The organism is Plesiocystis pacifica SIR-1 (assembly GCF_000170895.1).
Taxonomy (GTDB): Bacteria; Myxococcota_A; Polyangia; order Nannocystales; family Nannocystaceae; genus Plesiocystis; species Plesiocystis pacifica.
Map to the genome: position 1 here is coordinate 57,672 of NZ_ABCS01000015.1, position 89,889 is coordinate 147,560.

Genomic DNA, 89,889 nt, shown 5'->3' on the forward strand with positions numbered 1-89,889 from the left:
CGAGCTCGAAGCGCGCGTCGCCGAGGCGGACCGTGCCGGTGGCGAGGGCTCGCGGGGCGATCAGCCAGCTGAGCCGACGGCGGTCGCCGATGGGCTGGTTGGGCGCGACGAGGGCCATGGCCTCGGGGACCACGCGCAGCTCGAGCTCGACCCCGCGCCGCGGCTGGTGGACCGCGACGCGGTAGTGGCCGTCGACGAGCTCGAGGGTTCCGCCGGCCGCCCGAAAGCGCTTGCCGTCCCTCGAGACCCCGGTGACGCCCGGGTCCGCGCCGTCGACGAGGCCGAACCAGCGCCCCTCGCAGCGCGCCATGACGATGACCCGGGCTCGGTCGCTGGCCTCGGGCGCCCGCGACAGGCTGAAGTTGACCAGCAGCTCGAGGCCCGGGGCGAACACGATGAAGTGCTGCCACTCGCGCACGGGGGCGCGGCGCGGGCGAGGGCATCGCCAGCCGTCCTCTCCGAGCACCGCGCGGGCCAGGCTCATCGCAGGCTCAGCTCCTCGAGCGCCTCGTCCTCGCTCGCCTCGGGCTCGGCCGCGTCGACCCGCGAGCGCTCGATCTGCGCGGCGACGGTGCGCGACAGGCTGACCAGGCCCAAGAGCGCCTCGGCCACGCGGCGCTGGTCTGCGGACGGCGGGCGAGGATCCTCGGACTCGACGGCCCCCTCGCGCGCCAGGGCCTCGACGAGCTCGCGGTGACGGGTCAGCCGTCGGTGCAGCCCCAGCCACAGCGCCGCCCAGCCGTCGAGGTCGGCCTGCGCCCGGCCGCCCGCGTCGGCGTGGCCCCGCCCGCGCTCCATGACGCTCACCCCTCGTCCCCCTGCTTGGGCCCCCACAGGCCCGCGAACAGCTCGGCCCCCGCGGCCTCGACCTGGCCGGCGTCGACGATGCGCATCAAGTTGTCGACGTAGCTCGAGGGCAGCTCCCCCGGGGCCTCGTCGTCGAGCATGCCCTGGGCGAGCGCCCGGAGCAGGCGGCTCGCGTCGGCGACCCTCGGCGCGCGCAGGAGCTCGGCGTGCAGCTGCGCGCCCTCCTCCGAGCGCTCGGCGTAGTCGCGGCCCTCGGCGACGAGCGAGGCGAACAGGCCCCGAGCGGCGCGCGGGTGGGCCAAGAGCGCGCGGTGGAGCTCGAGCACGAGGGCGGTGAGCGGCTCGCTCGGGTCCGGGCGCTGCTCGGCGACGTCGGGGCTCGCCTGGGCCCGGGTGTCCGCGGCCGAGCGCGCCGCGTCGATCGCCGGCGCCATGGCGTTGACCCGCTCGCGGACTCGCTCGAGCTCGCTGCGGTGAATCGGCGGGCGGTCCCGCTTCGGAGTCGGCCTGCCCGGACTCGAGCGCCCGCCCAGGAGCTGCTCGGCGATCGCCCGCGCCTTCGCGTCGCGCTCGTCCCGGGTCACCGGGCCCTCTCGATCACGTAGCGCGGCAGCGCAGCCAGCAGGTCCCGGCCCTCGCCGGCCTCGAGCCAGGGCTCGAGCGCCCCGAGCAGCGCGAGGGCCTGCTCGCCGTGAGCCCGCGCCACCTCGGCCGCGAACTCGAGGCCCCCGCGGGCCTCGATGACGGCCATGAGCGCCGCGACCTCGGCCTCGGTCTTGAAGCGGGTGTCTCCGCCCTCGCCCAGCAAGCGCGCCCGCGCGACCGCGTCGAGGTGCCCCGCCGCGTGCAGCTCGGCGATGAGCTCGGCCCGCGCCAACGCAGCAGGATCGGGGCGCGGACGGGCGAGGATGGCCAGCGCCTCGTCTCGCTCGGCCGCTCCGGCCGCGTGCAGCGCATGAAGCAAGATCAAGGTCCGCTTGCCCTCCCACAGGTCGCCGGCGCTCTCCTTGCCGTAGGCCCCCGGCTCCCCCGCCGCGCGGAGGTTGAGCAGGTCGTCGGTGATCTGAAAGGCCACGCCGACGTGGCGCGCGTAGGCGGCCAGCTGCGCCCGCGCGTCCCCCCGCACCTCGGCGATGGTCGCCCCCACGACCACCGGCGTGATGAAGCTGTAGTGCGCCGTCTTGGCGACCACGAGCGCCTCGTAGGCCGCGGCGTAGTCCGAGCCAAAGTCCCAGCGACCCTGGCGGATCCACTCGAGCTCCCGGGCCTGCCCCGCCGCCGTCACGACCACGGTCTCGCGGACCAGATCCAGGACCTCGAGGGCCGGGCCCAGGCCGATGACCCCGGTGTTGTCGAGGAGCGGGCCCAGGGCCAAGGCCAGCATCGCGTCGCCCATGTTCATGGCCGTGGCCTGGCCGTAGCGCCGCTGGAGGGTCGGCTCCCCGCGCCGCGCGAGGGACTCGTCCTCGACGTCGTCGTGGATCAAAAAGGCGTTGTGCAGCAGCTCGAGGGCCGCGGCCGAGGGCAGCGCGGCGCTGCGCGAGGCGCCCAGGGCCCTCGCCGCGGCCACGCACAGCGCCGGGCGCAGCCCCTTGGCCGCCCGCAGCGGATAGTCCAGCAAGGGCGCGCGCAGGTCCTCGAGGGCCGGCTGGGCGCCGATCGCCGCCTCGATGTGCTCGAGCACTTCGTCCCGCACCCCGGCGCAGTAGCGGACCACCGCCGCCATCTCCCCGCCCCTCTCGTTCACCCGAGCCCCCATCGATCGCCCTCAGAGCGTGATCGAGTCAAAGCGCGGCATCAGCCGGTAGCCCACGTTCTGGCGCGACTCGATGATGCCCTCGACGCCGTGCTTGCGGAACTTGTCGCGGATCCGCTTGATGGCCCCGCGCAGGTTGTTGGACGTGGGGCTCTTCGAGCCAAAGGGCAGGCGCTCGCGGAGCAGCTCGGCCGAGGACACCCAGCCCCGGGCCTCGTCCTCGAAGTTGTCCATCTCGACGTAGCGGCTGGCGAGGACGTGGAGCAGGCAAAAGTCGAGGGCGCTCAGGGAGATCGGCGTGCGCTGGCGGCCCGAGGGGGTCTGGCGCTCGATGGTCACGAAGCCGCCGGACTCGTCCGTGGGCGCGAAGGCGATGGACCGGGCCTGGAACTGCGACACGGTGCTGAGCTGGGCCGAGCGGCAGGCCCGGAGCAGGGCCGCGAACTGCTCGGCGCGCAGGTCGGTGGTCGGCAAGAAGCGAAACCCAAAGTTGGCCACGGCCACGCGCGCGCCGTGGCGGATGCGCTGGGGCGCCGAGCCCAGGGCGACGCCGTCGACGGAGGTCCCGTTGCGGCTGCCCCGATCTTGGAGGTACCAGCCGCCGTCCTCGCGCCGATAGATGATCGCGGCGTGGGCCCGGGACACGCTGCGGTCGACGATCGCCAGGTCGCAGCGAGCCTCCCGCCCGATGATCGCCGGGGTCTCGCCGTCGGGGTCGAGCACGAAGTGGTGGGTCTGGCCGAAGGCGTCGAACAAGATCGCGTGCTTGCGGCCCTCGCCCACGCTCGGCGCGACCGAGCGCACCTGCGCGGCGAAGGCCCCGGCGACCGGGCGCGGCACGCAGTCGCGGCACAGCAGGCCGCCGGCGCGGGGCGCCGTACACAGCAAGCACTGCCCGCCCGCCGCCCGCTCGAGCACGTCGCCCAGGCCCAAGTCCACGCCCATGGGCTCGACGATATCGCGTTTCCGCGCCTGGGGCATCGATCACCTAACGCCACGCAAACGCGGGCCCGAAACCCGGAAAAACGCGTCGATTCCACGGCAGGACACACCTGCGCCCCCGAGCAGCTCAACCCGAGGCGGGCTCGGGGACCAGGGCTCGGGCCAGCCGCTCGTCCATGCTGGGGACCCGTTCACCCCGCCACCACCGCGCCGCGTCGGCGTGCTTGCCCATGCGAAGAGCCCCGAAGCCCTCGACCGCGTCAGCCAACGAGACACTCCGGCGCGCGGCCTTGGTTCCCGGCAGGGCTGCCTCGACGCTCCGGGCGAAGGGCAGCGCGCAGGGCTCCCGGCTCCGCGCCAGCTTGCGCAGGTCGGCCCGAGCGGCCCGCTCGAGGGCGCGCGCTTCGAGCCCCTTCGGCCAATCTGGGATCCCCGTCGGCGGCCCCTCCCGGCGCAGCTCCGCCGCCGCGGCCAGCTTGACCCGGGCCGCGAGGTAGCGCAGCTCGAGGCCGAGAAAGCGCATGGACAGGAGCATCGCCCGGCCGACGTGGGGCCAGGCCTCGTGGAGCTTCACGTAGGCCTCGCGGGCGCGCCCGCCCTCGTAGAGGGCGAGCTGGGACTGAGCCAGGAGGTTGTGCAGGTCGGGGGTGCTGAACACCCCCTCGGGCCAGGGCTGACCGAGGGCCTCGGCGGAGCACCACCGCTGAGGCTCGAGGGCCAGCGCGAGCTCCCGCCGAGCCTGCTCGGGCTGGCCGCGGTACAGCCACAGCAGCGAGGGGTGCCCGCTGCGGCAGTTGTGCATGGCCAGGGCGTCGCCGCGCTCCCGGGCCTCGGCGTAGGCCTGCTCGTGGCGCTCGCCCAGGGCCTCGACCTCGCCCATCAGCGCGAGGGCCGAGAGCCAGTAGAGGTCGTTGACCGAGCGCTCCCAGCTGACCCCCGAGCCGCGCAGGACCCGGTGGCGCTCGAAGTGCGCGTCGGCCCGCTCGGCGTGCTCGACCAGGCGCGGCCAGTCGCAGCGAAAGTACTCCCGGGTGGCCTTCGAGACCGCGTACCAGCCGCGCTCGTAGTCCGAGGCCTGGGCGCGCTCGAGCCAGTCGCCCGCGGCCGCGAGCAGGCGGTCGGCCCGGGGACCAAACAGCGGCCCGCCGATCGTCGCCTCGGCCGTGGCCTCGACGCACAGGCCCCGGAAAGCGTCGTGGCTCGCCCCGCAAGCCAGCGCCGCGTCGACGTGGCGGACCAGCAAGAAGTCGGCGAGGGCGAAGTTGAGGTGGGCCAGGCCCGTGCTCCCGGCCCACAGGATGTCGAGGCGCGCCCGGGCGCGGGGGCTCAGCTGCGCCGACTCCGTGGCCAGGGGCGCGCCGCGCAGCATCAGCCGGGTGCGCGTCCACAAGGTCCGCGCCATCGCCCGGGACAGCGCCGTGGGCAGGCCCAGGCCGTGGTCCGAGAGCAGCTCGTCGAGGAGGCGGTGGCCGTCGCGGACGCGCCCGCAGTGCAGGTACTCGCGGGTCGCCTGGCTGCGCAGGCGGGCGAGGGCCTGGGCCGCCTCGCTGTCCTCGGCCGGAGCCTCGCCCAGCCCCTCGAGGATCAGCGCCGCCGCCCGCTCGTAGGCCTGCGCCGCCGCCTCGCTGCGCCCCTCGTTGACCCGCGCGTCGCCGAGCTTCTCGGCCCAGCCCGCGCGCTCGTCGTGCGCCGCCGCGTCGCCGAGCTCGAGGGCCTGCGCCCAGTAGTCGCCCGCGGTCGCAAAGGCCAGCGCCCCCTCGGCCCGCTCGGCCGCGGCCAGGGTGTAGCCCAGGGCCGCCTCGCGGCGACCGGCGTGGCGACTGTGGTGGGCGAGGAGCTCGACGGCGTGGGGCGAGGCGTCGGCGTAGCTGTCGGCCAGGCGCCCGTGCAGCTCGCGGCGCGCGTCGACCCCGAGCTGCTCGAGGCGCGCCGCTCGGATGCGATCGTGGAACACCGCCAGGCGCTCGCTCGCGTCGGCCTGGGCGTAGCGGATCAGGCCCAGGTCCTCGAGGGCGCGCAGAGCCACCCCCGCCGAGGGGGTCTGGGCCGCGCCCGTGGCGACGCGCCGCGCCATGGGCCCGGTGCCGATCACCAGCACGTCGAGGAGGCGCTGGCTGGGCCCGTCGAGCTCGGCGATGGACCGCCGGATCAACGCCGAGAGCGGATCGGCCTGGGCCGCTGGCACCCCGAGCTCTCCGGCCACCTCGCCGCCCCGCGCGAGCATGCGGACGAACACCGGCAGGCCGCCGGTGAGGCGATGGACCTCGTCCAGCTCGACGCCGTGGCGCGCGGCCAAGGCCGCGGTCTCGCGTTCGCTGAAGGGGCCGAGCTCGATGACCCGGCGCGGGGCCGCGCTCGCGCGCCAGGCCGGCTCCGCTTCGCCGGAGGCCTCCCCGCGCGAGGTCAGCACGAACAGCGCCCCCGGGACCACCCCCGGGCCCAGGAGCTGCTCGAGCAAGCTGTCGCTGTCGCCGTCGAGCCACTGCACGTCGTCGATCCACACGATCAACCGACGCTGGGCCGCGACCTCGGCCAGCACCGCCCCGAGGGCCGTGAACGCGGCGATGCGCCGGGCCTTGTCGTCCAGCGGGGCCTCGCCGCCCTCTTCGAGTTCGTCCGCCCAGCCCAGCGCGCGCAGCTGCACGAACAGCTCGCCCACGCTGGCCAGCCCGCCCTCGTGGCGCAGGCGCAGCTCGTCCTCGTCGACCAGGTGATCGCGCAGGTCCGAGATGGCGTTGTCGAAGCCGCCGAAGGCCATGCGCTCGTGGAGGTGGCAGTCCCCGCGCAGCACCAACAAGCGCCGCCCGTCTCGATCCGCCAGGCCTTCGAGCCAGGCGTTGACCAGGGCCGTCTTGCCGATGCCCGAGGGGCCCCGGACCTCGACCACCGCCGCCCCGCTGCCCGCCGCCGCGTCCCGGGCCGCCCCGTCGAGGACCCCGAGCTCGTCCGCCCGGCCCACGAAGGGCTCCTCCATGGAGGCCCCGCGCCCGTGGCTGAACTGCCCGGACGCCCGGCGAAAGCGTCGATGCGGATCGCCAGCGATGGCCGCGAGCCGGGCGAAGCTCGCCTCGGCGTCGGGCCGCCCCGCCGGGTTGGGGTCGAGGAGCTCGACGATCAGCTCGACGAGCGCCGCGACGGGGCAGCGCGGCGCCAGCCAGGCCTGCAGGTCCACGTCCGTCGGCGGCGGCGCCCCGGTCATCGCGTGGACCAGGGTCGCCCCGAGGGCGTAGAAGTCACCGGGCGGCCCGAGCACCCCAGCGAACAGCTCCGGCGCGATGTAGCCCGGCGTGCCCGCGACGTTGGCCATGGGCGCCGGCTGCCCCGGCAGGCGCCGGTAGCTCGCCGCCAGGCCAAAGTCCGCGAGCACCGGGCGGCCCTGCGCCGTGACCAGGATGTTCGAGGGCTTGACGTCGCGGTGGACCAGCCCCGCTTGGTGGAGGGCGTCGAGGGCCGAGACCAGGTCGCAGCAGATGTCCGCGAGGCCGCGGATGCGCTCGGAGGACAGCGCCGTCCCCCGCCACTGCCCCGCCGCCGCCTGGCTCGCTCCGGCGCCGGCCTTGGCCTGGCGCGGATCGGGGATGGTCTCGCCCATGCCGAGGGTGCTGAGCACGTCCACCGGGTCCCCCGACCAGGTCCACCGCGCCAGGTCGGCGGCCTCGAGCAGCTCCATGGTGAAGAACATCTGATCGCCCTCGATGAACAGGTCGAGGGGGCGGATCAGGTTGGGGTGGGTGACCCGGCGGGCCCGGAACTCGCGGGCGAGCAGCTCCGCCGAGGCCGAGCTGTGGGCGAGCACGGTCTTGAGCGCGACGTGGTGGCCGTACTCGCGGTCGAGGACCTCGAACACCATGCCCATGCCGCCCTGCCCGAGGGTGCGGACGTACTCGTAGCGCTCGGTCGCGGGGAAGGTGTGGGGAGGGGAGCCCACGGGGGATGCTTGCACACTCTGCGGACGGCTTGTGGCCGGGGATCCCGTTCGCCACCAGGGGTCCGCTCACTGGCGGTTGACCGGAGCATCGAGGGAGCGAGTGACGACGTCCCCAGCGAGCTGGGCCCGCGCGAGCGCTCGAGCCCAGGCGCGCTAAGCTTCCGCGATGCTCCGACCGCGCGCGCTGTCCTCGGCCTTCGTCCTCGCGGCGCTCGCCTGCACGGGGTGCGGCGAGCGGGACAGCCCCGCCCCCGCGACGCCCGACACCGCGACCCCGAGCACGATCGCAGAGCCCGACGCCCCCGCCCCTGCGCTCCAGTGGCGCGGCCCCAACCGCTACGACCTGCGCCTCGGCGAGCTCACCGTCGGCGCAGGCCTGAAGGTCCCGGGCGCCCCGTGGACCGAGCGCTACGCGGGCGCCCGCGCCCAGCTCGAGAGCCCTGCCGGCAGCGCCCTCACGCTCACCCTCGAGCCCGGAGCGGTCCGCGAGCCCGCGCGCTCTGGCCACCACGAGCACGCCGTCGGCGCGGCCGCCCCCCACCGAGTCGTCTGCGCCTTCAGCCTGGCCCCGGAGGAAGCCGGGCTGCTCGACGCCTTGACCCGCGAGTGCGCCGAGCTGAGCATCGAGTTCGAGCCCGACCCGCGCGTCAGCTGGGCCATCGAGCTCGAGCCGGCGGTCGTGTCGATGGCCCAGCGCGACGAGCTGAGCATCCGCTACCGGGTGACCAACGACGGGGACGCGACCCTCGACGCCAGCGCCTACGGGCTCCAGTGGAAGCTCGACGGCGAGGACTCCATGGTCCTGGGCATGGCCTTCGGCAACGGGCTCCGCGACGGACGCTGGGCAGCGCTCCCGCCGGGCGCCTCCGTCGACGACCGTCGCGTCGGCCTCGAGCTCGCCGACGCTCCGGGGGAGTACACGATCACCCTGCACCACCTCGACCACGAGGTGGCGCGCGCGACTTTGAAGGTCACGCCCTGAGCGCTGCGGGGCTCAGGGCCCCGGCGCCGCTGCGTCGTCCACGAACTCGTTGGTCACCAGGGGACTGTCGTCGAGCTCCGGCGCGTCCGGGTACGCCCTCGGGCACCCCGCCACGCCGCCGTGGTGCGAACAACAACCGCGCTGATCGTAGCCGCACGTGCAGCTCGGAGAGCGCGTCCCGTCCGCGCACTGCAAGCGGGTGTTCTCCCAGCTTCGCACCCGGCTCTCGTAGCGAGCCTCGGCCTTTGCCTGGGCCTCGTCCCGCTTTCGCCGCGCCCGCGCGATCGTTTTCTGGGCCGCCGCGGCGAGCTGCGCGGCCGAAGCCAACGCCGCTTCGTTCGCCTCGGCCTTGTCCGGCGGCGGCTGCAGCTGAACCGCCAGCACCGCCCGCTCGTCCACCGTCGCCGCGCTCACGCACGCGCTGAGCGAGCACAGCTGGGGCGCCGCGCGGATGTCGTCCCGAGCCTCGAACACGTGCTCGAGGACGTGCTGGGCCAGCGCCGGTGCGTCGGCTTCGCTCGCCCCGAGCTCGACGAGCACGGCCTGCGTCGACCCCCGCGCGGCGGCGCCGTCCGGGTGCGCGAAGGCTCGCTCGAGCCCCCAAAACCACCAATAGCCAACGCGGGCCCCCTCGGCGAAGGATCCCCGCGCGAGCAGCTCGCCCGCGTCGTCCCACTCCGAGCAGCGACCATCCAACACGTCGCGTCGATACTCGCAGGCTCGCCGCCGGGCTCCGTTGGGCCAGTAGTCGACGCTCCAGCCGTGGCGCAGCCGCTGGCCGCCCTCGCCGGTGAGAACACACGCCCAGCCCTTCCCGTCTGGGGGAGCGTGGCCCAGCGCCGCGGCCTCGGGTGGGCAGGGGCCTGAAGCGGGAGCGGGGGGCGGGACGAACAGCGCCGCGACGACAGAGACGATCAGGCGGAGCACGCTCAAAACCTCCCCTCGAGCGCCAGACCGATCTCACCGGGTCCCGGCGCGAGCCAGGTGGTCACCGGCGTCGCCGCCCGTTGCTTGGCCACGGTCCCCGAGATCAACGAGATCCCGCCGAGCAGCAGCGAGGACCCTCCCGCCGTGGCGGCGATGATCGTCGCCCGCCGCTGGCCCGCGCTCTGACGCTCGAGCTCAGCCAGCCGCGCCGGATCGCCGACGCCCGCGTCCACGAAGGACGCCTCGGCGGCGAGCGAGGTCTGGGTCCGCGAGTAGTCCTGGTAGAGGTACGCCGCGACCGCGAGGCCGACGATCCCCGCCCCGCCGAACACGCTGCCCGCGACTCGCAGCCCGTGCCCGGCCCCTCGACCGCCCGGCGACGTCGGATCACCGAGAGGTGGGCTGGGCGTGGGCGCTGGCCTCGACGCCGGCCTCGACTCCGGCGCGCTCGTTCGCGCGACGGGGGCCGGCGCTGGCGGCTTGGGCCCGGGCGGAGGGTCCCAGCTCTCGGCGTGGGGATCCGGCATGTCCGCGACGAAGGCCGAGGCGCCGTCTGAGGTCTGCTCTCTACCGTCCCCGGCCGGCGGCGCCGGTGGGGGCTCGAGGGAGAGCGTGCAGGCGAAGGTGAGCGCGCAGGTCAGCATGAGTTCGGGGCTCGCATGGTGGGGGCCAACACCTCTACCGTGACAGCCCACGGCGTTTGGTTCGCCGCAGCCCCGAAAAGATTGCGACGCGCCTCACTCGGCCCAGGACAGCGCCGGGTAGTCCGTGTAGCCCTTCGCGTCCCCGCCGAAGAAGGTCTCCCGCTGCGGCGCGTTCAAGGCCGCTCCCCGGCGAAAGCGCTCGGGCAGGTCCGGGTTGGCGAGGAAGGTCGAGCCGAACAGCACCCCGTCCGCGCGACCCGAGTCGATCGCCCTCCGGGCCGAGTCCGCGAGGAAGCCCCCGTTGGCCAGGTAGGCCCCGTCGAAGCGCTCGCGGATCAGCCTGTGCACCTCGCCCGGCTCCGCCGGCCGCTCCGCCGGCGCGCCGAAGTACTCGACGATGTCGAGGTAGGCCAGGCCGACTCGGGACAGCTCGGTCACCAGCGCGCCGTAGGTGGGCAGCAGCTCCGACTCGCTCACCCCGCCGATGGACCCCAGCCCCGGCGACAGGCGCATGCCCACGCGCTCGGGGCCCCACACCGCCGCGACGGCCTCGGCGACCTCGACGGCGAAGCGGATCCGCTTGGTCACGCTGCCGCCGTAGTCGTCGTCGCGGTGGTTGCTCCCGTCGGCGAGGAACTGGTGGATGAGGTAGGCGTTGGCCCCGTGGATCTCCACGCCGTCGAAGCCGGCTTGCTTGGCGAGCTCGGCCCCGCGCGCGTACTGGTCGACCACGCCGGGGATCTCCTCGCGGCTCAGGGCTCGGGGCGTCGAGGTCGGCGCGAAGCCGGTCTCGCCGCCCAGGAAGATGTGCGCGCCCGCGTCGATGGCCGAGGGCGCGACCGGGGCCTCGCCGCCGTGGAAGTCGACGTGGGACATGCGGCCCACGTGCCACAGCTGCAGCGCGATGCGCCCGCCGTTGGCGTGCACCGCCTCGGTGACCTCGCGCCAGCCCGCGACCTGCTCGGCGCTGTGGATGCCGGGCGTGTAGGCGTAGCCCTTGCCCTGGGGGCTGACCTGCGTCGCCTCCGTGAAGATCAGCCCCGCGCTGGCCCGTTGCGCGTAGTAGCGGGCGTTGAGCTCCGTCGGCACGTCGCCCGGCTGGGCAGCCCGCGAGCGCGTCAGCGGAGCCATCAGCACGCGGTTGGGCAGCTGCAGGGCTCCGAGGTCGAGGGCACGAAAGAGGGGGTCCGTCTCGGTCGGCGAAGTGTCGCGCATGGCGACCTCCCGGTACGGACCCCTCGGAAAGACCGTTACCCCCGGCCCTCCCCGATCTGCCTGGATGAAAGTCAGCCCTCGCGCGCGACGGCGTAGGACTTCGAGAGCTCCGGATCGCGGGCGATCTCGTAGAGCAACGCCTCGAACTTCTCGCGGTCGAGACCGGCGCCCGCGAGGATCTCGTCGGACGCGTCGGGGCGCCGTCACAGGCGGCGAGGGAGACGGCAACGCTCAGGCAGACGATGGTGATGAATTGCTTGGTCATGACAGCGGGCTCCTCTACCTGGGTCCGTCACCCTTGGATCCGTTCCCTTTCAGGGTTTTTCCTTGGCCCCAGGCCCGGCTCGCCCTTGCCCCCAGGGCGGCCCCTCTCGACAAACATTGCGGACATCACGCCGATCCGCTATCGAGGTGGCATGAACCAGTGGGACGACGTGCAGCTCCAGGAGATGCGGGAAGAGGAACAGCGGCTGAACGCGGCCCGCAAGCGCAAGCAGGTGATCGGGCTCGTGATCGGGGGCGTGCTCGCGGTCGCGCTGGTGGTGCTCACGATCATGGGCAGAATCGCCGCCGCCAACGCGGGACACGAGCTGCACTTCTTCGGGCAGCACGACACCGACGTGCGGGTCGAGATCGAGGGCGAGGAGAACTTCGTGATCCCCACCAACGGCTACCACCGCATCCGGCCCTCGCGGCCCGGCACCCACCACCTGACGATCACCGCGCTCGAGTCGAACACCACCCACGAGCTGGAGCTCGAGGTGCCCGGCCCCGACCCGGAGGGCGAGGCGGTCCTGGCCGTGCCCACCAAAGAGGGCGAGTGCTTCGTCGCCTTCGACGTCTCGACCTGGTACAGCGGCAGCGCGACGCTGTTGGAGATCGCCGCTGACCGTGCCGACGGCGTCGCCCCGAAGGGCTCGGGCCAGTCCCTCCCGCGCCCCATCGTGGTCTCGCGCATGAACACCCTCGATCCCCTGCCCTCGCGCTTCATCCACCGCTACTGGGCCCTGCCCTCGCTCGCCGACCCCGGGGAGACCGTCCTCGTCGTGCTCGAGACCGAGTGCGCCGCGCTGGCCAACTCCGACGGCGAGCACATCGCTCGTCTGCTCGAGGCGCTGACCCCCTAGCAGTCGCCCACCCCGGCCGCGCCGGGACCCATGATCCACGAAAGCGTCGTCCACGGGTGGCGGAGGCCAGGCTCCGCTGCGGATGAGTCAATCTGACACGGCTCGCCCTGACCAGCGCGCGCTGTGCCGATTCGACACGCCGCGGACTCGCAGCCCTCGCGCTAGCGGTGCGCTGGAGCTTGGAACGCTTCGTGCACTAAAGCCTGGGCGTGACTACCACCGAACAACCAGACCAGTCTTCCTTTTGGTCTTTCGAATACCTCGACACCCCGCGCTTTCGTCTTCAGCAGATCGACCTCGCGCCCGGCGTCGAGTCGCTCCGATTGATCACCCACGGGCGCAAGCTCGACACGCCCGGCCTTCGACAAAAGCTCGATCGCCTGTACCGGGACCGCTTCTCCACGGCCAACGACGTCGAGGTCGATCTCGACGCGCGGGTCACCGAGGCGCCGCACCAGGCCTGGAGCCTCGCCGCCGAGGCGGCGGAGCGGGGCGTCGACCGCATCATCGCCCTGGGCGGAGACGGCCTCGTGAACGAGGTCGTCAACGGCATCCTCGAAGGGGCGCCGTCCCGCGAACAGCGGCCGGAGCTCGCGATCGTGCCGATCGGGACCGCCAACGACTTCGCCTACGCGGCCGACCTTCCTCCCGAGCTCGGGGCCGCCCTGTCCCTCGCCCTCGCGGGCCCCGCTCGCTCCGTCGACCTGGGGCGCGTGAACGAGCGCTGCTTCCTGAACGTCGCCAGCGGCGGCCCGCTGAGCGACGCCGCCGCGCGCATGCAGCCCAACCTCAAGGGGCTCCTCGGCGAGGTCTCCTACATCGTCGCGGCCTTGCTCGAGCTGCCCCGCGCCGAGCCCATGGCCCTGCGCGTGCGCAGCGGAGACTGGAGCTGGGAGGGGAACGCCCACGCGATGATCGTCGGCAACGGCATCCGCGGAGGCGGCGGCTTCGAGCTGTGCCCGAGCGCGCTCGTCAACGACGGCCGCCTCAACCTGTCGATCGTCCCCGCTGAGCTCGACTTCTCCGCGATGGTCCCGCTGGTGACCGACCGCAGCCTCGAGCAGGTCGAGGGCGTCATCTACCGCCCCTTCACCGAGCTCGAGCTCGAGTCCGACACCGACATCACCGTCAACCTCGACGGCGAGCCGACCGTGCTCAGCCGCGCCCACGTCGAGGTCCTCCCCCGCGCCCTCGACCTGTGCCTGCCCCGCGGCAGCTCCGTGCTCCAGGGCCCCCGGCTGGTCGCCTGACCCGGCGATCGCCCCTCCAACCCCACCTGTCACTACCCACGAAAGGAACCCCATGAAACTCTCCGCCATCATCACCGCCGCCGAACTCGACCAGCTCGCCAACTCGCTGTTTCCCCTGCGAATCGACCTGTCCGAGCCGGGCGAGACCGACCGCTTCCTCGAGCTCGACACCTGCGTCGACTCGCAGCTCGAGGCCGAGCAAGGCTCATGCTCGCCGCCCGCGGGAGCCGCACTGGCCCGACCGCTCCCTCGTCGAGCGCGTCCACATCGAGCGCGTCGACGTGCTGCTCGTGCCCCAGCTCGTGCCCTCGAGCAGCGGCCTCGCGCTGCGCCTGGGCCTGCGCTGCCAGGGCCTCGACCTGCGCTGGATCCCCGACCTCATCGATCGCGCCCTGGTCGAGACGATCAACGTCCGCATCGCCAAGTCGGCGCTGAGCTTCCGGTGGGACTTCTCGGACACCCTGAGCTTCTCCATCGAGAGCGAGGGCCCGCGCACGAACATCCGCTCCGTCGACTTCGAGCTCGACACCGCCACCTTGCAAGTCAGCGACCGCAGCGTCCGCCTCGCCGGGCCCATGTCCTTGAACATCAACCGCGAGACCGCCCTGGCGACCAGCGCCGAGGCCAACTGAGCCCGGCGAGAAAGCGACCACTCACCCCATGCCCCGACCCCAACGCCCCTTCCATGCCTCCTTGCTCCCCCTCACCTCGCTCGCCCTCGGGCTCTTCAGCGCCCAGGGCTGCACCATCGGACCGGCGCCGAGCGCCGAGCTGTTCACCGTCGAAGACGCCTACGCCCAGATGGAGTCTGACGCCAAGGCGCGGCCCCAGACGGCCGCGCTGAGCGAGCTCGACGGCCTCCCCTGCACCCTCGAGGCCCGGCCCGCCGTCGTGGTCAACGTCTTTCGATCGCTCAGCGGAGAGCTGGGCTCGGCCGGCGAGCCAGACGTCGTGCTCTACCGCGTGTGGCTCCCCCTCGAGGGCTGGAGCGAGGTCCGCTCGGCCGAGTGCGCCGACGACGACTGCTCCGCGGCGCCCCTCGGCTACGGCGAGCCCGGGCTCTACGAGTCCGGCGCCTACGCCTGCAGCGACTCCGTGATCGCGCGCGCGCAGATCGGCGACGCGGCCAGCTCCGGCCCCAGCGCCCGGGCGGCGAGCTGAGGTGGGCGCCATGAACCAGCGCACGCCCTCCCCCGCCATCCTCGCCATGCCCATGCCCGGTGACCTGGTGCTGGGCGGCTTTCGAATCATCGAGGTGATCGGGGCGGGGTCTTACGCCGTGGCCTACCGCGCCCAACAGCTGGGCACCGACCGCGACGCGGTCATCAAGGTCCCCCACGCGCACTTGCTAGCGAGCCCGCAGGGGCCCGAGCTGCGCCGCCGCTTCGCCGCAGAGGCCCGCGCCGCGACGCGCCTCGAGCACCCGCACATCGTCACCGTCTACCTCGTCGGCGAGACCCCGCGAGGGCTGCCCGCCATCGCCATGGAGTACGTGCCGGGCCAGACCCTCGGCTCGCGGCTCGCGCGGGGCGAGGTCCTCACCATGGGCGACGCGCTCCAGCTCGGACACCAGCTCAGCGACGCCCTCGCTGAGCTGCACGCCGCGGGCATCGTCCACCGCGACCTCTCCCCCGGCAACGTCATCCTCGAGGACACGTCGAGCGCGGGCCCGCTCGAGGCCAAGCTCCTCGACTTCGGGGTCGCCAGGCTCCTCGACGGCCCGCAGCGCAGCTCCGGCCCCGTCGGAACCCCGGGCTACATGGCGCCGGAGCAGTACCGCGGCGAGGCGGGGCCCAAGGTCGACGTCTACAGCCTCGGCGCGCTGCTGTGGTGGTGCTTCACCGGCCGCGAGCTCGAGCGGAGCGCCCCCCTGGGCCCCCGCCCCCGCATCGATCCCCGCGCCCACAACCCAGCCATCTCTCCCCCGCTCGCCGTGCTCATCGGCCAGGCCCTGGCCGCGCAGCCCTTCCGACGCCCCGCGATGGCCGAGTTCCACCGCCGCTGGGCCGGGACGATGAAGACCGCGGGCGCCCTCGACGAGCCCCTGCCGCGCCCGCCGTCGAGCCTCACGACCTCCAGCACCCTCGACGACCACGCGAACACAGACTCCGCCGAGCACGGGCGCTCGGCCAGCGCGACGTCCAGGACCCGCTCGAGCCAGCGCCCTCGCCGAGCGCCGCGCTGGAACCCCCCCAGCCGCGTCCTCAGGGAGCCCTCGAGCAGCCCGAACCCCTCGAGCCCCGAACCCCACCTGCGCGCGCCCCTCATCGAGCGGCTGCGGCGGCGCGACCCCGAGCTCCTCGCCAGGCGCCTGCGCTCGTTCATCGGGGGCGTCCCCGAGCACCTCGCGCAGATCGAAGTCGATCTGCGCCGAGCTGAGCTCGCGACGCTCCGAGAGCCCTGCGAGCGCCTGCGAAGCAGCGCCCGCTCGGTCGGCGCAGACGGCTTGGCCGTCCGCGCCCAGGCCATCGCCCGCGCGGCGAAGCGCGGGGCCCTCGACCGCGCGCGGGTGGAGCTCGCGGCCGCCGAGGCCGAGTTCCGCGCTCTTTTCCCGCGTGCCTTCGCGCTGATGCAGCAGCCCGCGCGCCCCACCTCACCCCCACTCACCCAGGAGAGCCATGACCCAGATCCCCAACTTGCAAATTACTGAACTCGACTGCCGCGGCCAGCAATGCCCTGCCCCCATCCTGGCGGTCGCCCGCCGGGCGATCAGCCTCGAAGACGGTAACTTCTTGCTCGTCCACGCCGACGACCCGGCCTTCCCCGCGGACCTGCGCGCGTGGGCAGACAGCGCCAGCGCCAAGCTGGTCCGCTTTCGAGAGCGCGACGGCCAGTTCGAGGCGCTGCTGCGCGTGGGCGAACTCGTCCACGACGCCGAACACGAGCTCGAGACCGCCGACGAACCCGCCTTGGCCTGGGGCCGCCCGCCGACTCCGGGCCGCCCACCGAGCCCGACGCCCCCCAGCCCCGCCGCGCACCTCCCCCGCCGCCCAGACACCGACGCTCCGCGGCGCCCCCGGGCCAACGGGCTCGAGAGAACGGCCCCCCATGAGGCCCCCGCCCCGACCTGGCACCAGACCCTCGACGTCCGCGGCCTGCAGCCCCCCGAGTCGATCGCCAACCTGACCACCGCCCACGACCGCGCCCTCCAAAACGCGGTCATCCGCGTGCTCGCAGACGACCCCGACTTCCCGCGGTCCCTGTACCGGTGGGTCGAGGACTCCGGCGCGTCCGTCATCCACATCGAGCACCGCGGCTTGGAGATCACCGCCCTCGTTCGCGTCAACCGCCCGACCCGCGCCGTGGCTCGACAGACCGACGCCGAGCCCCCCGCCGCCCCCAGCCGGGCGCGGTGCACCTTGCTCGTGCTCCACAACGACCACGAGGCCCTGCTCGCGGCCTTGCTCGTCGCCAACGGAGCCGCGGCGCAGGGGATGGAGACGAAGGTCTTCTTCACCTTCTGGGGCCTGAACTTGCTCCGCGGCGACCGGCCGAACCTCGCCGAGGCCCGCGAACGGGTCGGGCCGCTCCAGCGCCTGATGAAGTGGATGATGCCTCGAGGCCCCCGCCGCCAGCCCCTCGGCAAGCTGCACTTTGGCGGCCTCGGCAAGAACCTGCTGCGTCGCATCATGCGCGACCAGGATCTCATGCTCTTGCCCGACCTGATGCGCTCGGCCCAGGAGCTGGGCGTCCAGTTCACGGCCTGCACCATGAGTATGTCCGTCATGGGGATCACGCGCCGTGACCTCCACCCCCACCCCAACTTGAGCTACGGCGGCGTGTCGAGCTTCGTCGGCGACGCGCGAGGGGCTGAGCTCAGCTTGGTGTTCTGAGCCTCTCACCCCCGACCGACCCTCGAAGCGCCCGGGCCCCCGCGAGACAGCGGGGCCCGGGCGCTTTCGCGTCGAAGCTCCGCTGCCTCGCGGGGCCCGACGCCGAAGATCGAAGCGCCCGGGCTCCGCTGTCTCGCGGGGCCCGGGCGCTTCGGCGTGGCAGGGGACCGCGGCCTCGAGCCGCGGACGAGCTCAGCTCGCCAGCTTGATCTCGACCTTGCGATCATCGGACCAATCCTCGGGGTCATCACTCGCGCGGCGCTCACCGAGGCTGCGCGTCTCGATGCGACCGCCCTCGACGCCTTCGTCGACGAGGTAGTCCTTGACGGCGACGGAGCGCTGCAGGCCGAGGTCGAGGTTGTACTCGTTGCTGCCGCGGGGGTCCGTGTGCCCGACGACGACGAGGCCCTGGTAGCGCATCGGACCGGTGTCGAAGCACTGCGCCAGGAGCGTCAGCGTGCGCTCCGCCTTGTCGCTCACCTCCGCGCTGTCGTAGGCGAAGTAGGCCTCGTCCCTGGGCAGGAGGCACGCGTCCACGATGTTGTCGGCGATCCGGAGCTTGCCCATCATCGGGTTCTCGGGATCATCGGCGCCGGGCTCGACCGGCCGCGTCGCCGCGAGCTCGCCGGGCTCGAGCTTGCCGTCGATCGGCGCGGAGGGCTGATGCACCCGGGCGTGGCTCTCGGGGACCTCGGTGTCGAGGTGAACGCCTTGCTCCGGCGAGCACCCCAGGGAGACACAAATCGTGGTGGCAAAGAGTGGGTAGATTGAGCGTCGATATCGTTGACAGTTCATGTCTGGGAATGGGTGCAGAGTCTGTGCCAAGCTCGGTCGGGAGGCTCGAACAGCGCCTGCGGCTCTTTTGAAGCATCGCGGGCACAGCCTCGTGTCGAGTTGACACGGGGCGTGTCAGATCGAGCCATGGAGGAGCCCGAGGCCCGCACGCTCGGGGCTGACAGCCCGCCTCCGGCCCTCACAGCAGCGCTCTCGGGTTGGCACGGCAACTGCACTCTCTACTCCCCATGGACCAATTCGTATTTTCCAAGACCAACCTCGACCCGGAGGACGACCTCCATGAGAGCGACGACGCGAGCGCATCGAGTGAGCCGCTCAGCGCACCGCCTTACGAGCACGTGAACGCGACGCGCACCGACACCACCACCGACACACCGGATGAGCCCTCCGAGCACGAACCCGACCTGCGCGCACGACTCGAGAACATGAGCGAGCGCGCACGCGCGATGATCCGCAAGCACCCGCTGCGCGCCGTCGGTGGAGCCTTCACCGTCGGCGTCGCCGTCGGGAGCCTCACCCCCGGCTTCCTGGCCCGCCGAGTCATCGGCGCCAGCATCTGCATCCTCACCGACATCGCCGTCGACAAGCTCATCCCCCGCCTCCACTAGTCCCCCCGCAGCAAACGATGACGATCAATTCCATCCCCGACGCCCTCACTTCACCTCTCGACAGACTCTCGACCAAGCTCATCGGCTGGGGACAGACGGCCATCGAGATGCTCCCCAACTTCATCCTGGCCGTCCTCGTGGTCATCGGCTTTGGCCTCGTCGCCCGCCACGCCGGGCGCGCCCTGGCCCGGGCCCTCGACCGGCTGATGAACAACGAGGCGCTCTCGTCCTTGCTGTCCAACGTCGTCAAGGTCGCCTTCGTCATCGCCGGCCTGTCCATCGCGCTGAGCCTCCTGCACCTCGACAAGGCCGTGACCTCGCTCCTCGCCGGCGTCGGCGTCGTCGGCCTCGCGCTCGGCTTCGCCTTCCAAGACATCGCGGCGAACTTCATCTCCGGCGCGCTGCTGGCCTTTCGAGGCCCCTTTGACGCCGGCGACATCATCGAGGTCGAGGGCCGCACCGGCACCGTCGAGGAGATCCACCTGCGCCGCACGGTGCTCCGGACCTTCGACGGGTTGAACGTCATCGTCCCCAACAAGGACGTGTTCCAGAGCGTCCTGGTCAACTACTCCCGGACGGAGGAGCGCCGCGTGGATCTCGACCTCGGGGTCGCCTACTCCGACGACCTCGAGCGCGCCAAGGAGACCGCGCGCGAGGCCCTCGAGGACCTCTCCCTCCGCGACCTCGATCGACCCATCGAGGTCTTGTTCACGGGCTTTGGCGACAGCGCGATCAACCTCCAAGTCCGCGTGTGGCTCGCCGAGCCCACCCAATTCAGCTACCTCGAGGCCCGCTCGGACATGGTCATCGCCATCAAGTCGGCCTTTGACGCCGCAGGCCTCACGATCCCCTTCCCCATTCGAACCCTCGACTTTGGCGCGATGGAGGTCGGCGGCGCCTCGCTCGCGGAGGTCATCGAGATCCCGAGCTCGCAAGCTCAGGGACTGTGAACTTTTCACAGTCCCTGTCGACTTTTGCCCATCGCGGACGACGCCACGCCCTCCCTGCCCCACGTCCACGACTCATCAGATCAGCCATCACCGAAGTCGAGGCTTCGGCCTACGTCACCAAATCCACGCCCCCGCTTGCGGGGGCGACCACATGCCCTCTCAACGGCACGAACTCCATTGCCCACCAAGCCAAAGCGGAGGAGCGGAGCGACGAAGCGCCCCCGGTCCCAGACGCTCGTGGGGGCAAAACAGCACTCAGATCAGCCGTCACCGAAGTCGAGGCTTCGGCCTACCAAGGATGCTGTCACCGAATCCACGCCCCCGCTTGCGGGGGCGACCACATGCCCTCTCAACGGCACGAACTCCATTGCCCACCAAGCCAAAGCGGAGGAGCGGAGCGACGAAGCGCCCCCGGTCCCAGACGCTCGTGGGGGCAAAGCAGAAACTCAGAACTGAACGCCGAGGGTCAGGCGGGCGTTGATCGGCGGGCCCGCGGTCGTGTGCAGCACGGGGATCTCCCTGGCCGGCTCGCCGGGGCGCCAGTGGCTGGCGTAGTGGTACTCGCCCTCGCGCAGCGCCTGGTTGATGAGGTTCTCGACCTCGAGGTCGACCCGGAGCCAGCGCCAGCGGTAGCCGAGGGTCGCGTCGGTCCGCACCATCGTCGCCCCCCGCGCCCCGTGGGGCAGCGTGCGCGGGGCGACGGTCAAGGCCCGGAGCCCCGCCCGGAAGCCGCTGTCGTGGGTGACCACCGCGCGCGCCCCCGCGGTCAGCCAGGGGGCGAAGGGCACCCGCGCCCCCGAGCCGACGAAGCGCGCGTCGACCATCGTCAGGTCGGCGCTGAGGCTGAGCCAGGGCAGCGGGCTCGACGAGAGCACCAGCTCCCCGCCGAGGCGGCGCGTGCCGTTGAGGTCGAGGTTCACGCCCGAGACGTGGTCGAACACGGACTCGCGCTCGATGAAGGTGGCGAAGCCCGCGAGGCTGAAGCCGAGCCAGGCCGCCGGGGACCAGCGCGTCCCGAGCTCGACGCCGTCGGACACCGTCGCAACCGGAGCGCCGCCGGTGAACACCTCGTCGCCGAGGCCGACGCGGTTCGGATCGAAGCTCGAGAAGGCCCGGGCCTCCGGCGGCCGAAAGCCGCGACCGTAGGCCAGGAACAGCCCCCAGCGATCGCGCGGGCTCCACTCGGCGGTCAGCCGCGGCGAGACCACGGCGAGGGTGTCCCCGCCCCGCGCGTCGTCTTCGAGGCCGTCGCGCACGCCCACGTGGATCATGTCCACGCGCGCGCCAGCGTCGATCCGCACCCGCTCCCCCGGGGTCCAGCGCAGGCCCGCGAGCGCGTGGGCGATGAGCTGCACCCCGTCGAGCTCGCGGCGCTCGGCCAGCAGCTCGAGGCCCTGGCCCACGCTGCGCTCGCGCTGGCTGAACACGTCGCCGCGCAGCCCGAGCCCGGTCCGCAGCGCCAGAGACTCGAGCAGCCGCGACTCGTGGGTGGCGATGAGCCCAAAGGAGCCGGTCTCCTGGACCTGGTCCCGGCGATCGCCGTGTTCCGGGTTGATCAAGAACCCGGTGAAGTTCTCCAGCAGCTCGAGGCGGCGGTAGCCCCCGTAGCCGGTCAGCGCGAACTCGTGGTCGTCGCGCTCCCAGGCGTAGCGCAGCGAGGCGAGGCCCCGCGCGCTGGTCCCTCTGGCCAGGGGATCGTAGGCCCCGCGAAAGTCGACCAGCCCCGCCTCGACGTCGTCGTTGCGCAGCGTCCCCGGGAGCTCAAAGGCGGAGTAGCTGCCCAGGCCCGTCAGGTACGCGGCCCCGCCCGCGCCGAGGTCGAACAGGCGCACGCGGCCGTTGAAGGTCCCCCGGTCGATGCGCCGCCGGTCGCCGAAGCCGTCGTCGTGGGTCGCCTCGATGCCCACGAACTGCTGGCCGTCGCCCTCGGCCGGCGAGTAGCTCGTGAACACCCGGTGGCGGTTGGTCGTGCCCGCGGTGTAGGCCGCCCGCCAGCCGCGCTCGTCCAGGGGCGTCCCGAGCTGAAAGTCTGCGGAGCCGGCCATCGCAAAGGCGCCCTGCTCGAGGGTGAAGGGGCCCTTGGTGACCACGACGCCCTGGATCAGCTCCGGGATGATCAGCGCCAGGTCGAGGTAGCCCTGGGCGTGGATGTTGGACCACTCGTTGAGCGGCAGGCCGTCGAGGGTCAGCTCGAGGTCGGCGCCGTGGATGGCGTCGAAGCCCCGCATGAAAAATTGGTGGCCCTTGCCCTCGCTGCCGTGCTGCACGAGGGTCAAACCGGGGACCTGGCGCAGCACCTCCTCGGCGTTGCGGCGGGGCGCGGAGTCGATGTCCCGGGGCGTGAGCTGGGTGGTCGAGGCCGTCTCCGGCTGGGCGCGCGCGGGCACGGTCAGCTCGGTGACCTCTCCGCCCTCCCAGGTCAGCGCGACCGCGACCGGGCGCGCGCGGGCCTCGGGCGAGAGCTGCACCCGCGCGGCCGCGTAGTCGGGCGCGTCCAGGAGCAGGACCACCGGGCCGTCCGCGACCCCCTCGAGGGTGAAGCGGCCGTCCGCATTGGTGACGGCCGAGCGCTCCGAGCCCTCGACCTGGACGGTCACGCCCGGCACGCCGTAGTCGTCGAACTCTGCCTCCGTGACGCGCCCGGACACGGTCTCCGCGGACTCCGGCACCCTCGCCTGGGCGAGCGGCGCGGCGACCCACGCCGAGCCGAGTGTGAGCGCGAGGCTCAGGGGGAGTGCGCGTGAGAGTCGCAGTGTCCCTCTCCGTCGACGTGGCCGAGGGTCCCGCCCTGCGCGACGAGCCAGGCCCACAGATCCTCGACCTCGCCGGCGCTCCCGGGGTCGTAGCCGCCGATGTCCGCGGCCTCGAGCTCTGCGCGGGTGATCGCGCCGTCGTCGTCGGCGTCCGCGTCCGCGAGGGCCTGGAAGACCACCTGGGGCTCCTCCGCGACCAGGCTGTCGTAGAAGAAGTGGTCGGCGTGGACCGTGACCTGGAAGGTCGCCGCGCCGCCGTCGCTGACCGCCGTGGTGGTCTCGCAGGCGCTGTAGTGGGTCTCGCCCTCGAACACCCAGTCGAAGGTCTTGGTCACGCCCTCCTTGGTCGCCGAGCCCTGCATCGCGACGCGGGTGATCGCGTAGCTCGAGTCCGAGTGGTCGCCCGCCGGGACCCTCGCGCTGCCCACGGGGTGGCCCGCGCCCTCGGTGCCCACGGACAGATCGATGGACTCGGCCTCGACGATCTCGACGCCGCCGACGGTGACCTCCGCGACGCTGACGTCGAAGCGGTCGAAGCTCACCGACCAGCCGTCGGCCATCGCCTCGGCCGGGATGCCCAGCTCGATGAAGTCCTCGCCGTAGACGGTGACCTCGACCTCGCCCTCGCCCTCCTCGCCCGCGCAGGCGGGGAGCAGCGCGGCGCAGCAGGCCAGCGAGAGGAAGACACGCGCGGTGTTAGTTTTGAAGTGCGACTGCATAGTGATCGTGGGTTTGGAGCGTGCGTCGAAAGAGGTCGTAGGCGGCCGCGAGCTCGGCCTCGGCCGCGTCGGGCTGGATGACGAGCTCGCCGTCGCCGTCCGCGTCGAGGGCCGCGAAGTCGAGGCCGTCGAACAGGGTGTCGCCCTCGAGCGCGTCCGCCGTGTTGAAGCGCAGGGCCAGGGTGCCGGCGGCGTCCTCGTCGAGGCTGGCGTCGAAGGGGGCGCCGACCAGCTCGCGGTCCTCCGGGGAGTCCACGACGATGGTGAAGGCCGTGGTCACGCCGTCCTTGGTGGCGGAGCCAGAGACGATCGCGGTGTGCCCGACGAGGGGGTCTTCGGCGTCGAGGTCCTCGGCCGAGCCGCGCCCGAAGCCGAAGTTCGCCGCGCTGTAGGTCGTGGCGATCAAGGTGGCCACGCCCAGCTCTCGCCCCTCGTCCGCCGGCCAGTCGACCACGAAGGCGCCGAGCAGCTCCCCGGTCACCTCGCCGCCCTGGTAGTGCCCGGGGTGGGCGTGGGCCATGGGGATGAGCAACCCGTGGACCAGCCCGCCCGGCGAGGACACGGGCGCGGACTCGGCGTGCACCTCGCCCGCGACCGTGAACACGAGGTCCTCGATGGCGATCCGCGCCGAGCTCAGCTCGACCGCGTAGCCCAGGTCCGTGGTGACCGGGACGGCCCCCGAGGCGTCGACCACCACGGGCAAGTCGACGCGCGGGGCCTCGCTGGGCGCGGCGCAGGCCACCGCGCCCGTGAGCACCAGCGAAGCCACGACGCAGGCCGAGCCCCGGGTCACGTCAGCGCCCCCGGCAAGTCGGCGCGGCTGTAGACCGCCCGGCCGTGCAGCACCCCGGGCAGGCCGATGAGGTGGTTGGCGACGTGCTTGATCTCGTCGGGGTGCCCGCGGAGCACGACGACCTCGAGGCAGGCGTGCTCGGACACGTGGATGTGCATCGACGAGAGCACCACGTCGTGGTGCTCGTGGCCGTGCTCCTCGATCTGCCGGGACAGGCGGCGCTTGGCGTGGTCGTAGATCAAGGTCACCGAGGCGACCGCCTCCTCGGCGCCCTCGCCCCACTCCTCCTCGACGAGGCGCGCCCGGATCAGGTCGCGCACCGCCTCGGATCGGTTGCCGTGGCCGCTGTTTTCGACGAAGCGATCGAAGCGGTCCATGAGCTCTTGTTCAATCGATAAACTGGCGCGGACGAGGTCAGACATCGTTTTGAGACCGGTGTTACGAGTCTCAAACCATGTAACACCGTCTCTGCGCGCGGTCAATTGCGCGCGTCGTTTCGCTTGGATGTCGCGCCCCCTACGGCGTCAGCACGGCGTCGGCGCGGCGACGCGTTTTTTGGCGCAGCGTCGCAAAGCGCTGCGCCGCCTCGTCGCCCAGCTGCCCCCCGCGCAAGGCTTCGAACAGCGGACAATTGTCCAACCATAGCGCGTCGGTGAGCAGCAGCTCCGCGGCGACCTCGAGGTAGTGCAGGGCACGCTCGAGGTCCCCGTGGTAGGCGCACTGCTCCGCGATGATCTGCGTGAAGTAGGTCTGCGCCCGGGTGTTGCTCGACTGCCCCATGGCGACATTGTAGAAGCCCTCGATCGCCGCGATGTCGTAGTCGGCGAGCAAGGTCTGGGCGAGGGTGTGGGCGACCCGCTCGGCGTTGTCCCAGCTCGTCGGATCGCTCTGGTCTCGGGCCCACTCGATGCGCGAGCGGTCCCCGGTCCACGCCCCGACCCGCAGCTGCATGAGCGCCGTCGGCATGCGGTAGCGATCCGAGGACGCGCTCAGCTCGTCGACGAGGCGCTGGTAGCCGTCGAGATCGCCGCGCAGGGCCTTGTAGCGGGCCAGGTCGCCCTTGCACCACTCGAGCTCCGGATCGAGCTGCAGGGCCTGCTCGAGGTGGGCGACGCCGCGGGCGGGCTTGGGCCCCTCGATGAGCAGGCGGCCGAGGTACTCGTGGGCCAGAGCACAGGTCGGGGCGATGCGCAGAGCCTCGCGCAGGTGCAGGGCGCCGCCGCGCAGGTCCGCGTTTTGGATCGCCAGGGCCGCGGCGGCCACCCGAGTCTCGGCGTGGTCCGGCGCCCACTCCATGGCCATGGCGACCGCCTCGGCGCACTCCCGCGGCCAGTCGTAGTCCGCGTCGACGTCCCCCTCGGGCAAGAACCACCCGCGCATGCTCGCAAAGGCCAGGCCGGCCAGCGCCGCCTTGAAGCGCGGCGCCCGGGCCAGGGTCTGCTTGTAGAGCGCGATGGCCCCGTCGGGCCCGCGCAGGCGCCACAGCAGCTTGGCCGAGCGCGCGCGCATGTAGCTCTCGATCGCCTCGAGGTCGTCGGGCACGTCGTCGCCGATGATCTCCAGCTCCACGCGCAGGGCCTCGGCGATGCGCTTGCACAGCTTGTCCTGGATCTCGAACACGTCGGCGAACTCGCCGTCGAAGCGGTCGGACCACAGCTGGAAGCCGCCCTCGACGTCGAGCACCCGGGCCGAGACCCGCAGCCGAGGCCCGCGGTCCCCCGGACCTTGGGAGCGCTGGGCGTCCAGGGAGCCCACCAGCTGCACGGTCCCGTCGACGATCAGCGCGACCCCGAGCTCGCGGCCCAGGGTCCGAGGGTCGCGCTCGTCGAGCTCGCCAAAGCGCCGCGTGGCCCCGGCGCTCGACACCTCGAGGCCGCGGGTCTGCGAGAGCAGGTCGGTGAGCTCCTCGAGCATGGCGTCGACGAGGTAGGCCGAGTCCGCGGGCCCGCGGTAGCGAAAGGGCAGCACGGCCAGGGGCTTGCCCCGCCGACCCAGGCCCAGGCTGCTCGAGGTCCCGAACATGCGCCGCGAGGTGGTGGTGGGTGCCCCGGCGCGGGAGCGCAGCTCGACCGAGCCCGTCCCTGAGCCTGTATCGGAGCCAGTCCCCGAATCCGCCCCGATCCCGGTCCGCGACTCGGGGCCCGAGCGGGGCTCTTCGCCAGGCCCCACCGTCCCCAATGGCGCGCCCGTGGCCATCTCCGTCGCGAGCCCGGTGTCCGCCTCGATGTCGACGCGCCGCTCGGACTCGGTCAAGGTCCGCGCACCGGGAGCCCCGAGCTCCCCCCGCAGCCCGTCGAGCTCGGCCAGGAAGGCCAGGGCGTCGACGTAGCGCTGGCCCGGATCGCGGGCCAGGGTGCGCGCGAGCAGAGGCCGCATGGCCCCGGGGATGGCCTCCTCGTCGAGGGCCACGGGCTCCTCGCGCAGCCGCGCCAGCGCCAGCGCCACGGCGTTGTCGCCCGAGAAGGGCAGCCGCCCCGCGAGCATCTCGAAGATCATCAGGCCGAGGGCGTAGAGGTCCGTGGCCGGGGTCGTCTCCTCGCCCGCGACCTGCTCCGGCGCCATGTAGGCCGGCGTGCCCAGCATGCCCCGGCCGCCCCCGCCGACGGTCTGCTCAGCGCTCATGCGCGCGACCCCAAAGTCCGTCAGCGCCACCCGCATCGCGCTCGCGCCCCGGGTCTGCGGGCCGCCGGACAGGTCGAGCAGGACGTTGCTGGGCTTGAGGTCGCGGTGGATGATGCCCGCGGCGTGGGCCGAACCCAGGCCCGCGGCGATCTGCCCGGCGAGCTCGACGACCCGGGCGGGGTTGGGCCGAAACTTGCGCAGCCAGTCGCGCAGGTTCGAGCCCTCGACGAGCTCCATGGTCAAAAAGTGCAGGCCGCCGTGCTCGCCCAGGTCGTAGGTGCGGGCGACGTTGTGGTGGGTGACGCGACGGGCCAGTCGGACCTCCCGGCGAAAGCGCTCGACCGAGGACCCGCTCGTCGACGCGGCGTCCAGCAGCTTGAGGGCGATGCGCTCGTCGAGCTCCCGGTCGTGGACCCGGTACACCGAGCCCATCCCGCCCCGGCCCAGCAGCGCCTCGACGCGGTAGCGCCCCGCGAACAGCTCGCCGACCACGGGCAGCGGTGCGTCGGGACCCGGGCGCATGGACGCAGGTTAGCAAGAAGCGGCGAAGGTCAAAGCCGCCGGCGCGGGCAGACCCGAGCGCGGACCAGATCGCGGCCCTCGGCGCCCCCGCGCCGGCTATGCTCGCGCCATGCGTGCCCGCCTCGAGCTCCTCGCCCCGTGCACCCTGCTCGCCCTCGCCCTGGCCGCCCTCGCGCCCCAGCCCGGCGTGGGGGCCCGCGCGAGCACCAGCGCCCCCGCGCCCGCGAGCTCCCATGCCGACGCGAGCCCGAGCGCAGCGCGGACCCCCCTGGACTACCGGGTGTCCATGGCACAGCCGCAGCGCCACGAGTTCACGCTGAGTTTGCGCTTTGCCGATCTACCAGGCCCGAGCGCGACTGTGGAGCTACCCAAGTGGAACCCCGGCGCCTACCACCTCACCAACGCCCACCGCAACGTGCGCGGCGTGGTCGCCCGCCCGCTCGAGTCCGGCGATGACGCGACCTTCCCGGTGCGCAAGCTCGACGAGAACACCTGGCTGGTCGAGCACGGCGGCGCGCCCTTCCAGCTCGACTACCGGGTCTACTGCGGGAGCTACCGGGGCATCGACGAGTGCTTCCTCGACGACTCGATGGGCTTTTTCAACGCGGCCTACCTGTTCATGTACGCCGTCGGCCACAAGCACCGGCCGATCACCCTGACCGTCGACGACCTCCCCGGGGGCGAGGACGCGGCCGTGGCCACGGGCCTGCCCGACGCGCCCAAGCTGCCCCGCAAGCTGCGCGGGCGAAAGTTCTGGGCCGAGCACTACGACGCGCTGGTCGACAGCCCGGTCCACGCCGGCGCCTTCGAGACCCTCGAGTTCGAGCTCCACGGTCGACCCGTCGCCATGGTCATGGCCGGGGCCATGGCCGACGAGGGGGTCTACGAGGCCGCCGCCATCCGCGGCGAGGTCCAGCGGATCACCGAGACCTCCGCGGCCATCTTTGGCCCCCCCGAGACCGCCCTGCCCTTCGCCGACTACACCTTCATCTACCACCTGCGCCCGGACACCGGCGGCGGCCTCGAGCACCGCAACTCCACGGTCATCGGCGTCGACCCCTGGGACTTCGCCGACGCCCGCGGGCGCCAGCGCTTTTGGTCCGTGACCGCCCACGAGTTCTTCCACCTGTGGAACGTCAAGCGCATCCGCCCCGCCGTGCTCGGGCCCTTCGACTACGATCGGGAGGTCCACACGACCATGCTGTGGTTCTCCGAGGGCTTCACCAGCTACTACGCCGCGCTGATCCTCGCCCGCGCCGGCCTCGTCGACGAGCGCGGCACCCTGGCCTCCCTCGCCCGGCGGATCCGCGCCGTCGAGCTGCGCCCCGGCAACGCGCTGATCAGCGTCGAGCAGGCCTCGTGGGAGACCTGGGCCAAGCCCGACGACTACGACAAGGCCCACTACTCCTACTACGACAAGGGCGCGGCCCTGGGGCTGATCCTCGACCTGCAGCTGCGCGCCTCGAGCCGCGGCCAGCGGAGCACGGACACGGTGTTCCAGGAGCTGTGGCGGCGCTGGCTCGACACCGGCCTGGGCCTGACGCCCGCCGAGCTCGAGCAGGTCTTCGTCGACCAGGCCGGCCCCGACCCCGCGGGCGAAGAGGCCGTGCGCGCCATCTTCCGCGACCACGTCCGCGGCACCGCGCCCATCGACTACGACCGCTACCTCGGCCTGGCCGGCTACCGCCTCGAGCGGGTCGTCGATGACCCCGGGCCGTGGATCGACGCCGCCGCGATCTGGGACGGCGAGCAGCTCGTGCTCCGCAGCGTCAAGCACGGCGGCCCGGCCGACGCCGCGGGCCTTGGAGACGGCGACGCGCTCGTGGCCATCGACGGCCACGGCGTGTCCGACGACAGCTACCCGCGGCAGCTGAAGTCCCTGACCATCGGCGAGCCGCACAGCTTCACCGTGCTCCGCGGCGGGCGGACCGTCGAGGCCGAGGTCGTGCCCGTCGAGGGCGGCAAGCAGCGCTTCACCATCGTCGAGGTCGACGAGCCCACGGCCGCCCAGACCCTGCTGCGGCGGCAGTGGCTCGGGCTGCCCGAGGGCGCCCCGACCCGCTGAGCGAGACTCTGCTCGCCTTGCCCCGGTCCACGCGAGCTGCGACCCGGAGGAGGCCCAGCCCTCGCCGCTGCTGCGCGAGCTCGTCGACAGCTTTGGCGAGGCGGGGCTCGACTGCAACGCCTGCGAGCACGTCGGCATCGCCGCGCTCTGACTCGAAGATTCACTCCGGCTCCAGCGGCAGGAGCTGACCGCGGATGTCCCCGTAGTAGAGCATCGACCTGCGCCTCGGCTCGCACTTCGCCCTCTACCGCCAGCCCCTCGTCCCCTTCCTCGACGCCCGCGACGCGGCCAGCATCGAGCAGCACGTCGAGCACATCGAGATCCCCGAGCGGGAGGGCTTCGTGCTGCAACCTGGGCCTTCGCCCTCGGCACGACCCTCGAGCGCGTGCGCGTGCCGGCCGATCTGGTCGCCCGCGTCGAGGGCCGCAGCAGCATCGGCCGCCTCGCCGTGGTCGTCCACGCCACCGCCGGCTTCATCGACCCGGGCTTCGAAGGCCAGATCACCCTCGAGCTGTCCAACCTGGGCCGCTGCGCGGTCAAGCTCTACCCCGGCATGCGGATCAGCCAGATCGTGTTCCACGAGATGAAGAGCCCCGCCGAGCGCCCCTACGGAGCGGCGCGCGGCAGCAAGTACCAGGGCCAGGAGGGGCCGGTGGCCTCCCGCATCGGCAAGGATCGCTGAGCCCAACGCTCAGCCCCGGGCGATAGACTGGCGCAGGGCCTCGCGCATGCTCGCGACGATCGTCGCCCCGCCCAGGTCCAGGCCCTCGTGGACCAGCTCGAGGGCGATCGCCGGCCGAATGCCCGCGACGAGGGTGTTCACGCCGACCAGGCCCGTGGCCGCGATCAGCCGGCCCAACCAGCTGACGACCCGCATCGAGGCCCGCGCCAGCCCGGTCAGGTCGAGGATCAGCGACTTCGTCCCCGCCCGCGCGACCGCGTCGAGGATGGTCGCGCTGAGCTCCTCGAGGGCGTCCTCGGGCAGGTTGCCGAGCACCGGGACCATCACCACGCCGTCGCCCACGGGGATCACCGGCATGGCCAGGCGCTGGATCTCCGCCTGCTGGACCCCGATCATCTCGAGCTGCGCTGCGAGCCTGCGCTCGCGGGCCTTGAACGCGGACAGCTCGTGCCAGACCACGAGCATCGCCGGGCCGCGGGCGAGCTCCACGGGCGTCAGGCTGACCTGCACGGGGAAGTGCTCGCCGTCGAGGCGCCGGTGCATCCACTCGAAGGAGTGGTAGCCCCGCGCGCGGGCCGTACCGTCCATCTCGCGGCTCTTCTCCATGGACTCGCGCCCGTCCGGCTGGCGCTCGGGGGAGAACTCCGCGGGGTGGCGCTTCAGGAAGTCCTGCTTGTCCGCGGCCCGCATCATCGTCAGGGCCTGAGAGTTGCAATCGATGATGCCGCTGTCGTCGAACAAGAACAGCGCGTCCGAGGCGTGCTCGAACATCACCCGAAAGATCTCGCTCGCGTCCTCGGTCTGGACCCGCAGCGCCCGCTCGCGCGCGAGCTCGACGCGCAGGCTCTCGACCTCGCGCTCGAGCGCACGCAGCCGGTCATCCGAGTCCACCACGGCCCCAGTACATCGAGCCACTCAGGCCCTTGTCAACCTCTCGCCCATCCGCGGGTCTGGCCGAGGGCCTCGGGCTAATCCCCAGCCCGATGCAGCGAGCCGACTCGCCCCCCGGGCATGCCGCTCTTGGGCCGTACCCGCCGCGGATCCGCGGCGATCACCTCGACCCGCTCGGCGTCGGCCCGGCACCACGAGCTGGGGTGCTCCTCGAACTCGCGCAGGAGCTCGGGGCGGGCCTCGAGCAAGGCCCAGGCCGTGGGCTGATCCACGGCGTAGCGCAGGGCGGTGCGCTGACGCTCGATCCGCTCGCGCCACTGGGCCTGGCTCAGCTTGGTTTTGGGCGCCGCACCGACCGGGCTCTCGACGCGCTGGCCGAGCAGCATGGTCATCAGCCCGCTGTAGCCGAAGGCTGGATCGCCCACGGCGAAGGCCTGGCCGCCCTCGGCCAGCCACGGCCCCTGGCTCTGAAAGCGCGCGATCGCCTGCTCGAGGCCCGAGACGTCGACCTCGGCCCGGGCGGCCCGCCAAAAGGCGCTGTCCCGGCGCTGGTTGAACTTGTAGTGCACCGCCAGAAACCAGCGCAGGTAGTCCCAGTGCGCGCCCAGGGACTCGTTGGCGAACTCGAGGTAGGTCCGCGCCTCGCCCTCGCCCTCGCCCTCGCGACGCAGGGCCTCGATCCCCCCGAGCACGTAGGCGAGCTCGACGATGACCATGTGCAGGGCCGTGGACTCGAGGGGGCTCGACGAAGCCGTAGGCGTTGCCGACCGCGGCCACGTTGCCGACCCAGGCCCGCTCGCGGCGGCCCGAGCGAAAGCGGATGAGCTTGGCCTCGCCCATGCTCGGGTTCGCGGCGCGCATGTGCGCGACAGCCTCGTCGTCGCTCTGGAAGGCCGAGCTGTACACGTAGCCGCGGTGGCAGGCCCGGCGCACGGGGATCCGCCAGCACCACCCCGCGTCCATGGTCTCGGCGGTGGTGTAGGGCTCGACGCCGGCCCCCTCGGCCACGTCGGCGACCACCGCCCGATCGCAAAACAGGCTGCTCGCGTAGCTTTGAAAGCGCTCCTCGAGGGCGCCGCCGAGGAGCACGGAGCGAAACCCGCTGGCGTCGATGTAGAGGTCGTAGGCCAGCTCCCGGCCGTCCTCCGTGCGCAAGCTGGCGATCTCCGGCTCCCCCGAGGCGCCCGCCCGCGTGCTCGCGTCGCAGATCGTCGCGTCGATGTGGCCGATGCCCGCGGCCCGGGCGGCCTCGGCCAGGAAGGCGACGAAGGGCGCGTTGTCGAGGTGGTAGGCGAACTTGACCTGCCGCAAGAGCGAGACCACCTCGCCCTCGGGCCCGCGCAGCACCGGCGCCAGGCCCTGATCCATGGCCATGGACATCAGCGACTGGTGGCGCAGGTCGCCGTCGAAGTGGTGGGCGAGCAGCGGGTCCGCGTCCCCGAAGGGAAAGTTGAAGTGGTAGGCCCCCGGGCGGCCCCACTCGAAGCGGATCCCGAGCTTGAAGGTCGGCTCGACCGCCCGGCACATCGCCTCCATCGACAGGCCCAGCTGCGCGTGCAGGAAGGGCGGCATCAGGGTCGTGGTCGCCTCGCCCACGCCGATGATCGGGACCTTGCTCGAGGCGATCACGGTGACCTCGAGCTCGGGGAAGCGTCGCTGGATCGCGAGCGCCGCGAAGTAGCCCGAGCTGCCCCCGCCGAGCACCGCGACCGTCCGAGGGCCAGGTCTGCGCTCGCTCGAGCTCTTGGAGGTGCTCACGCGCAGAGCATAGCCCCCAACGCGGGGAGCCTTGGCCCCCCGCCCTCCGGCCGGCTAGAGTGCCCCCGTCATGACCGCGCGCACTCCCTCGACCTCCCTGCTCGGACTCGGGGCCGCCCTGGCCCTGTCTTTGACCCTGCTCCCCGCCTGCGAGGGCGAGAAAGCTGGCGATGGTGGCAAGACGGCCGACAAGGCCGACGCCGGTAAGGCCGGCGACGCCAAGGTCGAACCCACCAAGGCCGAAAAACCTGCGGCCGAGTGGAAGTGGACCCTCCCCGAGGGCCTCACCGACCCGCCCGCCGTGCCCGAGGACAACCCCATGAGCGCGGCCAAGGTCGAGCTCGGCCACAAACTGTTCATGGACAAGCGCCTGTCCTTCGACGGCTCGCGCAGCTGCTACTCGTGCCACCAAAACGAGCTCGGCAACGCCGACGGGCGCAAGACGGCCCTCGGCGCGGGCGACAAGCCCCTGGGTCGCAACACCCCGACGATCTGGAACGTCGGCTACCACGACAAGGGCCTGTACTGGGACGGCCGCGCGGCGACCCTCGAGAAGCAGGCGATCGGCGCGTGGAAGGGCGGCAACATGGGCGTGGGCGCGGACAACCTCGACGCCAAGGCCAAGGAGATCGGGGCCCTGCCCGAGTACGCCGAGGCCTTCGCCAGCGTGTTTGGTGTCGAGGAGGGCGAGGCCGTGACCCCCGACCAGGTCGCCATGGCCCTGTCGGCCTACGAGCGCACCTTGCTGTGCGGCGACACGGCCTTCGACAAGGGCGAGATGAGCGACGCGGCCAAGCGCGGCTGGGACCTGTTCCGCGGCAAGGCCTCGTGCTCGACCTGCCACTCCGGCGACAACTTCAGCGACGGCGGCTACCACGACGTCGGCTTCGCCCACGACGACAGCGGGGCGCTGATCGAGGGCGCCGACGTGGGCCGCGGCAAGCCGGCCAAGGACGAGGGCGAGAACTACAAGTTCCGCACCCCGACCCTGCGCAACGTCAGCAAGACCGCGCCCTACTTCCACGACGGGCGCACCGCGAGCCTCGAGGAGGCCGTGCGCTACATGGCCGCGGGCGGCAACGCCAAGGCCCCCGGCCTCGACCAGAACATGCGTGACACAAGCCTCAGCGACGCCGAGATCGCGGACCTCGTCGCCTTCCTCGAGTCCCTGGCGTGCACGGGCAGCCTCGAGGTCATCGGCGATCAGAGCGTCGCGGGCATCCCCGAGGCGGCCGCCCCGGCCGAAGGCGCCGCCCCGGCCGACGAAGCCCAAAAAGCCGGCTGAGATACCCCGACGGAGCGCCGGATCCAGCCCACGGCGGCAGGATCCGGCGCGGAGTGCCGACTGGCTCGGCGAACGCAACCAACGCCGAAAGGCCTCGCTCGATGAGCGAGGCCTTTCGTGCAGGGCACGAGGGTGAGATCAGCGCTTGCTGAACTGGAAGCGAGCGCGGGCGCCGCGGCGACCGTACTTCTTGCGCTCTTTCTTCCGAGCGTCGCGGGTCAGGTAGCCGCCGGCCTTGAGCTGCGGACGGTACTCGCCGTTGACGCGGAGCAGAGCCCGGGCGATGCCCAGACGGACGGCGCCGGCCTGGCCGGACAGACCGCCGCCCTTGGCCGTGGCCCACACGTCGTACTGCTTGCGGGTGTCGGTGGCGTGCATGGGCTGCTCGACGAACTTCATGTTCGTCACGCGGGTCAGGTAGTCCTCGGCGTCGCGGCGGTTGATCTGGATCTTGCCCTCACCGGGCATGAGCCAGACGCGGGCGATCGAGGTCTTGCGGCGGCCGGTCGCGTAGTACTTCATCGGTTCAAATCTCGTGGGGCTTGGGGTTCTGGGCGCCGTGGGGGTGCTCGGAGCCGGCGTAGACCTTGAGCTTCTTGAAGGTCTGGCGGCCGAGGACGCCCTTGGGCAGCATGCGCTTGACGGCGCTGCTGATGACCAGCTCGGGCTTGCGCTCGAGCATCTCGCGCGCGGTCCGGGTCTTCATGTTCCCGATGTAGCCCGTGAACTTGTTGTAGGTCTGCTGGTCGAGCTTGTTGCCCGTGAACTTGACCTTGTCCGCGTTGATGCACACGACGAAGTCACCGACGTCCATGTGGGGCGTGAAGATGGTCTTGTGCTTGCCGCGGAGGAGGCTGGCGATCTTGGAAGCGGCGCGACCGACGGTCTGCCCTTCGAGATCGACGAGCAGCCAAGCGCGCTCGATGTCGGCCGAGTTTGGGTAATGGGTGCCCATTGGACGGAGAGGTGTAGAGGAGCGGCTCAGGGGTGTCAAGCGCGTCCCCAGCCGATCGAGGGCGCGATGAATACCATGTCTGCGCACGCGTTTGGGCGCTGTCCGGGGGCCAGGCCCGGGGGTCCGCGGCGGGCGAGCGCGTCGGCCGGCGCGGATCGTTGGCACGCTCACGGGCCCCGGACACTGCGCATCGGTATCGATCGATCTCCGTCGCCCCAGCTCGGCTCTCCGCGGGCGAGCCGAGCCCGCTCGCCCGCGCGCCCTGACCGGCCCATCACCCCTCGATCACCGCGCTTCATCCCCAGTTCCCGGAATGATTTCGCTGGAATGGAGCACCGCGGACACGCCATACTCTCGACAGGCACTCATGAGTACGCCCCGCGCGAAGATCCTCGTCGCCGATGACTCCTCGGTTGAACGCGCCGCAGCGCGCAATGCGCTCGAGCAGGCTGGCTACGCCGTCATGGAGGCAGTCGATGGGCAGCAGGCGCTCGAGGTGTTCGCGCGAGACCGTCCCGACCTCGTGATGCTCGACGTGGTGATGCCGCGCCTGACCGGGCTCGAGACCTGCCGCATCCTCAAGGCCAAGGCCCAGGGCAAGTACCTCCCGGTGATCATGGTGAGCACCCGGAACTCGGTCAACGCCCGCGTCGAGGGCCTGCGCAGCGGCGCCGACGACTACCTGGGCAAGCCCTACGACGCCGAGGAGCTGTGCGCCCGCGTCGAGGCCCTGCTGCGCACGCGCAAGGTCATCAGCGACCGCGAAGACGGCGACGACCAGCCCGCGGCCGCGCCCCAGCCCGCGAAGGCTGCCCCCGCGCCGAGCAGCCGCAACCCCAGCGAAGCCTTCACCCGCCGCGCCGAAGAAGAGTTCGACCGCGCCGAGCGCTACAGCGACCCCCTCGCCTGCCTGCGCGTCGAGCTCGACACCTTCGACGCCCTCGTGTCCGAGTTCTCGACCGAGGCCGTCGCCGGCCTGGTCCGCTCGCTGCGCGACGTCATCGAGGTCAGCGTCCGCAAGATCGACCTGGTGTTCCGCCTCGACGAGCGCGGCTACATCCTGCTGCTGCCGAACACCCACTTCCCCGGGGCCCTCGCGGTCGCCGAGCGCATCTCCCTCGACGCGGCCAAGATCCGCCTGGACGCCGCGCCCAGCCGCCGCTGCACGGTGAGCGTGGGCGTGTCCTTCTTCCCCAACAAGGACACCCACTCCGTCCAGGACCTCATCGACCTGGTCGGCGCGGCGCTCGAGCGGGCGCGCAGCGAGGGCGGCGGGAAGATCTGCCTGTTCCAGCACCAGGGCTACCTCTACGCGCCGGAGCCCGGCTGAGCGACTCCACCTCGGCCCGGACCCGTCACCCGTGCCCCAGCCGTGATCGATCGCCAGCCCATCCCCCCGGTCCGCCGGGTGCTGCTCTATCCCCGCGAGGACGGACCTGCGGCCTTCCCCGCCGCGGCCGTGGCCACGACGATCCTGCGCGCCCGCGGGGTCGACGTCGCCGTGCCCCAGGTCGCCTTCGAGCGCGGCCTCGAGCTGCCCAGCTCGGTCGTCGGCGTGGCCCTCGACCAGCCCGCTCAGCTCGCCGACCTCGACCTCGTCGTCGCCCTCGGCGGCGACGGCACCCTGCTCCGCGCGAGCCGCTGGGTCGCCGACCTCAACATCCCCGTGGTCGGCGTGAACCTCGGTGACCTGGGCTTTTTGTCGGCCTACCGCCGCGAGCGGCTCGAGTCGGCCCTGCACGACGCCGTCGAGGGCGCCCTGCGCTGGGAGCCGCGCCTGCGCATGACCGTCGAGGTCCACCGCGACGGCGAGCTGGTCGCCACGGACAAGGCCGTCAACGACGTCTACATCAAGCACGGCCAGATCCCCCGCCTGCTCCGCCTCGACACCCGCGTGGGCGACGAGCAGCTGGCCATGTACAAGGCCGACGGGCTCATCGTGTCCACGCCCCTGGGCTCGACGGCCTACAACCTCGCCGCCGGCGGGCCGATCATCGCCCCCGGCACCGAGGTGTTCACGATCACCGCGATCTGCCCCCACAGCCTGACCCTGCGCCCCGTGGTGGTCTCGGCCCAGAACACCGTCTCGGTCAGCTGGGTCGGGCCGAGCGGAGAGAGCGACGCCTTCCTGACCGTCGACGGCCAGTTCAAGATCGAGCTGCAGCTCGGCGACCGCATCGTGCTGACGGTGTGCGAGTCCGTCGTGCGCCTGGTGCCCTCGCAGGCCAACGTGTTCCAGGTCTTGGCCACGAAGATGGGCTGGACCGTCGCGCCCGGCTCGGACTCGGGCTCGAAGTCGGCGTTCTGAGGCTCCGAGACTCCCCCGCTCGCGCCATGGTCGAAGCCAGCCCCGAGCCGATCCTCGAGCTCCGCGTCGAGGCCGTGACCGCCCTCGCCGAGGGCGAGGCCCGCAAGTTCACTTTCACGCGCGACGGCGAGGCGCTCGAGGGCTTCGTACTGCGCTACGCCGAGGGCTTCTTCGCCTACCTCAACCGCTGCCCGCACTGGAACGTCGACCTCGACATGGGCGAGGGGCGCTTCTTCTCGGCCGTCGCCAACCGGGTGTTTTGCAGCACCCACGGCGCGCTCTTCGAGCCGACCACGGGCTACTGCGATGCCGGCCCTTGCGCCGGGCAGAGCCTCGAGCGCTACCCGCTCCGCGAAGACGGCGACGACGTCGTGGTGTCCATCCCCGGCGGCCACGAGCTCACCCGCGCCTGAGCTCAGCTCGCTATTTCTGCTGGTGATCCCGGTTATGATGGTTCCGGGGTATGAGCATCGAGGACGACGATACGGAGCGACCACGGGGAACGCTCGCCTCGGACAGCCCGACCCCCTCCCCGCTCCGCGGTAAAGCCCTCGGCCTGGAGACCCGGCAACAAAAAGCCGAGCTCGAGGCGGCGCTGTTCGGGACCCCCGAGACGCCGGTCCACATCGGCCACTACACGATCATCGGCACGGTCGGGGCGGGGGGCATGGGCGTGGTCTACGTGGCCCAAGATCAGCGCCTCGGTCGACGGGTCGCGCTCAAGCTGCTGCGCTCGAACCGGGTCGGCCGGCGCGCCCGGGTCCGGCTCCAGCGCGAGGCCCAGGCCATGGCTCGCCTCGCCCACCCCAACGTCGTCACGGTCCACGAGGTCGGCGAGCACGAGGACGACGAGCTGTTCGTGGCCATGGAGTTCGTCGGCGGCTCGAACCTCCGCGACTGGCTCAAGGCCGAGCCGCGCACCTGGCGGGCCATCGTCGACACCTTCCTGCAAGCCGGCGAGGGCCTGGCCGCGGCCCACGACGCGGGCCTGGTCCACCGCGACTTCAAGCCCGACAACGTGCTCGTGGGCGACGACGGCCGCGTGCGCGTGGCCGACTTTGGCCTCGCCCAGCACACCCCGGACATCGAGATCACCCACCCCCCCGAGGACCTCGAGGCTGCGCTGAGCCAGTCCCAACACGGCGTCGCGGGCACGCACGCCTCTTCCCGGGGCGCCCAGCGGGGCAGCGAGACCTCGATCCGCGCCCCCGAGCCCAAAGAGCCCGACGCGGTCCAGCCCAGGCCCGCCCCCCCGTCGCAGTCCGCCGAGCTCGCGATCGTCCTCGACACGCCGCTGACGGAGACCGGCACGGTCATGGGCACGCCGGCCTACATGGCCCCCGAGCAGCACCGCGGCCTCAAGGCCGACGCGCGCAGCGACCAGTTCAGCTTCTGCGTCGCGCTGTGGGAGGCGCTCCACGACCAGCGCCCCTTCGCCGGCCGCAACCTCCAGCAGCTCGTCGAGAACGTGCTCGAGGGCGAGATCGACGAGCCGCGCAACAGCGCCGAGGTCCCGGCGTGGCTGCGGACCATCCTGCGCCGGGGCCTGGCCACCAACCCCAACCATCGCTGGCCCTCGATGCGGGCCATGCTCCACGCCCTGTCCCGCGACCCCGACGTGCTCCGCCGCCGTCGCTGGCGTCGCGGCGCGCTCGCGGGGGTGACCCTCTCGCTGATGGCCGCCCTGGCCATGCGGGCCTCGGCCGAGGCCCGGCAAAACGCCCGCTCGCGCTACTGGAGCGGGTTCACCGAGGAGCTCCTCGACCTCGAGCGCGAGCGCGGCTTTCGCCAGGCCAACGACGACGCGCGCCGGGCCAAGAACGCCACGCGCATGGGCGCCTACCGCCGCTACCGACCCAAAGAGGGCGTGCTCGACCGCGAGGACTCGACGGTCGCGGCGGCCCTGCTGCGCGAGGTCGAGGGCAGCGAGCGCGAGACCGCCGAGTGGGTCTCGGCCGCCAACGAGATCCTCGGCCGCTCGCTCAGCTACGCGATCTTCAGCGGGCACCGGAACGTGCTCGCCGACCTCGCCTTCGCCCCCGACGCGAGCGCGGTCTACTCGGCCTCCCACGACGGCTCGGTGTGGCGCTGGGATCTCACCACCGGCGTCGGCGAGCCCATCCTCCGCCACGAGCGCGAGGTCTACGCGGTCGCGGTCAGCCCCGACGGCTGCTGCGTGGCCTCGGCCTCCGCCGATCGCACGGCCCGGCTGTGGACCCGAGCGACGCGTCGCGAGCGGGTCATCGCCGAGCACTCGGACGAGCTGACCGCGCTGCGCTTCGACCCCACCGGGCGGTGGCTGGCGAGCGCGTCCAAGGACGGCGTCGTGGCCCTGACCGAGGTCGCGACCGGCGAGCGCCGCGAGCTCGAGGGCCACCGGGGCCCCGTGCTGGCCATCGACTTCGACTCGACCGGCGCGCGCGTGGTCTCGGCCGGCACCGATCACAGCACCCGGCTATGGCACGTCGAGGACGGCCGCGAGCTCGCCCGCTCGACGCACCACGGCGCCGACGTCTATCACCTGCACTTCGTCGACGACGGCCGCATCGTCACGGGCTCCGACGACGGCTCCGTGCACCTGTGGAAGCCCGACGCCCGGGCCGCGCCCGAGGATGGGGTCACGGGCGAAGACCTCGCGCAGCGGCAGCTGGAGAGCACAGGCACGACCCGGCTCGTCACCCAATACGCCGCGCCGATCACCGCCCTCGACGTACACGGCAGTCGCGTCGCGATCGCGGCGCAGTACGAAGACGTCCGCGTCCTCGACCTCGACGGCGAACTGCCCTCCATGTCCCTGCCCCAGACCTACGCGGTCTGGGCCCTGAGCTTCGAGCTCGACGGCCAGAACCTCGTCGTCGCCAACTTCAACGGAGAGGTCCAGCGCTGGCGCAGCGACGGCCGCGCGATCCCCCAGCGCTTCTCGGGTCACAGTCAAGCCATCTCGCGCATGGCCGTAGGCCCCAAGGGGCGCTGGCTCGCGACCGGCTCCTACGACGCGACGCTGCGCGTGTGGGACCTGCACCGCCCCACCCTGCAGCGCTCGCTGGTCGAACACAGCAACGTGATCGCTGCCCTGGCCATCGACCCGAGCAAGGGCCGACTCGCCAGCGCGACCCAGGACGGGAAGATCGAGCTGTGGGACATCGACACCGGCCGCGAGCTCGCCGAGCTGGGCCTCGAGGGGGACTCCGTCCACGCCATCGACTTCGCCACCAAGCGCGGCTCCCTGGCGATCGGGAGGGGCTCGGGCAAGATCACCCTGTGGGCGCCCGAGACTCGGGCGATACGCGAGCTGTCTGGCCACACCACTCCGGTCTGGGCGCTGCACTTTGACGACGCAGGCGAGCGCCTGGCCTCGACCTCCATCGACCACACTTTGCGCCTGTGGAACGCGACCACCGGCGAGCTCGAGCACACCCTCGACCTCGATGAGCTCGATGCCACGACCATCGACTTCGAGCCCGGCGGCGCGCGCCTGGTCAGCGGCATGAGCGACGGTAGCGTGCACATCTACGACGCCGAGACCGGCGCGCTCCGGGCCCAGCTCGACGGCCATCGCGGCAAGGTCCTCACCCTCGTCCGCGCGCCCGATGGTCGCACCCTGGCCACGGGCGCCGACGATGGAACCGTGCGACTGTGGCCGAGCGAAGACCCTCGGGACACTCTCGAACTCGCCGGCCACCGCCAAGCCGTGTGGTCCATCGACTTCGACGCCCGGGGTGAGCGCATGGTGACGGCCTCTCTCGACGGCGAGGCCCGGGTATGGGCCGTCGCAGACGGCGCTTTCCTGTACACCTTGCGCGGCCACGCCGAGGGACTGTGGGCCGCGCGCTTCCTCCCCGATGGCCGCGCCATCACGGCCTCACAGGACAACACCATCCGCATCTGGCCGTCCCCCGAGCCTGGCCGCCCGAACCCCGAGGCGGCCCTCGTACTCTCGGGTCACAGCAACGCCGTGACCAAGCTCGTGATCACCCGCGATGGCCGCTGGCTGCTGTCCGGCTCCATGGACGGCAGCGTCAAGCGCTGGGACCTCGACCAACTCGACACCGAGCCCGCGCTCTTGCAAGCCCGACTCGAGGCGGCGTCGCTGTGGTGCCTCGACGTCGAGCGCCGCGCCCGTGAACTGGGCGAGGACCCGAGCCAAGCTCAGCTGCGCTGGGCCGAATGTGAAGCAGAGCGCGGGCGCTGAGCACCCGCGCTCTGTCAGCGCCCGATACGAGCGTCCAACTCAGGGCTGTGGCTCGGGTTGCGGCTCGGGCTCCGGCTCTTGCACGGGCGCCACCTCGGTGGTCACCGCGACCCGGTTACTCTGCACGCTTCCGTCGACGAGCACGAACTCGAGGGAGCCGGTCTCCGCGTCGGGAGCATCGAGGAATACGCGCGTGACGTCGACCTCGCCCCCCTGGCTGTTGAGACTGGCGATGACCTCGGCGTCGAGCTCGAATACGTGGCGGTCGTCGGCCTGGGCCTGCTGGATGACCAGGGTCAACGCGACGACGTTGCCGACGTAGTCGGGCGCGATGGTCATCAGCAGCTGGTCATCGGCCTTGGTCGTGCCGGGCTTCTTGACCACCGTACAGTGCGAGCAGATCGGTAGCGGCGGCTGCGGAGTGCTCAGGTTGGTCATCCCCGGGGCCGACTCGGGGCACACCGCCGCGACGGCGTCCGAGCCCTCGACGTGATCGTCGATGGCGGTGCTCGGATCGCTGAGCACCTGGGCCACCGCGTCGGCGTAGGCGGTGAGGTAGCCGTCCTCGGCGGGGGCCGTCGCCGCGCACCCCGGCACCGGGCAGGCCGCACTCTGATCCGTGCACGCCGCGTCGAGGGCCGCGCACACCGAGACGCGACGCACCGTCGCCGCCGCCATGGGATCGTGGCCCAGGCCAAAGTCGGCGCTGTCGGAGGTCGCGTAGCCGTTGGCGTAGATCGTGTCCATGACCTCCGCGGCCGTGAGCTCGGGGCGGTAGGACCACACCACCGCGGCCGTGCCCGCGACCACCGCCGTGGACACCGAGCTGCCCGCGAGGGCCTGATCGCCCGAGCCCAGCCCGTGAGCACCGAGGGCCGCGAGGCGTGGCATGCCGCCGGGGCGGGCGTTGATCAGCGGCGCGTCGAACTCGTCGAGGGCGCCGACGGCGTGGACCAGAGGCGCGTAGCTGCCAGCCGGCGCGGCCACCGGATGGTTCACTTCGTCGAGGGCGGCGAAGCCGAAGGTCGAGCACTCGGCGCCCGTCGGCGCGGCCATGGCTTCGAAGCTCGCCGGCGCGAGCGGCCCCGAGTAGAGGTCGGGGCAGCGGTCGTCGGCGACGTTGCCCGCCGCCGCGAGGGTCAGGGCGCCGTTGCAGCTCGCGTGCTGCAGCGCGAGGAGCAGCGCGGCGGCCGGCCCCCGAGAGGTGTCGACGGCCTGATCCCCGAGGCGCTCCCAGCCCAGGCTCAGGTTCAAGACCAGCCGCGAGGCCGCGTCGGGGTCGGCGATACGGCGAGCGCGCCAGCCCTGCACGGCCTCGAACACCGCCATCGCCAGGTCACCCTGGGTGCCAGTGCGACCCCCCTCGACCCAGCTGGGCGCGGCGCTCCAGTCGGTCCGCGGCAGCGCCATGACGTTGCGCACCCGCTCCAGGCACTCGGGGCGCTGGGCGGGGCAGTCGATGGCCTCGATGAGCCCTGCCATCTGCGCGCCGTGGGCGTGCGTCGGCGTCAGCTGCGGATCGTTGAGCGCCGCCTCCGAGGCCGTGTCGAGCACCGCGACCTCGACGTGGTCGCGGTCGGCGTAGTCCGTGTCGATCTGAAGGCCGCCGTCCCAGTCGATGTTGGCCGTGAAGGCCTGGCGCAGGCCCGTGCCCACGCTCGGGTCGTGGAGGTCGCCCTGCTCGAACTCCCCGCGGCAGTCCGCGGACATGCTCGAGCGCTGGAGGTTGGGGGCGGCGTCGACGACGGAGAAGAGCGCGGAATAGTCCGCGAGGGCGATCTCACCTTCGGTGTCGGTGTAGTCGAAGGCGCAAAAGGCCTCGAAGCCGGGGGGCAGGGGCTCGGTCAGCGCGCTGACGCCGGGCGAGCCGCTGGCGAACAGCTGCGTCCCGGTCCACTGGCTGGGCAACGCCCCGCCGAGGCTGCAGTCCGTCCCCGAGTCGAGGATCCCGATGACCCGCTTGGCCCCAGGGCAGACCCCGATCTCGAGGGAGAAGGGGTGCTGCTCGGCGCCGGGCGACTGCAGATCGCCCGCGCCAGCCCCCTCGTGGGCGCCGCCCCCCGCGTGGGGAGTCTCCTCGTCGAGGGCCTCGACGTCCTCGGAGTCTGGCGCTTCGAGGTCACACGCACTGAGAACCAGCACACCAGCGAGGAAGAGTCGGGCTTTCGTCATGTCGTCCTTCAGACCGATCCCCACAATCCGACACCGGCGAAGACATCGGCTGGGGTTCTGATCAGGCCGTCCCAATTTGGCCGAAAAGGTTTAAGTAAAAGTTCAAATTTTCCAAGTAACTGAGCGTCATCCGCCGCGGCTGCTGCCCGCCACGAGGCCGCGCAATTGCTCGGCCCAGTCCTCGAGGCTCCCGAGGGTGCTCTCGAGTTCCGAGGGTGAGCTGGCTGACATTCGCAAGCGCTCCGCGAGGAGCTGACGAGCGCGTCGCAGCCGACTCTTGAGTGTCCCCAGTGGGATGCCGAGGGTCATCGCAATTTCAGCCTCGGTCATTTGCTCCCAGTAGCGCAGCTCGAGGGCGACCTGCAGCTCCACGGGGATGTGGCGCAGGGCCTCGAGCAGGAGCTGATGCTCCCGGCGCCGGGCGAGCACCTGGCTCGGGGTCGGGTCCAGCTCGAAGGCCGTCACCGTCCCAAAGTCCACGTGGGCGTCCTCCCGGACCTTGGCCCGGTAGTGCTTGCACAGCTGCTTGTAGGCGACGCCGAAGATCCAGCTGCGGAAGCTCCCCTCGCCGCGGTAGCGCTCGACGCCTTCGACGCACGCGAGGAAGGTTCGCTGGACCAGATCCTGAGCGTCAGGACCCGCCTTGTTGCGGAAAAAGCGGGTCAGCTCGACGAAATAGCGCTCGAACAACTGCCGTCCGGCCCGACGATCCCCGCCGCGCCAGGCTTCGAGCAACTCGGCGTCGGAAGACACGTCACACGAGTCTAGCGCGTCCGAGGTCCAAAGACCGGTCCTTGTCTCGGCGTGTCGGGGCGGCGCCGAGCCCCGCACTCGACGCAGGCGCCGGCCCACGGTCGGGGCAACAAAAGGACCGCGAAGCCCGAAGGCTCCGCGGTCCGCGACTCGAACGAAAATGATGTCGTGGGTCGAGACGCCTCGCCCCGAGGTCAGGGGTCGGCCAAAACGAGTTTGGCCAACCCTCTGTCTACTTTAGCCGTCGTGGACGACGCCACGCCCTCCCTGCCCCACGTCCACGACTCAGGCGCGCGGGAAGGTGAGGTCGAGCTGGAGGGCGACGTCGTCCTTGATCAGGTCGTCAGGCATGCCGGCGTAGACGATCCCCCAGTCCTTGCGGTTGATCTTGAAGTCCGCCTTGCCAACGATGCCCGTCGCGCCGACCTCGACGGTCGCCGGGAAGGTGATCTTGTTGGTCTGGCCGTGCATCTCGAGGTTGCCAGCGATCTCGTGGGTGGCCCCGTTCTCCCCGGCCTTCGCGGTGATCTCGAGGGCGGTGAACTTGGCCTCGGGGAATTGCTCGGCGTCGAAGAAGTCGGCGCCCATGAGGTGCTTGGTGAGGCCGTCGGCGTCGGTGGTCATGGACGCGATCTTGACCGAGACCCAAAAGCCCGTGACCTCGGTGCCGGCCATGGTGGCCTCGCCGCTGATCTCCCCGAAGCTGCCCTTGTGGTCGGCGGTCTTCTTGGCGCCGATGAAGCCGACCTTGGACTTGTCCGCGGCCAGAGGGATCTTCACCTCCTCGGCCCCGTCGCCCTCCGCCTTGTCGCCCTCCGCCTTGTCGCCCTCCGCCTTGTCGGGCGCGGCCTTTTCGGTCTTGGCCGCCGGCTTGTCGTCGATCTCGCTCTTGCAAGCGGCGGTGCTCAGGCCCACGGCCAGCGCCAGGGCAAAGATGGGGGTTCCGATGCTGATGCTGCGCATGGTCTGAATCCTCGGCCGCACTCATAGCAAGGAGCGCGGGCGCGTGCGTCCCCCAGATGGACAACCGGACGGCTCAAAAACTCGATGGCTCCGTTCGCGGGGCGCGATGGCTACTGCGCGAGCGGGCCGTCGTCGGTGCTCGCGCTGCGCCCGAGCAGCTCGCCGAGCAGGGCCCGGTCCAGGCGCCCGCCCAGGCCCAGCTGCTCGACGTAGGCGTGGACGTGCTGGTACTCGGCCTGGGCCGCGAAGCTCGGGGGCAGCGTGGTGCACAGCTCGCCCTCGAGGATCGAGGTCGGGACCTGCTCGTAGTCGATGCCCTGGCGCTCGATCTCGTTGGCGAGGGCGTCGACGAACAGCCGCACCCCCGGGGACTCGTCGACGTGGGGCTGGTAGAGCCCGGGCAGGCCGAGCATGGCCTGGGCGTCCCACAGCATCGAGGCCGGGTCGAGGGTGTTGGACACCAGGGCCAGCTCGCCCTCGAGGCGCTCTTCGAGGTAGCCCGCGAAGTCGGCGTTGCCCGGGGTGGGGCTGGCGAAGGCGGTGCAGCGCAGCTTGGCCTGGCGCTGGGGATCCCAGGACTCCTCCCGGGCCGAGCGCCTCCCCTGCGTGTCCCGCAGCCACAGCGCGACGACCGAGGCCAGCGATCCGCCGACGCCGTGGCCGACCACGTCGAGGACGAAGCGGCGGCTGTCCGGGGTCGCGGCGATGGCCTCGCGCAGGTGCTCGGCGAGGCTGCGCCCACCTCCCGGCAGGCCCTCGTCCGGGGTCAGGCGGTGGACCGCGTCGAGGCAGCGGCTCAGGCCCGCGCAGATCGCCGGGGCCAGATCGTCGTCGTCGCCTTGGAGCCACAGCCACGGCGCCTGCTCGAGGCAGCCGAGGCCCTCGACGAGCTCGGCCGAGAGGGTCAGCAAGCCGCCGCCGCGGAGCACGAGGTGGTGCGGCCCGACCCCGCCGTCTTGGGGCGCGACGACGAAGCCGACCACCGCGGGCGCGCTGGACTGCCACCACGGGCGCACGCTCGCCGGGCCCCAGGTCAGCTCGAGGCCAGCCTCGGGCAAGAGCCGCTCGAGGTAGCTGGCGATGGTTCGATGCAGGGCCGCGCTCGACCGCGAAGGATCCCCGTGGGAGCCCGCGTAGGCGATCATCGACAGGCACAGCTGCACCTGCTCCGCACTCACATGCATCGGCACGCAGACCCTAGCAGCCCGCGGAGGGAGGTAAAAGTGGCCAGAAGATCCATGCGCCGCGAGGCCGCGCTCGTGACGCGCGATCTGACACATCGCTGTCGGCGTACATTCTTTGCGAGCTCCGCACCCCTTCGTCTACAAGCGAGCCATGATGGCCCTCGCCCAGCCTGGCGCCGGCCTGGGTTACGGCCTCGCGGCCTTCCTGGGTGCCCTCCAGGGCGTGGCCGAGTTCCTGCCGATCTCGTCTTCGGGCCACCTCTCCCTGGTCGAGGCCTGGCTGGGGGTCGACGCCGAAGCCGCGGGCCACACCTTCAACATCGTCGTCCACGCGGGCACCTTGCTCGCGGTCCTGACGGTCTACCGCCGCGAGCTCCTCGATCTGGCCCGCGGGCTCGTCGACCCCGAGGCCGTCCCCTGGGCCCGCTCGCTGCTGGCCACGATGGTCGTCGGCTCCCTGCCCCTGGCGCTCGTGCTGATCCCCGCGGTCGAGGAGCTGATCGTGCGCATGGAGGGCGAGGTCCGGTGGATCGGCGGCGCGCTGCTGCTGACCGCCGCCTTGCTCGGCTTCACCCACCGGCGCACGGAGCAGGTCCCCGTCGACGAGCCGACCCAGCCCCCCAGCCTCGGCCGCGCCCTGCTCATCGGCTTCGCCCAGCTCCTCGCCGTCGCCCCCGGGGTCTCGCGCAGCGGCTCGACCATCGCCGCCGCTCTGGCCCTCGGCATGGGGCGGGCCCGCGCGGCTCGCTTCTCCTTCATGCTCAGCATCCCCGCCGTCGCCGCGGCCACGGCCAAGGAGGCCCTGGGCCTGCTGACCAGCGACGCGCCCCCGAGCTTCGAGCCCGGGCCCTTCGCCCTCGGCTTCGCGCTGAGCTTTCTCGTCGGGCTGGCCTCGCTGTCGCTGCTGCTGAAGCTGATCGAGCGCGTGGGCCTGCTGCCCTTCGTCCCCTACCTGGCGCTGATCGGCGGGATCGCCATCGCGCTCGGCTAGGCCAGCCTGCTAGTTCAGCGGGCGCGAGGTCACCCGCGCCCCCGGCCCGACCTGCTCGACGCGACCCTTCCCCGGCACGCCGGCGTGGGTGAAGGTCTCGTCGAGGATCTCGAGCAGGGCGTGGGCCCGCTGCTCGTCGCCGCTCATCGCGAAGGTGGTCGGCCCGGCGCCGCTGATGGTGCAGGCGAGGGCGCCGGCCTCGAGGGCGTTGACCTTCGCGTCGACGAAGCCCGGGATCAGGTGGGCGCGGGCCGGCTCGACGATGTCGTCGGTGACCGCCTCGCCGAGCAGGGCCAGGTCGCCGGTGTGCAGGGCGTGGACGAGCAGGCCCAGGCGCGCGGACTGGCGCACCGCCGCGCCCAGGCTCACGGCGCTGGGCAGCACGGCCCGGGCGTCGGCGGTCCGGACCTCGCAGCCCGGGGTGTAGACCGCGAAGAACAGCGAGTCCGGGGCGGGCAGGGGGATCACGCGCAGCGGCTCGGTGTTGGCGATGAGCACCACGCCGCCGAGGATCGCCGGGGCGACGTTGTCGGGGTGGGCCGTGCCGCAAGCGACGCGCTCGCCCTCGCGGGCGGCGTCGATGAGCACGTCGCTGCCGACCTCGAGGTCGAGGGCCCGGGCCGCGGCGACCAGGGCCGCGCACGCGCTCGCGCCCGAGGAGCCCAGGCCGCTGCCCAGGGGCAGGCCCTTGTCGAGCTCGAGCTCCACGCCCAGCGGGCGGCTGGAGCCCGGGCCGTGGCCGAGGGCCTCGAGCATGGCCGTGACCGCGACGCAGGCGGTGTTCTCGGCGGCGCCCAGGGGCAAGCGCCCGCCGTCGCCGGTGATCTTCAGCAGCCGCGCGCCGGGCTCGTCGCAGCGCCGGGCTCGGACGGTGTCGCCCGGCCCGTGCACGGCCAGGCCCAGGCAGTCGAAACCGGGCCCGAGGTTGGAGATGGTCGCGGGCGCGTAGGCCTCGATCCAGGGACGGGCCGTCGGGGCTGTCATGGTCCGGGCCTCACTGCCTCACTGCCTCACTTCGAGGGGCGACGCAGGGCGTCGTCGATCCACGCCTCGAGGCTGCCGCCCCACAGCAGCGGGGTCACCGTGCGGCCGTTGATGTAGACCGCCGGCGTGCCCTGGATGCCGAGGGCGTCGCCGATCTTGCGGTCCTTGGCGACCGCGAGCTTGACGTCCTCGGTGGCCATGTCGGCCTTCCACTTGGCGACGTCGAGGCCGTCGATCTGCTTGGCGTAGCGCTCGAGGTCGGCGTCCTCGAGCTGCGTCTGGTGGTCGAAGACCAGGTCGTGCATCTCCCAGAACTTGCCCTGGAGGTGGGCGGCCTCGCAGGCCTGGGCGGCGACCTCGGCCCGGCCGTGGCTGCGCAGCGGGTAGTGCTTGAACACGAGCTTGGCGCGGCCGCGGTACTGCTGCACGGCCTTGCGCAGCACCGGCGCCTCCATGCGGCAGTGCGGGCACTGGAAGTCGGCGAACACGACGACGGTCACCGGGGCCAGATCGTTGCCGTAGGTCGGCCGGCCCTCGACGGGGATGTCGCGGACCTCGAGGGCGTCGATGACCACGTCGATGTCGAGCTTGATGTCCGAGGGCGTCGCGCCCTCGGCCAGGCGGTCGGCGATGAACTGGGCGACGATCATCGAGTCGCGGCACTCCGCGTCGTCGCGCAGCGAGGTCGCCAGCGAGTGCGGCTTGTCGCAGGCGCTCGGCTCGACGTTGATCAAGGTGAAGAAGGTCGCCTGCTGGGTCTCGTTGAGCTTGCTCAGGTCGACGCCCTTGGCCTCGCGGATCATCTCCGCCTCGGAGGGCGGGTCGAGCTGGGGCCGATCGCTCTCGGCCTGCTTGCCGTCGCCGCCCGCGGCCGCGCCGTTGGGGCCCCGAGAGGTCCCGTCCGGATCCGCGGCAGGTGGGGTGCAGGCCGTGCACGCCGTGGTGGCGAGGACCGTGGCGGTGGTCAGGGCGAGGGCCAGAGAGCTGCGCTCGGGGAGATCGCGGAAGAAACGCATTGCAGGTCGCGCGCGGAATTTACGCGGGCCGAACGCTATCGCAGGGCGGGGTCGCCCGCAAGGCTGCCCAGTGCGCGCCAGTGCCGATCCGAGAAAAGCCCAAAACCCAGCGCGAACCGAGTTCGGGGGGGCTTTTATGCGCGTTTGGCTCTTGACGGCAAGGCTCACACGGGCCATACAGCCGACCGAATAGGAGGAGACCTCTTGACGAAGATTCTCGTGACCGTCAAGCGGATCCCTGACCCGGATGAGAACCTCAAGTTCGCCAACGGCGGGCTCGACCTCAGCTCGGTAAAGTGGGTCCCCAACGCCTTCGACGAGTACGCCGTCGAGACCGCCCTGCGGCTCGCGGAGGACGTCGGCAGCAAGAAAACGAAACACGCCGAGATCATCGTGCTCTCGATCTGCCCCGCCAAGCAGCGTCAACACATGACGCAGTTCCTGGCGATGGGTGGCGACCGCGGTGTGATCGTCGACGCCAACGACGCGGACTATGACACCGCCGCCATCGCCAAGATGATCGCCAAGGTCGCCCAAGACGAGGGCGTCGACATGGTCATCACCGGCAAGTTGTCCCAGGACAACGAGGGCAACCAGGTGGGTCAGCGCGTCGCCGCGCTGCTCGGCTGGCCGCAGGCTTGCTTCGCCGCCGAGGTCGACTGGGACCAGGGCAGCAACAGCCTCAAGGTCGCGCGCGAAGTCGATGACGGTGTCGAGACGAAGCAGGTCCCCCTGCCGGCGCTCGTGACCGTCGATCTGCGCGTCGTCCTGCCCACTAGCGTGCGCAACGGCATCAACCCGGCGGACCACAAGTTCACCGACGGGCCGCGCCTGGCCTCGCTCCGCGGCATCACCATGGCCAAGCGCAAGAAGGTCAAGACCGTCACGCCGGCCGACCTCGGGGTCGAGAGCGCGGGTGGTGAGAAGACCACGACCATCAACAAGCCCGCGGCGCGGGCCGCCGGTCAGATGGTCGGCTCCGTCGAGGAGCTGGTCGAGAAGCTGGCTACGGAGGCGAAGGTTCTATGAGCAAGGTACTCGTCGTCCTCGAGACCGCAGGCGGGAAGATCCGCTCGCACTGCCTCCCGGGCATCACCGCGGGCAAGCAGATCGCCGACGCCCGCGGCGCTGAGCTCCACCTCCTCGTCCTCGGCGCCAACGCGGCCGCCGAAGGAGCCGAGATCGCGGCCGCTGGCTACGGCGCCGCTGGGGTCCACACCATCACCGACGCGGCCCTCGAGCCGTTCACGGCCGAGGCCTGGGGCGACGCCGTCGTCCACGCGGTCAAGACCCTGAGCCCCGCCGTCGTCGGCGGCACGGCCAGCTCCGCCCTGCGCGACTGCCTGCCCCGCGCCGCCGCCGTCCTCGACGCCGCCCTGTGCGCCGAGATCGTCGCGGTCAAGTCGGGTGACACCTTCACCCGGCCGATCTCGGCCGGACGCGCCCTGCTCGACGAGCAGCTCAGCGGCGATCTGGTGTTCTTCACCGCTCGCGGCAGCGAGTTCGCCCCGGCCGAGGCTGGCGCGGCCACCACGGCGGCGGTCATCGACGGCGCGTCCGTCGACGTCCGCGGCGCGCAGGTCCTCGGCATCTCCAAGACCGAGAGCTCCCGCCCCGCCCTGACCGAGGCCTCGGTCGTCGTGTCCGGCGGCCGTGGCATGCGCGAGGGGGCCAACTTCAGCCACCTCGAGCAGCTCACCGACCTGCTCGGCGGCGCCCTCGGTGCCAGCCGTGCGGCGACCGACGCGGGCATGGTCCCGGCGGATCTCCAGGTCGGCCAGACCGGCAAGATCGTCGCGCCCAACCTCTACATCGCCGTGGCGATCTCCGGCGCCATCCAGCACCTCGCCGGCATGAAGGGCAGCAAGACCATCGTCGCCATCAACAAGGACGAGGAGGCGCCCATCTTCCAGGTCGCCGACTACGGCCTCGTCGCCAAGTGGGAAGACGCCGTCCCGGCCCTGATCGCCGCCCTCGAAGCCCGCAAGGGCTGAGCTCTGTTTTGCCCCCACAGGCGGCTGGGACCGGGGCGCTTCGTCGCTCCGCTCCTCCGCTTTGGCTTGGTGGGCAATGGAGTTCGTGCCTCCGCGTGGGCTTTCTTCGCCCCCTAAAGGGGGCGTGGATTCATTTACAGTCCCTGAGCTCGAGGCCCAAGCTGGCCCCCGCCGCTCGCTGAGCGCCGGGGGCTTTGCTTTTTTCGAGCCTCGGGTGGCACCCCGTCCCCGCGAGAGGGTGACTTGGGTACCATGGACGCATTGTCCGCGGCTCCTCATGAGCGCCAGGTCCCCAAGCCTCGGCGCCGCAGCGTCACCGGGCCCCTCCCCGCGCTGAGCCCGGCGGACTCGGGCTCGCGCTCGGGTCGGCTGCTGCGACCGCTGCTGACCGTGACCATCGTCGCCAGCGTCGTCCACCTGGGCTTCGCCCTGAGCCTCTTGCTGCTCCTCGACATGGGCGAGGTCCTGCTCGCCCGCGCCCGCCCCATCGCGGTGTTCGTGGTCGGGCTGACGACGGCCCTGAGCCTCGCCAGCTCCCTGCGCACGAGCACGTCCGAGGCCAACACCCCGAGCCTCGACCGGCTGGTGCGCACGGCCCCGGCGGTGTTCGGCCTGATGCCGCCCATCGCCAGCGTGCTCGCCCTCGTCGTGACCGTGTTCGGCCGGGGCCTCGGGGTCGAGCAAGGGCTGCAGCTCACCGTCGCCGTGCTCGCGGCGACGAGCGCTCCGGGCCTGCTCGTCGCCCTCGGGCTCGAGCAGATCGGCTCGACCTTCGCCGCGCGCGGGCGCCTGGGCGTCGCGGCCTCGCCCAGCGGGGCGGCCCGCGACCCCGACCCCGACCCCGGCTCCTCGGCGATCTACATCCAGGGCAGCATCCAAGGCGGCGCCTTTCGCCGCCGGGGTGACGCCGCCCTCAGCGGCGTCCGCTCCGAGGCCCAAGACGGCGCCAACACCTTCGCCCCGCCCAGCCTCGCCCGCCGGCTGGTCCGCCAGTCCATCGGCCTGCTCGTCGCCAGCGGCCTGCTGATGCTCGCCCACTCCCTGCTCCACGGCGGCGAGCTGCTCGAGTGGTTCGTCTCGCCCCGGGCGCTGCTCGCCGGCCTCGCCTCGACCGGCACCACGGCGCTGATCGTGCTGTCCGCCGCCAGCGCGGGCCGCAGCCCCGGCCGCGACGTCCGGGCCCTGGCCAACCGCCTCGACGCGATCGGCTGGAACGACGCCCGCTCGGCCCGCCGCCCCCTCGCCGGGCCCGTGCGCCTGACCAGCTTCGACGCCGTCGGCGAGCTGTTCCGCAACCTCGAGCAGCTGCGCGCGCGCCTGGCCGAGGACGTGTCCACCTACCAGCGCGCCCTCGACCGGACCCACGACGCCGACCAGGCCAAGGGCGAGTTCCTGGCCGCCGTCAGCCACGAGCTGCGCACCCCGCTGAACTCGATCATGGGCTTCGCCCAGCTGCTGCTCGAGACCAAGCTCAACGACTCCCAGGTCGAGGACGTCAAGCTGATCCTCGCCGGGGGCCGCCAGCTCCACGAGCTCATCGCCGACATCCTCGACCTGTCGATGATCGAGAGCGGCGAGCTCGACCTGCGCGTCCAACACTGCGCCCTCGACGAGCTCGTCGCGGAGCTCGTCGACATTCACCAGGCCCAGGTCCGCGACCGCGAGCTCGAGCTCGTCGCCGACGTCGCCGACGACCTGCCGACCATCGAGTGCGACCGCCGGCGCATCGGTCAGGTCCTGACCAACCTGATGAGCAACGCGATCAAGTTCACCGAGACCGGCAGCGTGACCGTGCGCGCCCGGCTCGAGCAGGACGACTACGTCAGCATCGCGGTCATCGACACCGGCATCGGCATCGCCGAGAGCGAGCTGCCCGGGGTGTTCGAGGAGTACCGCCAGGCCGGCGAGCGCAAGCGCAAGGCCAAGGGCACGGGCCTGGGCCTGGCCATCGCCCGGCGCATCGTCCAGGCCCACGGCGGCCGGCTGGAGGCCGAGAGCACCCTCGGCGAGGGCTCGACCTTCCGCCTGACCCTGCCGCTCGACGCCAGCGAGCACGTCTCGGCCCACGCCTCGCGCAGCGCCATGGCCCTCGCCGTGGTCCGGGCCTACAAAAAAGACCGGCGCCTGCGCGACGAGGACCGCCGGCTGACCGAGTCCAAGGCCGACCGGCGCACGGTCGACGCCGGGCCGCCCGGCGGCGGCGACGAGCGCCGCGGCCAGGCTGAGCGCCGCCGCGCGAAGCCAGACCGCCGCCGGCCCCCGGAGCCCCTCGACGACGGAGGCGCGTGGTGAGCCCGGGCGAGCTGCTCCCCGACCCGCTGCTCGAGAGCCGCGAGCGCCTCGACGGCCTGCCGATCCAGCCCCAGGTCCACAACCGCCTGCTCATCGAGCGGCGCGTCCTCGGCCTCGTCGCCCTGCTGACCATGGGCGTGGTCGCCCTGGCCGCGGCGTGGACCGTGGTCGTCCTCGACCCCGGGGAGCTGGCGACCCTCCTCAACCCCCGCGAGGACGGCTCGCGCCTGGTCCTGCTCGTCGGGCTCCCGACCCTGGCCGTGCTCGCCGTGCTCATCCACGTGGCCCTGAGCCTGCCGACCACGCGCTGGACCAGCGACGCCCGCCGGGCCCTGCCCTCGCCCCTGCCCCTGGCCATCCTCGGCGCGCCCTCGCTGCTGCTGTGGCCCTTCCTGAGCGCCCGGGACCGCCGCGCCCGGGAGGACGCCGCCCGCGCCCGGGAGCCCCACTTCGAGTCCGGCGACGGGCGCGAGGGCTTCGAGTCCGGCGACGGCTTCGAGTCCGGCGACGGCTACGAAGGCTGGGACGGGGGCGCGAGCGAGGTCGAGCTCGCGTTCAGGACCTTGCTGGTCGTGCCGCGGGTGTCCGCCGCGAGCATGCTCGCGTGGCTCGCCGTCGCGGGCGCGGCCGACCTGGCGGTGATCCGCGAGGCCCTGAGCCTCGACCCTGGCGTGACCGCGAGCCTGGCCGCGACGTGGCTCGTCGGGATGCTGCAGGCGACCTCCCTGCTGGCCACGCGCATGCGCGCCATGCTGGTCCCCGAGCTGCTGTCCGCCCCGCGCCCGCGACCCGCGGCCCTGCCCCTGCGTCGCTCCCTGCGGCTGCGCCTGGGCGCGCCCGCGGGTCTGGGCCTGGTCGCCGCGACCGGGGCCATCCCCGCCTTCGCCCTGGCCCTGTCCCACGCCGACGCCATCCCCGGCCACGGCGTCGCGCCCTCGGCCGCCCTCGCCTGGAGCGTGGTCCTGATCGGCGCCGCGGCGGGCCTGGCCAGCCTCCACCTGCTCGTCCGCGACGTCGAGCGCGACCTCGAGCGCGCCTCCCAGCAGATCGGCGCCGTGACCCGCGGGGACGTGCCCGAGGCCCTCGCGGTCCAGAGCTTCGCGACCCTCGAGCTGCGCGAGATGATCATGGCCGTCGACCGCCTCGTCGGGCGGATCACCGACGCCAACGTCACCAAGTACATCCTCATCGAGCACGGCCAGGAGGCCGACCGCCTCAAGAGCCAGTTCCTGGCCAACATGAGCCACGACCTGCGCTCGCCCCTGAACTCGGTGATCGGCTTCAGCGAGCTGTTGATGACCGGCATCGAGGGCGAGCTCGAGGCGGACCAGCGCGACATGGTCCAGGACATCCACGTGTCCGGGCGCAACCTGCTGCGCCAGATCGACGACATCCTCGACACCGCCAAGCTCGAGTCGGGGCGCATGGAGCTGCACCGCGAGCCGACCCCGCCGGCGACCCTCGTGTCCCGGGCGATCCAAAACGCGCGCAAGCTGCTCGGCGACGGCGTCGAGTTCTCGACGCGCACCGCCGCCGGCTTGCCCCCCGCCTTCGCGGACCCCTACCGCACGGTCCAGGCCATCGAGAACGCCCTCGCCTTCGCCGGCGACGGCCTCGAGTCCGGCACCATCGAGCTGACCTGCAACGTCGAGCGCGAGGGCGAGGGCGAGGAGCAGCGCACCTTCGTCGTGCTCCGCGTCCGCACCCCGCGCGAGCTCGAGGGCGACAACGCCATCGAGCAGGCCCAGCGCGGCTTCGTCCGCGTCCACGGCCAGACCGGCCTCGGCCTCGCCCTGCCCATCGCCACCGCGATCATCGAGCTGCAGTCCGGCACGCTGACCATCCGCGACCGCAAGGGCAAGCAGCGCCTGCCCAAGGGCGTCGGCATGGAGCTCACCCTGCGCATCCCGGCGCTGACCGCCCGCCGCAAGAAGGGCTCGCTGCGGCTGCGCTGAGCACTGCTTTGCCCCCACGAGCGCCTCGAGACCGGGGGCGCTTCGTCGCTCGCTCCTCCGCTTTGGCTTGGTGGGCAATGGAGTTCGTGCCTTCGCGTGGGCATCGGGTCGCCCCCTGAAGGGGGCGATTGGTTCACGGCCTGTGAGTCGTGGACGTGGGGCAGGGAGGGCGTGGCGTCGTCCACGACGGCTAAAATAGGCAGAGGGTCGGGAAAAACTCGTTTTGGCCGACCCTCTGAACGGGCGTCTCGCGCTGGCTGGCGACCTCGCGGGCCGCGTCGAGTTGAGTCGTGGACGTGGGGCAGGGAGGGCGTGGCCTCGTCCACGACGGCTCAAGTGGACAGAGACTGTGAAAATTTCAAAGTCACGGAGCCCTCGGTCTCGCGGTCCGCGAACGCGTCCGGACGTTCAATAATTCCAGCCTGGTTGTGGGTCTGGAAGGTGGGCGTCCCGCGCCGCGTGGGCTCGCTTTTTCGCGCCGGGTGTAGACCGCGTGAACTTGTGAATCGCGCGTGAATTCGGCCGCAACCCAGCCCAGCTTCGCGCTTTGATCGCGCGATGGGCTTTCGATCAAAGCTTGCTCGTTTTGCCAGATTGGCGCCCACCCCTCGTTCTCGCATTCAGACACACTGCCGCAATATGAATATGACCAAATATGTGTATTTGGTCGGTGAACGGGGTCTCGCTTCAATGCGCAAATCGCCCACCTCACCCGGTCGACGCGCGCCGCTGCACCTCCCTGCCGTACCTGTGTCGTTCTGCCCCAGACGCTGTGATTCGCGCCCTGTCCCGTAGTACAGCTGGGACAGCGAATGATCCATTGGGCGTTTGGCGCATTCGAGAGTGCGCCCAATACCCCATTGGGGCAAAAGGGTACAAACATAAAATTCACCTTTGAATGTGGACGCTTGATTCGAAAGGCATGCAATCCTTCGGAGGTCATGTTCTCGAATCGTACGGCCTGGGATGTCTCCCCTACCCGGCTGACGCAGGCGCGTCGTCACCACAGCGGCTGCGGGCGCACGGCGTTGGATCTGTCGTGCGCCAGCCCCTCGGCGCTAGGCCTGCGCTACACGCCCGAGTTCTTCCAGGAGGTGTTCGAGCCCCAGATGGTCACCTTCGACGATCCGACCGTCGACGCCATGGGCCTCGAGGAAGCGCGCGAGGCCGTGGCGCGCCTCTACTACGCCCGCCGAGGGCTGGCGACGCGGGCCGAGAACGTGTGCCTGAACAGCACCGTCGCCGAGGCCTACACCAACCTGCTCACGCTGCTGTGCGACCCCGGTGACCTCATCTTGGTCCCCGAGCCCAGCCACCCCGCCCTCGCGCACCTCGCCGAGCTCGCCCGCGTCGAGCTGGTGCCCTACGCGCTGACCTACGAGGGGCACTGGGCCATCGACACGGACCACCTGAAGGACCTCGTCAACCGCCACAGCGGCCGCCTGCGCGCCATCTTGTGCATGGCGCCCAACAACCCCACGGGCTCCTACCTGACCCACCGCGAGCTCGAGCTCATCGAGGGCCTGTGCTGCGCCCACGATCTGAGCCTCATCGTCGACGAGCAGTTCGTCGACTACCCGCTCTACCCCGGCCCCTCGCGGGTCGCCTCGGTGGTCGGGGACAACCGCGAGTGCCTGACCTTCGTGCTCTCCGGCCTCGCCAGCGTCGCCGCCCTGCCCCAGCTCAAGCTGGCCTGGACCGTCGCCTGCGGCCCCGAGGAGCTCGTCCGCCCGGCCCTCGCCCGGCTCGCGGCGATCGTCGGCAGCCACGCCGACCTCAACTTTGGCTTCGGCGGCGGCGCGACCCCGACCCAGTACGCCCTGGCCCGGATCCTGCCGACCAGCGAGGCCATGCAAGAGCAGATCCGCAACCGCGTGCAGGCCAACCTCCAGACCCTCGACGCGGCGATCACCGACAGCCCCGTCGCCCGCCTCGGCGTCGAGGCCGGGTGGTCGGCGGTCCTCGCCCTGCCCCAGCTCGGCGAGCTCGACGACGAGGGCTGGGTGCTGCGCATGCTCGAGCGCTGCGACGTGTGGGCGGAGCCCGGCTCGGCCTACGGCCTCGACGGCTGCCACCTCGTGCTGTCCCTGCTGACCCCGCCGGTCGCCTTCGCCGAGGGCATCTCGCGCATCGTCGGCCTGGTCTCGCGCATCGCCGGCGGCGGGCGCTGGTAGGGCTGGGAGTCTCCCCACTCTCCTGCGCTCGAGCAGAGCCACACCCCCGAGACTCTTCCAGAGCTGTACACAGCTCGGTGGCGCTACGGGCCAGGTGAGAAGAAGATGGGCTGGTCGGGTGACCAGTCTGTCCCGAGGGGCGTTCTTGCTCGGGGGATCAGGCGGGGATAGGCTGGCTGCGATGCTCGACAAGGAGACCCGCGGGCGGCTCAAAGCGCTCTATCAGTCCACGGGTGATCGGCCGCTCTCGCCGGACGATCCAGCCTTCGTCAACCTCTACGCCAGCGACGCGCTCGCGCCCTCGGACCCCGTCGAGGACCTCGCCACACACATCCAATTCTCCGCTCTGGAGAGCGTCCAGCTGTTCAGCGGCCACCGCGGAACGGGCAAGAGCACGCAGCTACGCGTGCTCAAGCAGCGCCTCGAAGAGGACCCCACTTACAAGGTCGTGATCTGCGACATGGAGGACTACCTGCCCATGACCGACACGGTCGAGGTGGTCGACTTCCTCCTCGCCGCCGCCGGAGCGCTGTCCGACGCCCTCGATGTACCCGAGCTACTCGGCGACGACCCCCGCCACGAAGGCTACTGGGCTCGCTTCGTTCACTGGGTCCGCAACACGACCATCGAAGCATCCGAGCTGGGGATCGGTGCGAAGGCAGGGGGGGACGTCGGCGTCGCCGAGCTCGAAGCCGAGGCTGGGGTCGACATCAAGCTCAACCTCAAGACCGACATCAGCTTTCGAGAGCGGCTGCGCGAGCACACCCGGCTGCACGTTGGGGCCTTTCGCAAGGACGTTCACGACTTCATGGGGGCTTGCCTCCTCGCCCTGCGCGAGCGCCACGGCGAAGACACCCAGCTCGTCGTCATCTACGACAGCATCGAGCACCTGCGCGGCCTGACGACCAACTCCCGGGAGGTCGCTGACTCGGTCGAGCGCCTGTTCCGCGGGCACGTCGAGTCCATGCGCGTGCCCAACTTGCACATGATCTACACCGTCCCTCCGTGGCTTCGCTGGCAGCGCGCCGGGACCACGGAAGGCTTCGACAACTACGAGCAAGTCCTGTGCGTGAAGGTGCGCGAGCGCAACGAGGGGCTGGACCACGTCTACACCCCTCATCGCCCCGGCCTCGACATGCTCTACCAGGTCGTCAATGCGCGCGGTAGCCAAGGCTGGGTCGAGTGGTTCCTGGGGGACCGCGCCGCCTTTGACGAGCTCGCCCTCGCCTCTGGCGGCTACCTCCGAGACATGCTGCGTTTGCTGCGGAACCTGTTGATCGCCGCCAACCGTACGGGAGTCCCCGTTCCGGACGACCGTCGGGCAGCTGCGATCGAGGAGCTGCGCGCCGGCTACCAGGGCTTCACCAACGCCGAGGCGGTCTTGCTCCGAGACATCGAAGCGCGGGGCACCCTCGACCTCGCCGACGCCAGCTTGCACCACCGCGTCTCGACCTTCCTCGACACCCACGTGGTCCTCGCCTACCGCAACGGAACGGAGTGGTACGGCGTCCATCCGGTCATCCGAGAGGACGTCCGCCGCCGCGCCAAGGCCTGGGACGACGCCCAGCAGCCCAAGACTGACGACGACTCCTGATGGAGCGCAGCATCGATCCACTAACCCTCGACGACGCGTGGGAGCGCCTGCGCACCCACGTCGAGTGGTCCGAAGACTTTTGGATCGTGTTCGTGTTCACCAATGATTTCCGCGTCGTCGACGAGCTGAACGCCCGACTCCGGGCGATGCCATCTCTGCGACACCGCCGCTTGCGGTGTGCCACCCCCGACCAAGTCGACGCGCGCATCGTCCGACCGCTCCTCCAAGAAGACGGCGTCGACATCAGCTGGGTCGACTTCGTCCGCTTTGACGACAACGAGGGGAAGCCCGGCTGGGGTGACGCGTGGGCTCTGCTGCTGTCGCGCCTCAATGAGCGCCGCGAGCACCTGCGGCGACGGCTCCCTCGGGGGGGCATCGTGTTCGCCACGACCCTAGACAGGCTCGACTCGAGCCCGGGGCACGCGCCCGATCTGTGGACGATCCGCAGCCTCGTCCTGCCCATCGAGGGCCTCCTGCGCGCCCTCTCCGACGCGCCAGCACCGTCAACTGACGCACAGCAGCCCGCCTTACGAAGTCCGTCACTGCCAAACATCGCCCTCGCCCGACAAGCCCTGCGCAGCGCGCGGGCCAGCGGTGACGCGCGCAGGCTCGTCGCCGCCCTGACCAGGCTCGCCGATGTCGTCACCGAAGAAGACGCCCTCGAACCCCGCCGCGAGGCCATCGCTTTGCTCCGAGAGCTCGTCGAGACCTCACCGAGCGTGGAGAGCCGGCGGTCCCTGCTCCAGGCGCTCATCGATCTGGGCGTCGATCTGTCCGTGCTCGGCCGCCGCGAACAGGCTCTCGAAGCCTCCCGAGAGGGCGTGCGCCTCGGGAGAGCCCTGGTTCAGGAAAATCCGGACGCCTTCCTCCCCGACCTCGCAACGAGCCTCAACAACCTCGGAAAGATGCTGAGCGACCTCGGGAAACGGGAGGCTGCCCTCGACGCCACCCGCGAGGCCGTCACCATTCGTCGTCGGCTCGCCCGAGCCCAGCCCGATGCCTTTCTCTCCGACCTCGCCATCAGCCTCAACAACCTTGGTAGTGACTCGAGTCGCCTCGGTCAGTGGGAGGCTGCCCTCGACGCCACCTACGAAGCGGTAGACATTCGTCGTCAGCTCGCACTGAGCCGGCCTGACGCCTTCCTTCCCGACCTCGCCATGAGCCTCAACAACCTCGGCATAGCGCTGAGCGACCGAGGAAGACTCAAAGCTGCTCTCCATACGACCCGCGAGGCCGTTCACCACTACCGTCAACTCGCTCTGGCTCGACCCACCCCCTTCCTCCCAGACCTCGCCTCGAGCCTCAACAACCTCGGCACAATTTTGAGCGCTCTAGGAGAGCGAGAAGCTGCCCTTGACGCCACCCGCGAGGCCGTCGATATCCTACGCCAGCTCGTCCAGTCCCGACCCGACGCCTTCCTCCCTGATCTCGCCTCGAGCCTCAACAACCTTGGCATGGACTTGAGCGCCCTGGAAGAATGGGAGGCGGCCCTCGACGCCTCCCGCGAGGCTACTGACATCCTTCGTCAACTCGCTCAGGCCCAGCCCGACGCCTTCCTTCCCAACCTCGCCGCGAGCCTCAACAACCTCAGCCCCGTGTTGAGCCACCTGGGGGAGCGGGAGGCAGCCCTCGATACCTCCCGTGAGGCCGTCGACATCCGCCGTCAGCTCGCCCAGGCTCACCCTGACGTGTTTCTCGCCGGCCTCGCCATGAGCCTCAACAACCTTGGCAATCGGCTCAACGGCCAAGGAGAACCTGAGGCCGCCCTCGCCGCCTCTCGCGAGGCTGTCGACATCTATCGTCAGCTCGCCCAGTCTCAACCCGACGCCATCCTCCCCCACCTAGCGACGACCCTCACGAGCCTCGGCATCGACTTTACCGCTCTCGAAGAGTGGGAGAACGCCCTCGACGCCACTCGTGAGGCCATCGATATCCTTCGCCCGCTCGCCCAGGCCCACCCCGATGCCTTTCTCCCCCGCCTCGCTCGGGCTCTATGGGCTCGCGGAGACGCTCTGCTCGCTAGCGATCAACCCGGCCTCGCGGCAGAGTCCTTCGCCGAGAGCCTTCGAGCGACCTTGCCGTTGTTAGAGCGCCAGCCCCACGCGGTCAAAGACCGCTACCCGACGCTGCTTCGTCGATACGCCGCAGCCTGCGAGGCCGCTGGCATCGAGCCCGCCGAGGACCTCGCCGAACACATCCTCGCTACCGAGACCTCGACCGAAGCGGACGACTGATCCCTGTCGGAAACCCCAGCATCCAGCTCGCCAACCCAGAGCAGGCCGCTCGGTGGGAGGGAACCTGCGACGAGCATCGAGCCGCCTACAGCCCTGGAAGAGCCAAGGCTGACACCCGGCTCGAGCGCAGGAGTAGGGAGGGCTCCCGCCGAATAGGCCGCGGAGCACCGTCGGAGCCCCTTGCGCACCGTCGTCCCGAACGCACCGCCACCCCGAACGCACCGCCACCCCAAGCCATCGCCACCCCGTGTCCTGTGCAAGGCGGCCCAAACCGCGATGGACCGCCCAGATTCGAGGCATGCGCCCCCGCGATACCGGGCTCAGAGCAGCCATATCCAGGCAACCAGCGTCGGCTCACGCCCCCCCGCCCACATCGAGGGTGTAGCAAATCCCGCGACCCAGGCGCTACCGTGCCGAGCATGGCCCTCACGATCGTGCCCGAAGCGCTCAATGACTACATCCACGAGCACACCACGCCCCAGTCCGAGCTCTTCGACCGACTCCGCGACGAGACCCACGCCTCCCTCGAATGCCCCCAGATGCAGGTCGGCCGCATCGAGGGCGCCTTCCTCAAGCTGATGGTCCAGGTCAGCGGCGCCAGGCGGGTGCTCGAGGTCGGCACCTACAGCGGCTACTCCTCCCTGGCCATGGCCTCGGGCCTGCCCGAGGGCGGCGAGCTGATCACCTGCGACGTCGACCCCGAGGCCACCGCCGTCGCCCGCCGCTACTGGAGCGAGAGCCCGTGGGGCGACAAGATCGAGCTGCGCCTGGGCGACGCGACCCAGACCATCGCCGCCATGGCCGAGGCCGGCGAGCGCTTCGACCTGGCCTTCATCGACGCCGACAAGGGCAACTACATCCGCTACTGGGAGCTCATCGTCCCCATGCTCCCCGCCGGCGGCATCGTGCTCGCCGACAACACCCTGTGGAGCGGCCGGGTCGTCGACCCCCAAGAGCCCAGCGACCACGCGCTGGCCGACTTCAACCGCCACGTGCTCGCCGACGAGCGCGTCGAGAACGTGCTGCTCTCGATCCGCGACGGGGTCATGTTCGCCCGCAAGCGCTGAGTCTTGGGCCTACAAAGACCCACGGAGGCTGACATCGGGACCAGCCCCGCGGGCTGACGAGGTGACGAGCCGAGCGAGTTCGAGCAGACGAAACGTCCACGCGCCCACGGGCGAAGTCTCCGTGTGCGGGTCGCTGGGGCTCGCCTTCGACCCACGCGCGCCCTCCAGCGGCGCCAGCCAGGATCCGCGGGCCGATGGCACTGCGCTTGCTAAACTCCGACGACAACGTGGACGTGTCCATCGCCAAACCCACCCCCGCCTCCCCCACCCTCGATCCCGCCAGGCTCGACCGGGACCTGAGCGCCATTCGCTCCGTGGTCCGGGGGCAGATCCACGGCAAGGACGAGATCATCGATCTCGCGCTGATCTGCCTCGTCGCCCGGGGCCACCTGCTCATCGAGGACATCCCCGGCGTGGGCAAGAGCACCCTCGCCCGCGCCCTCGCGGCCGCCATCGGCGGGACCTTCTCGCGCATCCAGTTCACCAGCGACCTGCTGCCCGCCGACCTCCTCGGGGTCAACGTGTGGCGGGCCACCCAAGAGCAGTTCGAGTTCCGCCAGGGCCCGATCTTCGCCAACTTGGTCCTCGCCGACGAGGTCAACCGCGCGCCCCCGCGGACCCAGAGCGCCCTGCTCGAGGCCATGGCCGAGGGCCAGGTGTCCGTCGACGGCACCAGCCACCAGCTCCCGGCGCCCTTCGTCGTCATCGCGACCCAAAACCCCGAGGAGCACCACGGCACCTACCCCCTGCCCGAGTCCCAGCGCGACCGCTTCCTGCTCCGGCTGAGCATGGGCTACGCGAGCGCCGACATCGAGGCCGCCCTGCTGGTCAGCGGCGGCGTGGGGCCCTCGCCGCTCACCGAGGCCAAGTCCAACGCCGAGGGCCTCGGCGCGCCCACGGCCCTGCTCGATCTGCAGACCGCCGCGGCCGGGATTCACCTCCACCGCGACCTGGCCGGCTACGCCCAGCGCGTGGTCCAGACCACCCGGGACAGCCCCGAGATTCGTCTGGGCGTCAGCACCCGCGGGGCCCTGGCCTGGGTCGCCGCCGCCCGCAGCCGCGCGCTCATCGAGGGCCGCCCCGCCGTGCTCATCGACGACCTGCAAGAGCTCGCCGTGCCCGCCCTCGCCCACCGCATCGTCCCCGCCCAGGCCGGCAGCGGCGACCAGGTCGCCCTGGCCCAGGAGCTCGTCCGCGAGCTCATCGCCAGCGTCCCCGTCCCCGTCTGAGTTCTAGAACGTCGTGGCGACCCGAAAGCCCAGCGAGCTCGAGCCCGTCGAGCGCCAAAAGAAGCTCCCGCTGATCCGCCGGATGCTGACGGCCTACGGCCGCAGCCTCGAGATCACCAAGGCCGGGTGGCTGTTCATCGTGCTCACCCTCGCGGTCGGCTTCGCGGCGATCAACTCCGGCGCCAACTTGCTGCACGTGCTGTTCGGCTGCCAGATCGGCCTGATCATCGCCAGCGGCATGCTCTCGGAGAACATGGTCCAGCGCGCCCGGGTCCAGCGCCGCGTCGCCTCGCCCCTGCACGCGGGCAGCCGCGGCGCCCTGGTCGTCGAGCTGACCAACGGGCGCGACGCCGGCGACATGATCTCGATCAGCGTCGAGGACGACGACCGCATCGAGAGCGCCGACCGGACCGAGCCCGTGTTCGCCGTCGCCGTACCCGGAGGCAAGGCCGCGACCATGCACACCAGCGTGACCATGAGCCGCCGGGGCCTGCACGCCCTGCCCAAGGCCGTCGTCGCCACGCGCTTCCCCTTTGGCTTGTTCGTCAAGCGCCGCGAGGTCTCGACCCGCGAGCGCGTGCTCGTCTACCCGCGCATCCACGACGTCGAGCTCGCGCCGATGTTCGACGACCGCCGCGGCCAGGGCGAGGCCCGCGGCGCCCGGGCCCGCGCGGGCGAGTTCTTTGGCCTGGCCGAGTACCGCGAGGGCCAGGAGATCCAGCGCATCCACTGGCCGGCCACGGCGCGCCTGGGCAAGCCGGTCATCCAGGAGTTCGAGGCCCGCGGCGAGACCGAGCGGGTGCTCTACCTGGCCCCTGGGGTCGGCGGGGAGCCGGGCTTCGAGGAGGCCGTGTCCGACGTCGCCTCCCAGATCGTCGCCCTGCTCCGCGAGGGCCGGGTCGCCACGGGCCTGCGCTACGGCGACGAGCTCGTCGTCGAGCCCGACACGGGCCCGGCCCACGAGCGCCGCCTGCTCGAATTCCTGGCCCTCGTCGGCCTGCCCCACACCCACGCCCAGCCCGCGAAGGCTGCGAGTCCGCCCGCGCCCGCGCCCTCGGGGGAGGCCGCCGCGTGATCCGCCTGCTCGAGAACCTGTCCCGGGTGCTCGGCGGGCGCGGCCACGGCATGGTCCGGCTGCGCGACACCCTGACCCTGCTCCAGGCCGCCATCGCCGTGCTGTGCGTGACCTTGGCCCACAGCGCGAGCTACTGGGCCGTCGGCGTCGCCGTGCTGCTCTCGGCCTGGGCCATGGTCCGACCGCTGCCGGAGGCGTCCACCACCCTCAGCCAGCGCCTGTGGACCGTGGGCATCGTCGCCGCGCTGATCCTCAGCGGCGTGCGGGCCTTCTACAGCAACGAGCTGCTCATCGCTGGCGTCGACTTCTTCTTGCTGCTCGTCGTCCAGCGCCTGTTCAACCGGCAAAAGACCCGCGAGCACATGCAGCTGCTGATGATCGGCGCGATGCTGATGGTCATCGCCGCGGTCGTCGACGCCGAGCTGCGCTACCCCTTCCTGCTCGCCCTCTACCTGCCCGTGGCGACCCTCGGCCTGCTCGTGGTCCACCTGCTCAGCGAGGGCGAGCGCCTCGGCAAGCGCGTGGCCTTCGAGGTCGACCGCTACGCCTCCCGCCAGCTCGAGCGCCTCAACCGGGCGGCCCTACAGGTCGCGCTGATCGCCGCCGGCTTCGGCGTCGCGACCTTCCTGTTCTTCCCGCGCTTTGGCGCCGGGGTGTTCCTGCGCGGCAACGTGCTGAGCCAAGAGAGCGTGGGCTTCAGCGAGTCCGTGGCCCTGGGCGGCTTCGGGACCATCAAGAGCGACGCGACGGTGGTCATGCACCTGCAGACCCTCGACGAGGGCGGCGTCCAGGCGCACGGCAGCCGGCCCACCTGGCACCTGCGCGGGAGCGCCTTCGACCAGTACCAAGACGGCCGCTGGGGTCGGTCGACAGCCGCCCAAAAGCGCGATCTGAGGCCCACCCGCGGCTACTACGTCACCGGCGACGCGACCGGCGACGACGCCGAGGTCATCGCCTGGCCCTACCGCCACAGCGGCAGCACCGGCCAGACCCTCGACCCCCGGCCCATCCCCGGCTACGCCGCCCACGACGAGCTGCTCCGGGTCATGGTGACCATGGAGGACATCGGCACGGACCTGCTGTTCGCCGCCGGTCAGCCCCTGGCCTACTCGGTCACCCCGCGCAGCCAGCTCGACAGCCGCAACAAGCTCGGCGCCGACGTCGACGGCCAGGCCCGGGTCCTCGACCGCCGCTCGGGGCCCATCCAGTACGAGTTCGTCAGCCGCGTGGGCGAGCCGACCCGCGCCGAGCTGCAGGCCGTCGGCGCGCCCGAAGTGCCCGAGAACCTCGACGCCTACCTGCAGCTCGACCCGCGCCTGAGCGAGGGCCTGCGCGAGCTCGCCGAGGAGGTCACCGCCGGCGCCGACACCCGCGTCGAGAAGGTCGAGGCCGTCGAGCAGTACCTGCTGCGAAACTACGCCTACACCCTCGACCAGCCCCTGTCCGAGCGCGTCCGCGCCGGCGAGCTCGACCCCATCGAGGGTTTTTTGTTCGACACCAAGGCCGGGCACTGCGAGTACTTCGCCTCGGCCATGGCCCTGATGCTGCGCGAGGTCGGCGTGCCCACGCGCAACGTCAACGGCTTCTACGGCGCGCACTACAACCCCATCGGCGAGTTCTACGTGGTCCGCCAGGCCGACGCCCACTCCTGGGTCGAGGTCTACTTCGAGGATCTGGGCTGGGTGACCTTCGACCCGACCCCGCCGGCCGGGCGCACCGCGGGCGACGACGCGCCCCTGTTCCCGCGCCTGTCCGAGGTCGGCGACGCCCTGCGCGACGCCTACCTCGAGTACGTCATCGACTACGACCTCGAGACCCAGCTCGAGGTGCTCGAGAACTTCGGCGTCAAGCGAGAGGGCCGCAAGCTCGAGCTCGACTGGCAGCGCTTCGCCCCCTGGCTCGTCGGCGCCGGCTCGATCGTGTTCATCGTGCTCCTCGGTCGGCGCCTGCTCGGCCGCGGCCGCCACGTCGAGGCGCCCGAGGTGCTGATCTACCGCAAGCTGCTCACGACCATGCAAAAGCGCGAGCGCGGCCGCCACGAGCACGAGTCCGCCCGGGCCTGGGCCAAGCGCCTGCGCGACGAGGGCGCGCCCGCGGCCGAGGTCGAGGCCCTGAGCCGCTTCGCCACCGCCTACGAGCTGCTCCGCTTCGGGCCCCGGGACGCCGAGGGCCGCGTCGAGCCGGCCCGCGTCGTCGAGCTCGAGCGCCTCGCCAAGGCCGTGCGCGAGAGCCCGAGCGAGTGAGGCTGAGCAGCCAGAGCTTCGGCGTCCTCGCCCTGGTGATCGCCGTCCTCGGCATCGCCATGTTCCGCGACCTGAGCGCGCTCGAGCCCGACACGCCGCAGCCCGCGGCCTCCCCTCCCCCACCGCTCCCCGAGGAGCCCGCCCACGCGCCAGCCATCGAGATCCCGGAGGACCCGCTCCCGAGCCAGATCGACTGCCTCCTCGATCCTGCGGGCCGGGGCTGCGAGGCGCTCCGCTCCCCCACGAAGGCCGCGGCCGAGTCCCACGGCAAGCTCGACGCGCGCGCCGTCGCCAGGGCCGTCAACCCGCTCCGAGCCGAGGCGCGAGCCTGCAACGAGCACGGTGCGCTCCCCGAGGGCGCCAAGGTCACCGTCGAGATGAGCGTCGAAGGCTCGACGGGGGCGGTCCTCGAGATCGCGCCCGCCGAAGAGCACGCGAACACCGAGGTCGCCCGGTGCGTCAGCGAGGTGCTCCGCGAGGCCCGCTTCGAGACCTTCCCAAGCGAGCGTCACCGCTTCTCGCTGCGGCTCCCGCTGTGACCCAGCCAGTCCCCTAGGCCGGCTCGGCCTCGAGATTGCGCGCGTCCGATCGCTCGCGCAGGCGCAGCAGATAGGCGCGCAGCATGACCACGACCGAGACCAGGCTCGTGGGCACGAGCGCCGCCGCGATCACGAGCACGAAGGTGAGCACGAGGATCGCCAGGGCCCACAGCACCTCGGGCTGAACGGCGATGCTCCCCAGGTCGAAGATCAACAGGGGCAAGCCGATGACCAGGACCACCGGCCCCGCGTGGGCGGCCTTGCCGATCGCGCTCAGGGCCCAGTCGTGGTCCGCGGCCGCCAGCGCGGCCGCGTCGAGCACCGCCATGCCCTGGCGAGCCAGCAGCCCCGAGGCCAGGTAGAGCGCGGCCGCCAGCGCCAGCGGGATGAGCAGCAGCGGGACCAGGGTCCACGGCCCGGTCAGCTTCCAGCTCACCCGCAGGCCGCCCGCGACGACGCCGGGCCAAAAGCCCACGACCGCCCCGTAGCCGAAGGCCAGGGGCACCATCACGGCGTTCCCAGGGAGCTCGGGATCCTCGGCGGCCTCCGGCGGCGCGTCGCCAAACAGCCACACGCAGGCGTAGACCAGGCCGACGCCGAGCATGGTCAGCAGCCAGGGCCCCACGAAGGCGCCCGCCATGAGGCGCAGCTCCGCCTTGGTGTGCTCCCAAAAGGAGAGGGCCATGCCCCCTTGTAGCAAGGTCCTCGATGCTTCGACCAGTTCGCAGGCCGGGGATGCACTCACAGCTTCGAGCAGCTGGCGCTCTCGTCGTCGTAGTCGCAGTCGCGCTTGCAGGCCGCCGCGGTGTACTCGGCGTTGCCGGCCTGGCCCGCGATCTCGCACGCGCTCTCGCACCAGCCCACGTCCTCGATGCAGGCGTGCATCATCAACACCGAGGCGGTCTCGAAGTCCTGGGGCAGGCCGTACTTGCCCTCCGAGAGGTAGGTCGCCAGCTCGCCGCACTCGTCGACGGAGCCGCCCTCGCACGAGCGCATCAGGGTCTCGACGCCCTTGACCAGGTCCGTGGCCACGCCCTTGCCCTCGAACAGGCGCTCGGCCGCGAGCGAGCAGCCCACCCCAGAGCCGAGCTCGCAGGAGCGGTAGTGAAATTTGAAAGCCTCGGCGTCGCTGAAGCTGGGCAGATCCTCGGTCCCGAAGATGTCGCCGACGAGCTCGCAGGCGTAGGCCTCGCCGCCCTCGCAGCCGATGTTGAGCAGGCGGAAGGCCTCGTTGAGCTTCTGGTCGGCCTCGGGGTCCTCCTCGGGGTCGTACCAGCCCCACAGACGATCGCCGAGCAGGGTGCAGGCCGGGGCGATGCCGGCGTCGCAGGCCCGGGTCAGGGGCTCGGCCTCCTCGCCGATCTCCCAGCTCTGTCGCATGCGCAGGCGCCCGTAGTTGTAGCAGGACTCGACGTTGCCCTTGTCGCACTGGGCCTTGCACTCGGCCTCGTCGTTGGGGTCGCACAAGTAGGCGCGGCCCTCGGTAGGCCGGGTGCACAGGCCGTCGACGGACACGAAGCCCGGCATGCAGGGGTTGTCGGCGCCGGCGACCTTGACCTTGTCGTCGGACTCGCCCGCGTCCGCGCCCGCGCCCGCGTCCTTGATCGGGACCAGCTCGATGCGCACCGGCGCCCGGCACTCGGAGGGCGGCGTGCCCGAGCCCGGGTCGGAGCTCTGGCAGCTCTCGAAGTCGCCGTCGGCGTTGAGCGCCGAGCGGCTCGAGTCACTGGACGCGCCGCCGCCGTAGCCGAACAGCTCGGCGGCCACGGCCGCCTTGCCCTTGGAGCCCGTGGCCATGGAGAAGGCGCCGAGCGAGGCCGAGCGCACGAAGTGAGTCGCGCCCGCGCACTCGCCCTCGAGCGCGCTGGCCTTTAGGCTCGTGACCGTGGTCGAGCGGCGGCCGACGAGCACCGTGGCCAGGTCGATGGCCCGGCCGCTCTGGACGTCGACGCCGACCTTGGCCGAGCTGATCGGGATGTTGGCCTGGACCTCGTCCATGTTGGTCATCTGGATGACCTGCTCCTTGCGGCTCACGCCGGCGTAGCTGTAGCTGCCGTCGACGGAGCAGCCCGGGAGAATCTCGACGCTCGGGCAGTCGTACTTGACCACCACGACGCTGCCCTGCATGGCCGCCTCGAGGTCCACGCGGGCGTCGGGGTCCCAGTCGACGACCAGGGGCTTGATGCGGGTCGGCGCGTCCGAGCACACGAGCTCGGCACCCACGGCGGCGGCGCCCGTGTGCTCGTCGGGGCGCAGGGCGTCGCCCACGGTCTTTTGGCAGGCGGGCAGGCAGAGGCTCAGCAGGGCGAGGGGCGCGAGGATGGCGAGGGCGGGCGTACGGGGAGACATGGTGATCCGCCATTTGCCGAGCGCGCCCCGACCTGACGCGCGCGCAGGCCCCCAGGCCGTCTGAATCCACACCCGGAGGCTCCGTTCGATCCCGCAGCCTGGCGACCAAAGCACCCCTTCGGCTCGCGCGTCGGACCCAACCGTCAGGACGGACCGCGCGCTTGCGCGGCGTGGCCTGGCCGACCATGCTCGCTGGCGTGGCGCGACGCCTGAGCAACTCGATCGGCATCGACGACGCCCCCTTCGACCGCGCCCACCGGGGCGACGTGGCCATCGTCGGGGTGGCCTTCACCCGCGCGCGCCTCGACGGGGTGGTCACCGGCAAGCTGCGCAAGGACGGCGCCAACGCGACCTCGGCCATCGCGAGCCTCGTCGAGGGCTCGCCCTTCGCCGCCCACGCCCAGGTCATCTTGCTCGGCGGCATCACCTTCGGGGGCTTCAACGTCGCCGACATCCACGCCCTCCACGAGCGCCTCGACACCCCCGTGCTCGTCCTCGCCCGCAAGCGCCCGCGCTTCGCCGTGATCCGCGAGACCCTCCACGACAAGGTCCCCGGCGGCGCCCGCAAGTGGAGGCTGATCGAGAAGGCCGGGCCCATGGAGCCCTGCGCCGGCGTCTGGGTCCAGCGCGCGGGCCTGAGCCTCGACCAGGCCGCGCAGGCGATCACCGACCTGACCGTGCACGGCAAGCTGCCCGAGCCGGTCCGCGTGGCCCACCTGGTCGCGGGGGGCTACGGCGACGGCATCAGCCGCGGGCGAGCTTGAAGCGCGCGCCTGGCGAGGCGCGGAGGGTGGCTCACGTGCTCTCCACCACGCAGCTGCGCTCTCCCGCATCGACGTGAACGGTCACCCGAGCTCCCGGCGAGAGCTCGAGGGCCTGGACGTGCTCGTCGCCCTCGGGCCAGCGGATCAGCAGGTCGTAGCGACCCCATGCGAGCGAGCCTGGGCCGCGCAAGACCCCGTCGGAGGCGCGCAGCAGCGCCCCGCTCGTGCCCTCGACACGCACGGAGGCGTTGTCGAGGGCCGAGGTCAATCCGGGCTCGGGCAGCCTCCCGTCGTCGCCGCCGCGCCAACTTTCCTGAGCCTGCTGAGGGGGCTGGGGCTTTTTTTCGATGGGGGGACGCTTGGGCTGCGGAGGCTGCGGGGGTGGAGGGGGTTGAGGCGGCAGCTGGGGGACAGGGCCCACGTGGCCCGAACCCTCGGGCTCCGGTTCGGGCGCGGGCTCCGGTTCGGGCGCGGGCTCCGGTTCGGGCTCCGGCTCAGGCTCAGGCTCAGGCTTGGGCTCAGGGTCAGGCTCGGGTTCGGGGTCCAGGTCCGGCAACGGCTCCGGCGCGGCTTGGGGGCTCGTCTGGCCAGGCTCCGGGTTTTCGCCTGGAGGATGTTGCGGAGCGGGCTGGGGCGGTTGAGGCGGGGCCGGACCGGCAGAGCAGGCGCTCGCCAAGGTCAACGCAGCCACACCGATCACCGCCGAGACGAGCGGCGGACAATCCGGAAGCACGGTGGGTTTTTGAGCCATGGCGCCTCCATTCTACCTCGTAGCGAAGAAGGCCCAGCGCCGCGCATGCTCGCGCTGTCGTTGACCGAGGGCGTGTCCATCCGCGCCCAGCACCCGCACCCACGCCCGCTCTCCCGACAGGACCCCCCCCTCACCGTCGTCACCGCCAAGCGTCGCGCTCGCGCCGGGCAAACTCCGCGAACGAGGTCGGCGCGCGGCCGAGGGCCTCGCGGACCCCGTCGGCCACGCGATCGGCGAGGCCCAAGCGCGCGTGGGTGTACTCGGCGACCATGAAGCGCGCGAGGCCGGCGGCGGTGCCCCGCCGCAGCTGGCTGCGATAGAAGCTCCAGGCGCCGGGTCGAGGGTAGCGGATGGGGCGCCCGAGGGCCTCGGACAGCTCCGCGGCCACGTCGTCGAGGCTCAGCGCCGCCGCGCCCGTGAGGTCCCAGCTGATCTGCTCGCGCGCGTCGAGCAGGCCGACGCAGGCGGCCTCGGCCACGTCGACCACGTCGACCATCGCCAGCCGACCCGCGCCCATGGGCAGGTACAGCTCGTCGCGCTCGCGGATGTCCTCGGCGTGGATCGTGCTGAGGTTTTGCATGAAGTAAGCGGCGTGGAGGAGCACGCGCTCGAGGCCGAGTTCGCCGAGCCTCGCCGCGATCTTGCTGTGCGGCAAGAAGCCGACCTTGTCGGCGCCAAGCACCGACAGGAAGGCCACCCGCGCGAGCCCCTGGCGCTGGGCCGCCTCGAGGAAGGGAAACACGTGCTGCGCGGGCGAGGTGCCCGGCGGCCACATCAAGAACATCCGTCGAGCCCCCCCGAGCGCGGGCGCCCAGGTCTGGGGATCGGTCATGTCGAACGCGACGGCGGTGACGCCTGGTGCGGTCGAGTCGCGCTCGGCCCGGCGAGACCCCGCGCGCACCGGGACCCCGCGGGCCCGGAGCGCCTCGACGAGCGCCGCGCCGACGCGGCCAGTCGCACCAACGACGAAGATCGCATCGCTCGAGCTCAGCACGCGCGTTCCAGTCGAGTTGGGCGTTCGGGTGTCACGCACAAGCCATACCAACTCGGCGAGCCGGCCGGCCAGAGACGGCCGACACGCCAGGGCTCTGAGTCGCGGACGTGGGGCAACGAGCCTCGTCGTCAGGAACGAGCGAGGCGGCGTGGCTCATTCAGGCCGACCCGCTGAGCGCCCGCAGCGCTGTCGAGAAAGACAGGGCGCAGCCCTGCTTCCAGGAGCCTGTAGGATTGGCCACCAGCCACGATCTCGACGACCTCCCTACACGCCCGTGAAGTTTGGGGTCACCTTGTCCCCATGGTCGTTCCCGAAGCCCGCGACGTGATCGTCGGACGCGATTGGCTCGTCGCCCGCTTTCCCCTCGTCCGCTGCACGTACATCGGCCCTTACCTCGACGACTCGGACTTCTTCGCCCTCGCGGACGAGATTGCCCGCGAGATCGACGCGCGCGCTCCCGACGAGCGCATCGGGGTCTTGCAGTACACGCCCGAGAGCGGCGTCATGGACTCGCCTCGGCGGCGGCACATCGCCAAATTGCTCAACGAACGCGAGGAAAAGCTGCGCCAAACGACGGCGGCCTATGCCCTCGCGACGCACTCGACCTTCGTCCGTGGCGTCGTCACGACCTTGTCGTGGATGGCGCCCCCCGGGTATCCACACGCGGCCGTCGCCTCGCCCGAGCAGGGCCTCGCGTTCATCGCCACGCACCTCCCCGAGTGCGCGCCCGATCAGATTGCGCGGTCCTTCGCCGCGTTGATCGACGCGCGCTTGCGTCGAGCGAGCTGAACCTACTCCTCGGACAACCCGCCACGCGTCTGGGGCTCGGCATGAATCGTCAGGTGCTGCCGAGGGACAGGGAGCTGGATCCCCGCCGCGTCCAAGGCCTCCTTGACGCCGATGAACATCGAGTTGCGCAGGTCGACGAAGTTGACCCTGGCTGACCAGACAGAGAATTGGACGTTCATCACCGACTCGCCCATGCCCGTGATCAGGAACAGGGGCTCTGGCGACGTCATGCAGATCGGGTTGTCCTCGGCGACGCGCAGCAAGATCGCCCGGAGCGCATCGAGGCTGGTCTCGAAGTCGATGCGCAGCTGCATGTCCAAGCGTCGAATTGGAAAGTGGGTCAGGTTGGTGAGCTCTGACTTGAGCAGGGTCTCGTTGGGGATACGGACCAGCAGGTTGTCGAAGGTCCGCAGCTGCGCCGACATGAGCCCGACGTTGATCACCTCACCCGTCGTGGCCCCGACGATGATCGTGTCGCCGACGACGAAGGGCTTCTCGCCCATCAGGAAGAAGCCGCTGATCAGGTTGGAGGCCGAAGTCTGGGAGGCGAAGCCGAGGGCGACGGTCACGATGCCCGCCGCGCCGAGCAGCACGCTCGTGTCCAGCCCGGCGTGGCGCATGGCGGAGATCAGCGCGACGATGAAGATGCCGTACTGGACGACGCGGCGGCTGATCATCTCCTGCTGTGCGCTCGCGCGGCCGCTCAGCGCGCGCGTGACGAGCCCCGCGCAGACGCGAGCGAGGACCCACCCGCCGAGCGCGATCAGCAGGGCGACGAGGATCTCGAGGCGGCCCTCCACCCCCAGCCACTCTCCGACGGCCTCGGGCACGCTTGGGTTTGCTCCGAACAGGAAACGAGATGCGATCAATGTCATGACTCTAGCCCTCAGCCCACCAACGCCACGAGCGCGCGACGAAAGACCCCCGAGCTACCTCGCCGGGCCTCGCGGACTCGCTCGACCGAGCCCGCCTCTTCCGGCGGCGCGGTCTCGACTTCGCAGTCGACGACCTCGGTCCCCACGTTCGCGCGCAGGCCTTCGGTCCAGTGCCGTCCGTCCGCGGCGAGGAACAGGCCGAGCCGGCCGATCGGGACGAGGAGTCGGGTGAAGTGCAGCGTTTGGGCCGAGGAGTTGATCAGCCGGACCCGAGTGAGCGCGCGCGCAGGACCCCAGTCGATCGCTTCCAAGTCCATGCGCGCGCGGGTCTGGGCCGCGTAGCAGAGCTCTCCCTCTCGCGTCGACGGGCCAAACCATGTGTCGGACGGCCGCACGCAAGGCAGCTCGAGGAGCGGGCGAGGTGGATCCCCGGCGGTCAACTCGAGCCACAGGGGGCTGCCAAAATAAAACACGGCCTCGTCGCCCGCGAACAGGGCGAAGGGTTGCTCCGGGCGTATCACGATGGGGCGATCCGCGAGCGCAGGTCGAGCGCAGAGGCTGGCGTTGGTTGATCCCGCCGCGAACCGCACCTGCTCAGCGTCACCTGGTGCGGGCTCGCCCCCCAGCTCGAAGCCGCCATGATTGCCAGGAGCGTCGCGGCCGCGTGCATGAGCGAGGTGCCACTCCTTCGGCTTGCGCTCGACCCAGAGCGTGAGCGGTCCACACTCGATGCGCCCGCGGCCTTGCGGAGGAAGCTCAAAGTGCCCCCAGGGGCTCGACCGTGAGGCGGAGGCAGGGTGGAAGGCCGTCATCTCAGTGGCTTCTAGCAGACATTCCTCGCTCTGGCGGCTCGGGTTGGTCGTCGCGGCTGGATTTCGAGATCCGGCGGAGTACGCGCGAGAGTTTTTTTGAGCCCCGCTGTCGGGAGCGCCGGATCTTTCGGCATTACCCTATATCGGTCGTCGACCGATGTCCCGCGAGCCCCGTCCATGCACCGACCCGATCGAAGCGATCGAAGCTGCGATTCGTTCGCTCAGCGACGCCGACTGGCATCGCTTGCGGCAGGCGAGCCGAATTCTGGCGGCGAAGGTCCCCGGGTTGGAAGCCGAGAGCCTGCTGTTCGGAGCCCTCGAGCGCACGCTGGACGGGCGCCGGACCTGGAGCCCTGGCAAGGTCGACTTCGTCGGCTATGTCATTGGCATCATGCGCAGCTTGGCGAGCCACGAGCTCACGCGCCGAGGCATCAACACGGTGTGCTTGACCTCCAGCGTACAGCTCCTCGGGCGCGGCGACCCCGAGGGCGCTGTCTCAGCCAAGCAACAGATCCAGTCACTCCGCGACCATTTCTGCAGCCGGCAGGACGCGCTCGCCCTCGCGGTGCTCGACGGCATGGAGCTCGGCTGCGATGGCCCCACCTTGCGGGCGCAGCTTGGCCTGGGTCCGCGGGATCTCGAGACCGTCGTGCGCCGCATCCGGCGGGCTGCGATCAAAGTCTTGCCGTCTCGATGAAGACGCATGCACTCGAGCGAGGGCTGATCGCGTGAGCGAGCGTGATGGCCTCCTCGACGCGCTGGTTTCGAACCTCCAGGACGCCAGCGACTCGGACATCCTCGCCCAGGCCAGGGAGCTCGGGGAGGGCGACTCGGACGCGGCGAACGCGCTCCGGGAGCGCTTCCTCGAGCGCGTGCGGCTGGCCCGAGAGGCGCCGGGGAGGTCGAGCCCGCAGGACCGAACCCTCGACGCGAGCGGGGAGAGCGAGCTGGATGAGGAGGAGCAGGCCGCCGCTCGGATCGGCCGCTACCCGCTGCTGCGTCGCATCGGCGCCGGGGGCATGGGGGTCGTCTACGCGGCCTACGACGAGCTGCTCGACCGTCGAGTCGCGGTCAAGGTCCTCCATGTCCACGTTTGGGATAGCGACGGCCGTCGGCGCGAGCGGCTCCTGCGAGAGGCGCAGGCCATGGCGCGGGTCTCTCACCCCAACGTCGTCGCCGTGCACGAGGTCGGGACCGCGGGGGACCAGCTCTTCGTCGCCATGGAGTTCGTCGAGGGTCAAACCCTTCAAGAGTGGCTGCGATCCGACGCTCGCTCGTGGCGGGAGATCGCCGCGATGTTTGGCCAGGTCGCCGACGGCCTGGCCGCGATCCACGAGGCGGGCCTGGTCCATCGCGACGTCAAGCCGGCGAACGTGCTGGTCGGCAAGGATGGTCGCGCCCGGGTCCTGGACCTCGGCCTCGCGGGCGTCGACGCCACCGAGGATGGGCGCAAAGCCCAGCCCTTCTCGTCCTCCTCGGCCAACACGATCGACGGCTCCTTGACGCGCACGGGAGAGTGCCTGGGTACGCCGGCTTACATGTCCCGCGAGCAGATCCTCGGGCTCCCGCTGACCCCCGCCTCCGACATCTTTTCGCTGTGCGTCGCGCTCTACGAGGCCCTGTACGAGACGCACCCGTTCATCGAAGACCGGGGCAACCTCGTGAACCTCCAGTCGCGGATCCTCGACGGCGCCATCCACCCAGCGCCCGCGTCCTCTTCGGTCCCGACCTGGCTGCACGGCCTCGTCCTCCGCGGGCTGGCGTCGGACCCCGCCCAGCGGCCCCAGTCGATGACGAAGCTCGCCGAGGAGCTGCGCAAGGACCCCAGCCGGACCCGCCGGCGGTGGCTGGGCTCCCTGGGCCTCGCCCTCGTCGCGGGCCTGGGCGGGGTGGCGCTGACCCTCGTCCAGGTCGACGGCGGCGCCCCGACCTGCGACACGGCGCGAGAGCGCATCGAGGCGATCTGGAACCCGGGCGAGGCCCAGCGGCTGCGCGCGGCCATGGCCGAGAGCGGCCACTCCTACGCGGGCCCCCTGGCGTCGCGCACGGTCGACTCCCTCGACGACTACGCCCAGCGATGGGTCGCCGCGCGCGATCGAGCCTGCGAAGACCACGCGCAGGGGGTCCACTCGGCGGCGCTCCTCGACGCGCGCGTGGCCTGCCTGGACCGGCGCCGTCAGGCGCTCGCGGAGACCGTCGCGCTGCTGGGCTCGGGGGACGACGCTGTGGTCGCGCGGGCGGGCCTCGTGACCGCGCACCTGCCCCGAATCGAGACCTGCGACGACCTCGGGGTGCTCGAGGGAGAGCCCCGCCCGACAGAGCCTGCGCTCGCAAAAGCCGTCGCTGAGCTCGAGGCCCGCCTGGTTCGAGCGCAGGCGCGGGCCGTCGCCGGGCAGGGTCAGGAGTCCCTGGCGCTCGTCCGCGAGGCCGTCCGTGACGCCGAGTCGCTCTCGCACCCGCCGACCCTCGCTCGGGCGCTGCTCGTGGAGGCCGAGATTGCGCTGGAGATGCCCGGCTCGGACAGCGACGTCGACGAGCTGCTGGGGCGCGGGCTGAAGCTCGCCATCGAGGCGAAGCGTGACCGCGCGGCGGCCGAGGCGATGATTCGCCGCCTGCACGTCCGAGCCCTCGACGGTCACACGGACGCCGCGCTCGATGACATCGCGATCGCAGAGGCCATGCTCAACCGTGCCGGCGGGGATCTCGAGCTTCGGGCCCTGTTGTTCAACAACGCGGGAACGATCCGCCTCGCGGCCGGGCAGCGCCGGGCGGCCGAGGACGACTTCGAGCGCGCGCTGGAGCTCAAGCGACAAGCGCTCGGCGACGAGCACCTCGAGATCGCGGTCGGGCTGGCGAACCTGAGCATGCTCTCCGACGTGCCCGCCGAGCGCCGAGCGCTGCAAGAGCAGATGCTCGACATCTACGAGGACCGGCTGGGCCCCGAGCATCCACGAACCCTGGACGCGCGCCTGCTGACGGCCCTATTCACCGAGGAGCCCGCCCGCGCGAGCGCCGAGCTCGCCGCGCTGTGTCCCTTGGTCGCGGCCGCCGACGAGACGCGCCTGACCGTGGACTGCGAGCGCGCCCTCGGACAGCTGGCCTACTTTCGCGGGGATCTCGAGCAAGCCGAGCGCTCCTTTGCCAAGCTCCAGAGCGCCGCTCCGCCGGCCTCCTCCGTGCTGCCCCTCGCCGACGCGTACGCGGCGCTGAGCGATGTCGACGGTGATCACGTCCCGAAGCAAGCGTACGCGGAGCTGTCGGCGACCGTAGCGAGGATCGACGGCGAGTCTGGGCGCGAGCCTTGGTGGACCCGACTCGAGCAAGCCGAGCGCCGCGCCGTGCTCGCTGCCCTGCTCAGGACCTGGCCCGAGCTCGAGGCCGACCGAGCGCTCGAGCGACGACTCGTCGAGCTCGAGCGAGCCCTCGCGGAGCTCGAGTCCCTGCGCAGCGACGCTCAGCCCATTGAGTACGAGCGACTGCTCGCCTATACCCGCGTCGAGCTGGCGCTCGCGCTGCTCGAGGCGGGGACCAACGCGCCCCGAGCTCAGGCGATGGTCGACTTGGCGAGGGCCTTCTTCCAACGCTGGCCCCAGGCCTACGAGGCACGGCTAGCCCAACTCCAACAGACTCAGGCGCGCATGGATGACGCGCGACGACGCTTGAAAGGAAACGAGCAATGAACACCCCCAACCTTCCCCCTACTGCCCTGAGCGCGGCCTTGTCCGCGACCTTCGCCCTCCTCGGGCTCGCCAGCCTCAGCGGCTGCGCGACCGAAGACGAGCACGGCGACGCCGATCTTCGCATGGGCTACGACCTCGACTGTCCGCGCTGGCGCTGCGGCTACAACTCCGCCGAGGTCAACGGCAAGTCCGTCCGCGAGCTTCGCCTGGACGGGCAAGCAAACGCCGACGGGGTGGCGATCGCGGGCTTCCTGCCCCCGCTGGGCGGGCTGCTCGGCTGGGAGCTCGGGGTCGAAGGCGACAGCCTCGTCGCCCGCGGCGGGCTGCTCGGGACCTCGACGCTGCGGGGCGCGCAGCTGGTCGGCTCGACGATCTTGTTCGACCTCGGCGAAGGCCTGAGCTTGCCCGTGCTCATCGCGGGCTACGAGGAGGTCGAGGCGTGGGGCGCCGGAGACCCGATCGCGGCCTACTCGCTGGTCTACCTCGACCTCGACGGCCTCGGACTCCAGCGCAGCGTATGCCAGGGCACCCTCACCGATCCGCTCCTGGCCTCCGTGGTGGTCCTCGCCGGCGAGCGCTACGACGAGGACACCAAGACCGTCGTCCCGGACCAAGACGGCTGGATCACCCTCGGGTGCGCGGGCTCGGCGAGCGCCAAGCTCGCTCTGCTCGGCTACGGCCCCCACGGGGACGTCGACGGGGAAGGGACCTCTGCCACCGTCGCCCAGCGCCAGGCGACGCTCAAGATGATCACCGCGGACTACTGCGGCACGGGCGAGGCGCACACCGTCGACGGCGTCCCCCTCGAGTGGGAGAACCGGGCGGGAACGGTCGTCCCGGCGACGCTCCCACCTGCCGGCTCCCTGGAGGCGATCTGGACCGAGGCCGGAGCGCTGTGCCTCGACGAGCCCCGCCTCGGCGACGACGTCGTGCTCGGCTGTGAGCTGCCCAGCTGCGGAGACCTGACGCTGGACGACGGGGAGTGGGCGACCTACGCCGTGCTCGACTGACGCGCCTCGGCCGCTCAAGGCGAGTCCATCGTCGTGACTCGAAAGCCCCCCGACCGAGTAAAGTCGACGCGATACGCGAGGCCAGCCTCGACGAGTAGTTCCCCAGCCTGCTCCCAGCTCCCCTCCCCATCGCGCAGCGCGACGCGGTAGCGGCCTGGGGCCAGGCGGAGCTGCGCTCGGGGGTCGAGGGTGAGCCGCCGTTCACCGATCGCCACGCGCAGCCAGTGGAATTCGCCGCTCGTGAAGGTCACGGTCGAGGGGAGCGCCGAGGCCTCGGGCTGAGGGCTTCGGATCCCCTTTGCCTTGCGACGAGCGCGGACTTTGGAGGGGGTCGGGGCTTTGTGCGCGCTGACCTGCGTGTCGCTCGTCTCCCGTGCGGTGGAGGGCGGTCGCGGGGTCGAGCCTTCGGTGCTCGACTGCGTGAGGGCCGGCGGCGCAAGCTCGTTCGTGTTGGCCTCCTCGACGGCGAGGGGTTCACCGCAGCGCTCCCCCTTCGTGTGTGTGGAGAACATCGTCGAGGCGGGGGAGGGGTCCGGGCTCGGGGGCACCTCGCCGAACCAGAGCACGACACCGAGGACGCCCGAGGCCAGGCCCAAGAGGCCGAGCGCGACGGGTTCGAGCGCGCGGCTCGGCGACACGTCCCGAGGCAGCGGGGCCTCCACCGCCTCGGCGCTCTCGCCCTGCGGCGGCTGCCCCGACTGCGCATCGATCGCGCGGGCCGCTTCGGGGACGGGGAAGCCGCATCGCTCCGTTTGGGCGCCGCGGGTTGCGAGGTCGGCGTGGCTCATGGCGAGGACCCCCCGACGCGCGCCGCTCGAGTAGGTCGTCGTGCGGCCTTCGATGCTCAGCCCCGAGCGGGGCCCCTCGAGGCCGGCCAGGGCGAGCACGCGGCGGCCCAGCTCGCTGCGTTGGGTCGAGTAGCCCGACCACCGCCGAAGCATCGCGAGCGCCTGCTCTGCGGACTGCAGTCGGTCCTCGACCTCGGGAGCGAGGAGCGCGTCGACGAGCCCACACAGCGCCGCGGGCAGCCCCTCGCGCTCGAGGGTCGGCGTGAGCCCGGCGCTGACGTAGTAGTACAGCTCGTTCGTCGGGATGTCCGCGCGAAAGGCTTCGCCCGAGAGCATCTCATGGAGCACGGCTCCGACCGCGAACAGGTCCGAGGCCGGTGACCGCGCGCCTCCGGTGAGCTGCTCCGGAGGCATATAGCGGAGCTTGCCGCGGACGTGGTTTCCCGTGGTCTCTTCGCTGCACAGGCGCGCGATCCCAAAGTCGGTCAGCTTCACCTCCCCGCTGACGGAGGTCAGGATGTTCTGCGGTGAGATGTCCCGGTGAAGTACGGCCTCGCGCTGCCCGTCTTCGCATAGGCCATGCGCGTAGCTCAGCGCGTGCAAGACTTCGCCGATGACATAGGCCGCCAAGTTCGGATCAATGGCCTCCCCCGCTCGGCGGCTGACCCGGAGAACTGTGGCGAGATCGAGCCCGTCGACCCACTCCATGGCGAGGTAAGCGCGCTGCCCCTCCATCCCCACGTCGAACATCTGCACGATGTTCGAGTGGGTGAGCATCATGGACAGTCGAGCCTCGCTCTCGAACAAGCGCCGGGCCTCCACGCTGTGTGCGAGCTTCGAGCTCATGACCTTGATGGCGACGACCTTGGACGCCCCGTCAAAGGGGGTCTGGCGTCGGGCCATCCAGACCTCGCCCATGCCGCCGTTGCCGAGGCGATCCAGGAGCAGGTAGGGCCCCAAGCGCTCGAAGGGCTCGAGCTCCGGCAGCGCGGGAGGGGGCGGTGGGGGGCGTCGCTCGACCATGACTACGACCCCGCGAGGGAGCACTCCCCAAGGCAGACAGACGTTGCGCAGCCGAGCAAGGGCTCGAGCTCGACCGGCGACAGCTCGACCTGCCCCAGGCCACACGCGAGGACGCAGCCGAGCAACTCGCTGCCCGTTGCGAGGCAAGCGAACGTGCACCCGCAGGTGGGGTGGTCGGCGCAGGCCTGGGCCAGGTCACAGCAAGACTGCTCCAGGCAGGCGTCGCAAGCTGGCTGCCCGGTCAGCTCACCGAGCTCGCAGGTCCCTCCGGGGAGCCCCGAGGAGGCGTCACTCTCCGTCTCGTCTTCGCCTTCGCCTTCGCCTTCGCCTTCGCCTTCGTATTCGTCTTCATCTTCGGAGCCGCTCTGGGTTTCGTCCATCTCGCCGATGAGCCCTCCCTCATGTTCGGGGTTCGGCGTGGTGCACCCGAGGGTGAGGCCGATGACGAGGCCAAGCAGTGAAGGCGAGCTCCGGTGTCCGTGGCTTTCAGTCATGACCGTCTTCTCCGTTCACGTGGGCCCGACGTCGCTCGTCGATGGCCAAGAGAATCGCGCTCGTCAGTAGGGTCGTCGCGCCAGCGGCCGCGAGCGCGACTCCGCCTGCTTGGGTTTGGTGGAGGTTCGCGCACGCGTTCGGGCCGCTCGGGCTGCCGCCGCCCACGCAGCGCCCATCCAAAACGAGGAGGCTCGCGCTGGCGCCCCCCAGGCCGGCTCCCGTCACGACGCCCGCGATCTCGAGCCAGCGCGGGAGGATGGCCTTGGTGCGATCTTCGCCCCGGGTCGGACCCGCGGGCATGGACGCCGGGGGGAGCTCGAGCGTGCCAGCGGCGAGGCTGGGAGGGGGCGGTTCGACGGAGGCCCCGGTCGAGCGCTCGAGCAGCTCTCCGCTGCTGTCGACCTCGAGCCACTCTCGACGGGGCCGCGTCCCCTCTTCGATCCACAGCACGTGCTCGCCGACACTCAGCGGAACCCCGTCGCCGGCGACCCGCTCGAGTTTGACGGCCCGGCCATCGACGAAGACGGCGCAGGGTCCAGAGCAGTGGACTCGCAGGCGCGTCCACGCGCCCAGGTCTTCGGCTCGTCGCTCGCGCAACAGCTGGCTGAGCCGCGGCCCGATGGTCTCCTCATCGAACTCGCCCCGTGACCCCGAGAGCTCCGCGATGGTTAGCAAGCGATCCATGATGGTCGCGGCGCGGAGCTCCTCTCCTCGAAGTAGAGCGACCCGAGCCAACGCGAGCTCGCCGAGGAGCTGCAGCCGTTGCCCCTCCTGGTCTGAGGACAGCCTGGGGGAGTGGTCGAGGAGGGCGCGCAGGGCGACCTCGAGTTGAATCGCCCCGCGCTCGGGCTCCGTATTGGTTGCGAACGTGGCCGCCTGTACGGCCGCCAACGAGCGCTCGTAGGAGACGAGAGGGCGCGGCGCTTGGGGGACCTCGGGCACCGCGGCGAGCGTCCTCAGACGCCGCGCGTCCTCAGCCTCGCTCGAGGCCAGCGACAGCGTCAAGCCGAGGAGCACGGACCCGAGCCCGCTCATCGCCGCCCCACGTGCGCGCCCTCGATACCATCGTCGGACCCTTGGCCTAGCGCCTCCCCGAGCAAGATACCGAAGGTCGCGACCGCGGCCGCGAACGCGACGACGACCGCCACCCGCTCGAGCAGCAACCGCCGACGAAGCGCTCGCGTGCGCCGCTGTCGGGCCGCCTCCCGCAGCTCCTCGAGCTCGGCCGCGTCTTCGCGGCGCTTGTCGAGCTCGCGCCGAGCCGCTTCACGCAGCTCGCGTTCTCGGCTCGCGTCGCGGAGCATTCCGGTCGACTCGGTCAGCGTCAGCCCGCGGGCGAGTACGATATCTCGTGTGTCGAATGTATCCAGCATGGTCTTGTTCCCGTCCGTGAGTGTGAGCGCTGGGCGCTTGCTCCCCGTCATCACCCCTGCTCCTCGCCGTGGGTCAGCCACACCGCGAGACCATCGAGCTCTCCCCCCGCCTCGAGCTCGGCGCAGGTCGGAAGTTCGCAGCCGACCTCGGTCCGCTCCACGAGCCTCGGCGTATCGAGGCACAGGGCCCCGTCGGCGTCCCAGAGGGCCTCGCGGGCGCCTGGAGGCATGAAGGGCGTGACGACGCCCGCCGCATCTTCCCAGGCCAAGGGGGTGCCGTCCTCCGTGTAGGCGTGGCCGTCTCCGCAGTAGTTCGCGGTGATCATGTTGAGCGTGGCCTGGCGCTGCTCGACGCTCGCGGCCCCCTGGCCGCCGAGCTCTCCGTGCGGGCCATAGCCGAGCAGGGCGACCTTGGCCGTTGCCGAGCCAGCGCAGGCAAGGGTGATCCACCGGTCCTCGTCGGGGAGCACGGCCTTGGTCTCGGGGTCGTAGCGCTCCCCCGCCAAGATCACCACCGCGGCTTGGAGAGGATCGACGAGGGTGCCCTTGCAAACGCTCCGCTCGAGGCTCAGCGCGCCTTCGACGTCGACGTAGGTCAGGGCGTAGGCGTCGACGGGGGGGCTCCCCTCGGCCCAGGACTCGACTTGCTCGTACCCGGAGATGGTGACAGGTAGCGCGGGCAAGCCGTCGACCTCCAGCCAGAGCACCGCCCCGACCAGCTCAGCGCCCGTGAGCGGCGCGCCGTTGGGGCTCGTGAACGCGGCCAGCGCGTCGCCCACGACGCCCAGCTCGGCCGGGAGCAGGTTCAGGCCGAGGAGCCCCGCCGGGACGGTCACACCCACCACGGCGACGCCGTCGGCGTTGGGCAAGCCATCGAGGTTCAGCTCCTGCATGGACTTGCCGTTGACGTCGGCGGTGTTGTAGCCGCACTGCCAACGGGGACAGTCTTGGGCGTAGTCGTAGTTTCGAAACCCGTCAGCGGCCAGGCCCTGGTTGGAGCCGTGGGGGTCGGGGTCGCAGCCGGGGGCTCCAGCCATGAGACACAGGCAGGTCATCAGCGTGGCCCATTGGTTTTGGATGTTCATCGTTCAGTTCTCCTGGAGTAGCGGCGTCTGGAGGCAGTGGGCCTCGATGCGCCAGGACAGATCGTCGGCGGTAAGCTCGGCGTGGTCGCTCGCGCGAGCGGAGAGCCGGGCTAAATGTCGTGGAGTTCAATCAGAGCTAGCGCGTAGGTGTTCGGCCAGCGCATGAAGTAGGTCGTCGCGGTGTCGCGGAGGGCCTTGGCTCGCTCTACGTCCGCATCGGAGCGGAGCGCGAGGGCGCGCGCGAGGGCGGAGCGAGTGAGCGCCAGCAAGCGCTCGTGGTCCATGGGCTGGGCGATGTCCCGAATACGCTGGAGGTCAGCGAGCGCGGCCTCGAGCTCGGCCTCGGCGCGCTCGAGGTCCCCTGCCTTCAAGGACTTCGTCCCATCCAATAGCAGCAGCTCTGCGCGCTGGTTCAGGGCCCACCATGCCTGGGAGGAGGCGGCGAGGATCCGCGCTCGTGCGTCCTCGTCGACCCCCAGCCGGTCAGCGTCGCCAGGGGCTCCAACGACGACGAGGTAGGCGCGGGCGAGTTCGCGGCGAGAGTCTTCGGCCGGGAGGCCTTCCAAGGCCGCCTCGAAGGCGAGCCGGGCGGAGCCGTCGGCTCGCCGAGCGAAGTCTCGCCTCCCCTTCTCGAAGTTGCACTCTCCCGCGCTGACGCGCGCGCCGAGGGCCTCGAGGCGAGGGCACAGCTCGGCCAGCAGGTCGGCCGAGCGCGCCGGATCTTCGACCAACACCGCGGCAAACACCTCGGCGTCGATGGACTGGGGGTGCTCGGGGCCGAGGTGATGGTGGTGGATGGCCACGAGCCGCGCGTGAAGCTGTTCCCGCGCGTCCGGGTCTTCGGTGAGCAGCGAGAGGTTGGCCAGCGTCGGGGCGAGCTCGAGGTGTGTGGTGCCAAGCAACTCGCTCTTGAGCTCGAGCGAGGCCTGGAGGGCGGTCCGCGCCTCCGCGCGTCGGCCTCCAGCCAGGTGCACGGCCCCCAGGTTGTTGAGGAGCAGCGCCTCGACCTCGGGGCTACCGCCAGCCTGATCGATCCACGCGTCAGCGAGCTCGGCGTCCTCCATGACCACTTCGCTCGCGCCGCTGCGGAGCCCGCGGAGGTACATCTGACGGCTCACGGCCTCAGCCGCCAGGAGCGGATAGGGCCCGCGCGTACTGAGCACGCGCGCGCGCGAGAGCAGGCGGGCGGTCGCCTCCCGATCGAGGCTCACGGCCATGCGCACGCGGGCCTCGCACAGCAGCGCGCGGGCGAGGCTCTCGTCGAGCCCCATGGACTCGGCGACCTCGGCCACGCTCGCGCTGCGTTCGAGCGCGTCGTCGATGCGCCCGGCTCGAGCCAGGAGCTCAGCGTGATCGAGCTGAGCCTCCAGGTCACGAGCGACGGCGCGCGCGTGGGTGTCCAAGGGGGCCGCCGCGAGCAGGGTATCGGGAATGTAGGCGCGGACACTCGGCGAGGTCAGGTCGTCGCACGCGTCGAGGCGGGGGAGCTCGGCGACGATCTCTCCGGCATGGTCGACGACCTCACGGTCGGCGGCGGTGAGCAGCTCCACGGCCCCCGCGAAGGCCTGACGTCGACGGTCGAGGCAGGCCATCCGCGCGTCGAGCAGCTGCTCGGAGTGGCGGCCCTGCGCGTGGTCGAGACACACCTGGCGGTGCGCCTTCGCCCAGGCGCCAGCGTAGCCGTCCAGCGCTCGGATGATGCGCTCGCCCAGGGGCTCGGCGTAGCTCAAGCCCGTCGAGTCGACGGCGTCACGGACGGCGAGCGACTGCTCGGGGCCCCAGGTCGCGGAGATGATCGCCTCGCTCCCCTCGCAGGCTCGCTCGCCCGCGTCGAGGCCACCGGCCGCGAACACACCCGCGACCACGGCGAGACCCAGGGCCGTGGCTCCGCCCACGGCCCGGAGCACGCGCCGTCGGACGCGGGTTGGGTCCTCACCGAGGATGTTGGCGATGTCCTCCATGGACGCCGGGCGGCGCTGCGGGTGAAGGGCGAGGCCCTGCTTGGCGAGTACGGTCAGGCGCGCGGGCACGTCGCCAGCGATGAATGGAGGCGCGATTCGTCCACTAACGACGTTGTCGCGCAGCTCCTCCAGGGTCTCGGCCATGAAGGGGTGAACCCCGTGCAGGGCTTCATAGAGCGCCACCGAAAACGAGAAGATGTCGGACGCTGGGGTCAGCCGCTCACCCGAGAATTGCTCTGGTGACATGTAGGCCGGCGTCCCGATGCGATCGCCGGTCTTGGTCAGTAGCTGATCGACCTGGCTCAAGGACGAGCTCCAGTCGCTCGCGGAGTCCTCCAGCGAGACGAACTCGCCGCCATCGACCCCGACGAGGCCCAGATCGAGGACCTTCACCCAGCCGTCATCGCCAACGATCACGTTCGAGGGCTTGATGTCTCGATGGACGAGGCCGGCCTCGTGGAGCGCCGACAGGCCTTCCGCGATCTGCCGGAACACGTCGGCGACGGCGTGCCAAGAGCGATCCTCCGTGACCAGCCATCGCTCCAGGGTCGGCCCGGAGATGAACTCCATTGCGACATAGAGCTGATCACCAGTGACTCCGACCTCGTGGACAGTCGCGAGGTTTGGGTGGCTCACCCGAGCCATGGCCTGGGCCTCCCGGAGCAGGCGCTCTCGACGGCGCCCGGTGGCGTCCCACTTGTGGCCGTGCAGCACCTTGATGGCCACGTTCCGACCCAAGCGCTCGTCGAAAGCCGCGTATACGACCCCCATCCCGCCCTGCCCGAGCAAGTCGACGATCTCGTAGTGTCCCAAGCGCGGCGGCACCAGAGTGTCGGGGGGAGTCGAGTCGATCTCGGCGTCGACGTCCGTCTCGCGCACATCGACGGTCTTGACGCGAAGCTTCGCCGCTGCGACCCGGGCGAGACACTCTGCGCGCAGCCGCTCGGCTTCAGCCGCCGGATCTTCGCCAGCGGCCTTGGCCCGAGCGAGCATCAGCTCGTCATTGGCCTTGGCGAAGGCAGCACTCCACGGCCACGGCTCGCGAGCACTTTCGCGCTCGTTCATCGGACCGCTCCGGCCGACGGAGAGCTCAGGTCGGGAGCAGGCGGTGTGCTACTCGTCGAATGCGTCGCACAACGGTCTGAAGCGCGTTTTGGCTCAACGAGAGCTGCTCGCGGATCATCGATCCATCGCAACCCAGCTCCATGGCGTCGAGGACTTGAAGGGCGAGGCTGTCGCCGCCTGCGCCAAAGTGCGCACGCAACATTCGAATCTGTTGCTCCGCCGACAAGGCCTCCTCGGGGTCCGTCGGGTCGGACAGTCCGATGAGCTCGACGCTCGAGGTGAACGGGACGACTTTGTTGCCTTTGCGCTCGATTTCGTGAGACGCGATGCTCCGCATCGCGCCGATCAAGTGACCGACGAAGTCGACAGCCTCGGGGCGCCACTGCCGTCGACCGTCGATGGTTCGCTCCAATGCCTCGAACAACAAGGCTTCCCCGTCCATTGTGGGTGTCTTTAGCGAGATAATTTGTCCGACACGCCGCAAGCGATACCAGTCGGCGTCGCTCAACGCGACGACTGCACTCTCGATCTCGGGCACTGGTTAACATCTTCGCTATTCCTGGAGATTTTGCAACGGTCTTCATTGGTTAATGCCGGCCACACGGATGACTTGGACATCTCGGAGCAATAAGTTATCGGTGTCCCAAACCGGGCCGAACCGGCCTGGCGGCTGATGTTTCCCCCTGGATACTTCGCAAGTTCAACGCCGCAGAAGATGCGTGGGCGCATGCCCGGGACAATGACCCCCCATTTCACGCTATTTCAGTTGTAAGGCGAACCAATTCATGGCCGTTGGATCAGGATGGCAGGTGCTCCGGTCGACGCCGCGAGGTCCAGTGAGTGTGTCAATTTTTCTGATACTCGGTGTCCAAACTCGGCCATGAACCGGCATCAATAATTGACGCTGGTTTTTGCTGACACCACCACGGTGTCTCGGTGAGTCGACGTTTGTTCTCTCGACTCGAGGCTCTCGCGCGACCCCAGGTCGCCGAATTGGGTTGGTCATCGAAGCGCTGTCTCCCTGAGTCAGAGCGCGGTCGATCGTCACCTCATTGGAATCGCCTGCTCCTCACACCACACGAATCGAACCGCCCAATGACACCCCCCTTCCGTCCTCGTTCGACCTCCTGTTTTTCTCTTTCCACGGCGCCATCGTCCCGCCAGTGCCCGCCGCTCTCTCGACGGAAATTCGCCACGGGGTTGCTTGGTGCTTGCGCGAGTACTGCCTGCCTCGAGCCTGACCTCGCCTTCGAGTCTGAGGATTTTCGCAACGCATGGACGGCTCCAATCTCCGTGCACAAAGCGGCGATCGGACAAGGCCTGATCGGATACCCCGAGCACTGCTCTATCTCTCCCGACTTGGCGTGGCTCGTGGCCCCCGGGGAGCAGATTAGAATCTGGCGGAACGAAGGTGAATACGCCGTCTACACAGTCGCATCCGTCAACTTGGCTGACCCGCCTGGTTCGGTTCGCATGGCACGCGCCGGCCGCGAACGGCTTGGAACCTCGAACACCTTCGATGGGGTACTCGACACCCTCGTGGTGCTGACCGCTGTCGACGAAGAGCAGGAGCAAGAGGCGTGCATGAACAGCGAGTTCGTCGAGTGCCTCCGGGGGTCGTTTCAAAACGAGCAGCTCATTTGTCTCGCACCCCACGGCGGTGCGATCGAGTTTGAGACCGACACCGAGGCCGAGATGCTCGCCGATCTCTTGGAGGTAGGGAGTTGGTCATGCAAAGGCTGGCGCAGCGGAGGAGGCGCTTTCGCGCGCTGGCACCTCACCAGCACAGACATCAACCCTGCCAGCTTCCAGGGCCTCGGGTCGCTGCTCGGGACAGCATACGCCCGCGCGGTGGCGTTCCACGGCATGGCAAGCCCGGGTGTGCTCGTGGGTGGCGGCGCGGCCTTCGACGAGCGCAACCTGGTCGGGGAGTATCTCGCACAGAGCCTCGCTGGCACTGGGGTTCAAGTGACGGTCGCTACCGAGGGAGATGCGCTCGCAGGAGCGTCGCCAGCCAACCTCGTCAACTGGATGTGTGCGGGGAACGGAATCCAGATTGAGCAAGGTCCGCAGGTTCGCTACGAGTACGCAGAGCTGGTGGTTCAAGCGCTCGCTGCGAGCCTGGAGGAGTTGTCGGGCTGAGCCTGTGGCAGGCCCGCCCGTGGTCTCACCAAACTCCTGGACCCCTTGGGCTGGACCTCCCTGCCCCACATCCACGACTCAGAGGGTCGGCCAAAACGAGTTTGCCCGACCCTCTGCCTATTTTAGCCGTCGTGGACGACGCCACGCCCTCCCTGCCCCACGTCC

73 protein-coding genes and 2 pseudogenes (1 of these 75 cut by a window edge) are annotated in these 89,889 nt (G+C 71.2%); 35 read left to right on the forward strand and 40 right to left on the reverse strand.

What is annotated here, in order from left to right:
* The 6 genes from PPSIR1_RS09990 to PPSIR1_RS10015 form a co-directional block, all read right to left on the reverse strand.
* Window positions 1-484: the start of a hypothetical protein gene (locus PPSIR1_RS09990; RefSeq protein ID WP_006970912.1), read on the reverse strand. Its footprint begins 1,052 nt before the window's first position; only the first 484 of its 1,536 coding nucleotides appear in the window; the start codon lies at window positions 482-484; its stop codon lies off the left edge, out of view.
* Window positions 481-798 (reverse strand): hypothetical protein, encoded by a 318-nt coding sequence (locus PPSIR1_RS09995; RefSeq protein WP_157595391.1) that lies wholly within the window; start codon window positions 796-798, stop codon window positions 481-483. The genes PPSIR1_RS09990 and PPSIR1_RS09995 overlap by 4 nt, the downstream gene beginning before the upstream one ends.
* Before the next feature lie 5 nt (window positions 799-803).
* Window positions 804-1,391 (reverse strand): hypothetical protein, encoded by a 588-nt coding sequence (locus PPSIR1_RS10000; protein ID WP_006970914.1) that lies wholly within the window; start codon window positions 1,389-1,391, stop codon window positions 804-806.
* On the reverse strand, window positions 1,388-2,554 hold the full coding sequence (locus PPSIR1_RS10005) for a polyprenyl synthetase family protein (protein ID WP_006970915.1): 1,167 nt from the start codon (window positions 2,552-2,554) through the stop codon (window positions 1,388-1,390). Before PPSIR1_RS10005 ends, PPSIR1_RS10000 begins: the two co-directional genes overlap by 4 nt.
* A gap of 21 nt (window positions 2,555-2,575) precedes the next feature.
* Window positions 2,576-3,508 (reverse strand): FHA domain-containing protein, encoded by a 933-nt coding sequence (locus tag PPSIR1_RS42330; RefSeq protein ID WP_006970916.1) that lies wholly within the window; start codon window positions 3,506-3,508, stop codon window positions 2,576-2,578.
* Between the two features lie 124 nt (window positions 3,509-3,632).
* A complete protein-coding gene (locus PPSIR1_RS10015; RefSeq protein WP_006970917.1) occupies window positions 3,633-7,433 on the reverse strand; it encodes a serine/threonine-protein kinase in 3,801 nt (1,266 codons plus the stop codon).
* 166 nt (window positions 7,434-7,599) lie between these two features.
* On the opposite strand from PPSIR1_RS10015, the gene PPSIR1_RS10020 reads away from it, so the two are divergent.
* Complete coding sequence (locus PPSIR1_RS10020; protein ID WP_006970918.1) at window positions 7,600-8,415, forward strand: hypothetical protein; 816 nt, start codon at window positions 7,600-7,602, stop codon at window positions 8,413-8,415.
* Window positions 8,416-8,427: 12 nt separating this feature from the next.
* Here PPSIR1_RS10020 and PPSIR1_RS10025 read toward each other — a convergent pair whose 3' ends face one another.
* The 3 genes from PPSIR1_RS10025 to PPSIR1_RS10035 all read right to left on the reverse strand — a co-directional run bounded on the left by PPSIR1_RS10025 (window position 8,428) and on the right by PPSIR1_RS10035 (window position 11,201).
* Window positions 8,428-9,342, reverse strand: coding sequence for a toxin-antitoxin system YwqK family antitoxin (locus PPSIR1_RS10025; protein ID WP_045115747.1), 915 nt, complete (start codon window positions 9,340-9,342; stop codon window positions 8,428-8,430).
* Between the two features lie 2 nt (window positions 9,343-9,344).
* The gene (locus PPSIR1_RS47650; protein ID WP_157595392.1) at window positions 9,345-9,986 is read right to left on the reverse strand and encodes a hypothetical protein; all 642 of its coding nucleotides are present in this window, start codon (window positions 9,984-9,986) and stop codon (window positions 9,345-9,347) included.
* 93 nt (window positions 9,987-10,079) lie between these two features.
* On the reverse strand, window positions 10,080-11,201 hold the full coding sequence (locus tag PPSIR1_RS10035) for an alkene reductase (RefSeq protein ID WP_006970921.1): 1,122 nt from the start codon (window positions 11,199-11,201) through the stop codon (window positions 10,080-10,082).
* 416 nt (window positions 11,202-11,617) lie between these two features.
* Between PPSIR1_RS10035 and PPSIR1_RS10040 the strand changes: the two genes are divergently transcribed.
* The 6 genes from PPSIR1_RS10040 (at window position 11,618) to PPSIR1_RS10065 (ending at window position 17,411) form a co-directional block, all read left to right on the forward strand.
* Window positions 11,618-12,328, forward strand: a complete 711-nt coding sequence (locus PPSIR1_RS10040; RefSeq protein ID WP_006970923.1) for a hypothetical protein — start codon at window positions 11,618-11,620, stop codon at window positions 12,326-12,328.
* Between the two features lie 209 nt (window positions 12,329-12,537).
* Entirely contained in the window at window positions 12,538-13,578 is a 1,041-nt protein-coding gene (locus PPSIR1_RS10045) for a diacylglycerol/lipid kinase family protein (RefSeq protein ID WP_232296457.1), read from the forward strand.
* A gap of 281 nt (window positions 13,579-13,859) precedes the next feature.
* Window positions 13,860-14,210, forward strand: a complete 351-nt coding sequence (locus tag PPSIR1_RS10050; protein ID WP_006970925.1) for a hypothetical protein — start codon at window positions 13,860-13,862, stop codon at window positions 14,208-14,210.
* A 61-nt stretch (window positions 14,211-14,271) separates the two neighbouring features.
* A complete protein-coding gene (locus tag PPSIR1_RS10055) occupies window positions 14,272-14,739 on the forward strand; it encodes a hypothetical protein (protein ID WP_006970926.1) in 468 nt (155 codons plus the stop codon).
* A gap of 10 nt (window positions 14,740-14,749) precedes the next feature.
* On the forward strand, window positions 14,750-16,228 hold the full coding sequence (locus PPSIR1_RS42335) for a protein kinase domain-containing protein (protein WP_006970927.1): 1,479 nt from the start codon (window positions 14,750-14,752) through the stop codon (window positions 16,226-16,228).
* Complete coding sequence (locus PPSIR1_RS10065) at window positions 16,197-17,411, forward strand: DsrE/DsrF/DrsH-like family protein (RefSeq protein WP_086001188.1); 1,215 nt, start codon at window positions 16,197-16,199, stop codon at window positions 17,409-17,411. The genes PPSIR1_RS42335 and PPSIR1_RS10065 overlap by 32 nt, the downstream gene beginning before the upstream one ends.
* Window positions 17,412-17,603: 192 nt before the next feature.
* Here the strand turns inward: PPSIR1_RS10065 and PPSIR1_RS10070 are convergent, their stop codons facing one another.
* Window positions 17,604-18,080 (reverse strand): OmpA family protein, encoded by a 477-nt coding sequence (locus tag PPSIR1_RS10070; RefSeq protein ID WP_006970929.1) that lies wholly within the window; start codon window positions 18,078-18,080, stop codon window positions 17,604-17,606.
* 353 nt (window positions 18,081-18,433) lie between these two features.
* On the opposite strand from PPSIR1_RS10070, the gene PPSIR1_RS10075 reads away from it, so the two are divergent.
* Both PPSIR1_RS10075 and PPSIR1_RS10080 read left to right on the forward strand, forming a co-directional pair.
* Window positions 18,434-18,814 carry a hypothetical protein gene (locus tag PPSIR1_RS10075; protein WP_006970930.1) on the forward strand — a complete coding sequence of 127 codons (381 nt, stop codon included), beginning with the start codon at window positions 18,434-18,436 and terminating at the stop codon, window positions 18,812-18,814.
* Window positions 18,815-18,831: 17 nt separating this feature from the next.
* A complete protein-coding gene (locus PPSIR1_RS10080) occupies window positions 18,832-19,764 on the forward strand; it encodes a mechanosensitive ion channel family protein (RefSeq protein WP_006970931.1) in 933 nt (310 codons plus the stop codon).
* 446 nt (window positions 19,765-20,210) lie between these two features.
* Here the strand turns inward: PPSIR1_RS10080 and PPSIR1_RS10085 are convergent, their stop codons facing one another.
* From PPSIR1_RS10085 to PPSIR1_RS42340, 5 genes are all read right to left on the reverse strand, one after another.
* The gene (locus PPSIR1_RS10085; RefSeq protein WP_006970932.1) at window positions 20,211-22,433 is read right to left on the reverse strand and encodes a TonB-dependent receptor; all 2,223 of its coding nucleotides are present in this window, start codon (window positions 22,431-22,433) and stop codon (window positions 20,211-20,213) included.
* 56 nt (window positions 22,434-22,489) lie between these two features.
* Window positions 22,490-23,236 carry a hypothetical protein gene (locus PPSIR1_RS10090; RefSeq protein ID WP_006970933.1) on the reverse strand — a complete coding sequence of 249 codons (747 nt, stop codon included), beginning with the start codon at window positions 23,234-23,236 and terminating at the stop codon, window positions 22,490-22,492.
* A complete protein-coding gene (locus tag PPSIR1_RS10095) occupies window positions 23,214-24,029 on the reverse strand; it encodes a hypothetical protein (protein ID WP_006970934.1) in 816 nt (271 codons plus the stop codon). Before PPSIR1_RS10095 ends, PPSIR1_RS10090 begins: the two co-directional genes overlap by 23 nt.
* Window positions 24,026-24,451 (reverse strand): nickel-responsive transcriptional regulator NikR, encoded by a 426-nt coding sequence (gene nikR, locus PPSIR1_RS10100; protein WP_045115748.1) that lies wholly within the window; start codon window positions 24,449-24,451, stop codon window positions 24,026-24,028. The genes PPSIR1_RS10095 and nikR overlap by 4 nt, the downstream gene beginning before the upstream one ends.
* A 94-nt stretch (window positions 24,452-24,545) precedes the next feature.
* Window positions 24,546-27,173 carry a serine/threonine-protein kinase gene (locus tag PPSIR1_RS42340; RefSeq protein WP_006970936.1) on the reverse strand — a complete coding sequence of 876 codons (2,628 nt, stop codon included), beginning with the start codon at window positions 27,171-27,173 and terminating at the stop codon, window positions 24,546-24,548.
* 109 nt (window positions 27,174-27,282) lie between these two features.
* On the opposite strand from PPSIR1_RS42340, the gene PPSIR1_RS10110 reads away from it, so the two are divergent.
* Both PPSIR1_RS10110 and dcd read left to right on the forward strand, forming a co-directional pair.
* The gene (locus tag PPSIR1_RS10110; RefSeq protein WP_006970937.1) at window positions 27,283-29,238 is read left to right on the forward strand and encodes a M61 family metallopeptidase; all 1,956 of its coding nucleotides are present in this window, start codon (window positions 27,283-27,285) and stop codon (window positions 29,236-29,238) included.
* Window positions 29,239-29,576: 338 nt separating this feature from the next.
* Window positions 29,577-29,920, forward strand: a pseudogene (gene dcd / locus PPSIR1_RS50725) (dCTP deaminase); the annotation flags it as partial.
* A 9-nt stretch (window positions 29,921-29,929) separates the two neighbouring features.
* Here the strand turns inward: dcd and PPSIR1_RS10120 are convergent.
* From PPSIR1_RS10120 to PPSIR1_RS51180, 3 genes and pseudogenes are all read right to left on the reverse strand, one after another.
* Window positions 29,930-30,814, reverse strand: coding sequence for a PAS domain-containing protein (locus tag PPSIR1_RS10120; protein ID WP_157595393.1), 885 nt, complete (start codon window positions 30,812-30,814; stop codon window positions 29,930-29,932).
* Between the two features lie 74 nt (window positions 30,815-30,888).
* Window positions 30,889-31,683 (reverse strand): tryptophan 7-halogenase, encoded by a 795-nt coding sequence (locus PPSIR1_RS10125; RefSeq protein WP_269744693.1) that lies wholly within the window; start codon window positions 31,681-31,683, stop codon window positions 30,889-30,891.
* Window positions 31,610-32,569, reverse strand: a pseudogene (locus PPSIR1_RS51180) (tryptophan 7-halogenase); the annotation flags it as partial. The gene PPSIR1_RS10125 and the pseudogene PPSIR1_RS51180, both read right to left, overlap by 74 nt.
* 70 nt (window positions 32,570-32,639) lie before the next feature.
* Between PPSIR1_RS51180 and PPSIR1_RS10135 the strand changes: the two are divergent.
* Window positions 32,640-33,854 (forward strand): cytochrome-c peroxidase, encoded by a 1,215-nt coding sequence (locus PPSIR1_RS10135; protein ID WP_006970946.1) that lies wholly within the window; start codon window positions 32,640-32,642, stop codon window positions 33,852-33,854.
* 138 nt (window positions 33,855-33,992) lie between these two features.
* On the opposite strand, the gene rpsI is transcribed toward PPSIR1_RS10135, so the two are convergent.
* Both rpsI and rplM read right to left on the reverse strand, forming a co-directional pair.
* On the reverse strand, window positions 33,993-34,376 hold the full coding sequence (rpsI, locus tag PPSIR1_RS10140) for a 30S ribosomal protein S9 (RefSeq protein ID WP_006970947.1): 384 nt from the start codon (window positions 34,374-34,376) through the stop codon (window positions 33,993-33,995).
* A 4-nt stretch (window positions 34,377-34,380) separates the two neighbouring features.
* Complete coding sequence (rplM, locus tag PPSIR1_RS10145; RefSeq protein WP_006970948.1) at window positions 34,381-34,809, reverse strand: 50S ribosomal protein L13; 429 nt, start codon at window positions 34,807-34,809, stop codon at window positions 34,381-34,383.
* 367 nt (window positions 34,810-35,176) lie between these two features.
* Here rplM and PPSIR1_RS10150 point away from each other — a divergent pair, with 367 nt between their 5' ends.
* From PPSIR1_RS10150 to PPSIR1_RS10165, 4 genes are read left to right on the forward strand one after another with little or no spacing between them, the layout of a single operon-like run.
* Window positions 35,177-36,139, forward strand: coding sequence for a GGDEF domain-containing response regulator (locus PPSIR1_RS10150; RefSeq protein WP_006970949.1), 963 nt, complete (start codon window positions 35,177-35,179; stop codon window positions 36,137-36,139).
* Between the two features lie 42 nt (window positions 36,140-36,181).
* Entirely contained in the window at window positions 36,182-37,117 is a 936-nt protein-coding gene (locus tag PPSIR1_RS10155) for an NAD(+)/NADH kinase (protein ID WP_006970950.1), read from the forward strand.
* Window positions 37,118-37,143: 26 nt separating this feature from the next.
* The gene (locus PPSIR1_RS10160) at window positions 37,144-37,530 is read left to right on the forward strand and encodes a Rieske (2Fe-2S) protein (protein ID WP_006970951.1); all 387 of its coding nucleotides are present in this window, start codon (window positions 37,144-37,146) and stop codon (window positions 37,528-37,530) included.
* A gap of 50 nt (window positions 37,531-37,580) precedes the next feature.
* On the forward strand, window positions 37,581-41,309 hold the full coding sequence (locus PPSIR1_RS10165) for a protein kinase domain-containing protein (RefSeq protein ID WP_006970952.1): 3,729 nt from the start codon (window positions 37,581-37,583) through the stop codon (window positions 41,307-41,309).
* Window positions 41,310-41,348: 39 nt separating this feature from the next.
* On the opposite strand, the gene PPSIR1_RS10170 is transcribed toward PPSIR1_RS10165, so the two are convergent.
* The 4 genes from PPSIR1_RS10170 to PPSIR1_RS10185 all read right to left on the reverse strand — a co-directional run bounded on the left by PPSIR1_RS10170 (window position 41,349) and on the right by PPSIR1_RS10185 (window position 46,381).
* Window positions 41,349-43,481: a S8 family serine peptidase gene (locus PPSIR1_RS10170; protein WP_157595394.1), complete on the reverse strand. Its 2,133-nt coding sequence runs from the start codon at window positions 43,479-43,481 to the stop codon at window positions 41,349-41,351.
* 126 nt (window positions 43,482-43,607) lie between these two features.
* Entirely contained in the window at window positions 43,608-44,234 is a 627-nt protein-coding gene (locus PPSIR1_RS10175) for an RNA polymerase sigma factor (protein ID WP_045115749.1), read from the reverse strand.
* 285 nt (window positions 44,235-44,519) lie between these two features.
* Window positions 44,520-45,197 carry a YceI family protein gene (locus PPSIR1_RS10180; RefSeq protein ID WP_006970955.1) on the reverse strand — a complete coding sequence of 226 codons (678 nt, stop codon included), beginning with the start codon at window positions 45,195-45,197 and terminating at the stop codon, window positions 44,520-44,522.
* Window positions 45,198-45,307: 110 nt separating this feature from the next.
* Window positions 45,308-46,381 (reverse strand): lipase family protein, encoded by a 1,074-nt coding sequence (locus PPSIR1_RS10185; RefSeq protein ID WP_157595395.1) that lies wholly within the window; start codon window positions 46,379-46,381, stop codon window positions 45,308-45,310.
* Between the two features lie 151 nt (window positions 46,382-46,532).
* On the opposite strand from PPSIR1_RS10185, the gene PPSIR1_RS10190 reads away from it, so the two are divergent.
* Window positions 46,533-47,372, forward strand: a complete 840-nt coding sequence (locus PPSIR1_RS10190) for an undecaprenyl-diphosphate phosphatase (protein ID WP_053335343.1) — start codon at window positions 46,533-46,535, stop codon at window positions 47,370-47,372.
* 9 nt (window positions 47,373-47,381) lie between these two features.
* Here PPSIR1_RS10190 and PPSIR1_RS10195 read toward each other — a convergent pair whose 3' ends face one another.
* Together PPSIR1_RS10195 and PPSIR1_RS42350 are read right to left on the reverse strand one after the other, a co-directional pair.
* Entirely contained in the window at window positions 47,382-48,356 is a 975-nt protein-coding gene (locus PPSIR1_RS10195) for a homoserine kinase (protein ID WP_006970958.1), read from the reverse strand.
* Window positions 48,357-48,382: 26 nt separating this feature from the next.
* A complete protein-coding gene (locus tag PPSIR1_RS42350) occupies window positions 48,383-49,372 on the reverse strand; it encodes a DsbA family protein (protein WP_006970959.1) in 990 nt (329 codons plus the stop codon).
* Window positions 49,373-49,576: 204 nt separating this feature from the next.
* Between PPSIR1_RS42350 and PPSIR1_RS47655 the strand changes: the two genes are divergently transcribed.
* The 6 genes from PPSIR1_RS47655 (at window position 49,577) to PPSIR1_RS10230 (ending at window position 59,381) form a co-directional block, all read left to right on the forward strand.
* Window positions 49,577-50,401, forward strand: coding sequence for an electron transfer flavoprotein subunit beta/FixA family protein (locus tag PPSIR1_RS47655; protein WP_045115750.1), 825 nt, complete (start codon window positions 49,577-49,579; stop codon window positions 50,399-50,401).
* Window positions 50,398-51,366 (forward strand): electron transfer flavoprotein subunit alpha/FixB family protein, encoded by a 969-nt coding sequence (locus PPSIR1_RS10210; protein WP_006970961.1) that lies wholly within the window; start codon window positions 50,398-50,400, stop codon window positions 51,364-51,366. Before PPSIR1_RS47655 ends, PPSIR1_RS10210 begins: the two co-directional genes overlap by 4 nt.
* Window positions 51,367-51,627: 261 nt before the next feature.
* On the forward strand, window positions 51,628-53,658 hold the full coding sequence (locus PPSIR1_RS42355) for a sensor histidine kinase (RefSeq protein WP_053335344.1): 2,031 nt from the start codon (window positions 51,628-51,630) through the stop codon (window positions 53,656-53,658).
* Window positions 53,652-55,613: a sensor histidine kinase gene (locus tag PPSIR1_RS10220; protein WP_006970963.1), complete on the forward strand. Its 1,962-nt coding sequence runs from the start codon at window positions 53,652-53,654 to the stop codon at window positions 55,611-55,613. The genes PPSIR1_RS42355 and PPSIR1_RS10220 overlap by 7 nt, the downstream gene beginning before the upstream one ends.
* A 941-nt stretch (window positions 55,614-56,554) precedes the next feature.
* Window positions 56,555-57,787: a pyridoxal phosphate-dependent aminotransferase gene (locus tag PPSIR1_RS10225; RefSeq protein WP_045115751.1), complete on the forward strand. Its 1,233-nt coding sequence runs from the start codon at window positions 56,555-56,557 to the stop codon at window positions 57,785-57,787.
* A gap of 181 nt (window positions 57,788-57,968) precedes the next feature.
* Entirely contained in the window at window positions 57,969-59,381 is a 1,413-nt protein-coding gene (locus PPSIR1_RS10230; RefSeq protein WP_006970965.1) for a hypothetical protein, read from the forward strand.
* A 20-nt stretch (window positions 59,382-59,401) separates the two neighbouring features.
* On the opposite strand, the gene PPSIR1_RS49220 is transcribed toward PPSIR1_RS10230, so the two are convergent.
* Window positions 59,402-59,728: a hypothetical protein gene (locus PPSIR1_RS49220; RefSeq protein WP_198154485.1), complete on the reverse strand. Its 327-nt coding sequence runs from the start codon at window positions 59,726-59,728 to the stop codon at window positions 59,402-59,404.
* 429 nt (window positions 59,729-60,157) lie between these two features.
* Between PPSIR1_RS49220 and PPSIR1_RS42360 the strand changes: the two genes are divergently transcribed.
* From PPSIR1_RS42360 to PPSIR1_RS10260, 6 genes are all read left to right on the forward strand, one after another.
* On the forward strand, window positions 60,158-61,615 hold the full coding sequence (locus tag PPSIR1_RS42360; RefSeq protein ID WP_198154486.1) for a tetratricopeptide repeat protein: 1,458 nt from the start codon (window positions 60,158-60,160) through the stop codon (window positions 61,613-61,615).
* 419 nt (window positions 61,616-62,034) lie between these two features.
* Complete coding sequence (locus PPSIR1_RS10240; protein ID WP_006970967.1) at window positions 62,035-62,682, forward strand: O-methyltransferase; 648 nt, start codon at window positions 62,035-62,037, stop codon at window positions 62,680-62,682.
* A 194-nt stretch (window positions 62,683-62,876) separates the two neighbouring features.
* Complete coding sequence (locus tag PPSIR1_RS10245; protein ID WP_006970968.1) at window positions 62,877-63,911, forward strand: AAA family ATPase; 1,035 nt, start codon at window positions 62,877-62,879, stop codon at window positions 63,909-63,911.
* Between the two features lie 13 nt (window positions 63,912-63,924).
* A complete protein-coding gene (locus PPSIR1_RS10250; RefSeq protein ID WP_006970969.1) occupies window positions 63,925-64,986 on the forward strand; it encodes a DUF58 domain-containing protein in 1,062 nt (353 codons plus the stop codon).
* On the forward strand, window positions 64,983-67,229 hold the full coding sequence (locus PPSIR1_RS10255) for a transglutaminase TgpA family protein (protein ID WP_006970970.1): 2,247 nt from the start codon (window positions 64,983-64,985) through the stop codon (window positions 67,227-67,229). The genes PPSIR1_RS10250 and PPSIR1_RS10255 overlap by 4 nt, the downstream gene beginning before the upstream one ends.
* Window positions 67,226-67,768, forward strand: a complete 543-nt coding sequence (locus PPSIR1_RS10260; RefSeq protein WP_006970971.1) for a hypothetical protein — start codon at window positions 67,226-67,228, stop codon at window positions 67,766-67,768. Before PPSIR1_RS10255 ends, PPSIR1_RS10260 begins: the two co-directional genes overlap by 4 nt.
* A 13-nt stretch (window positions 67,769-67,781) precedes the next feature.
* Here the strand turns inward: PPSIR1_RS10260 and PPSIR1_RS10265 are convergent, their stop codons facing one another.
* The gene (locus tag PPSIR1_RS10265) at window positions 67,782-68,453 is read right to left on the reverse strand and encodes a hypothetical protein (RefSeq protein WP_006970972.1); all 672 of its coding nucleotides are present in this window, start codon (window positions 68,451-68,453) and stop codon (window positions 67,782-67,784) included.
* 56 nt (window positions 68,454-68,509) lie between these two features.
* Entirely contained in the window at window positions 68,510-70,117 is a 1,608-nt protein-coding gene (locus tag PPSIR1_RS10270) for a tetratricopeptide repeat protein (RefSeq protein ID WP_006970973.1), read from the reverse strand.
* Between the two features lie 197 nt (window positions 70,118-70,314).
* On the opposite strand from PPSIR1_RS10270, the gene PPSIR1_RS10275 reads away from it, so the two are divergent.
* Window positions 70,315-70,881: an endonuclease dU gene (locus tag PPSIR1_RS10275; protein ID WP_157595397.1), complete on the forward strand. Its 567-nt coding sequence runs from the start codon at window positions 70,315-70,317 to the stop codon at window positions 70,879-70,881.
* A gap of 31 nt (window positions 70,882-70,912) precedes the next feature.
* On the opposite strand, the gene PPSIR1_RS42365 is transcribed toward PPSIR1_RS10275, so the two are convergent.
* Both PPSIR1_RS42365 and PPSIR1_RS10285 read right to left on the reverse strand, forming a co-directional pair.
* The gene (locus PPSIR1_RS42365) at window positions 70,913-71,149 is read right to left on the reverse strand and encodes a hypothetical protein (RefSeq protein ID WP_006970975.1); all 237 of its coding nucleotides are present in this window, start codon (window positions 71,147-71,149) and stop codon (window positions 70,913-70,915) included.
* Window positions 71,150-71,771: 622 nt separating this feature from the next.
* Window positions 71,772-72,626, reverse strand: coding sequence for an NmrA family NAD(P)-binding protein (locus PPSIR1_RS10285; protein ID WP_006970976.1), 855 nt, complete (start codon window positions 72,624-72,626; stop codon window positions 71,772-71,774).
* Between the two features lie 300 nt (window positions 72,627-72,926).
* Here PPSIR1_RS10285 and PPSIR1_RS10290 point away from each other — a divergent pair, with 300 nt between their 5' ends.
* Entirely contained in the window at window positions 72,927-73,415 is a 489-nt protein-coding gene (locus PPSIR1_RS10290) for a hypothetical protein (RefSeq protein ID WP_006970977.1), read from the forward strand.
* A gap of 2 nt (window positions 73,416-73,417) precedes the next feature.
* Here the strand turns inward: PPSIR1_RS10290 and PPSIR1_RS10295 are convergent, their stop codons facing one another.
* Entirely contained in the window at window positions 73,418-74,245 is an 828-nt protein-coding gene (locus PPSIR1_RS10295; protein WP_006970978.1) for a mechanosensitive ion channel family protein, read from the reverse strand.
* Between the two features lie 56 nt (window positions 74,246-74,301).
* On the reverse strand, window positions 74,302-74,811 hold the full coding sequence (locus PPSIR1_RS42370) for a hypothetical protein (protein WP_006970979.1): 510 nt from the start codon (window positions 74,809-74,811) through the stop codon (window positions 74,302-74,304).
* A 448-nt stretch (window positions 74,812-75,259) separates the two neighbouring features.
* On the opposite strand from PPSIR1_RS42370, the gene PPSIR1_RS10305 reads away from it, so the two are divergent.
* The 3 genes from PPSIR1_RS10305 to PPSIR1_RS10315 are packed head-to-tail and all read left to right on the forward strand — an operon-like array spanning window position 75,260 to window position 79,792.
* Complete coding sequence (locus PPSIR1_RS10305) at window positions 75,260-75,799, forward strand: hypothetical protein (protein WP_006970980.1); 540 nt, start codon at window positions 75,260-75,262, stop codon at window positions 75,797-75,799.
* Between the two features lie 31 nt (window positions 75,800-75,830).
* Window positions 75,831-78,782, forward strand: coding sequence for a serine/threonine-protein kinase (locus PPSIR1_RS10310; protein WP_006970981.1), 2,952 nt, complete (start codon window positions 75,831-75,833; stop codon window positions 78,780-78,782).
* On the forward strand, window positions 78,779-79,792 hold the full coding sequence (locus tag PPSIR1_RS10315; RefSeq protein WP_045115753.1) for an ADYC domain-containing protein: 1,014 nt from the start codon (window positions 78,779-78,781) through the stop codon (window positions 79,790-79,792). The genes PPSIR1_RS10310 and PPSIR1_RS10315 overlap by 4 nt, the downstream gene beginning before the upstream one ends.
* A 14-nt stretch (window positions 79,793-79,806) precedes the next feature.
* Here the strand turns inward: PPSIR1_RS10315 and PPSIR1_RS42375 are convergent, their stop codons facing one another.
* From PPSIR1_RS42375 to PPSIR1_RS10350, 7 genes are all read right to left on the reverse strand, one after another.
* Window positions 79,807-81,603, reverse strand: a complete 1,797-nt coding sequence (locus tag PPSIR1_RS42375; protein ID WP_053335345.1) for a serine/threonine-protein kinase — start codon at window positions 81,601-81,603, stop codon at window positions 79,807-79,809.
* Between the two features lie 2 nt (window positions 81,604-81,605).
* Window positions 81,606-81,983 (reverse strand): hypothetical protein, encoded by a 378-nt coding sequence (locus PPSIR1_RS10325; RefSeq protein ID WP_157595398.1) that lies wholly within the window; start codon window positions 81,981-81,983, stop codon window positions 81,606-81,608.
* Window positions 81,984-82,089: 106 nt separating this feature from the next.
* Window positions 82,090-82,989 carry a hypothetical protein gene (locus tag PPSIR1_RS10330; protein ID WP_157595399.1) on the reverse strand — a complete coding sequence of 300 codons (900 nt, stop codon included), beginning with the start codon at window positions 82,987-82,989 and terminating at the stop codon, window positions 82,090-82,092.
* Between the two features lie 140 nt (window positions 82,990-83,129).
* Window positions 83,130-83,471 carry a hypothetical protein gene (locus PPSIR1_RS10335; protein WP_198154487.1) on the reverse strand — a complete coding sequence of 114 codons (342 nt, stop codon included), beginning with the start codon at window positions 83,469-83,471 and terminating at the stop codon, window positions 83,130-83,132.
* Between the two features lie 50 nt (window positions 83,472-83,521).
* Window positions 83,522-84,556, reverse strand: a complete 1,035-nt coding sequence (locus PPSIR1_RS10340) for an ADYC domain-containing protein (RefSeq protein WP_006970987.1) — start codon at window positions 84,554-84,556, stop codon at window positions 83,522-83,524.
* 110 nt (window positions 84,557-84,666) lie between these two features.
* On the reverse strand, window positions 84,667-87,582 hold the full coding sequence (locus PPSIR1_RS10345) for a serine/threonine-protein kinase (protein ID WP_086001196.1): 2,916 nt from the start codon (window positions 87,580-87,582) through the stop codon (window positions 84,667-84,669).
* A 25-nt stretch (window positions 87,583-87,607) separates the two neighbouring features.
* Entirely contained in the window at window positions 87,608-88,120 is a 513-nt protein-coding gene (locus tag PPSIR1_RS10350; protein WP_157595400.1) for a hypothetical protein, read from the reverse strand.
* Window positions 88,121-88,875: 755 nt separating this feature from the next.
* On the opposite strand from PPSIR1_RS10350, the gene PPSIR1_RS45875 reads away from it, so the two are divergent.
* Window positions 88,876-89,724, forward strand: a complete 849-nt coding sequence (locus PPSIR1_RS45875; protein ID WP_157595401.1) for a poly-gamma-glutamate hydrolase family protein — start codon at window positions 88,876-88,878, stop codon at window positions 89,722-89,724.
* Window positions 89,725-89,889 lie beyond the last annotated feature (165 nt).

Bases quoted from the DNA above. Each gene is read 5' to 3' on its own strand.
- PPSIR1_RS09995 (WP_157595391.1), bottom strand. From the start codon at position 798: ATGGAGCGCGGGCGGGGCCACGCCGACGCGGGCGGCCGGGCGCAGGCC.
- PPSIR1_RS42330 (WP_006970916.1), bottom strand. From the start codon at position 3,508: ATGGGCGTGGACTTGGGCCTGGGCGACGTGCTCGAGCGGGCGGCGGGC.
- PPSIR1_RS10020 (WP_006970918.1), top strand. From the start codon at position 7,600: ATGCTCCGACCGCGCGCGCTGTCCTCGGCCTTCGTCCTCGCGGCGCTC.
- PPSIR1_RS47650 (WP_157595392.1), bottom strand. From the start codon at position 9,986: ATGCTGACCTGCGCGCTCACCTTCGCCTGCACGCTCTCCCTCGAGCCC.
- PPSIR1_RS10035 (WP_006970921.1), bottom strand. From the start codon at position 11,201: ATGCGCGACACTTCGCCGACCGAGACGGACCCCCTCTTTCGTGCCCTC.
- PPSIR1_RS10040 (WP_006970923.1), top strand. From the start codon at position 11,618: ATGAACCAGTGGGACGACGTGCAGCTCCAGGAGATGCGGGAAGAGGAA.
- PPSIR1_RS42335 (WP_006970927.1), top strand. From the start codon at position 14,750: ATGAACCAGCGCACGCCCTCCCCCGCCATCCTCGCCATGCCCATGCCC.
- PPSIR1_RS10065 (WP_086001188.1), top strand. From the start codon at position 16,197: ATGACCCAGATCCCCAACTTGCAAATTACTGAACTCGACTGCCGCGGC.
- PPSIR1_RS10075 (WP_006970930.1), top strand. From the start codon at position 18,434: ATGGACCAATTCGTATTTTCCAAGACCAACCTCGACCCGGAGGACGAC.
- PPSIR1_RS10080 (WP_006970931.1), top strand. From the start codon at position 18,832: ATGACGATCAATTCCATCCCCGACGCCCTCACTTCACCTCTCGACAGA.
- PPSIR1_RS10090 (WP_006970933.1), bottom strand. From the start codon at position 23,236: ATGCAGTCGCACTTCAAAACTAACACCGCGCGTGTCTTCCTCTCGCTG.
- nikR (WP_045115748.1), bottom strand. From the start codon at position 24,451: ATGTCTGACCTCGTCCGCGCCAGTTTATCGATTGAACAAGAGCTCATG.
- PPSIR1_RS42340 (WP_006970936.1), bottom strand. From the start codon at position 27,173: ATGCGCCCGGGTCCCGACGCACCGCTGCCCGTGGTCGGCGAGCTGTTC.
- PPSIR1_RS10110 (WP_006970937.1), top strand. From the start codon at position 27,283: ATGCGTGCCCGCCTCGAGCTCCTCGCCCCGTGCACCCTGCTCGCCCTC.
- PPSIR1_RS10135 (WP_006970946.1), top strand. From the start codon at position 32,640: ATGACCGCGCGCACTCCCTCGACCTCCCTGCTCGGACTCGGGGCCGCC.
- rpsI (WP_006970947.1), bottom strand. From the start codon at position 34,376: ATGAAGTACTACGCGACCGGCCGCCGCAAGACCTCGATCGCCCGCGTC.
- rplM (WP_006970948.1), bottom strand. From the start codon at position 34,809: ATGGGCACCCATTACCCAAACTCGGCCGACATCGAGCGCGCTTGGCTG.
- PPSIR1_RS10150 (WP_006970949.1), top strand. From the start codon at position 35,177: ATGAGTACGCCCCGCGCGAAGATCCTCGTCGCCGATGACTCCTCGGTT.
- PPSIR1_RS10160 (WP_006970951.1), top strand. From the start codon at position 37,144: ATGGTCGAAGCCAGCCCCGAGCCGATCCTCGAGCTCCGCGTCGAGGCC.
- PPSIR1_RS10165 (WP_006970952.1), top strand. From the start codon at position 37,581: ATGAGCATCGAGGACGACGATACGGAGCGACCACGGGGAACGCTCGCC.
- PPSIR1_RS10170 (WP_157595394.1), bottom strand. From the start codon at position 43,481: ATGACGAAAGCCCGACTCTTCCTCGCTGGTGTGCTGGTTCTCAGTGCG.
- PPSIR1_RS10180 (WP_006970955.1), bottom strand. From the start codon at position 45,197: ATGCGCAGCATCAGCATCGGAACCCCCATCTTTGCCCTGGCGCTGGCC.
- PPSIR1_RS10185 (WP_157595395.1), bottom strand. From the start codon at position 46,381: ATGCATGTGAGTGCGGAGCAGGTGCAGCTGTGCCTGTCGATGATCGCC.
- PPSIR1_RS10190 (WP_053335343.1), top strand. From the start codon at position 46,533: ATGATGGCCCTCGCCCAGCCTGGCGCCGGCCTGGGTTACGGCCTCGCG.
- PPSIR1_RS10195 (WP_006970958.1), bottom strand. From the start codon at position 48,356: ATGACAGCCCCGACGGCCCGTCCCTGGATCGAGGCCTACGCGCCCGCG.
- PPSIR1_RS42350 (WP_006970959.1), bottom strand. From the start codon at position 49,372: ATGCGTTTCTTCCGCGATCTCCCCGAGCGCAGCTCTCTGGCCCTCGCC.
- PPSIR1_RS10210 (WP_006970961.1), top strand. From the start codon at position 50,398: ATGAGCAAGGTACTCGTCGTCCTCGAGACCGCAGGCGGGAAGATCCGC.
- PPSIR1_RS10225 (WP_045115751.1), top strand. From the start codon at position 56,555: ATGTTCTCGAATCGTACGGCCTGGGATGTCTCCCCTACCCGGCTGACG.
- PPSIR1_RS10230 (WP_006970965.1), top strand. From the start codon at position 57,969: ATGCTCGACAAGGAGACCCGCGGGCGGCTCAAAGCGCTCTATCAGTCC.
- PPSIR1_RS10240 (WP_006970967.1), top strand. From the start codon at position 62,035: ATGGCCCTCACGATCGTGCCCGAAGCGCTCAATGACTACATCCACGAG.
- PPSIR1_RS10245 (WP_006970968.1), top strand. From the start codon at position 62,877: ATGGCACTGCGCTTGCTAAACTCCGACGACAACGTGGACGTGTCCATC.
- PPSIR1_RS10265 (WP_006970972.1), bottom strand. From the start codon at position 68,453: ATGGCCCTCTCCTTTTGGGAGCACACCAAGGCGGAGCTGCGCCTCATG.
- PPSIR1_RS10270 (WP_006970973.1), bottom strand. From the start codon at position 70,117: ATGTCTCCCCGTACGCCCGCCCTCGCCATCCTCGCGCCCCTCGCCCTG.
- PPSIR1_RS10290 (WP_006970977.1), top strand. From the start codon at position 72,927: ATGGTCGTTCCCGAAGCCCGCGACGTGATCGTCGGACGCGATTGGCTC.
- PPSIR1_RS10305 (WP_006970980.1), top strand. From the start codon at position 75,260: ATGTCCCGCGAGCCCCGTCCATGCACCGACCCGATCGAAGCGATCGAA.
- PPSIR1_RS10315 (WP_045115753.1), top strand. From the start codon at position 78,779: ATGAACACCCCCAACCTTCCCCCTACTGCCCTGAGCGCGGCCTTGTCC.
- PPSIR1_RS42375 (WP_053335345.1), bottom strand. From the start codon at position 81,603: ATGGTCGAGCGACGCCCCCCACCGCCCCCTCCCGCGCTGCCGGAGCTC.
- PPSIR1_RS10325 (WP_157595398.1), bottom strand. From the start codon at position 81,983: ATGGACGAAACCCAGAGCGGCTCCGAAGATGAAGACGAATACGAAGGC.
- PPSIR1_RS10335 (WP_198154487.1), bottom strand. From the start codon at position 83,471: ATGCTGGATACATTCGACACACGAGATATCGTACTCGCCCGCGGGCTG.
- PPSIR1_RS10340 (WP_006970987.1), bottom strand. From the start codon at position 84,556: ATGAACATCCAAAACCAATGGGCCACGCTGATGACCTGCCTGTGTCTC.
- PPSIR1_RS10345 (WP_086001196.1), bottom strand. From the start codon at position 87,582: ATGAACGAGCGCGAAAGTGCTCGCGAGCCGTGGCCGTGGAGTGCTGCC.